A 115,343-nucleotide genomic window follows, 5' to 3' on the forward strand; every position below is an offset into this window, starting at 1 on the left:
TCTTTTCTATCGCCTTGGGTGCTTCCTTTGGGCATGCCTTTATAGGCTTCTGTTTTCCAATCGTGGTGCTGGTCAACAAGCTTTTTTCGGGTGTGGCTTACTTTGTATTCGCTATTCTCATTGAGTTCGTGGGCGTAATAATCAACATCGGCTAAGACTTCTTTTTCTACTAAGCTATCCATCGAGGCATTGGCTTTGATAAAAGCACTGTCTACCGCTTGGCGTTTACCACGAACCATTCCTTTTTCTACACAAAGCGAAAGCACTTTCTTGAAGAGTTCCATAAAGACTTCTTCTCCATACAATTGACGTGTTCGACTTATGGTGCTGTGCCAAGGCAACGCCTCATCAATATCATACCGAATAAACAACCGAACGTCTAAACAATTAGAACAATATTCAATAAGTTTTCGATCGGAATTGATGTTGTTTAAATAGCCAACCAAACAAATTTTGAAGAATACAACTGGGTCAATGCTCTCTTGTCCTTCGTCTCCATAATAGTCTTGTGTAGCTTTGTATAAAAACCGAAAGTCAATGGCTTTATCCAATATTCGGTAATAATTATGCTCCGGAATCAAGTCCTGTAAATGAACTTGGTAGAGCATTTTTGGGGTGAGTTCTTTTTTTCCTTGCATGACTAAAATTACAAAACGTGAATCTTTTTTGCAAGATTTTTTTGGTATATTTGAGGAGTTGTGCAACAAGCACACAGGTTTCACAAAATGGCGAAATTTGTGGTAAATTCACGTTTATTTTTCGCAAGAAATTTTATCTTTAACGGAAAATAATCGGTTACGAAGTTCGCCACTTCGTGAAGCCGCGGAACGTTATAATCCAAAAGAGGGTTTGACGTTAGTAAAATACCGCTCTCCGAAGTCTCCCGACTTCGGAGTTATTAAAACCTATAAAGTAGCTGTATAAACAAGTTAAATACATTCCATAAAACAACAAAAATGGACAGATATAAAGAAACATTTGAAACCTGGAACAAAATTGCTTCATTATATCAAGACCATTTTATGAATTTGGACTTGTATAATGAAACGTATGATTTTGTTTGTAATTCAGTTACCAAGAAAAATGCGAAACTAGTAAAAATTGGTTGTGGTCCCGGAAATATAACCAAGTATCTTTTATCAAAACGACCGGACTTTGACATTTTCGGAATCGACATTGCACCAAATATGATTGAACTTGCCCAAAAGAATAATCCAACAGCAAGTTTCGCCATAATGGATAGCAGAAATCTTGACGAAATCAAAACACAATATGACGGAATAATTTGTGGATTTTGTTTGCCCTATTTGTCGCATACCGACAGTCAAAAATTTATAACAGACTGTTACAATTTGCTCAATGAAGATGGGCTTCTTTATATAAGTTTTGTAGAAGGCGACCCAAGTAAATCCGACTTTCAAATTGGAGGTAATGGGGACAGAAGCTATTTCTACTTTTACAATTTAAACGACCTCACTACACAACTACTAGAAAATAATTTTGCCGACTTTAAAATTTTTAAAGTGGAATATCAAAAAAACAAAAACGACATTGACATTCATACAATATTGATAGCGAAGAAAAAAACGACCGCTTTTTGATGAAGTCTCACGACTTTAGAGGAATTAAATTAATAAACCATAAGCACACGAAAAAACAATAAAAAAAAAGGAGCTACGTTTAAAAAGTAAACAATCATTAATATAAATCAAATGAACAAAAAAGTTTTAAACATTCTATTATTATCAATCGGAATTACAATTTTCGGTTTTTTAGCAGACAGCGACCCAAAAGAACCAAGCATAGTAATGCGATTTGTCGAATTTTTCGCTGTGACTGCCCTACTCTTTACTTTTTTTGCAATCAGCAATTACATATATAATTTTACTAAGAAAAAAGTTCTGCTTTCAAAAAGCAAATAATAAATTTAATAAAATAACTACCTCTCCGAATTCCCAACACTCTCCGAATTCTCCCGACTTTGGAGTAACTATTAAAACTCTATTTGTTTTATGCATTTTGCAAAAGTAGAAAGCCAAGGACAAAAAATGACTGGATTATTTCATGATCCAGAAGAGGGGTATGATGCTAGTAAAATCCTAAAAACTTTTTGCAAAAGTTTTGGGATTTTTTTATGTCTAAAATTTTCTCAAGCGAGCTTGGAAAAATTTTAGACATAAAAAAATCCCTTGAGCAAAGCTCAAGAGATTTTACTGTCGGGATGACTGGATTCGAACCAGCGACCCCTAGCACCCCATGCTAGTAAGCTACCAGGCTGCTCTACATCCCGAAAAATGATGGCAAAAGTAAGAGTTTGAAAATTATATCACAAAAATTATAGCCTAGAAATTTTAAATTTATACTTTTATAAAAAGTAAAATCATGAAAATCATTGTTTCCCTATTACTACTACTTGTATTTCAACAAACTATAGCCCAATCCAAAACCACCACCATCTACTTCATCCGTCATGCCGAAAAAGCAGACAGTTCACCAAATCCTGAACTTTCAGAAGATGGAATTAAAAGATCCGTTCGTTGGACAAAACTTTTCGAGAAAACACCAATTGATGTATTTTACACAACTTTAACCAAAAGAACACAAATGACTGCTAGCACGATTGCTACTTCCAAACAAAAAGATATGATTTTTTATGATCATGCTAAGTTTTCAATTCAAGAAATTATAGCTAAACATTCAGGAAAAACCATTTTGGTTGTGGGACACAGTAACACCATCCCTCAACAAATCAATGCTTTTTTAGGCAAAGAAGTTTATCCCCAAATTAATGAAAATGAATTTGGAAATCTGTATACAATTACCATAAACGGTGATAAAATTGAGCACAAACTCACTAATCATAATTAAAGACACCAATTTCTAAAGTAATTTAGCCACGAATTACACTAATTTACACAAATCAATTCATGTAAATTAGTATAATTCGTGGCTATTTTTATTTTTTATTGCACTGCAGTCAACGCATTGATAATTCCGTGACCAAATTGCGAATTTTTTGTTGGGTAAAATTGTGACGATTGTTTCATCTTTGTTAGCACTTGTGCTTTTGTCCACGTTGGATTTTTTGCCCAAACTAACGCGGCTATTCCGGCCGTTGTTGCTGTGGCTACCGAAGAACCGCCCACATAATCCGCTTGGTTGTTATAATAACTCAAAACTGGTACTTTATTTCCGGTAACGGCACGTTCCATCATGATAGTGAAATCTATTTCAGCACCACTGTGGCACACATCACATTTTTGATAAGTCGACGCTTCTTTTATTCCGGTAACAGCTACCGTTTCAGGCATCCACGCAGGGAAAATTACGCCTACAAAATTGGTAAACGAAGTGGATGTTCCGCCAGCACAAAAGATTAATTTGCCTCTGTTGTTAGCATAGCGAACACCGTCTTCTATTTTTCCAACAGAGAAAATGTGTCCCATAGACATCGAGATAATTTTTACATCCGACCGATTTCCTAAGGCTGTAAACGCATTTTTCACACCATTTTGCTCATGATAACCATTTAAAACCACATCGGAAGAAGCACGATACGAAACTAAATTAGCATTATACGCAACTCCAACAGGCAAACCTGCATTATTTCTTGGAGCGGTTGCTACGGAAGCCATACTTGTTCCATGACTACATAAATCATTTACTCCATCTGTTGAAGTTGACCACGGCCAAATAGAATCAACATAGGTTCCATATTTTTGAACAAAACGACCAGATGATTGTCCTGTGTTGAAACTTCCATTCATTAAGGATTGTTGCGGAGATAAACCGGTATCAACCACACCAATAGTTACACCACTTCCTGATGTTAAACCCCATGCAGCCGGAATATTGTGTTTATAAAAAGCCCAAGGAACTCTTGCATTTGGTGAAACGGTGGTAAAATCAGCGGTGCTAATTGTAGAAGAACTATAACCACAACCTGAGCTAGACATGGTTTGATAACCTTCTTCACTTTGAGGAGCTTCGTAGGTAAAATAGCGATAATCTGCTGGTTCAACATAGCGAACGTAGCGATTTCTGCGAAGAGCTTCTAAGGTTTCTTGCTTGGTTATTTTTACATCAATTAAATTTAAAAAAGTATCTTCATTAATAACTATATCATCTGTTTGTTCTGTTTCATACCGTTTTATCAAATTTAAAATTTCCGTTTGCATTTGAGAAGCAGAAGTAGATTGAGAACGATCAAAATCGTCTGCATTTCTTCCAAATCCAATAGTAACTAAATTGTTCCCTTTTAACACAGCACTCCACAACATGTGCGTACTTACTTCTTTCCAATAAAACTTTTTACCGTTTTGATTAAATGAGTTGATTTTGTCATTAATCTGACGGGCTGTTAACGGTTCTTGCTGATTTTCGATGGTGATTAATTCTTCTTTAAAATCTTCTTCTTTTGAACAAGAGGCAAAAACCAACAATGCCAAAACTGAAATTCTGAATAATTTTTTTGTCATAATACTATTTTTTTAGCTTGAGTATGACGAATATAACAATAAAATTATTCAAAAATTAAAAAGTTAATAAATAGTTAATAAAAAAGGTTGATGCTTTCACACCAACCTAATTCACTTTTAAAACTAGTAATAAACCAATTATCTTTGTTAGAACTTCATACCGAATCCTAAACCAACAATCCAAGGATTAATTTCTACTTCTGCAGGAATAACAAGTCCCGCTGCTAAATTTGTAGCATCCACGGTTACATCTGTTTTTAGAAATAATCTTTTCACGTCAAAGTTTACAAAAAATGTATCGTCAAACATGACGTCAAAACCAATTTGAGCCGCAAAACCAATTGCATTATCATATTCAATATCTTTGACAACATCACCCTCTTTTACATTATAAAACAAAGTATAATTTATACCAGCTCCCACATACGGTTTAAATTTTTTCTCTTTTAATGGAAAAAAGTGATACTGAGCAGTTAAAGTAGGAGGCAAAAGCATTACACTACCTAAATCTACATCAAAACTTGTTGGTCCACCAATAGCTGAAATATCTGAGCCAACTGTGTGAACATCATGTTTTGTTGTTCCTAAAATTAATTCTGCTGCAAAATTTTCTGTAAAGAAATAAGTAAAATCTAATTCAGGAACAATAGCATTAGATATGGATACATCTCCACCAATAATTCCAATATTGGCACTTTCATTTGGCATAACTCCGATACCTCTTAAACGAACTTGCCATTTTTTAAAATCGCTACTTTTTTCTTCTTGAGCCTGAGTAACGTTTGTCAATAATAATGACGATGCTAATAATGCAAAAACTATTTTTTTCATTTTTTTGTTTGTTAAAATTACAATTCAAAAATAATTTTAACATAAAATTCAAATACTGATAAAAATCATTTATCATAAAATATTTCTGAAGTAATAAAATGTAAGATTTCAATAATTTTGTTCATACATTTGCATTCCTATGCAGAAAATGATTAACATACTAAATAAAAGAGCCAAATTTGACTATGAAATTTTGGAACGATATGATGCCGGAATTGTTTTAACCGGTACTGAAATCAAATCGATTCGATTGGGAAAAGCTTCGATAACTGAAAGTTTTTGTGAATTTCATAATGGTGAACTATTTGTAATCAACTCACAAGTGGAAGAATATTTGTATGGCACACACTACAACCACAAAGCCAAAAGCGAACGCAAACTTTTGTTGAACAAAAAAGAGTTGAAAAGCTTAGAAAAAAGTATGCAAAACAAAGGTTTAACCATTGTTCCATTGCGACTTTACATCAACGAAAAAGGATATGCCAAGATGGAAATTGCACTTTGTCGCGGAAAGAAAAACTACGACAAACGCGAAACCATTAAAGACCGCGACACTAAACGCGATATTGATCGGGTGAAGAAAAGCTTTTAATTTCTTAGCAACTTTAGTAATTTCTAGTTTATATGATTTCTCTTTTTTTAGAAACAAAATTTAAAAAACTGCTACTTCTACTGATTTCGATAGCAAGAGTGAGCGACTAAAAACTAAAATGATGAGATCTTTCCTGCGTCAGGATGACATGATTGTGGAAGTTGAGACTGAAAACTGCGACTGAAAACTGAAAACTACTCCTCACCCGCGTTAGGGATTGCAGCGAAAAGCCCGACCGGAGCTTGCGGAGAGAACGCCAATAAGTTTTGAAAAAAATTGTGATTCGATAAAAATGACTAAATTTGTCATGACATTATTTGCAGTGTGAAAGATTTACTCAGAACAGCCCGAGAAAAAAAGAACCTCAAAACCCGTGAAGTAGCACAACTTTTAGGGATAGATCAGGCATTGGTGAGTAAGTTTGAAAGTGGAAACCGAAAACCCACCCGAGAGCAAGTGGCTAAATTGGCTTCGCTTTTGGAGATTGATTATGAAACATTGATGGTGGCTTGGTTGAAAGAAAAAATTCTCTACGAAATTGGCGATGACACTAATTTTGGCATCAAAGCGATGAAGGTAGCGGAAAGTGAAATGAAGTATGAAATAACTCCAAAGAGGCGAGAATTATCAAATTCTTTGATGGAAATTTTGAATGAAATTGATTCGCTTAAGAAAATTTTAGATCAAAAAAGAGCTTTTGATAGTTTTAAAATTGGTCAAGCCCTAGAATTGGAATATACGTTTGAAAGCAATCGTATAGAAGGAAACACACTCACCTTGCAAGAAACCGATTTGGTTATCAATGAAGGTTTAACCGTTTCCGGAAAAAGTATGCGAGAGCATTTGGAGGCCATTAACCATCAAGAAGCAATTGGCTATATCAAGCAATTGATAGAAAGAGGTTTTGGTTTTAATGAGCGAGAATTGTTGTCGATACATAATCTGATTCTTCGAGGGATAATTCCCGAAGATGCCGGAAAATATCGCAGAGTTCAAGTCATGATTAAAGGAAGTGCTCACATGCCGCCTCAACCCTATTTGGTTGCCAAAGAAATGGAAGACTATTTTTTGTGGTATGAAAATGAGAAAAAGAAATTGCATCCGGTGGTTTTGGCTGCAGAAATGCACGAAAGAATGGTCACTATTCATCCATTTATTGATGGAAACGGCAGAACTTCGCGTTTGGTTATGAATCTAATTTTATTGCAGCACGGTTATGTAATTGCCAATATTAAAGGTGATTATGACAATCGGATGAAGTACTACAATGCATTAGAAACTGCTCAAACCAAAAGCAATAAAGAAGAATTTTTGCTCTTTATTGCTCAAAATGAAAAGGAATGTTTAGAGCGATATTTAAGTATTATTGGTCAATAAAAAACCCGCTATGGCGGGTTTAAAGTTTCTAATTTTTTATTAATTTTTTAGTTTTTACTTGATTTTCTTCTTCAATTTGAATAACATAAACACCTGGTTTAATTTGAGTTGTATCAACCTTTTCTCCAGAAAAAATTTGTTTCTGAATTACTAATCTGCCTTGTACATCAAAAAGAGAAATTTTAGCAGAAGAAATTCCTTTTACAGAAAAATTTGTTGAAAACGGATTGGGAAAAACTTGAAAAACAGTTTCAGAAAAATCATTTAATGTTAAAGAACAATCAATTGGAGTTCCGGCAACTGAAGCGAAAACGCCGTTGTTTACAGACCAATGTTCCCAAGTTCCACCGGAAATGGTACCAGCTTCCCAATCGCTTAAATCAAAAAAGTGATCTCCGGTCATTGTTCCGGGAACTTTATAGACCTGTAAGGCTTGTCCGTTATAATTCCAAGTTAAAGGAACGCCAGACTGAATGGTTTCGATATCATTTGGGTTACTACAATTGGCTTGCACAAAATAAGCATATTCCTCATAATCGGGATATTCTCCAAAAACTCTTGCTTTTCCGCTTTCATCAATGCAAATGGCAACATATTCGTTGGCGGCTACTCCTTTTACTTCAAAATTAAAATCATTTTTAAATCGGGCAATAAAGGTGCTTTGTCTTCCTCTTCTGTCGGGATTGTCGTAATGTGTATCGGTAATCACATCATCTAAAAACGGAACGGAAAGAAAATCATCATAACCCAACGTCACATTGGGATGATACGGATTATTCATCGCTTGCGAAGAAGTAACTGAACCATTCTGAGCATTGAAATATTTTCCGCTCAAAATTGCCATTCCGGCACTTGTTCCGCCAATTGGTGCGTTTTTTACATTGATATGTTGATTGAGTAAATCTTCCAATGCATTGTCTTTGAAGAACGAAACATAATTCCATTGGTCGCCACCGGCAAACCAGATCATTTCGGCATTGGCAACCTTATCTAAAACGTATGGATTTGTAGCTCCGACAACTGACGTAATAACAAGTGTTTCTACAGAATTAACAGTAACTCCTAATCCTGAATACAAATAATTATTGTAACCGTTACTACCAGAGCTTCTTAAAACCACAACATCTCCCCCATTTGCTTTTTGCAACAGCCATTTCATCGCGTTATCATGCTCGGTTGCACCACCCATTAAACATACGCCAAATTCCGGTGTTGTGGTTATATTGGTTGTGTTTCCGGTAAAATAACTTGTATATCCTTGAGCATTTAGAAAAAATGGAACAAGTAAAAAGAGTAATTTTCTTATCATTGGATTGATTTTTCCATAAAAATAGGAAAAAATATCTAATTCTTATCCTCCAACAAAGGAACAAATCGAAACTCGCCAAATTCATGTTTTTCAAATTGAGTTTCGTTTTTACGAATCAATAACGTCATAATTTGCTCTTTTTCGCCAAGTGGAATCACTAACCTTCCTCCTATTTTTAATTGAGCCATTAATGGTTTTGGAATGATTGGTGCTCCGGCCGTCACAATTATACTGTCAAACGGAGCATAATTGGGCAGCCCTTTGTAACCATCGCCAAAGGTTAAAAGTTTTGGCCTGATATTTAATTTTGGTAATAATAATGAAGTGGTTTTAAACAATTCGTTTTGGCGTTCTACGGAATAAACTTTGGCTCCCATGGTGCACAAAACGGCAGTTTGGTAACCGGAACCTGTTCCGATTTCAAGGACTTTATCCTCTTTTTTTACTTCCAATAATTGCGATTGAAAAGCAACAGTATAAGGTTGCGAAATCGTTTGTCCGGCTCCAATGGGGAACGCCTTATCTTGATAAGCATATTGCTCAAAACCGGAATCTAAAAACAAATGTCTTGGAATTTTTTTGATGGCTTCCAACACATTTTTGTCTGTAATTCCTTTTTCGCTTAAAAGTTTAACTAATTGATTTCTAAGTCCTTGATGTTTTTCGGTATCTCTCACTTGGGGTTCGGGTTAGTTTGGTAAAAATAAACTTTAAATAATGAACTTGCAAATGTTGGAAGATGGAAGTTGGGAGTTGGGAGTTGGGAGTTGGGAGTTGGGAGTTGGGAGTTGGGAGTTGGGAGTTGGGAGTTGAGAGTTGGGAGTTGGGAGTTGGGAATATGGATTGAATACTGAGACTGAAAACTGAATACTGAATACTGAATACTAAATACTGAGACTGAAAACTGAATACTGAATACTGAATACTAAATACTGAGACTGAATACTGAATACTGAATACTGAATACTGAGACTGAATACTGAATACTCCCCTGCCCCCGATTGCAACGGAAAGCATTTTTTGTCAGCTTGGACATTTTCTTGATAAAAAATAGCGACCTTGGGAGCTCATTTTTGGTCTTAGAAAATGCCAAGCTGACAAAAAATCTTGAAGTGGAAAGCGGGATAAGGCACAAAATAAAACTTTCATCTTCCATCTTCTATCTTCCTGTCAATATTTTAAACCATTCTTCCTTGTCAATTCTTCCATAATTACTATTTTTGATGAAATTTACTTTTATGCTTAAAGTTGGCGTTTTGGGTGCCGGTCACCTTGGAAAAATACACTTGCGATTACTCAATCAATCCTCAAAATACGAATTAGTTGGCTTTTATGATGAAAATCAAGAAAACGGAGCAAAAATTGCGGCCGAATTTGGCTATAAACAGTTTGATACGATTGCGAAATTAATTCACGCTGTTGATGTAATTGACATTGTAACTCCTACTCTTTCGCACTATAAATGTGCTAAAGTTTCGATTAAATCGGGCAAACACGTTTTTATTGAAAAACCAATTTCTACGACTGTGGCAGAAGCGGAGGAAATTATAGCTTTAGCAAAAGAATATAATGTTAAAGGTCAAGTGGGTCACGTAGAACGATTTAATCCGGCTTTTATTGCGGTGAAAAATCAAATTGACAACCCAATGTTTATTGAAACACATCGATTGGCTGAATTTAATCCGAGAGGAACAGATGTTCCTGTGGTTTTGGATTTAATGATTCATGATATTGATGCAATTTTGAGTGTTGTAAAATCGAAAGTAAAAGCCGTTTATGCCAGTGGAGTTTCGGTTTTGAGTCAATCTCCGGACATTGCGAATGCGAGAATTGAGTTTGAAAATGGTTGTGTTGCCAATATCACTTCGAGTAGAATTTCGATGAAAAATATGCGAAAATCTCGCTTTTTTCAAAAAGATGCTTACATCTCTGTTGATTATTTAGACAAAGTGTGTGAAGTGGTAAAAATGAAAGACGCACCTGAAGTTCCCGGTGATTTTGATATGATTTTACAGAATGCGGAAGGAGTTAAAAAACAAATTTATTTTGATAATCCTGAAGTTTCGTTAAACAATGCCATTTTGGATGAATTGGAAACTTTTGCGGACGCTATCAACAATAACACAACTCCAGTGGTGACGTTGGAAGATGGAACAGAGGCGTTAAGAGTGGCATATATGATTATCGATTCGATGCAGAAAAAATAATTTGTTTAAGGTTTCAGGTTTGACGTTATTGCTAAACCTGAAACTTGAAACTTGAAACAAAAACAAACTAAAAATACATAATGAAAACAATCGCAGTAATCGGAGCAGGAACAATGGGTAACGGAATTGCCCACACGTTTGCTCAAAGCGGATTTACCGTAAAATTAATTGATGTTTCCGAAAAATCGTTGGAAAAAGGAATGGCAACTATTGCTTCCAACTTAGATAGAATGGTGACAAAAGGAACTATTTCGGAAGATGATAAACACAAAACAATTTCAAATATTATCACGTACACCGACATCAAAGACGGTGTGGTTGGAACAGATTTAGTGGTGGAAGCCGCTACTGAAAATGTAGGTTTAAAAATGAATATCTTTAAGCAATTAAGCGATATTTGTGATCATAATGTGATTTTGGCAACGAATACTTCCTCGATTTCCATCACACAAATTGCCGCTCAAGTAGTTCATCCGGAACGAGTAATTGGTATGCATTTTATGAATCCGGTGCCGATAATGAAATTGGTTGAAATCATTCGGGGTTACAACACTTCGGATGAAGTGACCAAAATCATCATGGATTTATCGGTAAAATTAGGCAAAACACCAACGGAAGTGAACGACTATCCAGGTTTTGTGGCAAACCGAATTTTAATGCCTATGATTAATGAATCCATCGAGACATTATATAACGGTGTTGCCGGAGTTCAAGAAATTGATACGGTAATGAAACTCGGAATGGCTCATCCGATGGGACCGTTACAACTAGCTGATTTTATTGGTTTAGATGTTTGTCTTTCCATCTTGAATGTGATGTATGACGGTTTCAAAAATCCAAAATATGCTCCTTGTCCGCTTTTAGTGAATATGGTGATGGCCGGAAAATTAGGGGTAAAATCAGGAGAAGGATTTTATGATTATTCGGAGAGTAAGAAGGCGGAGAAAGTTTCGAAGCAATTTATTTAAATGTTATCGGTTGTCGGTTGTCAGTTAACCGAAAACCGAAAACTGATAACTGACAACAGAAATGAGCAAAATAATCCCTTTCAAAGCCGTTCGTCCCACTGCAGATAAAGTCGCCTTGGTTACATGTAGAAATTATGACGATTACAGTTCGGCTGAGCTAGCGGCTTGGTTGAGTTTTAATCCATATTCGTTTTTGCATGTGATTCACCCCGCCTATGTGCATTCGCAGAAAATTACGTTAGATAAGCGTTTTAAAGGTGTTGCTCACAAATACCAAGATTTTAAAGACGATAAAATTTTTGTGGAGGAAGATAAACCGGTTTTCTTTGTTTATGAAATTCAAACCAAAACCAATTCGTTTACCGGAATTGTTGGCGGAACTTCGATTGAAGATTATAAAAATAATATCATCAAAAAACACGAAGATACGCTGCAGTATCGAGTAGAATTGTTTAAAGATTATTTGCATCAAACGGGTTTTAATACAGAACCGGTTTTAATTACTTATTCGGATAATGTCACTATAAATAATTGGATATCAGACAAGAAAAAAGAACAACCACATTATCGTTTTTCAACTACTAATAAAGAAAAACATACGTTGTGGAAAATTGACTCAAACGAAGAAATTTCATGGGTGCAACAACAATTTGAACAAATTCCTGAATTATATATTGCAGATGGTCATCACCGTTCAGCATCAGCAGAATTGTTGCATGATGAATTTGAAGCCGCAGGAAATGAAAACTTGAACTATTTCATGAGTTTTCTCATTGCTGAAAGCGAAGTAAAAATTTATGAATTCAATCGAATTATTCGCGATTTGAATGGTTTTGAAGTAGCTGATTTTTTGGCTAAATTAGAAGATCATTTTATCATCAAAAACAAAGAACAAGAGTTGTGGAAACCACAAAGTAAGTTTGAATTTGGCATGTATTTGGATGGAAAGTTTTATGCTTTATTTTACAAAATCAATAACAAAAATAAAAATTCAATTTTATCAAATTTAGATGCTCAAATTTTGTATGATAAAGTATTACAGCCATTACTCGGAATTGATGATTTACGAAATGACGAAAGAATTGAATACATTCCCGGAAAGCAATCTATTTTAACCATTAAGGAATTAATTGACGAAGGTGAATTTGAAGTTGGTTTTATGCTTTATCCTTCTGATATTTCTGAAATTAAAGCCTTGGCTGACAACGATTTAATAATGCCACCAAAAAGCACGTATATTGAACCTAAATTTAGAAGTGGGTTGATTGTATATGAATTATAATTTAAATAAACATTTAAGAACACAGATTTAAGAAATTTTGAAAATTTTGAAAATTTCTTAAATCTGTGTTCTGATAAAAATTAAAAAATGTCAATAAAAAACAATTTACAAAACATAAAATCCTCCCTTCCACCTCACGTAACCTTAGTTGCCGTTTCCAAAACGAAACCGGTTGCTGATTTGATGGAAGCTTACAACGCCGGGCAACGCATTTTTGGCGAAAACAAAATTCAGGAAATGACTGAAAAGTGGGAACAAATGCCCAAAGACATTCAGTGGCACATGATTGGTCACGTTCAGTCGAATAAGGTGAAATATATGATTCCGTATGTAAGTTTAATTCATGGTGTGGATAGTTTGAAATTATTAAAAGAAATTAATCGTTTGGCTGTAAAATGGCGAAAAAAAGTGGATTGTTTATTGCAAATTCACATTGCAAAAGAAGATACAAAATTTGGTTTAGATGAAAAAGAATTATCTGAGTTACTGACTTCGGAAGAATTTAAAACCTTTGAAAATATTTGCATTGTTGGTTTGATGGGAATGGCTACTTTTACCGAAAATCAAGAGCAAATTAAACGTGAATTTTTACATTTGAAAAGCATTTTTGATCAGCACAAACCACTGACAACTGACAACTGCCAACTGACCACTTTATCCATGGGAATGAGCGGCGATTATCAACTCGCTATCGAATGCGGAAGTAACATGGTTCGAATTGGAAGTAGTATCTTTGGCGTTCGCTAATGTGCCAATTTAAAAATGTACCAATTCCATAAAACAGATAACCGATAACCGACAACTGATTTGTACGCAATCCTAGACATAGAAACCACCGGAGGTCAATTTAACGAAGAAGGAATCACCGAAATCGCCATCTATAAATTTGATGGTCACGAGGTTGTGGATCAATTCATTAGTTTAGTAAATCCGGAAATTCCGATTCAGCCATTTGTGGTAAAATTAACCGGTATTAATAATGCCATGCTTCGTTCGGCTCCCAAGTTTTATGAAGTAGCCAAACGCATTATTGAAATAACCGAAGGTTGCATTGTGGTGGCTCATAATGCTTCGTTTGATTATAGAATTTTACAAACCGAATTCAGACGATTAGGTTTTAAATTTCAAAAACAAACGCTTTGTACCGTTGAATTATCCAAAAAATTATTACCCGGACATCCATCGTATAGTTTAGGAAAATTGGTTCGAGCACTCGGAATTCCAATGGCCGACAGACATCGGGCAAGTGGAGATGCAATGGCAACTGTAAAATTATTCAAAATGCTGTTAGCTCAAGATGTTGAAAAAGAAATCTTGAAAAGTTTGGTAAAAACGGAAATTAAATCCGGGATGTCTCCAAAATTATTAGATATAGTTGAAAGTCTTCCTTCCAAAACGGGAATCTATTACATCCATAACGAAAAAGGCGATTTGATTTATATTGGAAAAAGTAAAAACATAAAAAAACGTGTAAACCAGCACTTTACGGGAACAAGCAGCAAATGTAAAAAAATTCAATTTGAAGTTTATACGGTTACTTATGAAGAAACAGGTAGTGATTTAATTGCACTTTTAAAAGAAAGCGAAGAAATCAAAATAAATAAACCAATTTACAATAGAGCACAAAGAAAAACCATTTTTCAATGGGCTTTGTATTCAAGTAAAGATGAAAATGGCTATTTGAGACTTTCGCTTCAAAAAACCGATTTACGTAAAAAAGAAATAACCTCCTTTGCATCCATTCAAGAAGGAAAAACGGCCTTGTTTAAAATTACTGAAAAATACAACTTGTGTCAAAAAATTAATGGCTTATATGAAACCAAAAATGCTTGTTTTCAATATAAAATAAAAGAATGTGACGGAGCTTGCATTGGAGAAATTTCACCGGAAGAATACAATTCCAGAGTCGAAGAATTTATTGAAGCCAGCCAATTTGACAATGAAAATATGGTCGTTATCGATCGAGGCAGAAGCTTGGAAGAACGTTCAGCAATTTTAATTGAAAACGGAATTTATAAAGGCTATTGTTTTTATGATTTAAATTATCAAATTACAAATATTGAAGTACTTCGAAACATCATTATACCAATGCAAAACAATCGAGATACTAAAAACATTATTCAAGGTTACTTGAGAAATCACAAAGTGATGAAGATTGTTACGTTTTAATTTCTTTATCTTTGAATAATATGTTGTCGTTATGAGAGAAACTAAATCACAATATGAAATTTTCAGACAGAAAACCCATATCATCATTTATGGTACAAACACAGTAGCTGGTAGACTTTTTGACCTTATTCTTTTAGGTTTAATTCTGCTCAGTGTTGTGCTTGTTATGTTAGAAACCGTTGAGGGTTTTGACATCAAATACCACAATCAATTAGTTTTATTAGAATGGATTATCACCGTTTTTTTCAGTATCGAATACATTCTTCGGATAATTTGTATTGATAAACCCAGACGTTATATTCTGAGTTTTTACGGAATCATAGATTTGATTGCTATTCTTCCGATGTATTTGTCTTACTTCTTTGCTAGTTCTCATTTATTTGTCATTATCAGAGCATTACGATTACTTCGCTTATTCAAAATTTTAAATCACCCTCATTTTTCCGGACAGTCGCAACAATTACGAAAATCACTGATAGCCAGCAGAGGAAAAATTGTTGCTTTTATGTATTTTATTTTGATTAGCTGTATTCTGATTGGTTCTTTAATGTATGTGGTGGAAGGAAAGGACTCCGGTTTTACTAGTATTCCAATTAGTATTTATTGGTGTATTGTAACCTTAACCACGGTTGGTTTTGGTGATATTACACCTGTTACTCCGTTAGGTCAATTTATTGCATCACTAGTAATGATAATGGGTTACGGAATAATTGCAGTTCCAACCGGAATTGTAACTGCTGAAATTGCAAAATCAGAATACAAACGCGGTTTGGAAGCAAAACGTCATCATTGTATGAGTTGTGGAAAAGATGATCATCCGGAAAATTCAAAATTTTGCTACAACTGCGGAAATGAATTAGACGAACATTCGTAAATAATTGACCTTGACAAATTCAAATTTTCTTATAACGATTATTGGTCCAACCGCTATTGGCAAAACCGCTTTAAGTATTGCTTTAGCTCAACATTTTGGTTGCGAAATTATTTCGTGTGATAGTCGTCAGTTTTATAAAGAAATGAAAATTGGTACCGCTGTTCCAACAGATGATGAATTGAAAGCATCTCCACATCATTTTATTCAAAATAAATCGATTTTTGAAAATTATTCGGTTGGCGATTTTGAACGAGATGCCATTTTAAAATTAGATGAATTGTTTCAAAAAAATAACATTCAAATTATGGTTGGTGGATCAGGTTTGTATGTAGATGCGATTTTGAAAGGTTTTGATGATTTTCCGGATATTGATTCAACAATCAGAGAACAGATTAAAACAGAATTTGATTTAAACGGATTGGATTATTTACAGAAAAAATTGAAAGAATTAGATCCAATTTATTTTGAAAAAATAAGCATCGAAAACCCGCAAACATTACAAAATCCGCAACGAATGATGCGTTTTGTGGAAGTTTGTTTAGGAAGCGGTAAACCCTATTCTTCATTTTTGAATCAGAAAAAAAACAAACGAAATTTTGTTCCGATTATAATTGGTTTGGAAGCCGATAGAGAAATTATGTATAATCGAATTAATCAAAGAGTTGATTTAATGATTGACGATGGTTTGTTGGATGAAGCCAAAAATTTATTTCCAAATAAACAGTTGAATGCATTGCAAACTGTTGGCTACCGTGAACTATTTGATTATTTTGATGGGAAAACAACTTTGGAATTCGCAATTGAAGAAATCAAAAAAAACACGCGACGTTTTGCCAAACGACAATTAACATGGTTTAAACGAACTGAAAATGTAATGTGGTTTGATTTTGAAACAGATTTAGATGAAATTATTTCAAAAATTAATCAGAAAATAAAGCAACCAAATTAAAATAAAGTCATCTTGATAAAAATATTTTGTATGAAAAAATTGCTGTTTTTATTTATTATTTTCACCTTCAATAGTTGCGAAATTTATTACGATGGCGAAACAAGATTGATTATTGATACTGTTGTTAAAGACATTGATGACGGAACTCCATTAAAAAATATTCCATTTAAAGTAATTGTAACAAATGGTTATGATACCGAAACAATTTCTACAGGTTTTAGTGATAATGAAGGAAAAATTTTAGCTGCTTTTCCCGCACCAAAATCGGATTCAGATTTAATTAGTTTGGAGATTTATCCTAAAGAAATATATGAAAAACTAGAGTTTGTTAGAATTTTAAAATCTGATTTTACTAATTATAAACTATCCCCTATTTCAAATGGATTGACAAAAAAAGATAGAATCACAAATTTAAATTTAGAAATTATTCAAACTTCTTCACAAATTGCTTTAAGCGATTTAGCCATTAATGCTATTCGCCCTGAACTTGTGATAGATTATAATCCCGAATATGAGGATGATCCTTTAAATTGGTACTTCTATCCTATCTCAATTTTAAAAAATCAAACTTTTAATCTCACATACAAATTAACTGATTTTAGTGTAAATCCGGCTTCAGTTGAATATTTTTCAATTCCGATAAGTGTTGAAAATGAAAGTATAAACTATCAATTAATTTATTAAAGATGAGACCTACAAAATTCTTTAAAGCAAGCATTTTTATACTCTTTTTCATTTCATTTTCAATTGAGGCTCAAGATCGTTTAAAAATAAAACCAGTTGGGAGAATTTATGTTCTCAAACCCTTTCATCAAGGTGATAATGCTTTTTCAGATGCTTACTCTTCAAGTGTTGGTTTTGGCGGACATTTATTCTTGCCAAAATATAAAAATTTTAGATTAGGATTTGGTGGAGATTATATTCCCTATGAAGTGGAAAAAGAAAATCTAATTGGAACAATAAGCACTAACACTTACTATTCGGCTTATGGATTACTTAGTTATGATGTAAATGTGACCGAAAAATTCAACTTTAGTCCCGTAATTGGGTTAGGTTCTTCAACATTACGAATGAGAACAAGAGACCGCAGGATAGATTCGCAAAACGGAACAGAATTTAGAATCGGTTTGTATTCTGATTATACATTTTCTCCTCATTTTGGAGGTTTTGTTGGGTTGTATTATATTTCGAATCGTTTTAAAATTAATACACATCCCGATTTTGAAGATTATTTTGGTAAATCAAATTCTATTCAAGTATCTTTAGGTTTAAAATTTTTCTAAAATCATTTTCATGCCAATTTCACCCAATTTTACCTCAGAATTTTCTAAAAAATGGGAAATTAATTTCGTTCAATGCTATCCAAATGGTCAGTTGAAACACACGGAATTGTGCAATCTTTTGCAGTTAACCGCTGGTTTTCATGCCGAGTTAGGCGGCTTGAGTTTTAGTGATATGCAGGAATTTCATCAAGCGTGGGTTTTGAGTCGGATGCGAGTGGAAGTGACCGATTTACCAAAATGGAGAGACATTGTCACCGTGAAAACGTGGATTGTTGAAATGCATGATTCTCGTTCGGTGAGAGCGTTGGAATTGTATGTTGGTGATAAAAAAATAGTTGGTGCTCTCACTTTTTGGGTCGTGTTGAATACCGAATTAAGAAAACCACAAGCGTTAGCTTTACCTTTTGAACATTTTACATTTTTTCCGGAAAAATTACCAACTGCTCAAACTTTTGATAAAATTAATTTGAATGTTGACTATCAATTTTTGAAAAGTAAATCGATTTTACTTTCTGATTTGGATATTGTGAATCACGCCAATAATGTAAAATATTTAGAATGGTGTTTGGATTGTATAAATCCGAAAGTGATTTTAAAGAATAAGATTCAGGCGTTTGATATGAATTTTTTGCGGGAATTACATTTATACGATGAAGTTGAAATTGTGGCTTCTAAAGAAGAAAATCCGGAATTGGTGAGTGTTACCAAAAATGGAAAAACCAGTTTTGCTTTGAAATTGGAATATAGCACATAGCCCTACCCCAGATTGCAACGGAAAGCATTTTGGGCAAAAAAATCTAGAATTCTTAAAGCAAAAAAGCGACCAGAGGAAGCTCTTTTTGGTTTGTAGAATTCTTTTTTTTTGCCCAAAATCTTGTAGTGGAAAGCTGGATTGGGTTCAAAAAAAAAGCTCCCAAAATTGAGAGCTTTTACTTTATTGAGTAACCTTATTTTTGATTACTAAACGGAAACCTTCGCCATGAATGTTGAGGATTTCTACGTCTTCGTCCGGTTTAAGATATTTTCTTAATTTGGCGATATACACGTCCATACTTCTGGAAGTGAAATAGTTATCGTCTCTCCAAATTTTGGTTAACGCCAATTCACGTGGCATTAAGTCGTTTTCATGAAGGGCTAACATTTTTAGCAATTCATTTTCTTTTGGAGATAATTTAATTGGCTCATCATTAGAAAATGTTAGAAAACGTAATTTAGAATTCAAATGGAATTTTCCGATTTGGAATTCAAATTTTAAGTTATCTGTTTTACTTTCAGACTGTTTGCGTTGCATGATGGCTTTTATTTTCATCAATAAAACTTCTGAATCAAAAGGTTTATTAAGGTAATCATCGGCACCAACTTTGTAGCCTTTTAAAACATCTTCTTTCATTGACTTTGCTGTCAAGAAGATTAAAGGCACATCTTTGTTTTTTTCACGGATTTCTTTGGCTAGGGTGTAGCCATCTTTGTAAGGCATCATGACATCCAAAATACACAAATCATACGTGTCTTTTTTGAATTTCTCGAATCCTTCCATTCCGTTTTTGGCTAAAACGACTTCAAAATCGTTTAGCATCAGGTAATCTTTTAGTATGGCTCCAAAATTTGGATCATCTTCTACTAAAAGAATCTTTTTGTTTTCTGCTTCCATAGGTTAATTTATATTTAGTGGTATTTAATTTATTAGTGGCAATTTAATGCTGAATGTGCTTCCTTTTCCTTTTTCGCTTTCAACGGAAATTTGTCCGTTATGTTCTTCTACTATTCTTTTTACGTAGGCAAGGCCTAATCCGTGTCCTTTCACGTTGTGAATATCTCCGGTGTGCTCGCGATAGAATTTTTCAAAAATTCTTTTTTGAGCAACTTTACTCATTCCGGCTCCGTGATCTTTGATTTTTATGATTAGAAAATCTTTTATATTTTCTGTATAAATGTCAATGATTGGTTTTTCCGGCGAATATTTTACTGCATTGTCTAACATGTTAACAAATACATTCGTAAAATGTACATCGTTTAACAATACTGTTGTTCTGCTGGCTTGAAAATGTTTATTTATTGTTCCTTCTCTATCTTCAACAATCAAACTAACATGGTCAATTGCATCGTTAATTATATCATTTACATCGAGTGGCTCTTTATTAATTTCAAGTTCTCGTTTTTCGAGTTTTGAAATCCGTAATACATTTTCAACTTGAGCATGCATTCGTTTATTTTCGTCCCGTATCATTTGAAGATAGCGATGTACTTTTTCTTTATCTTCTATTACTTTAGGGTTTTTTATTGCGTCTAAAGCCAAATTAATAGTGGCAATTGGTGTTTTGAATTCATGCGTCATATTGTTGATGAAATCTGTTTTTATTTCAGAAATCTGACGTTGCTTGAATAATTGATTTAACGCATTGGAATATGCGATAATTATGATTAATGTGAAAACCAATGAAAGCATTGCAATACCTATTAAATCAGAAAAAATGAATTTCTTTTTTTCTGGAAAACTTACTAATAATTGATATTTACTCATTCCTTCATTATCTGTAAAAATAGGAATGCTATAGGTATCGTTTTTATTAAATTTGAAATTATCTGATCTAACTTTTGTGGCTAAACCATTACTATATATTCCAAATTCAAAAGAAGTATTTACACCATATTCTTTAAGTTCACGTTGCAAGAGTTCTTGTAATTTTTCTTTTGAAATTCTTCTTTGAATAGGATATGTTAAGGCAATATCATTGAATGATAAATCATATAACAACTTATCTAAGATTTCCAAATTACCGGATTTTTCCATCTTGTAATCCGGAGTTGTTGAATTTTGTAAGTTTGATTTATCAATTCCGTTGTGATAAATTTCAGTTTTTCGTTTTGATGAAAAACTTTTTATTTTCAGACTGTCTCTTTTTTTATCAAAGAACGAGGGTGAAATAGTAAAATCTTGCGAATTAATACTATTTGAATAAATTATGGTTTCGTTTGTTTGCGAGTTTCGTTCATAATAACCAAACTCTAAAAAATCTGTATCAACAACTTTATCGGAACCTGTACTATCTTTAAATTGATTTATTTTATCAACAAAAGCCAGTATTTCCTGTTTTTTTAAATTATCAGAAACATTTCCCAGAACTTGTTTTACATGAAATTTAAATTGTTCTTGGTTATTTTCTAATGAAGAATTGAACCAATATACTTGTACAAAAATTATACCAATGAGCGATAAACTCATTAAAACTACAAGCACCCTAAACAAAACCTTATTCATCTCTACAAAATTAAGATTTTAACATTTGTATTGTTAATAGATTAACCAAACATTAACATCATGTGTCTTTTTTAAATTTTATTTAATACTTTAAGAATATCTTGAACTTGTGCTTTAGTTTTCTCTAAATCAACGTTTTCAATGACAAAATCGCTCAACAAAATCTTCTTTTCATCACTCCATTGATTGTTAATTCGTTGTAAAACACTCTCTTTGTCTGAATTATCTCTCAAAACAACTCTTTCCAGTCTTAACAATTGTGGAGCGACCACTGTTATTACTTTATCACATTGTTTATGACCTCCTGTTTCAAACAAAATAGCAGCTTCTTTAATTACGAATGAACTTGTAGTGTGGTTTTTTAACCAATCTTTAAAATGCTTTTGAACAGCCGGATGAACTATTTTATTGAGTTGTTCTAACTTTTCAGGATTTTGAAAAACAATATTTGCCAATTTAGCACGATCTATTTTTGAATCAACTATAACAGATTTTCCAAAAGCTTCTTGAACTTGCTTAATAATTTCGTTAGATTCCATTATTTTTTTAGCTTCATCATCGGCAATGTAAATGGGAATTCCTTGGTCTCTAAACATTTTAGCTACGGTTGTTTTTCCGCTGCCAATGCCGCCAGTTAAACCTATAATTTTAGTCATTTGCAAGAGATTTAAAAAACAATTCCGGAAATTCTAATTTTGGATTTTTGTTTAACAACTGTATTAATACAAATGATTTTAAAAACCCTAAGCCATATCCATAAAACTGAATAAAAGCCGCTACTAATGATAAAGACCCAATTTTAACACTTTTGTTACAGTAGGATGCTGTAAAAAACAAAAGAAGATAATAAAATGCATACATTATCAATGGAAAGAAAAACCCTAAAAACAAGGCAGCCGTAAAGGCCAAAAACAAACCAATCATGAATAAAGTTGGAAAGAAAAAAGTTGGTTTACTGTATTCAGGATACCAACTATTTAGAATTGGTCTGGCTTTTCCAAATTTTGAAACTTGATTATAAAATTTTTTCCAATCGATTCTTCTTTTATGATATACATAAGCGGAAGATATTAATCTGGTTTCAAAATTCATTTTCCATAATCGGATGGATAAATCAGGATCTTCACCGGGATGAATATTTCCAAATCCGTTAGAAGCTTCAAAGGCTCTTTTAGAAATTCCCATGTTGAAACTTCTGGGTTGAAACTTGTCAATTTTTTCTGATCCACCTCGAATTCCGCCAGTTGTTAAAAAAGAGGTCATAGTAAAGTTGATTGCTTTTTGAACATCTGAAAATGAATCCAAAGCTTTATCAGGACCACCAAAACAATCGATGAAATTATTTTTTAAAGCCAAATCTACTTCTGAAAGATAATTTTTAGGAATAATACAATCGGAATCAAAGATGATAAAATAGTTTCCTTTTGCCCTACTCATTCCAAAATTTCTGGAATCTCCGGGACCTGAGTTTGGTTTAAAGAAATAACTTATATTTAATTTATCTGAATATTTTTCAATTACATTTTTGCAATCAATTATAGAACCATCTTCTATTATTACAATTTCGAATGGAGGATTATAATCCTGAACAACAAGACTTTCTAAAAGTTCGTCAATTTCATCAGGACGATTATATACGGGTATGATTATTGAAAAGTACATTTCTAAATTTTAACAAATATACGGCTTTAAAAAAACAAAAGCCATGCGAAGTGCATGGCTTTTGAAAATTCTGCAAATCTAATTTATTGCTTCACAATTTTGATTGTTTTTTCAAGATTATCTTCGGTTGTTACTTTAATTAAGTAAGTTCCAGCAGATAATGTAGACAAATCAACTTCGCTTTGATTAGCATTAATATTTTTAGTAATCATTTCTTGCCCTAAAAGGTTAATTACAGATATACTAGAAATACTAGAAATATAAGACAAGTTTAAAACATCTTTTACTGGGTTTGGATAAAAAGCAAAACTTGCATCATCAAAACTTGGAGCACTTAACGATTCATCATAAGCTGAAACTTCAAATGTTCCTTGTGAACCATTGTAACCCCAAACTCGAACAAGGATAGTTTCGCCCGGAGTAAGATCTGATAAAGTAAGTCTTGAATTAAGTACGCCTATTTGCACATCATCATTACAACTAATTAACGTTAAATCATTACAAGCTCCTGAAAAAGCTTCCATTGCTGTATCTGTTAGACCATCATTTAATTGCGTTTCTACAATAACTGAGCCTGTATCTGGCACAACAACAGAAAACCACACGTCTTTTCCTGTGGTTGCAAAATTAAGTGCTCCACAATCCGGAACTGGATTTGAGGAATTATTTGTGGCTGCAGCAGTTGTAGAAGCAACAACATTATCTTCAAAAACGGAACCTACTTCTAATGAGGTAGCATCTACACATTCGTTATTACTTGGTGGGTTAGGAAGTGTTGTAAAGGATAAAGTTACCCATTCACTTTCACATTCTGATCTAATATGAAAGTAGTAAGTAGTTTCTCCATCTAACGAATCGGCCTCATAAGTTGTTTCAGAAATTAAAGTTCCTTCTGTTGGAGTGGTAGCAGAATTGTTTAAAACATATTCGTAATTATCCGAAACGCCGTTCCATGTTAAAACTGCACTATTAGAAGTTACATTATTAGCTGCCACACTTGTTGGAGCAGGACAAGCAGGAGCTACTTCAATAGAAATATCATCTAGTGAAATATACCAAGGTGAAAAATTCATTTTTCCATAAATTCCAACGTAATACACACCATCTGTTTCAGGAGTAAAAAAACCTATAAACTGTTGATAATCTCCATTTATTAAACCTGTTTCAGAAACAATAGGCGTTACCATTGCAGCTGCATTATCATAAATTCCATAACTTACTTTAACAGAAGCATTTGCTGGAGTTGCACCATCTTGTCTTGCAAAAAACTCTAATTGATAGGCAGTTCCGCCCACTAATTGCAATGGAATAAATAACCAATCTTCGTTTCCATAACGCAAATTACTGTTCCAATTTCCTGTTCGTGGAGTTCTGTTATAATCTACTGCAGTGTTATTGGCTACCCAATTGCTATCATCCCCGGCAATAGATTCTTGAGAAAAACAACCAGATAGAGTAGTTGCGTTGGAATAACCCGTTTCAAAACCTTCAAAATAAGGAACTGAAAACGGAACACATGCAGAAAAGAACGTAACTGGACCTACCCAAGTACTAAAAACATCATCACCACAATTTGTTCTAACATAAAGTTCATATGCAGTTGATGGTAATATTTGATTATAAGTTGTAGATAAACCTTCTACAGAAATTCCTGAACCAGTTGGCTCACCTGTTCCGGCTTCTTGAACAACAAATTCAAAATCTGTTAACGTTTCAGAAGGATCTGCCCACTGAATTTGAACTGATTCTGTTGTAATATTTGAAACTGATAAATTTGTTGGATTTAAGCAAGCAGGAGCAATTCCTTCTAGTTTTAAAGTTGGGATAAATGCCTGTAGAGTTCCTTCAACTGGTGCAGCAGGATCCGGATTTATAGAGTCACTTCTATAAAATATACTTCTGTTTCCTGAAACACTTGAGTTATAAAAATCATCATCTGAAACATTATATCCATCCCTGTTTTCATCAACAGCGATAACTAAATTATCTGTTCCGTTGTATGGAAATGGTGTATCAAAAGTTAACGTAACCCATCCTGGTCCAGATACTACAATTCCTCCGGCGTAAACCTGAGTTAATCCGGCTAGAGTTACCCAATCTGTTGTTGATGTAAAAACGGTTTTAGATGTGTGTCCAAGATAAATTTTGATATCTTGATTGTTTGATAAATCAGAAATTCCGCTGTAATACCACTGAAGAGCTGTGATATTTCCGTTTGCATTGATTTCTGATGCTAAATAAATACTTTGCGAGTACGAATACCCGAAATAAGGATCAAATGGAGTTCCTTGCGTCTCGTTGGTTCCTACACCGATTGAAATCTGAGCATTAATGCAAAAGGATAGCAATAATGTCAATAATAATGTAATTTTTTTCATTCTTTGTTACTATTTTTTAATAATAACAAACTTAATTAGAAAAAAACAGAAGCACTCACAATAAATCGATTTTAAGAATATTAACACAAAAATGTTATGAATACGAATAAAAAAAAGACTATTATTCAATTGAATAATAGTCTTTTTAGAAAATTAATAGTTTTGTTAATTTTTCACAATCTTGATTGTTTTTTCAAGATTATCTTCTGTTTTAACCTTAACTAAATAGGTTCCAGCAGATAACGTTGATAAATCAAGTTGACTTTCGTTTGCGTTAATCGATTTGAAGATTAATTGTTGCCCTAACAAATTAACAATACTTACAGTAGAAATTGACGATTCATTAGAAATAGTCAATATATCTTTTACTGGGTTTGGATAAAATTTAAAATTGTTATTGTCAAATGTTGCAGTACTCAAAGATTCACCACAAATAATTGTACGAATACGATCAACTTCTTCTAATTCACAATTATCATTTAAGTGAATATAAAATCTTACAGTACCCGTTACATCCGAAGTCCAAATTAAAGGCGTAGTTCCGTAAGCAATTGGTGTAGTTCCATCTTCTGATCCAATAGTAATAAAATCTGTAGCAATAGAACTATTGAATGAATATGTTTGACCTGCTTCAACTAAAATATTTGAATATTCACCTGCATAAGCATTGTTAACAACTATGTTTTCTGTAGTTCCATCACAAGTTTCTGGACCATAAGATGCATCTGGGAACAAAGTACCATTTAAACAATATCCTGGAGCCTCAACTGTTGTGAAGGACCAAATGGCACAACCCATAGCTTCTCCTCCTGAATTCATAGGTACAATCATCCAATAAAAAGTTGTATCATATCCTGATAAATCTATATCCACGGTTGTATCTGTAAAAACACCAACTGAAGTAGTAACTGTATCCGGAGTTAAGCCATAAAACATTTCATGTGAAGTTGCTGCTCCTCCTGTTGAAGCTGGTTCCCATGAAAAAGGAACTGTTCCAACCGGTACATCTACAGCACCATCTGCTGGGAAAATAACTGTTGCACAATCAGGTGCAATACTTAAAGTTGTAAATACGAAAGGTCCAGACCACAAACTAAATCCATCTCCCTCACAATTAGCTCTTACATAAAATTCATACGCTGTATCCGGCATTAAACTATCTAATTCTAAAGGACTTACTGCATCTGGATTAGATGGTTCACCTGTTGGAGCACCGCCACCAGCTTCGGTAACGTGAACATCCCAAGATGTTTCAGCACAACCGGTAGTCCAAACTAAAATAGCTGATGATGAAGTTAGACTAGTTACAGCTAAATTACTTGGCTGTGGACAAGCTACAGCTGATGTTACAGTAACATCATAATCTTCAGTTTCTCCATAACCATATAATGTACAAGGATCTATAGTGTTTCCTGCTGAAGCAAAAACATCTCTTACTCTCATTCTATGAGTTCCAAGTGGAGGATTACATGCAAGTGTAATAGTAAAAGTAGCAGTTCCTTCGCCAGCAATAGCTGCTGTAGTAAAACCAACTCTTTCAGAAGCTTCAAATGCACCATTATCATTATAATCTATCCAAACAGCAATATTTTGGTTTCCAAATGTACCTACTGTTACTTCAACATCATAAGAATTTCCAGCCTGTAATTCTGCTGTATAATTAGGTTGACCTGTGTAGTATGTATAAGAAGCTCCTCCTGGGGTAGAACCAGAATTATTTGACAATGAAGTTCCTTGAATAACAATATTAGAAATCAAGTCGCCATCTGCTGTACCATTTGTATAAGCAGGAGTACAATAACAATCTACGCCAGGATTAATACCTACCATAACAGGAGTACTTGTTCCGCTCAAAGTTGAAGGTCCACAAGTAACAACACACTGGTAGTAAGATGCTGCATTTTGAGTTGCAGTATATGTTGCATTAGTTGCTCCATCAATATCTGAATAATCAACTCCGTTGGTTGATACTTGCCATTGGAAAGTAATTCCTGCGGCAGCAACGTTGTTTTCTAAACTTAAATTGAATGGAATACTACCACAAACAGATGTTACTGATGAAACAGTATCGCCGGGTGCAGGAGTACCTGTACAATCAGAAGATGCAGTTACTACTAACGAATAATCTTCAACTTGTCCATAAGCTGTACCAAGACAAGGGTTAGTATAATCTACTTCTGCAAAAATCTTTTTCACTCTCATTCTTGTTGTTCCTGCAATAGCTGTGGCAGGAATTGAAAGTGATTGAGTAGCTTGTACAGCATCTAAACCAGTTGAAGTAAAGATTGTTTGTACTATTTGGTAAGACTCATCTGGATCGGCAAAATCACCATCTTGATTCCAATCTACAAAAACCATAAATCGATTAGTGTAAGGTCCTGCAGTATTTCCTTTTAAAGTTACAGTATAAGAATTACCCGCTGTTACAGCTCCTAAAACCGACGTAAAATCTTCATGAGCAGTTGCTCCGGCAACCACATTACTTGAAGCATTATTAATACCCGCAAAATTAACTAAAGTGATTGGCTCAACAGCAGTTGTAAAAGCAATTGGCCCGCAATAGGGAGCCGGAAATTGTGCAAAGGCAAAAGTTCCCATCATTAAAAATAATAATGTAATTTTTTTCATATTTTGTTTGATTTAATATTAGGACTATAAAATTATAAAAAAAACACCTATAAAAAAATTATAAGTGTTGTTTAATAAGTTAAAATGTAAAAAATTACTATTCTTTTGTGAAATATTCCATTACATCCTGACTAACGCCCATATTTGAGAAGCCTCCATCATTGTATAAATTTTGTAAAGTAACTCGTTTTGTTAAATCTGAAAACATAGCTACAGTATAGTTTGCACAATCTAATGCAGTTGCATTGCCTAGCGGAGACATTTTGTCGGCATATGTTATAAATCCATCAAAACCTTTAACTCCCTGACCAGCTGTGGTTGGCGTTGGCGATTGTGAAATGGTATTTACACGCACTTTTTTATCTTTACCAAAGAAATAACCAAAACTTCTGGCGATTGATTCTAGATAGGCTTTGTTGTCTGCCATATCGTTATAATCAGGAAATACACGTTGAGCTGCCATATAAGTTAAAGCTACTACACTTCCCCACTCATTCATAGCATCTTTTTGATATAAAACCTGCATTACTTTATGAAAAGAAACAGCCGAAACATCCCAGCCTTTGTGAGTGAAATCGTAATTTTGATTTGTATAATGGTTTCCTTTTCTTACATTAACAGACATTCCAATTGAATGAAGAACAAAATCTAATTTTCCACCAAGAATTTCTGTTGCTTTAGTTACTAAATTCTCTAAATCTTCTAAAGAAGTTGCATCAGCCGGAATAATTTGCGAACCGGTTTTTTCTGCCAGTTGATTGATTGTTCCCATTCTCATTGCAATTGGAGCGTTTGTTAGTACAAAAGTTCCGCCTTCTTCGTGAACTCGTTCTGCTGTTTTCCAAGCAATAGAATTTTCGTCTAAAGCTCCAAAAATTATTCCTCTTTTTCCTTTTAATAAATTATACATAGTGGTCTTCTTTTAGTTTGTATTGATGTTTCAAATATAATTAAAATTTTAGTTCAATAATGCTTTTGCATGATTTAAAGCTGAATCTGATACAGTTGAGCCGGATAGCATTTGTGCTATTTCCACTACCCTATCTTCTCTGCTTAATAATTTTATTTCGGAACTGGTTTGTGCTCCTGTATCAGTTTTATAAACTTTATAATGCGATTTTCCTTTGGCTGCAATTTGTGGTAAATGAGTTATCGCGAAAATTTGCATTTTTAAACTCATTCCTTTCATAATATCGCCCATTTTATTAGCTATTTCTCCTGAAACACCCGTATCAATTTCATCAAAAATAAGCGTTGGTAAACTGGAATAATTCGCCAAAATAGCTTTAACAGCCAACATAATTCGAGACATTTCTCCTCCAGAAGCCACTTTTTTCAGTAAACCAAAATCGGAACCTTTGTTGGTAGAAATTAGAAACTGAATAGTATCTTTTCCATTAGAATAAAATGATTCTGAAAGATTAACTTCAATTTTAAATCGGACATTTGGCATTCCGAGCTGATTCAAAATATCAATCAACATTTCGCTTAATTTTGGAATACTTTCTTCTCTATTGGTATGAATTTTTAAGGCAAAATTATTCAATTCTGCTTCATTTTTTTCAAGTTGCAATTGAATTTCATTAATTTCATTTTCTAACGAAGTTACAGAAATTACTTTGCCTTCTAATTCATTTTGAATTTGCAATAATTCCGTAATTGAATTAACTTGATGTTTTTTCTGTAAATTATAAATCGTTTGCAGTTTTTGATTGACTAAAATTAATTGTTCCGGATCATTAACGACGGATTCTGACAATACATTCAATTCGTTTACAACATCTTTTAATTCGATTGAAAGGCTTTCCACACGTTCAAAAAGTTGAGCATAATCAGTAGAAAAGGAACTTATTCTTTGAATGGTACTTTTAAATTCTTTCAAATTAACCAACAATCCAAACTGTTCACCGTCTGCCAATGCTAAACTTTTCTCAAGTTGTTCTTTGATTAATTCAACATTACTTAATTTTTCAAGTTGCAATTCTAGTTCTTCTTGTTCATCTTCAACCAATTTAGCTTCAGCCAATTCATTATATAGAAAAGAATTATAGTCTTGTTCTTTCAAAGCATTGGCATAAAGCTGCTTTTTTTCGTCTAATTGAACTTTTAGTTTTTTGTGAATTTTTAAAATTTTAGAATAATCGTCAAGAAGTGATTGATTGAAAGAAATAGCATCAATAATTTGAAACTGATACAACTCTTCTGTTAATTCTCTTGTTTGATGTTGCGAATGAATATCTAACAAAAATTCGCCTAATTCTACTAACTCATTCAAGTTAACCGGACTATCATTGATAAAAGCTCTTGATTTTCCGGATGGTAAAATTTCTCTACGAATAATGGTTTGGTCTTCGTAATCCAAATCATTTGCTTCAAAAAAATCTTTTAAATTATAATTTGAAATAGAAAAATGTCCTTCAATTACACATTTTTCTTCTTTGTTCTTTAGCGAAGATAAATCTGCTCTTTTTCCTAAAACTAAGCCTAATGCTCCTAAGAGTATTGATTTACCAGCTCCAGTTTCACCGGTTATAATAGAAAAACCATCTGAAAAATCAATAGATAATTTTTCGATTAAGGCGTAATTCTTTATAGATAATGAAGTTAGCATTTGCCGTTTATAAACTAAAATACAATGGCAATGTACTTAATTTATTGCAACTTTTTGAAAGGAATTTTAAGATTATATCGACAAAGTTATTAAAACTTCATCTTAGACCAATTTGACGCATTCAAGGGTGAAACGCGGTTCAAATTATCAACTAAATCTGTAATTTGAATTGATGGTCCGCCTGAAAAGACAGATAAAATTTCATCTGATTTTGTATCAAAAAATACTCGCGTTAGATATGAATTAGGTCGAACAGAATGAATTTTTGATAATGTTAAGATAGCATTTTTTACGCCTTCTTTTCCTGTTGGTAAATCATCAGCCATTAAATCTAAGCCTTGCGAGTGATATTCATAAAAACCTAATCGAATTGGGTCGAAAGTACTGGACAACATATCGTTTACTAAGAAAAATCTGTTTTGTAAACCATCTGACTGCGACCACCCTTTTCCGCCGGACTGTGAAACGCTTACAATGTTTTGAGCAATTTCTAAATATTCATTTCCGCCTTGAGGTTCAAAAGAATCGGCATCCATTGCCAAAATCATGTAGGCATAAAAGGACACTACGGAAACTAAATTGGAATCAAAACTATTTGGATTGAAAAATAAATTTTCAAATTCTATGTATCTAAAAGTAAAGTCTTTATCGTTTACATTTAGTATTGGAGTACTATACATTGAGTTAAAAACTGGTCTTGAAGCTTGAACTTGAATGGTAGCTGTAAAAACATTATTATCAAATTCTGAGACATTAATAAACATAGAACAATCGATTCGTTCATTGCTTTTAAATTCACGAGTGCTCCATTTGTTTTTATTTACGAACTCGTTTAATGACGTTTCAAGTGTTTTAAAGATTTGTTGATTGGTAGATGTAATTCGTTCAGAATTAACTTTTACACTGCAATTTAATTCTTGTGCTTGCGTGAAACTCAACGCAAATAGAAAAACAAAAACGACTAATTTATGCATAATTTTGTTGTATTATTTTATTCAAAATATCTTTTGCAACTTCTTCTTTTGATTTGAGTGGCATGGGTTCAATTTGAAATGATTTGTCAATAAATGTTACCTTATTCGTTTCCTTTCCAAAACCGGCTCCTTTATCATTCAACGAATTTAAAACTATCAAATCTAAGTTTTTTTTCTGAATTTTCAATTTAGCATGTTCAATTTCATTTTCTGTTTCTAAAGCAAAACCAACTAAAAACTGGTGTTTCTTTATTGCTCCCAACGATGCTAAAATATCTTTTGTTTTTTCCAATTCGATTGAAAAATTGTTTTCAGATTTTTTAATTTTCTGATTAGCAACTACTTTTGGTTTATAATCTGCTACTGCGGCGGCGGCTATCGCTATATCAACAGAATCAAAATACAAATGACATTGCTCATACATTTCTTCTGCAGATTGCACTCTAATTACATTAATTACAGAATTAGTTACATTCAAATGCGTTGGCCCCGAGATTAAAATAACCTCTGCACCAAGTTGAACAGCTTGATTTGCGATATCAAAACCCATTTTCCCGGAAGAATGATTTCCTATAAAACGCACAGGATCTATTGCTTCGTATGTGGGACCGGCAGTAATTAATATTTTTTTTCCTTTTAGGGGTAATTTTTGTAAAATATCATTTTCTAAAAAGGAGATAATATTCTCAGGTTCAGCCATTCTGCCTTCGCCTGAAAGTCCGCTGGCTAATTCTCCTGATTCGGCGGGAATCATGATATTTCCAAACAATTGAAGTTTATGAAAATTATCAATTGAAGTAGGATGTTTATACATATCTAAATCCATAGCCGGAGCAAAATAGACAGGACATTTTGCAGATAAATACGTTGCCATGAGCAAGTTATCGCAATTGCCATTCGCCATTTTAGCTAGTGTATTTGCGGTTGCGGGAGCAATAATCATCAAATCTGCCCAAAGACCTAATTCAACATGATTATTCCACAACGCATTTTCATCTTCTTCGTTATAAAACTCGGAAAAAACGGGATTTTTAGAAAGCGTAGATAATGTTAAAGGTGTAACAAAATCTTTAGAAGCAGGTGTCATGACAACTTGCACTTGAGCACCTGCTTTTATAAAAAGTCTAACCAATGAAGCAGTTTTATAGGCAGCAATTCCACCGGTAACGCCCAGTAGTATTTTTTTCCCTTTTAAAACTGACATGTGGTTCTTATTTTGTAGTATCTCTGTGGTAAATTTTTCCTTCTAACCACTCTTGTACTGCTAAAGCATGTGGTTTAGGTAATTTCTCGTAGAATTTTGAAACTTCAATTTGTTCTTTGTTTTCAAAAATCTCTTCTAAACTATCGTTATAAGTAGCAAACTCTTCCAATTTTTCAATTAATTCTTTTTTAATTTCAGAATTAATTTGATTTGCTCTTTTAGCGATGATAGTTATCGCTTCGTACACGTTACCAGTGGTTTGCTCAATAGCTCTCTTATCATAAGTAATCGTGTTAACAGGAGCATTCGTCTTTTTTAAATCCATGACTATATTTATTTTGAATATTGTTGTAAAAGTTTATTAACGTCTTCTTTAATATTATCTGCTTTTTCTTTGTATTTGGACTCAGGAAACTGCTTCAAAAATTTATCATAATTATCTAATGTTTCTTCTAATCGCATTTTTACTTTAGAATCCACACTATTAATGGCATATTTATAGCTTGCTTCAATTTTATAATAAAAAGCATCTTCTCTGTATGGAGTTCCAGGATAATCAGCAATAAAATTATCTAAAGCAACGATTGGAGCTCTAAAATCTCGTATTGCTTCTGCGATTGTGTGATATTGTTTTGCTATTTCAAATGCTTTGAACTCTAATTTTTCACGCAAATCTTTCACGATTTTGTTTGCTTCCGGAAGATATTGTGAATCAGGGTATGCATCAATAAATCCTTGCATTTTTTCAATTGATTTGTCTGTGTCAATTTGATCTAAAGAATATCTAGGAGATAATTTAGAATAACATAATGCCCCTAAAAAAGCAGCTTCTTCCACTTTTTCACTTTTAGGATAACCCGAGGCAAAACTTTCAAATTGATAACCGGCTGTATAAAACTGTTCTGTTTTGTATAAACTTTGTGCATACATATAAAACATTTTTTCTGCCTGAGGTTTTCCTCTATAGGAAGGAGCAATTTGTTCGAACAAACGAATGGCTTTTTGATATTTTCCGGCATTATATTTTTCTTCAGCTGCAGCATATTTAACTCCAATATCTTCACTTTTCAATGCTTTTTGATATGGACTGCATGAACTTATTAGTATAGCAACAAGAAAAACAAAATATAATTTATTCATTAGGCGAATTTTATATGCAAATTTTCGAGAAATTTTATCACGAAAACCGGACTGCAAATTTAGTTAATAATTGCAGACTACAAAACATTTTTTTTATAGTCTTAAAACTGTGTAAAAAAACAAAAAGATGCGTTATAAATCGCATCTTTTATATTTAGATTAACATAGTTATTATTTTGCCGGAGCCATTGGGCTGACAAAGTTTTTCATTTCATTATCAAAAAGATACAATCCACCTTTGTCATCGCCAATTAAATTGATTTTATCTAAGATATAACGAGCTGTTGCTTCTTCTTCAATTTGCTCTGCCACATACCATTGCAAGAAATTGTGTGTTGCAAAATCTCTTTCGTCAAGCGTTATTCCAACCAAATTATTTATACTTTCTGAAACTTTAATTTCATGCTCTAACAATTGTTTAAAAAGAGCTTTGTAATGCGATAAATCTAAATTTGGCTCTAGGGTTGCTCCTACTTTGGCTTCTCCACCACGTTGGTTTACATATTTTATTAATTTTAGCATGTGCATTCTTTCTTCATCGGATTGATTGTACATAAAGGTAGAAATACCTTCAAAACCTTGCACTTCTGCCCATGATGCCATGGCTAAATATACTTGAGAAGAATCACCTTCCATTTTAATCTGACTATTTAATGCTGCTAATACATTTGCTGATAACATAATTTTCTAATTTTTTGTAATTTATTAATCAACCGCTAATTTACAATTTTTTTGACAGTTTGACGAATTCTGTTTGCTAAGTCTTCGTTAACATTAACCAAAGGAAGTCTTAACGTGTTTTCACACAATCCTAAAACATGAAAAATTTCTTTAATTCCGGCAGGGTTTCCTTGTTCAAAAATCATATCAATTGCATCGGCTACTTGATAATGAATTTGATAGGCTTCATCCACTTTTTTATCTAATCCCAAACGAACCATTGATGAAAATTGTTTTGGAAAACCTTCGCCAATTACAGAAATAACTCCTGCTCCTCCGGCTAAAACCATTGGTAAGGTAACCATATCATCTCCCGAAATTACTAAAAAGCCGTCTGGTTTGTGTTGAATTAATTTCATAGCCTGCACAATGTCACCGGCTGCTTCTTTAATTGCTACAATGTTTTTGAATTCATTAGCTAATCGTAAAACAGTTGTAGGTAGCATATTACTGGCTGTTCTGCCTGGAACATTATATAAAATTATCGGAATTGGTGAAGCCTCAGCAATAGCTTTAAAATGTTGGTAAATACCTTCTTGAGTAGGTTTGTTATAATAGGGTGAAACGGAAAGAACGGCTGTAAAATCTGATAAATCTCTGGTTTTTAGTTCTTCCACAACTTGCTGCGTGTTGTTTCCTCCAACACCTAAAACAAGTGGTAATTTTTTATTATTTGCTTTAATAACTGTGCTTATTACCAATTCTTTTTCTTCTGATGTTAATGTAGCGGTTTCTGCAGTTGTTCCCAAAACCACTAAATAATCAATTCCGTTATCAATTTGATAATGAACAATTTTGGTTAAAGCTTCTGTATCAACAGATAAATCTTTTCTGAACGGAGTGATTAGGGCAACTCCTGTTCCAATAAGTGATTGCATAATTATAGTTTGTTAAGTATTCTTAGGTATTTGAATAATTCATCTACAAAAACAGTGTAATTTTCAACCTCTGTATCAATCATAAAATGATTAAGACGTTTATCAGAAGAAGCAAATCCTACTTTAAAATCTGCCAATGATTTATGTGTTACAATTTGCAAAGCAGTTTTCTTTTGATCGTAATAACTTATTAATAAATCAAATTGCTTCGATTTGAATTCTTTGGCTTCTTTGTTCTCAATGGTTCCTAACCAAGTTACATCTTTTTTGCTGTAATGCGGATAACTTATATTTTCTTTCTTTTTATATTTTGTTTTATAAGCCAAAACTGAAATGTTTTCAGGTTTGATTCCATTCAATATTAAAAGCTGAATTAAAGCCTCTTTTTTATCAAAAACTGTTTCATCAACCAAAACACCAACGGTCTGAATTGGCTTGTTTGAAACAGGAGAATTTACATTAAGTGAACTTTTTTTTAATACTCTTTTAGCAGAAAAAGTTCTAAAATATTTTAAAAACATTGTAGCTTTGCTTGGATTACAAAATTATAGAAATAAAGTCGTTTTTTGATGCTAAAACTAAAAAACTATACCGTTACAAGTAAACATTTTGTGTTATTTATAACATTTTCGTTGTTTTTTTTCGGATGTAAATCCAATTATGAAATTGTAAAAATTGAAGGAAAACAAATTGGTGTATCAGACACAACTTCTAAAAACGTTGAAATTGAAAACTTTATCAAACCATATCGCGATCACATCAATAAAGACTTAGACAGTGTGTTGGCTTTTTGCCCGGAAACGTTGGATAAAAGCAAGGGAGAATGGCAAACCAATATTGGTAATTTTATGGCTGATGTTTGTTTGAGCGAAAGCAATAAAATTTTCAATAAAAGATATGGAAAAACAGTTAATATTTGTTTGTTGAATCATGGCGGAATTCGCTCCATCATCCCGAAAGGGAATGTAACAACTCGCACAGCTTTTGAAGTGATGCCATTTGAAAATAATATGGTTGTTGCTGCATTAAAAGGAAGTCAAATTATTGAAATGGTTGAGTATTTGATTGCCGAAAAAAAACCACATCCGTTAAGCGGAATACAAATTACGTTAGATAAAAATAAAACTTTTAGATCGGTTTCCGTAAATGGAAAAGAATTGGAATTGGATAAGATTTATTACGTAGCTACATCCGACTATTTGGTAAATGGTGGTGATAACATGAATTTCTTTTTAAAACACACCCAGCTTTTTGATTTAGATTATAAGATAAGAAATATTTTAATTGATTATTTTAAAGCAGTTGATGTTATAGAAGCTTCAGCAATACCAAGAATTATTGTTGACCAAAACTAATCCTATGAAAAGAAGAGATTTTATAAAAAATACGGTTGCCGGCACAACATTAGTTGGTTTGGGAGGTTTACCACTAACAGGTTACAGTCAACCCAAGACAAAACAATTAACTATTTTGCACACAAACGATGTGCACAGTCATATTGATCCATTTCCGGCAGATCACCCCAAAAACCCGAATATGGGCGGAGTTGTAAAAAGAGCCGTTCTTATTGAAAAAATTAAACAAGAAAATCCGAATGTTTTGTTGTTGGATGCCGGCGATAGTTTTCAAGGCACACCATATTATAATTATTATGGCGGCGAATTGGAATTCAAATTAATGTCGAAAATGGGTTACGAAGCCACAACAATTGGCAACCATGAATTTGACAATGGAATTGAAGGTTTGGCTGCTCATATGCCACATGCAAAGTTTGATATTTTATCAGCCAACTATGATTTTAAAAACACGGAGATGCATCCTTTTGTAAAACCATACAAAGTCTTTCACAAAAACGGAATCAAAGTAGGTGTTTTTGGATTAGGAGTTGAATTGGCCGGTTTGGTTGATAAAAAAATGTATAAAGAAACTGTTTATAACAATCCGGTAGAAATTTCTACTGATATTGTAAAAAAATTAAAGCATGATGAAAAATGCGACCTAATTATTTGTCTCTCACATTTAGGTTATGCCTACAAAAATGATCCTGAGAAAATTAGTGATACAAAATTAGCTACTTTAACACGCGACATCGATTTGATTATAGGAGGTCATACACATACTTTTTTAGACAAGCCAACGATTCTGAAAAATCTTGACAACAAAGATGTTTTGGTAAATCAGGTAGGATGTTATGGTATTAATTTAGGTCGAATAGATTTTTATTTTGAAACCGATTCTTCGGTAATTTCGCAAGGTAAATCGATTATTGTTTGATGCTCAGAAAGCAATAAATACCGCATAAAAAGATAATGTCCTCCAAAAAAGCAAATGGTTCTGATTGGTTTAAAAACTTGAACCGATAAGTAATACCGTTCAATCATAAAAACAAAAATCAACAAAGTAAATAACAGAGTGCTTATAAGTAGCCAAATGTTTTTCATATTATCTTCTTCTAAAACAAAATTTGAAACAGCCAAACCTCCTAAAAATGATATAATAAAAGCATTTAGAATGGAAGGTACATAATTTATTCCTAATGAAGAATAGGTTAGAAATATCAGGTAAAATAAAATTGATAAAAACGGTAAGAAACCTAAAGCAACAGGTATAAAATTAACTTTTTTTGTGTTTTTAATTACAATTCTGGTGGTTAATATCTCAAAAATCAAAAAGAAAAGTGTTGCTGATAAAATACCGGCATTTGATTTCATGAATAAAAATAAAATAGATAGCAACGAAAATAAAAGTGAAGATAAATAGAGTTTGTTTTTTTTGAAAGAACTAAAATAATATATTAAGAAGATAAGCAAAACCCCAGTAATTCTGGCAGGAAGAATGATGCTTTCATTATCAAAATAAACCCCAAAAGCCAAAACACTTACAACTAAAAAAAATAAGCCTGTTAAGGGTAAAATTAATATGTTATCTGTTTTCAAAAAAAATTACTTTATTGTTTATTTATTTATTTGTTTTTCAGCCATTAAAATATAAAGATAAAAAAAATAATGAGCCGACATCAAAACTAAAACACGAATTGGTTGAAAAATAGGAATGAATATGTAATACTTCTGAATTATAAACAAAAAAACAATAATTGTGTACAAAAAAGTACTGATTAACAACCAAGTATGTTTAAAACCTTCTTCCATTAAGTAATTTGATAAAGACAAACCACCTAGAATTGAAATTAAGATTACGTTTATAACCGCTGCAAAAAAACTTTGCCCAAGTGAATTTTGTGTAAGTACAATAAAATAAAGCAATGGAAAAAGAAAAAATACACTTCCGATTCCTACTGTAAAAAAGGAGAGTTTTGCAGATGCTTTGATTACCAAAATAATTGTAATAATTCTATAAACTAAAAAAGCAATTAAGCCATAATTTAATAAATCTGCCTCAGTAGAAATAAATAAAATATTAGAAATAGACGCACATAAAAGAGCAACTAAATATGATTTGTTTCTTTTTTTAGAAGTAGTAACATAAAGCACCATCAAAACAGGTATACTAATTGATTTCAAAACATACTCAATTGTTTTAAATTCAAAAAACGCAACAATTATCAATAGAAAAACTATCAATATAAAAACAGAAGATCCTATTTTAAAATACCTGTTAAGTAGATATTCCTTCATGAATTTTTTATTAAAGTGCAAAGAAACTAATTAGAATTTGATTTTTCTATTATCAAAATAAACTTATAAAAGGCGTAATAAGCAAATGCATTCAAACTCATGGCAATAGGTCTAAAAATTTGTAACTGTATATAAAATTTTTCAATAAATATGATAAAATGCAAGGTTACAAAAGACAAAACACAAATCAATAACCATGAACTTCTAGTACTATCATTCATGACATAATGAGACAAAGCTATGCCTCCTAATAGAGAAATTAAACTATTATGAACAATCATTATATAGTATACTTCTTTTGAAAGTAAATCAGTATCAAAAAAAATGTAGAAAAAAATAATTAAAAAAGGAACCGATCCAAGCACAACCGGAATAAAATCCTTTGTTCTCATTACTTTAAGAATATAGAAGATATTAATTAACCGATGAAACCCAAAAACAATCAAACCTATAAAAATTAATTTAAGATCGTTGGGAATAAAAAGTACATTGGTAATTAAAGACGTAATTATAGTAAGAAAAAATAGTATATCTCTTTTAGGAGAACTATACCAATACAAAACCATCAAAACTACAGATATCAATGGTTTGAAGATATATATCAGTGGCAAGAGTCTAAAATATTCTGCAATTACTTCGATTAAAGCAACAATAAGCAAAACACCTGTTAAAACCTTTACTTTATTCATGCAGATAATTAATTATCAAATTCCGAATAAAGTTAATGAAATTTTAACTAATTACGAATATTTTAAAATTTATTAAGCAAAAAAGCCAAAGTTTTTATTAAACTTTGGCTTTTTTGTTTTTTTTATTTTATATTAACCAATTCTGTTGTAAAAATCAAGGTGGCTTTAGCAGGAATCACTGGAGGTCTTCCCTCTTCTCCATAGGCTAACCAATACGGTATGATTAATTTAGCTTTTGCTCCTACATTTAAAAGAGCAATACCTTCTTCCCAACCAGGAATAACCATTCGGTTACCCAGTTTGAAGTCGATGGGTTGGCTTCGATCATAAGAGCTGTCAAATTTCTTTCCATCAGATAGTTCACCAATGTAATGCACAGAAACATTATTTCCGGCAGTAGCTTTTGGCCCAGTTCCTTCGCTCTCCATAACATATGCTAATCCGGAAGGAAGAATCGTTGCTTTTGGGAAAGTCTTTTTTACATACTCATTAAATTTTACTTTTTCCAATTTCAAATCTTCTTCTCTTTTCTTTTTCAATGCTTCTTCAGCAGCTAGTCTGCCTGCAAAAACTTTTGGAGCATCAAATTTCTTGGCTGCATCACCTACTCTAATAATGGTTACTTTATCCATCACATCATTTTGAGCAATGGCATTCACCACGTCTTGACCTTCAACCACACTACCAAAAACTGTGTGTTTTCCATCTAAATGCGGTGTTGGAAGGTGCGTGATAAAAAATTGAGAGCCGTTTGTTCCTTTTCCGGCGTTTGCCATCGAGAGAATTCCTGGTCTGTCGTGTTTTAAATCTGTAATTTCATCAGCAAATTTATAACCAGGTCCACTTGTTCCTGTTCCGGTTGGGTCACCACCTTGAATCATAAAATTAGCAATAACACGGTGAAACTTTAAGCCATCAAAATAAGGTTTCCCTTTAAGATTTTCGGTTACTTCAGTATTTTTTCCTTCTGCTAGTGATACAAAATTTGCAACTGTTATTGGCGTTTTTTCAAATTCTAATTTAAGAAGTATTTTACCTTTTAAGGTTTGAATTTCAGCATAAAGTCCATTTTCCTTTTGAGCAAATGTGCTCAAGGAAAAGGTTAGTAATAAAATTGAAACTAATTTTTTCATAACTTATAATTATTGATTTGGTAAATTTTCTAAAAGTTGTAATTCAAAAATTAAATTGGTGTTTGGAGGAATAACTCCGCCTGCACCTGCTTCTCCATAACCTAAATGAGAAGGAATAAATAAGAAAGCTTTGTCGCCAAAATTCATTTTTTCTAAACCTTCTAAAAACCCTGGTATTAAACCTGTTTTATTACCATATTGAAAAGGAAAAGGAACATAAGCTTTAGCATCTGCCTTTTGTTGATTGAATTTTCCAAACGCTTTTGAAACATCTTCGTGGCTGGAATCAAATAATTCTCCACTCTCAAAATAACCTGAATAATGAACATAAACCGTTGATCCTGCAGCAGGTTTTTTTCCAGTACCTTTTTCGTAAATAGAATACTGCAATCCATTTGATGTTTTTTGAGCTACTTTTTTCTGTTCTTCAAAAAAGAGCAATTTAGCATCAATTACATCTTTAAATTGAGCTAAAAACTCTGCTTTTTGAGCCGCTGCTTTTTCTTCTGCTACTTTTCTGTTTTCAGCTTCTACTTTTAATCTGTCATTGAAAACTTTTACAGCATCAAATTTTTTGGCTGCTTCACCGTTTCGTACAATTTTGATTGATTCAATTACATCTGAAGCCACAATTGCATTTACAACTTCTTGACCTTCTTTCACTTTTCCAAAAACAGTATGTCTGCCATCTAAAAATTTGGTTTCCACATGTGTGATAAAAAATTGTGACCCGTTTGTTCCAGGACCGGCATTTGCCATCGATAAAATTCCGGGACCATCATGTGATAATTCAGTAATTTCATCCATAAAATTATAACCAGGTCCACCACTACCATTTCCGGCAGGATCGCCACCTTGAATCATAAAATTTGCTTCCACTCTGTGAAACGTTAAACCATCATAAAATGGTTTTCCTTTTTTAGCTTTATCAGTTACATGCTCGTTAGTTCCTTCTGCAAGCGACACAAAATTGGCTACCGTTATTGGTGTTTTTTCGTATTCTAGTTGTGTTACAATTTCACCTTTTGGGGTTTTAATAACTGCAAAAATTCCATCACCCAAATGATCATAATCATTTCCACAGGATACTAAAAGTAATGAAGTGGTTATACTTAAAAACAGAAATCTTAATTTTTTCATTTTCTTATTTTACTTGTTTATTGATTGTTTAAATTATTTTCTTTTTTACTCTTTTTTAAATCACTTTCTTTTGCAAAATCGTTTAAAGTTACGGTACACATTATTGGAACATTTGGCCCAATTCTGTTTTTATCACCCAAATAACCATAAGCAATGTGCGATGGAAACAAAAACGTTACTTTTTCATTTTTACGCATTAATTTGATACCGTCTCTCAATCCAATCATAATCTCTTCTTTATCAACTAAATAATCTTGTGGACGAAGTTCAAGAGCGGTATAAATTACATTTCCTTTCAAATCATTAATATCATACTCAAAAAAAGCAACATCTCCCCTTTTTGGCCTGAGTGTATCGATCTCATTTTTAATTTCATACGTGTACCAATATCCCTTTTTAGAGGCTATATATTTTTTGCTTGGATTACTTTTTATAATGGAATCTATCAATTTTTCTTCACTGGCTATTAGCTTTTTATTGCGAACAACCGATTCCTTCATAAAACTCCCTGAAGACTGTTGAATTGGCTTTCTTGCTTTATGTTCTTGACATCCGATAGCGAATAACATGCCAAAAAAAAGTAATATGTTAAAAATTTTTAATTTCATTAGAATTTTAAATTGGGATGGTTTTTTACAACATTTTCAAATTTTTTGATTGTTTCCGACATTGATAACATCGATTTTCCTCCGGCAGCATTGTTGTGTCCACCACCGTTAAAATGCTCTCTTGACAATTGATTCACATCAAAATCGCCTAACGAACGCAATGATATTTTGATGATTCCTTCCTCTTTATTTTCAATAAAAATGGCTGTAAAGATAACATCTTTGATAGATAATCCGTAATTCACAATTCCTTCCGTATCCCCTTTTTTATAATGAAAACGGTCTAATTCTTCTTGCGTTAATGTAATGTAGGATGTTTTATGTTCTTTAATAATTTGCATGTTTTGAAGAGCTTTTCCTAATAGCTGTAAACTCTCATACGAAGTATTACTAAAAAGCAGATTGTGAATTTCTGTATTTTCTATTCCCAAATCAATCAAATTAGCAACAATTCTATGAGTTTTTCCAGTGGTTTTAGGAAATTTAAACGAACCGGAATCTGTGACAATACCAGTGTAAATACAGGTAGCAATTGTTTTATCAATTAAATTAACATCACTTACAGCTTCAATAAAATCATAAATCATTTCGCAAGTTGAACCATAGTTTGTGTCGGAAAATGTAACTTTGGCATACGAATCAGGTGCTTGATGATGATCAATCATTATAAAAGGAGCTTGAAGAGTTTTTAAAACATTCTCCATTTCTCCCGTTCGATGCAAGGCATTAAAATCTAATGTAAAAATTAATTCGGCTTGTTCAAGACTATTCTTTGTTGTGTTTCTATCTCTTTCATAAATCAAAACATCTGCAGAACCAGGTAACCAAGCTAGAAAATCCGGAAATTCATTTGGCGAAATAACAATTGGTTGATGATTCAATTTTTTTAAGAAATGATATAAAGCCAACGTAGAACCCATGGCATCTCCATCTGGATTTCGATGCGGAATAATAGCAATTTTTTTAGATCCGAGAAGCAGTTTTTTGGCTTCGATAATTTGATTTTCTTCCATAGGATGCGAAGTTACTTTTTTTCTGTTAATAACGAAAAAATAGCAGAAAATTATAAGTTTTCAAATGTAGATTTTTTGAATTTTTTATAAAGATTTCCTTTTACACCTCCAACAATCTGGGTTGCATAAATCCCGGTCATCCCAGAAAATAAATACGCGACAAAACAGGCGATTCCGATGAACAGTCCTCCTTCTACTCCAAATAATTCCATTCCCATCACTGAACAAGCAATCGGCGTATGAGTTGCTCCGGAAAAAACGGCTACAAACCCCATTCCTGCCAAAAGTGCTGTTGGTAACGGTACATAAAGTGAAAGAAAACTTCCTAACGTTGCTCCAATAAAAAACAGAGGAGTAACTTCTCCACCTTTAAAACCGCAACCTAATGTGAATCCGGTGAATAAAATTTTCAATAGAAAAACATACATTAATTGCTCTGTTTCAAACGAATTTACAATGGTAGGAATTCCTAATCCGATGAATTTGGTAGTTCCTATAAAAAAAACGGCAACTGCAATAATAATCCCACCCACAAAAGGACGAAGTGGCGGAAAAGTTATATATTTTGAAAATATTTTCCCCCACCAAAGTGTTGTTCTTGAAAATAACATAGCGGCAAATCCGAAAGGAATTCCAACCAAAAAGGCCCAAAATACTGCTTCTAATGTTATGCTTGGAACAAATGGAATACTGTAATGTGTGTGATGAATGGGTAAGAATTCAACAGTGAAATATGCAATATAAGCTACCAAAAAAGACGGAAAAATACTTTTGTAATTAATTTTGCTAAAATAAAGAACTTCAATGGCAAAAATTGCTCCGGCTAATGGTGTTCCGAAAACGGAAGCAAAACCGGCACTTATTCCGCAGATTAAAATGATTTTTCTGTCTTCAGAATCTAAAGTAAACCACTTAGTGAATTGATCAGAAATACTGGCACTCATTTGAATAGCTGTACCTTCACGTCCGGCAGAGCCACCAAAAAGATGTGTGATTAAAGTTCCTAAAAGCACCATTGGAGCCATTCGAAAAGGTATTATTTTTTGTGGTTTAGAATATTCTTCTAAAATTAAATTGTTACCTTTAACAACATCCTTACCATAAAAATAATAACCATAACCAATTATTAGTCCGCCAAAAGGCAAAAACCAAATAATTTCTTTATTTATTTCTCTGAAATTGGTTACAAATTCTAAACTAAATAAAAATAATGCAGAAGCCATTCCCGAGAGGATTCCAACAATCAAGGCTAAAGTTGTCCACTTAAATGTGTATTTTATTATTGAGTTTAAACGCATTTATTCTTTTATGCTTCAAAAATAATGATTAAAAAATAATTTGTGTTGATAAAGTAAATGATTAAAAAACTTAAATCACATTGAAAATTAAATAATATTGTTATTTTTATCCATTATTTAACCAGACTTATCCAAATACCACAAAATGCCCCTACTAATTAAATTATGGTTCTTACCATTTTTAAATTATACAACTTTACAAACCGATTTAGCAACAATAAGTTTTGCTTTTAAAGTTCCTTATTTTCAAAATCTTACCACACCTTCTTTAAGCAGAGATTGGCTTTTTGTCATTGTTTTTGTACTTTTTTTACTAACCATTTCCTTTTTGGTTTTTAAAAGAAATGCAGCTTATAACAAAACATTTGTTAAAGATTTTTCAGAAACAGAATTTTCTAAAATAGAATATCAAAAATATTTTTTATCTCTTTCAATCATAATTCCTTTTATCGAAATTGTGCTTTTTGTATTTGAATTGAGAAATAAACCTATGGTAATATCAAATTTAGTTTTTGGTGCTGTTTTCATGGGAATTTATTTTTTAAGTAAAAAAAGTAGTTTTTTGTTCAATTTATTACCCCAACTTTTTATTTTATTTTATCTAATTTACTTATCAATTGTATTAAATAATCTAGTTTACTACGATCCGATGGAATTAATAACATTTTCAGCCTTATTAATTTTAATCTTTTTTTCATACAACGTTTTTAAAAAAATTAAACACTATTGGATTTTTGTTAGTTCATTATTTGTCATTTTTCTAACCTTATTAATTACAGGTAAATTAGTGTTTGAAATTGGTGTAATTTGCATAATCAGTTTCTTGTTAATTGTAATTTTAAACTATGTTAGGCATAATTCAATCCTTAATACCAGAGACAAATTTTTGTTTGCCAATGAAATTGTAAACAAAGGAAATTCGCTTGTTATTGCCACAAAAAAGAATGGTGAATTAACATATTGTAGTGAAAACATCACAGAAATTTTAGGTTATGATGTTGATGAAGTTTTAGGAATGGGTTTCTGGAAATTAACGGAAGACCCTGAATTTGTTGGCGAAGAATATCACGAAGATTATCAACTCGATCGCGTTTACAAAAGAAAACTCAAATGCAAAGACGGCCAATACAAATTTATTCAATGGGTTGATAAAGAATTTGGTGAAGATTTATTTGTTGGAATTGGAATTGATGTAACAGAGCAAATTAACATCGAAAATAGATATAAAAATCTTGTAGAAACAGCTACAGATCTAATTTTTGAAACAGACTATGACGGAAAATTTACTTTTATCAATTCATTTTCCTGTGAATTATTAGAATATGATTTAAACGAATTGATGGAACTATATTTTGGCCAATTAATTCGAGAAGATTATCGTGAGCAACTCGTTTTGTATTATACAGAAGAACTAAAACAAACCGGAATTTCAAGACTTTTAGAATTTCCAATTTTGAAAAAAAGTGGTGAGGAAGTCTGGATTTCTCAAAAAGTAACTGTCAAAAGAAATGACGTAGGTGAAATCATAGGTTATTCGGGAATTGCAAGAGATATCACTTTAATAAGGAATTTAGAAATTGAAAGAAACCAGCGTCAAGACAAAATTAAAAAATACAATAATGCATTAACAAAGTTATCTACTACAAGTTTTGCAAATTTTGAAAGCATTACACCTATTTTAAAAGTAATTTTTGAAAATGTTTCTAAAGCTTCCGGAATTCAACGAATTAGTTTTTGGAATTATTTCTCAGAAAGAATTGAATGTCTAAATTTATTCGAACTCAAAGATCTTAAACATTCCAATCATTTAATTATTAAGAAGAAAGATTTTCCGATTTATTTTGAATCTATTGAAAAAGAGCAAATGATAATTGCTTCTGATGTAAAACGTCAAAAGGAAACTTCTGAGTTTATAGATAATTATTTTAAAGACAATAATGTAAAATCATTATTAGATTATCCGGTTTTTATTGATGGAAAATTATACGGTATCATTTGTTTTGAAGCCATTGATAATTTAAGATACTGGGACAATGAAGACATTAATTTTACCAGATCTGTCTCAGAAATTATTTCACTGGCAATTGAAACACTAAAAAGAAGATCTATTGAAGATAATCTTAAATATAAAAGTGATATTTTAACAGCTATTACCAAAATTTCTGAAAAAATTCTTTCAAACAAAGATATTCATGTCATTTTCAATGACATCCTAAAAACACTTGGTAAGGCAACTAAAGCAGACAGAGTTTATTTTTTTGAAGCGAACGAAGAAAAGAGGTTAATCTCTCAAAAGTATGAATGGGTAAACGAAAATATAGAGCCTCAAATTGACAATCCTGATTTGCAGAACGTTCCCTACGAAGTATTTCTGGACATTGTTATTCCTTTAAAATCAAATAAAATTTATAATAAATTAGTCAAAAACATTTTCGAAAGTGATCATAAAGAACTTTTAAAATCGCAAAACATTCTATCAGTTTTGATTTTTCCAATAATTGTTAAAAATAAATTAGTGGGTGCGTTAGGTTTTGATGATTGCAAAACGGAAAGAATTTGGACAGAAGATGAAACAAACATCCTTCAAACATTGGTAAATAATATTTCTTCCTCTTTAGAAAGAAATGTCAATGAAAACATCATTAACGATAGCGAAGAACGTTTCAGACTTTTAGCTGATAATATTCCCGGAACAATCTATCTTTCAAAATACGATTCTAAATTCACAAAAATTTACCTGAACAACGAAATTGAAAAATTAACAGGATATCCAAAAGAAGATTTTTTATCTAACAAAGTTTATTATTCAGACATTCTTCATCCGGAAGACGCTCAAAGAGTAATCAATGATCAAAAATATGCCTTAGAAAACGGACAAAAAATTCATTTTATCTACAGAATTATTCATAAAAATGGCAACATAGTTTGGGTAGAAGAATTTGGCGATGTAATCATTAAAGACAATCAAATTGAATTTATTGAAGGTATTTTTATCGATATAACCGAAAGAAAATTGCAAGAAGCCGCCATTAAAGAAAAAGAAATGGCTGTTGCAGCTAACAAAGCTAAGTCGGAATTTTTGGCCAATATGAGTCATGAAATTAGAACTCCACTCAACGGAATTATTGGTTTTACCGATTTGTTGATGAATTCTAATTTAGAAAAAGCTCAATTAAAATATATGAAAACCGTTAATCAATCGGCAAAATCATTGATGGGCGTAATTAATGATATTTTAGATTTTTCTAAAATTGAATCCGGTAATTTAGAATTAACTATCGAAGAAACTAAAATAGCAGACATTGCTTCAGAAGTAATTGATACTATAAAATTTGATGCAATTCAGAAAAAATTAGACATCGATTTACATATTAACAACGACGTTCCAGTCACTGTTTGGATAGATCCAATCAGACTAAAACAAATCTTAATCAACTTGTTGGGCAATGCTGTTAAATTTACTTCCAAAGGAAAAGTAAAATTAAAAATTACTGTAGTTGATAAAATAGATACACATCAAACACGAATTCGATTTTCTGTAATTGATACAGGAATTGGAATTAGACGCGAAAATCAATCCAAAATTTTTGAAGCTTTTTCGCAAGAAGACAGTTCTACAACCAGACAATACGGCGGAACCGGTTTAGGTCTAAGTATCTCTAACAAATTGTTAGGATTAATGAACAGCAAATTAGAATTAGAAAGTATTCCTGAAAAAGGCAGTACATTCTATTTTGATATCGATTTGCAAACTTCCAGTAAAGAATCTATCGAATTTCCAAAAAACATTGTTGTGGATGGAGAATTTGTCTATGAAAATCAAATTGAAGCAACTGTTTTAATTGTGGAAGACAACAACATTAATTCATTATTAGCCAAAACATTACTAAAAAAGATTCTTCCAAACGCAAAGATAATTACTGTTTCAAATGGATTGGAAGCACTAGAACAAGTTCAGGAAACTTCAATTGATATAATTTTTATGGATATTCAAATGCCAGTCATGAATGGTTATGAAGCAACTGCAGAAATTAGAAAATTAGAAAGTGGTAAAATACTTCCAATCATAGCACTTACAGCCGGAACAGTAATTGGTGAAAAAGAAAAATGTCTAGAAATAGGAATGAATGATTACATCTCCAAACCAATCATAAAAGGAAGTTTAGAAGAAATTGTTTCAAAGTGGTTAAAAAAGTAAAATATTTTTATACTTTTATAATACTATAAACCAATAAATAATTTTTTTATATGAAATGGGAAGGCAGAAGACAAAGCAAAAATGTTGAAGACCGAAGAGGAATGGGAACCACCGGAAAAGTAGTTGCTGGTGGTGGATTAATCGGTATCGTTTTACTACTCATCAATCTTTTTGGAGGCGAAGGTGCCCAAAATATTGCTCCAATATTAGAACAATTACAACAGCAACAATCAACAGAAGCTCCTGCACAACCACTGAGTGCAGAGGATGAAAAAATGGGACAATTTGCATCCACCGTTTTGGCAGATACCGAAGATGTTTGGCATCGAATTTTTAAAGAAAACGGAATGACTTACAAAGAAGCCGGAATGGTATTATTTCGTGGTTCTGTGCAATCGGCTTGTGGTGGAGCAACCTCTGCTTCAGGGCCATTTTATTGTCCGGGAGATCATAAAATTTATATGGATTTAGATTTTTTTGATGAACTTCAAACACGATTTGGAGCAAAAGGTGGCGATTATGCTATTGCCTATGTAATTGCTCATGAAGTGGGTCATCACGTGCAAACTTTATTAGGTACTTCAGGAAAAGTTAGGCAATTACAACAAAACATGAGTAAAACTGAAGCCAATAAATTATCGGTTTCGTTAGAATTACAAGCCGATTTTTATGCAGGACTGTGGACACATTACAACAGTAAATATTTAGAAGAAGGTGATATCGAAGAAGCATTGAGTGCCGCTCAAGCAGTTGGAGATGATGCCATTCAAAAGAAAATGCAAGGTCATGTTGTACCTGATTCATTTACGCACGGAACTTCTGAGCAAAGAGCAAAATGGTTTGGAAAAGGATTTAAAACCGGCGACATCAAACAAGGTGACACGTTTGCAGAATTGAATTAAATTCAGTAATTGAATAAAAAATCTTCTTTTTTAAAAATATAAGTTCCCTTTTTTAAAACATTCATAATTCGCTTTAAAAAAGGGAATTTTTATGAAATGTTCAATTCATTTTGAACACCACTTTTATAAATTTGCTGTTCATAAATCTTCTTAAAATGAACGTTGGCATCGATAGTATTTCCTTTGATATTCCTAAAATACACTTACCTATTTCAACCCTTGCAAACAAGAGAAATATTGAATCGGAAAAACTCATAAAAGGGTTAGGTTTACACAAAATGAGTTTTCCCGATAAGCATCAGGATGTAGTTACTTTTGCTGCCAATGCGGGTTTAAAACTGATTCAACAGGAAAATACCAATCCATCTGAAATTGCCCGAATCTATGTTGGTTCAGAAAGTGGTGTGGATAGTTCAAAACCGATCGCTTCTTATGTTTTATCTTTATTGGAAAGTAAATTAGGCGAAGGTTCTTTTCGAAATTGTGATGTGGTCGATTTAACTTTCGCTTGTATTGGCGGTGTAGATGCATTGCAAAATTGTCTTGATTATATTCGACTAAATCCGACCAAAAAAGCGATTGTCATTGCTTCCGATAATGCGAAATATGATTTAGAATCAAGCGGAGAATATACGCAAGGTGCCGGTGCTATTGCTATTTTGATTACTTCAAATCCAAGAATTCTAACTTTTTCCGATGAAGTTGGCGTTTCCACAGAAGGTGTTTTTGACTTTTTTAAACCCAGAAGAACTTTTTCTAAATCAGACATAACAAATTCATCGGAAAATCCGGAATGGTTTGGTGTTTTAGAAAATGAAATTTCCATCTACAAAGAACAACCGGTTTTTGACGGACACTATTCTAATCAATGTTACATCAATCGAATTACGGAAGCCTACACTCATTTTAAAAAAGAAAGTCAGCAATCCGGAAAAGTCTACGAAAATTGGTCTTCCATTTTGATGCATCTACCCTACTGTTTTCAAGGAAGACGAACTTTTATTGAAATTTTCGCCAATGAAAATCCGGAATTACTTACTAATCAAATCGGCGAAACAGAAAAAGACAAACTAAAAGCATTGACCAAAAGTCCGGAATATTTGGAACTCATCAACCAAAAGATTTACCCTTCAGAAATTGCTTCCGGACAAGTTGGCAATATTTACACCGGTTCTATTTTTCTTGGTTTACTTTCCAACTTATGCTATCACGCTAAGCAAAATACAGCTTTAGAAAATAAAAAAGTTGGTTTTATTGCGTATGGAAGCGGTTCCAAATCAAAAGTTTTTGAAGCTACTGTTTGCGAAAACTGGAAATCAGTCATTTCTAAAATTCATCTCTTTGAAACCCTAGAAAATAATCATCCTATTGATTTTGAAACATACGAAAAACTGCATAAAAAAGAATTACATTATTCAGTTGTAGAACCAAAAAATGAATTTGTTTTAGCTTCAATTGAAAAAGAAAATCAGGTTTTGGTTGGAGCGAGGTATTATGAGTTTGTGGTATAAATCATCCTCGTGCAACAGCACTAAATTACATCCGACTTCAGTCGGATGAAGAAAAAACAACCCACTCTTTTCGACAGCACTAACTTTATTCCGACTTCAGTCGGATGATGCCGTAAATCCATTTTCAAAAACCCCTCTAATCTTATCATATTCCTCACCAAATGTTTTTTTAGAATGATGACTTTCTTGATTTTTGATATAATTTCTAACTCGCTTCAAAATAGATTCAGAAACTGATAATGCAAAAAATTCACTTTGCCATTCAAATCTTTTCCCTCTCAAATTCGGAAATAAATCAGGGTTTTGGTTAATCCAATACGAAGATTCACCTTTAATTAATTGCATAACCTTCTCAACACTTTGATTAATTCCCAATGAAATCAAACAATGACAATGATCTTCATAACCATTCACAAAATCAAAATGAATTCCTTTTTGTTTTGCATTTTCTTTGATATGATTCCAAACCAACTGTCTTGATTCAATTGTGTTTAGAAATGGATATCTGTTTTTTGTGCACCAGACAAAATGGATGTATATTTTTAGATAAGGCATATAATTATGATTTTGGATTTTTTATTCCTCCGACTGAAGTCGGAGGCAAGTTAGTGTTGAAGCACAGGGAATATTGATTGTGCTATTGACATTGTTTTTTGCTATTGATTTTTGCTATTGATTTTTGATATTGATTTTTGATATTGATATTGATCACCCCAACCAACCCTCTCGATCTAAACTTCGATATTGAATCGCCTCAGCAATATGATTCGGTTTGATGTTTTCTGCAGCTTCCAAATCAGCAATGGTTCGTGCCACTTTCAATATTCGGTCATACGCTCGTGCGGATAAATTCAAACGTTCCATCGCCGTTTTGAGTAAACTCAGCGAAGCGTCATCCAACACACAATATTCACGAATGTGTTTGCTTCCCATTTGAGCATTGTAATGGAGATTTTCAAAATTTTCAAATCGATTAGACTGAATTTCTCTGGCAGAAGTCACTCGTTTTCTAATTTCAACACTACTTTCTGCTTTTCTGGTTTCGGTTAATTTTTCAAACGGAACGGGATTTACTTCAATATGTATATCAATTCTATCCAAAAGCGGACCTGAAATTTTACTCAAATATCGTTGCATTTCTGCCGGAGAAGAACTTACCGGAGCATTCGGATCATTAAAATAACCACCCGGACTTGGGTTCATACTCGCAACCAACATAAACGACGAAGGATAAGTAATTGTAAACTTTGCCCTTGAAATGGTTACTTCTCTATCTTCCAACGGTTGACGCATCACCTCCAAAACTTCACGTTTAAACTCGGGCAATTCATCCAAAAATAAAACACCATTGTGAGCTAATGAAATTTCGCCCGGCTGTGGATAACTTCCACCACCAACCAAAGAAACCGAAGAAGCCGTATGATGTGGACTTCTGAACGGTCGCTGACTCATCAAACCTGCATCTTTAATTTTTCCGGCAACCGAATGAATTTTAGTAGTTTCTAACGCTTCTTTCATTGTCATTGGTGGCAAGATGCTAGGCATTCGTTTGGCTAGCATCGTTTTTCCTGAACCCGGCGGACCAATTAGAATGATGTTATGACCTCCGGCGGCGGCAATTTCCATACAACGTTTAATTCCTTCCTGACCTTTTACATCCGAAAAATCAAATTCAGGAAATTCTAATGTGCGAGAAAATTCGGTTTGAGTATCAATTACAGTGGGTTGCAAATCACCTCTTCCTTCAAAAAAATCGATGACTTGAAGTACGTTTTCAACACCATACACATCCAAACCCTCTACAATAGCAGCTTCTTTTACATTTTGAATGGGAAGAATAAATCCTTTAAAACCTTCTTCTTTCGCTTTAATGGCAATCGATAGAGCTCCTTTTATGGGTTGCAAACCTCCATCTAATGAAAGTTCGCCCATAATGACATACTGACTTAATTCTTCAGCCTTAATTTGACCTGTAGCAACCAGAATTCCAACAGCCAGTGTTAAATCATAGGCGGAACCTTCTTTTCGCAAATCGGCCGGAGCCATATTGATGGTTATTTTTTTAACAGGCAAAGAATACCCGTTATTTTTTAGAGCGGCAGCAATGCGGTAACTGCTCTCTTTTATGGCATTATCGGGCAATCCGACCAAGTGGTAGCCCACTCCTTTATCAATATTTACTTCTACTGTAATTGTGGTGGCTTCTACACCGAAAACGGCACTTCCGAATACTTTAACTAACATGGCATATAAATTTATGTATGACAAATATCACAAATTGATTATTATTAAGAAAGAATTTAGATGATTTTTTTTTTAAATTGTATCCCATCACTAAATCTGCAAAACAATCGCTTGTATTACTTAATAAAAAACAAAAAATCATTTACTATGTTAAAAAAAACGTCCATAGATTAATTTTAAAACCATACCTTGTATTTTTACGTAAATCATAGCTCCAATATGACCTTAATACACAAATTATGAATGAACTAATTTCGCAAACAGACGAAAGTCTGCGAGTAGCTGCTTTGAAAAGCTATTCCGTTTTAGATACCCAACCCGAGAAAGATTTTGATGATATTGCCGAATTGGCTTCACAAATATGTCAGGTGCCAATTTCTGCAATAACATTAATGGACAAAGACAGACAATGGTTTAAGTCTAAAATAGGTTTTGATACAATCGAAGTTCCGCGAGAAGATGCTTTTTGCACCTACATGATGAACAATGATTTGAAATCTATCGAAGTTCAAAACATGAATGAAAATATTGTTTTCACCAATAATCCATATGTTGTTGGAGATCCAAAAATTTCATTTTATGCAGGTGTTTTATTAATTGATCCGGACGGACATACATTAGGAAGTTTATGTGTATATGATCTTGAACCAAAAAAATTAAATGATTTTCAGTTAAATGCGTTAGAAAAATTAGCTAATCAAGTTATTCAATTATTAGAATTACGCAAAAAAAATACTCAGTTAGAAGAAAATAATGCTAGTTTATTATCAAAATATAATGAATTAGAACAATTTGCGAGAGTTGTTTCACATGATATAAAATCGCCTCTTAACAATATTATTTCGCTAACTAATTTATTTCAAGACGAATACGGAAATGTAATTGATGAAGCCGGAAACGAATATTTGGAATACATTTCAAAATCATCATTAGAATTGAAAAATTTTGTGGATGCTATTTTAATTTATTACAAAAGTGATACAATCAACACAGCTGAAAAAGAAGCTATCGATTGGAATTCCTTATTTAATAAAATAATTTCGATGCTTGATTCTAAAAATGAATATGAAATTACTTTGCCTTCGTATTATTCAATTGAATTCTATTCGAATAAAATGGCGATGGAACAAATTATTTCAAATTTAATCAGCAACAGTATTAAATATAATGATAAAGAAAAGGTCAAAATTGAAATTGAGTTAACCGAATTAAAATCTGAAATTTTACTTTCAATAAAAGATAATGGTATCGGAATCGCTGAATCTGATTTTGAAAAAGTCTTTTCATTCTTCACAACCTTAGGAAAAAAAGACCGATTTGATAATATTGGAACCGGAATTGGATTATCAACCGTTCAGAAAATGATTCACAAATTAGATGGTCGAATTGAATTAGAATCAGAAATTGGAAAAGGTTCAACCTTTAAATTATATTTCAAAAAATAAGTTAGTGAGTTAGTTAAAGTTAGTTTCAAAAGCCTTCTGCCATCTTTCGCAAAAGGCTTTTATTTTTTATTTCGTACCTTTGCAACCATCAAATTGATTTGTTTGGATTAACGTATTGCTATTTTCATTCATTCTACTAATCCAAATTTTTGATTTCCAACGAAGGAAATCTTCTTAAAATCAAGCAACAGTTTTATCTGTTCATCTGCCTTGGGAAAATCCCAATTACGGCATAAATAATCAAATTTAAAAAAAATATAAAAGCAATTTGTCTTTGAATTTTTAATAGAAATGAATTATGGAATTTAAACTCATTACCGCTCAAACAGGAAATCATCCAACTTATTCTCCAAAAGTTATTGCTGAATTTTTATTCACTCATCTGGAACAATATGGCGATAAAACGGAAGATATTTTGAAATGCATCGACTATGTGATGAATCCATCCAAAGGCGGCACCATCGTTATTGGTTTAGACGAAAATAAAATTGTTGGTGTCGTTATTTTGAACAACACCGGTATGAAAGATTATATTCCGGAAAATATTTTAGTTTACATCGCTGTTGATAATTCGCAACGCGGAAAAGGTTACGGAAAAAAATTAATGCAAAAAGCAATTGATTCCACCACAGGTTCCATTGCACTGCACGTTGAACCCGATAATCCGGCTTTTCATTTGTATAAAAAGTTGGGTTTTACCAACAAATATTTAGAAATGAGGTTAACCAAATAATCGTTATGGAAAATTTAAACCAACGACTGGAATCGCTTATTCGTTTTCGAAAAGAACTACATAAAAATCCTGAATTGTCAGGAAAAGAGATAGAAACTGCAAAAAGAATTGTTTCATTTTTAGAACAATATCCACCAGATGAAATGCAAACCAATGTGGGCGGAACAGGAATTATTGCTGTTTACAAAGGTGCTGAAGAAGGAAAATCAATTTTATTTCGATGTGAATTGGATGCGTTACCTATTAAAGAAACAAATTCATTTGAACATAAATCTGTAAAAAATACTATTTCGCACAAATGCGGACACGATGGTCATATGGCTATTTTGTGCGGATTGGCGAGCGAATTACATCATCAACGACCGGAAAAAGGAAACGTAATTTTATTGTTTCAACCTGCCGAAGAAAATGGTTCCGGTGCAGAAAAAGTAGCCAATGATGATAATTTTAAAAAGTACAAACCCGATTATGTTTTTGCTTTGCACAACTTACCCGGTTTTACAAAAAATCAAATTGTTGTGAAAGACGGTACTTTCTCGTGTGCTGTGAAAAGTATGATTATTCGATTAAAAGGCAAAATTGCTCATGCTGCCAAACCTGAAAATGGCATTAATCCGGCGTTGGCAATTGCATCGATTATTGAAAAATTTGATAAAAAAAATCAAATGGATAAATCGAAACCTAACTTTTCAATCCTTACTCCTATTTACATTTCGTTAGGTGAAAAAGCGTATGGAGTTTCGGCTGGGAAAGGCGAAGTTCATTTTACCATTCGTTGTCAAACAAATAGAGAAATGGAAAAACTTTCAAAAGAATTGGAAAACTTGACCAAAGAAATTGCAAAAAATCATCAATTAGAATATAAAATTAAATGGACGGAATCTTTTCAAGCCAATGAAAATAATGCTGATGCAAACAATTTCATCAAAAATGCTACAAAAATTTTAGGATTAAATGTACTTGAAAAAGATACTCCTTTTAGTTGGGGCGAAGATTTTGGATTGTTCACACAACTTTATAATGGAGCGATGTTTGGACTTGGAGCTGGAAAAGATTCTCCGGCTTTGCATCATTCGGATTATGATTTTCCGGATGAAATTATCTCAACCGGCGTAAAATTATTTCATCAAATCAGTAAAGAAATCAATAATGCACACTAATTCGGTTATAGAACTTAATTCTGATTCATATCAAAATAACTTAGTTTTTCTAAAGAAAATGTATGGCAAAAACGTCATTCTTTCTTCTGTTGTAAAAGGAAATGCGTATGGTCACGGCATTGAAGAATTTGTCACAATGGCTCGCAAATGTGGTGTTTCACATTTTTCTGTTTTTGATGTTGCCGAAGCTCAACTTGTTAAAAAACAACTTCCTAAAAAAGTCACCATCTTGATTATGGGATTTATTTCGGATGAACTGATGGAATGGGTTATTCAAAATGAAATTGAATTTTTTGTATTTGATAAAAAAAGATTAGACTCAGCCATTAAAATCAGTAAAAAATTAAACAAAAAAGCCATCGTTCACATTGAAGTTGAAACCGGAATGAATCGAACCGGTTTTGTTCAAAATGAATTAAACAGCTTAATTTCTTTACTAAAAAAAGAAGAAAATCATATCGTATTTAAAGGATTATGCACACATTTTGCAGGAGCAGAAAGTATGTCAAATTACTTTAGAGTGAAACAACAAATTGAGCGATTTGAAAAAATATATGCTTTTTTCTGTGTGAAAAATTTAATCCCAAAAATAAAACATTCTGCTTGTTCAGCTGCTTCAATTATGTTTCCGGAAACCAGAATGGATATGGTTCGCATCGGAATTATGCAATATGGATTATGGCCAAGTCCTGAAGTTTTTGCCAGTTATATTTCCTCCAAAAAGAAGAAAATTGATCCTTTAAAACGAGTAATCTCGTGGAAAAGTCAAGTGATGAGTATAAAAAAAATTGATGCTTGCGAATTCATTGGCTACGGCACAAGTTTTATGGCGAAAGAAAAAATGAAAATTGCCACCATTCCAATTGGTTATGCTCACGGTTACAGTCGTTCACTGAGCAACAAAGGTCGAGTTATCATCAATCAGCATCGATGTATTGTGGTTGGAACGGTCAATATGAATATGATGCTCGTGGATGTATCAGATATTCCTTCCATCCAAATTGGCGATGAAGTAATTCTCATCGGAAGCCAAGAAAAAATTGATGTTTCGGTTGCTTCGTTTAGTGAAAACAGTAATCAATTGAATTATGAATTACTGACGAGAATTTCAAAATCAATTCCCAGAAAAATTTTAATATAATGGCATTTATCAAATTATATCGATCAAAACTTCAAGAAAATTATAGTTTTCTGGACGATTTATTTAAATCCAGAAATATAGAATGGGGTGTTGTTTCCAAATTATTGTGTGGAAATGTAATCTATTTGAAAGAGTTAATTGCTCTTGGTGCAACTGAAATTCACGATTCTAGAATCAGTAATTTAAAAAAAGTTAAAAAACTAAATCCATCAATTCAAACCGTTTACATCAAACCGCCGGCAAAGTTAAGTATCAAACGAATTGTTGAATTTGCCGATGTGAGTTTTAACACCGAAATTTTCACCATCAAACTACTTTCAGAAGAAGCAATTAGACAAAATAAAATCCATAAAATCATTATTATGATTGAAATGGGCGATTTACGTGAAGGTGTGATGGGAGAAGAATTAATCCAATTTTATGGCGAAGTTTTGCAAATGCCAAACATCGAAGTTCGCGGAATTGGAACTAACTTAAATTGTTTGAGTGGTGTGATGCCAACGCAAGACAAATTGATTCAGCTGAGTTTATACAAACAATTGATTGAAGCCAAATTCAACGTTTCTATTCCTTGGGTTTCGGGCGGAACTTCGGTGGCAGTTCCTTTGATTTTAAAGAATGCAAGACCGATGGCGGTGAATCATTTTAGAATTGGTGAAGCTCTATTTTTTGGGAAAGATTTATTTACGGGAGATACCATTGAAAATATGCATAACGATGTATTTAAATTGTATGCCGAAATCATTGAAATCACTCAAAAACCGAATGTTCCTGATGGTGAATTAGGCGAAAATGTAGCTGGAAATTCATTTTCAATTGCAAACATTGACGATTTAGGCGGAACATCACTTCGAGCCATATTAGACATTGGTTTATTAGATATGCAACCTCAATATTTGGAGACTGAAGATGAAAATATCACTATCGTGGATGCAAGTTCGGATATGCTGGTCGTTGATATTTCAAATTCTGAAAATCACTATTCTGTTGGCGATTTAATCTCTTTTAAAGTGAGATACATGGGAGCTTTACAACTTTTGAATTCTGATTATATTGAAAAAATAGTTGATTAAAAAAAGGAGCTTTTTAGGCTCCTTCTTATTATTTTACAAACTTGTCAATTCCGTTTCGCAACCATTTTTCATATAAATCGATGTCAGGATCATAACTCGCCGGTTCATCTGAAATTGTGTTTCCATCTGTATCCAAAATCAAATAATATGGTTGAGCATTGGCTTTGTATTTGGTAATTTGAAAATCACTCCATTTATTACCAATTGTTTTGATTTTTTTACCTGTTTCTTTAGAAACATATTTTTCGTTTTCGGCTAATTCTTTTTTGTCATCAACATATAAAGAAATTAAAACCACTTCATTTTTCAAGATTGAAAGAATCTTTGTATCAGACCAAACATAATCTTCCATCTTACGGCAATTGACACAAGCGTATCCTGTAAAGTCAAGTAAAATGGGTTTGTTAACTTCTTTTGCATAAGCCAAACCATATTTATAATCGTGAAAAGCCATAATTCCGTGCGGTCCGGAATGTGCTCCTTTTGGCAAAGCTCCTAATTCTGATGAAATTCCAATGCCACCAAATCCATTTGGACTCTCACTGTAATGTAAAGGTGGCGGAAAACCGGAAATTATCTTTAACGGAGCACCCCAAAGTCCTTGAATCATATAAATTGTAAAACTCAACACAAACAATCCCATAAATAATCTTCCTACGGAAATATGTGTGAGTGGGCTATCGTGCGGTAACGTCAATTTACCAAATAAATACAATGCCCAAGCTCCAAATACGGCAATCCAAATCGCTAAAAAGGTTTCTCTTTCAAACCAATGTAATTGTAAAACCAAATCGGCATTTGATAAAAATTTAAACGCAAAAGCTAATTCTAAAAAACCAAGTGACACTTTTACGGTATTTAACCATCCACCTGATTTTGGTAAGGAATTCATCCAACCCGGAAATAATGCGAACAACATAAATGGTAAAGCAATGGCTGATGAAAAGCCTAACATCCCCACAATTGGAGCAATTCCGCCTTTGGAAGCGGCTTCCACAATCAGCGTTCCAACAATTGGTCCGGTACAAGAAAATGATACGATTGCTAACGCTAATGCCATAAAAAAGATACCAATGATTCCTCCTCTATCCGCTTGACGATCTACTTTATTGGCCCAAGAATTTGGTAAAACGATTTCAAAAGCTCCTAAAAATGACGCAGCAAAAAAGACTAATAATCCGAAGAAAATGACGTTAAATGCTACGCTAGTTGATAACTCATTTAATGAATCAGCTCCAAAAATTGCTGTGATAGCGGAACCTAACGTTACATAAATTACAATAATTGAAAGTCCGTAGAATATGGCATTCTTAATTCCTTTCGACCTGTCTTTACTTTGTTTTGTAAAAAAACTCACTGTCATTGGAATCATAGGAAAAACACAAGGAGTTAACAAGGCCGCAAAACCAGAGAAAAAAGCGATAATGAATATGGTCCAAAGACCTTTTTGCTCTTCTTTTTTTGTTTCCTTATCAATTTCTGTCTTTAATTCTTTTGAGGCTAATTTTTCTTTTGCATCATCATTTGTTGCAGAAAGTGTATCAACAGGTTCAATAGCAACTGCAGCTCCTTCTTTCAAAGGTAATTTAAATTCAAAATTCTTAAACTGCTGAATACATTGTTCCAAACAAGCTTGGTATTCTACCTCAACTTTTATTGATTTTAAAGCAGGATTTGTCACTTTTACCAATTGCTGAAACTGAGCAGAATTTTCAAACATATATTCATCTACTTCAAAAACATCGCTGTAAACTTTTTTATATTTACTTTCTGTTGTTTTTCCGATAAGTTGATAATTATTTTTTACATCTTCATAAATGAAAACCGAAGGTAATGAACCACCATCCGGCGTAAATTGTGAAAAAATGTGCCAATCTTTCTCTATTGTTGCATCAAATTTTAATAGAAATTCCGTCTCCGATTTTTGTTCGATGGACGTTTTCCATTTTACCGGATCTAAAATTTGTGCTTGCGTAATGGTGATTACAAAAAAGGAGAGTAGCGTAAAAAATAAATTCTTCATTATACTAATTGAATTTTTATGATAGTTTGTGTGTTTTCGGTTACTTTAAATCGGTCGTCCATTCGCTTTCCAACAAGCCAAACAACTTGATTTTCAGAGCATAAAAGCCAAGCATTTTTTTTATCGATGATGGAAAATTTTTCGTCTTTAAAAAATTTACTCAACTTCTTTTTTCCATTCATTCCAAAAGGGTAAAAATAATCACCTTCTTGCCATTTTCGAAGTTTTAAAGGAAACTTTAACGCATCTGCATCAACAAAGATAGTTTTTGAATCGGATATAGTTATGTCACTTACATTACAAAACCGCAATTTTAAGGGAAAATTAAGTTCAGACTGATTTTCATTAATCAAATATTCATCAAAAATTTTATCAGATTTTGGTTCAATAATCAGTGTTTCTCTATCTTTCACTAATCTGAAATGCTCCGAAAAAATTTGTTTTCCCGATTGAGATTCCACTAAATCATAAATGTCTGGCCAAGCTGAAAATCCGAAAGGCATCAACCACTGATACAAATACGCTTGATAATTAGGAAGTTGCAACAATTCATTTAAATTAATTATCTTCTGATTATCAAGATCTTGCACTACTTTTCGATACACAATTCGCGAAGCATCATCCACCATCGATTGAGCTTGATTGAGGTTTTGAATGGTATTTTCAAATGAATCTAAAAAACTCGGATTCAATTCTTTTAAAATCGGAACAACGTGATGACGGATTTTATTCCGAATATATTTATCAGAAGCATTACTGGAATCTTCTCTCCATTTCAACTGATTTTCGTTTGCAAAAGTTTCAATTTCTGCTCTGGAAAAAAACAATAAAGGACGAATTATTTTATCATTTTGGGATGGAATTCCGCCTAATCCATCCAAACCGGTTCCACGAGAAAAATTGATTAGAAACGTTTCCAATTGATCGTCTAAATGATGAGCGATGGCAACAAAATCGAAATTTTCAGTGACTAATAATTCATAAAACCATTCGTATCGCAACTTTCTAGCTGCGACTTGAATCGATAATTTTTCATCATAGGCAAATTGCTTTGTATCAAATTTTTGAAAAAATCCTTGAATGGAATTTTCTTGGCAAAAGGATTTCACAAAATCTTCATCTTCATCACTTTCGTCACTGCGAAGTTGAAAATTGCAGTGAGCAACAGCAAATTCTATTTTCGTTTTTGAAATTAAATGTAACAAAACCATACTATCCAAACCGCCACTGACCGCGATTAGAATTTTCGCCTTTTGAAGAAAAGGAAAATTAATGTCGATATTTTTTTGGAATTTGGATAACATTTTTCAAAAGTACTTATTTCATTTGATTCCACGAAAGTACGTTAACATTTGTTCGTTTTTGATTATCATCTCCGGCATAAACCAAACTTTTTGACTTAATTTCATCTTTGGCTAAGTTCTCAAAATATGTAATTTCCTTAAATAAATCGGTTGTAACTGTTTTGGTTGATTTAATTTCGATCACATTCAACAAATCATCATCTTGACGAATCAAATCTACTTCGTGACCATTGGAATCTCTCCAAAACCACAATTCTTCCATTTTATTTTGATGAAAATTTTGCTTAACATATTCGCCAACAATCATATTTTCAAATAAATTTCCTTTGTATGAATTAAATTTTATTTGATCGGTATCTTTTATTTTCAACAAATGACAGAGTAAACCAGTATCATAAAAATATATCTTCGGACTTTTGATGACGCGTTTATCAAAATTTTTATGGTAGGGTTGCAACAAAAAAATGATGTAACTACTTTCTAATAATGAAATCCAAGCTTTTGCTGTGGGTTGCGTAATTCCACATTCGGTTGCCAATGAGTTTAAGTTCAATAACTGTCCGGCACGAGAAGCACACAAACTCAAAAAAACACGAAAAGTTCGCATATCACGAATGTTTACTAACTCAGTAATATCTCGTTCTACATAGGTTTGAATATAATTTGAATAAAACACTTGCGACGGAATTGAACGGTCATAAATTGCAGGATAAAATCCTTTTAACATCGCTTTGGTGTAATCATCTTCCATTAAATTCGCTGAATGGAGTTCGCCAAAATCAAAAGGTAACAACTTAAAAAGAGCAACTCGACCGGCTAAACTTTGTGTGATATTCTTCATCAAATGAAAATTTTGCGAACCCGACAAAATGAATTGTCCCATAATTTTTTTCTCGTCAACAATCGTTTGTAAATAAGAAAACAATTGTGGCACTCGTTGTACCTCATCAAAAATGCAAAATTGACTATACTTTTCAAAAAAACCATTTGGATCATTTTCAGCAAAAGCTCTTAAATCCGGATTTTCTAAGCTTAAATAGGTATAATCGTGAAAAAGTTCTTTTAATAAAGTTGTTTTTCCAGATTGTCTAGGCCCGGTTAAAGCTAGAATTGGATATTTCGTTTTATATATTTTTAGTTGTTCAATTATTTTTCTATTTACAGGCATAAAACTCTAATTATAAAACAAATATATAAATTTATTTTGAAGATACAAATACTTTATTTTGAAATTACATAAAATTTATTTTGAAATTACATAGATTTTATTTTGAAAATACATAAAATTTAATTTGAAATCGCATAACTAATTCAGCACCTCAAACATTGCCTTTGCTTTCAACAAACATTCTTCATATTCGCGTTCCGGAGTTGCTTCGGAAGTAATGGCACTTCCCACGGAAAAAGACAAATATTGATTTTTTGAATTGTATAAAATACTTCGAATTACAACATTAAAATCAAAATCTCCTTCAGGAGAAAAATAGCCGATTGCTCCGCTGTATAAACCACGTTTTGTTTCTTCCAACTCTTCGATGATTTTCATTGCCGAAATTTTAGGAGCACCGGTCATACTTCCCATTGGGAAAGTAGTTTTGATAATTTCAATCGGAGAAGTCGTATTTTCTACTTGAGAAATAACTGTAGAAATTAGTTGGTGGACTTGTTTAAACGTATAAATTTGGCATAATTCCTCTACTTCTACCGAACCTTTTGTGGCAGTTTTGGATAAATCATTTCGAACCAAATCGACAATCATAATGTTTTCGGCACGTTCCTTAGGATTTACGGCTAATTCGGCTTTGGATTGTTCGTCTAATTCAATATCAAAAACACGACGGGCTGTTCCTTTAATGGGTTGTGAAATAATTTTAGTTCCTTCCTTTTTTAGATATCTTTCAGGCGAAGCAGAAAGTAAAAACTGATGATTATTCTTGAAATAAACGGCAAAAGGTGGTTGTGAAATGGCGTTGAGCTTTTGATAAATTTCAATCGGATTAATTGTTGTGTCTTTGGCAAAAAATTCCATACAAAAATTGGCTTCATAAATGTCGCCGTGATGAATTTTTTCAAGCATTTTAGAAACTTTTTGAAGATAGGCTTCTTTTGAAATGCGTTGCTGGATTTTAATCTCTGGCAAAGTCGCAAAGTCGCAAATTGAATTCGTAGTAATAATTGCGGAAAAATCGTCATCCATTTCATCATCACATAAATTCAAATACTGTATTTCAACTTGATTATCTTTCAAAAAAAACAACTTTTTAGGTTGAAAGAAAAACAAATCCGGAAATTCTAAACCGTCAAAGTTCTTAGATTTTAAAGCTTCTGTATCATTTTTTAAATCATACGACAAATAGCCGAACAACCAATCTTTGGTATGAGTTTGGTATTGATGTAAGTCTTCAAACGCGTTGAAATAATCGGTTTTGATGGAAGTAAAAGCATCCACGGCCAAAACCGCATCATGATTAGAATAGTTTTGATGATAATTATTGGTATCCAAAAAAACAACTTCTCTGAACTGATTACCCCAAATCAACAATTTTTGTTTGAAGATTTCAGGATTTTCAACAGAAAAGACTTTTGATGTTCTTAGCATTTTTGAATGAAAATTATTTTAATGCTATTTCAAATTGATGAAGTTTCTCTAAAATTTCATTTTTAATTTCATCGTTGGTGATTTTCGTTTCTTCAATAGAAAAATTTTCTTTGAATGATGGAAGAGAATACGTATCAACTATTTCTGCACCAAAACGTGGAAGCATATTTTTAGTTACTTCCAATGAACCTACTCCGCCGCGAGCACCGTTTGAAGTGCTTAATAAAAATATTTTCTTTCCTTCTAAAAATTTTCTATCTAAACGCGACAACCAATCGATCACATTTTTAAAAAAAGCTGATGGATTTCCGTTGTGTTCATTCACTGAAATTAACAAACCTTCAGAAGCTTGAATATGTTTATAAATTTGATTAATTGACGATGGAAAACCATTGTCTCGTTGTTCGTCTTCACTATAAACGATTAAATCCATGTCGGATAATTTAAACAATTCAAACGAAGTTTCTCTTAATTGCGTAGTTAAATAAGTTACTAATTGATGATTTATTGAAGTGGAAGAATTGCTTCCTGCAAAGGCTAAAATGGTTGACATAAAATTAGTTTTTGTAAAGGTATGAAAGAAATAAATTCCATTCAAATTAAAGTTTCTATAATAATTTTGAGTAAAAAAATAAAAAAAACCGAGCTATTACTAACTCGGTTTCTATATAAATTTGAATGTGAATTACTTCACTTCTTCAAAATCAACATCTTGTGTTTGATCTCCACTTGCATCGGCTTGCGGCTGAGCTTGTTGAGCACCTTGATTGTCTTGTGATTTATACATTTCTTCTGAAGCATTTTTCCACGCTTCATTGATTTTGTCTAATGCAGGTTGAATTGTTGCGATGTCTTTTGTTTCATACGCAGCTTTCAACTCGCTTAACGCAGCTTCAATTGGTTGCTTGTTCGCATCTGACAATTTATCGCCGTATTCTTTTAATTGACTTTCAGTTTGGAAAATCATTCCGTCTGCTTCGTTCAATTTATCCACTCTTTCTTTTGCGATTTTATCAGCTTCTGCATTGATTTCTGCTTCTTTTTTCATTCTTTCGATTTCTTCCGGCGTTAATCCTGAAGAAGCTTCGATACGAATATCGTGCGATTTTCCGGTTCCTTTATCTGTTGCAGAAACTTTGATGATACCATTCGCATCAATGTCAAACGTTACTTCAATTTGTGGAACACCTCTTGGAGCCGGCGGAATTCCGTCTAAATGGAAACGACCAATTGTTTTGTTGTCATTTGCCATTGGTCTTTCTCCTTGCAACACGTGAATTTCAACCGATGGTTGGTTATCCGCAGCTGTAGAGAAAACTTGTGATTTTTTGGTTGGAATGGTTGTGTTCGACTCAATTAATTTTGTCATTACACTTCCCATTGTTTCAATTCCTAATGATAAAGGCGTAACGTCTAATAACAATACATCTTTTACATCACCACTTAAAACACCACCTTGAATAGCAGCACCAATTGCCACAACCTCATCAGGATTTACACCTTTTGATGGTTTTTTACCAAAATATTTTTCAACTTGTTCTTGGATGATTGGAATTCTTGTTGAACCTCCAACTAAGATTACTTCGTCGATATCTGAAGTTGATAAACCAGCATCTTTTAATGCTTTTACAACCGGTTCCATTGAACGTTTTACTAAACTTTCTGCCAATTGCTCAAATTTAGCTCTCGTTAATGATTTTACCAAGTGTTTTGGTCCACTAGCTGTAGCCGTAACATAAGGCAAGTTGATTTCTGTTTGTGTAGAAGATGATAATTCGATCTTCGCTTTTTCAGCAGCTTCTTTCAAACGTTGCAAAGCCATTGGATCTTTACGTAAATCGATACCTTCTTCGCTGTTGAATTCATTTGCCAACCAATCGATGATTACTTGGTCAAAATCGTCTCCACCTAAATGAGTATCTCCGTTAGTTGATAATACTTCAAAAACACCATCACCTAATTCAAGTACAGAAATATCAAATGTACCTCCACCTAAATCGTAAACGGCAATTTTTTGATCTTTTCCGGCTTTATCCAAACCATACGCTAATGCAGCAGCAGTTGGTTCGTTGATGATTCTCATTACTTTTAAACCGGCAATTTCACCCGCTTCTTTCGTTGCTTGACGTTGAGCATCGTTAAAATAAGCTGGAACAGTGATAACCGCTTCGGTTACTGTTTGACCTAAATAATCCTCAGCCGTTTTTTTCATTTTTTGAAGTGTCATTGCTGACAATTCTTGTGGTGTGTACAAACGACCATCAATATCTACACGTGGCGTATCGTTGTCACCTTTTACCACTTTATACGCTACATTTCCAGCCTCTTTTGCACTTTCAGTATATTTATTACCCATAAAACGTTTGATAGACGCAATGGTTTTGGTTGGATTAGTTACTGCTTGTCTCTTGGCAGGGTCACCTACTTTGATTTCACCACCGTCAACAAATGCAATAACAGATGGCGTAGTTCTTTTACCTTCAGCATTTGCAATTACTACCGGTTCTCCACCTTCCATTACGGATACACAAGAGTTGGTAGTTCCTAAATCGATTCCAATTATTTTACTCATAATTTTTTAATTTGTATGTCTTGTTTTTAAATTCGTTTTTCAAAACTTGATTTGCAAATGACAAGGATTATGCCAAGCCCGAAAACTCAAAAAAAATGTCATATTTTGACTGACGTATCAGAAAAAATATGACATTATGACATTATTGTAGCGTTTTACTCCACCAAAAACAACGCATTACTAAACAACAAATTTCCATTTTCCCAAAATCCTCTAAAAAGCGGATTATCAATCATATAAATTACTTTTCCGTTTCCGTGATAATCAACAGCAAACGAAACGGTTTCTTGTAGTGTCTTCTTTAATTTGTTTCCAATGAATCCAAAACTTTGGTAATTTTTAGGAATATAAATTACATTCTGAGCCCCTTTTAAAAGTTTATAATTAGATTGTGTTGTTTTTAAACTAAAATATTTCTCACCTAATCCGAATGTTAAAGGATGCGAACTGTCAATATTATTTTCAATAATTGCTCCAGGAATATAACCGGAAATCGAACGTCTTTCATTATTTTCATAATCCAAAAAACGATCGGCAAGCTCTGCTTCTTCCTGCATTTTTTTGGCTTCATTCTTTTCTTCGTCGGTAGCAAATTTCGTTAAATGATACCCTTCTCTGTCTTCAAATTGCGTAACCGCTTCGCCAATTGCAATTACTTTTCCGCCATTGGAAACAAAACTATCTATCTCTTTTTTTTGATTATCGGAAAGTCCATACCAGCCTTCTGCCAAAATTAATGTATTGTAATCTGTCCATTTAATTCGATTAAAATGCTGCACTTCCACGATACTCATTGGATATTCAATCACTTGATCCATAAAAAACCAAACTTGTCCGAAGTCGATATTGCTCACTCCGCTTCCTCCTAAAACCAATACTTTTGGTGTTTTTAACAACGGATAATTCTCTCCACCTAAATCTCCTCCTTGTTTGGAAAAACCACTTTCAAGAGCAACATAATCATATTTTTCTTGTATTAAACCCTCTATTGTCTCTTCAAAATTCTGAACTTTAGAATTGTCTCCTTTAGTTACAATCAAACCTCCTCTTTCTACTTTTAAGTCTCCAAAATAAACTTCTTTTCTCGCCGAACGAACTTTGATATTTCCTTGATGCAATAAACTCAACACACGAGCTGAACTTCTGTTATTCCAAGGAATATAATACGCATAAGCATTTGCAACTTTCGCTGGTGGACTGACATCTAACCTTGTTTTTGTTTTAACAGGTAAATTTCCTTTCACGCCAAAACTTTCCACGCCATACGCCAATGGCAACGACCAAGCTGTAATGTCATACGACAAACTATCGGTTAATTTATGATGTGGTTCAAATAAAACTTGCGTTAAAACCGCTCTTGGTTGATCTACTTTGATGATTAAATCATTCGGTTCAATAGTAAATGATTTCTCTTTGTTGGATTGATAATGATAACCTGAAAGCTTCTTCGTTTCATCGGCAAACGCAGTTTCAATTCGGTTTCGATTCAGTAAAACTGAAAGTTCTAAATTTTTTGGACTATTTTTTACGATGTACGTTTGGTATTTTCCTTTTGGTTTGGTTCGATTATCTTTAAAATAAGCTCTAAATTCTTTCGTCAAAACATCTTTTTGAACATTCGAAAGTTCAACCACAGTTAGAATTGCTTTGGTATGATGATTTATTCTGTCTTGCAAAGTAAGAACATCTCCATTTTTTAATAAAACAGCTCTTCCTGCACCAATTCCGCCCTGTTCGTAAGTCATTCCAACCGCTCCATTATAGCAAGGATAGGTATCGCCATAACTCGGATAAAACAAATCAAATCGTTCACCGGAATAATACATCCAACCTTCTTTATCAAATTTTTTAGAAGTAATCTCCCCTATTTTTTTGTGAAAATCCCGTTGAAATGGAGCAATTTGTTCGTGATACGGTTCTGCAGCAGGTGGGAAAAAGTATGGTTCATTATAACCCATTTCGTGCACATCGGCGTGAACCATCGGCATCCATTGATGATACAAATCCATTCGCAATTGCGTTTCCAATTGTGTTTGCCAAGCCCAATCGCGGTTTAAATCATACACATAATGATTTTGTCTTCCGCCCGGCCAAGGTTCCATATGCTCTCGGTCTGAAACTCCGGGATGTGTTTTCTTGCCGGAAACGTCACGAAGCCAATTGGCATAACGCGAAAAACCATCCGGGTTTAAACAAGGGTCTAAAATAACAATAATGTCTTCTAACCACTTTTTTGTTTCTTTATTATTTGGGTTTACTAATTCATAAGCCACTGATAATGCACTTTCTATCGCTCCAATTTCATTTCCGTGCACATTAAAACTCAACCAAACAATGGTTTTTGATTTTGAATTATTTTTGGTTGGAAAAAGTCCGATTTCATGCAAATGATTTTTTCGGATTTCTTCTAAGTTTTTTAAATTTTCAGGTGTTGAAATATAATAGGCATTCAAATTTCTTTCCTGCGTTGTTTCACCATATTTCTGATGCTGAATCCAATCTGAATTTTTAACTAATTGATCAAAATAAGCTTCCACTTGATGATAATAGGTCACTTGCTTTCCATAATTCGGTAAAAATTCTGAAGGTGATTTGGGTTGCGAAAATCCAATTAAACAGACAAAAAATAGAAGTAGGTTGAAACATCGATTCATTTTAAAAAAAATTAGAAGTCAAATATAGTTTATTTTTTGAACGGTTGAACTGAAAACTTAATTCACAAACTAATAAATAAAAGTTAATTATTCAATTCTATTTTTAAGAAAGTCGTTTGAATAAGCAATAAACAAAACACTATATTTGCCTTCACTAAATCGTTTGCGTTATGGAAGAATGTATTTCTGTTTTTGATATGCTTAAAATTGGTGTTGGACCATCGAGTTCGCACACGCTCGGACCGTGGAGAGCTGCCGAACGTTTTTTAGCCGAATGCAGAGAAGAAAACCTTCTGAATCAATCCATTAGAGTCAAAGTTGATTTATATGGTTCTCTTTCCTTAACGGGAAAAGGCCACGCCACCGACTTAGCAGTCATTTTAGGATTAAGCGGTCAAGATCCGGAAACCATTCCGATTGCTGACATTGATGGGATTGTTCAATCGGTAAAAACTTCTAAAAAAATTAATTTAGGAAATGAAATTCTTCTGGATTTTGACTTTGAAAGTGATATTATTTTCAATCGAAATTTTCTTCCTTTTCATGCCAATGGGTTAACTTTTACTTTATTTACTAATGATAAAGAATTTAGTGAAACCTATTATTCAATTGGTGGCGGATTTGTGGTGAAAGAAGAACGAACAAATGCGAAGAAGAAATTAGAAATAAAATGTGCCTTCCCCTATCCTATTCAAAAAGCAGATGAATTATTAGACTATTGCAAAAAAGAAAATAAATCGATTTCTGAAATTGTCTATGAAAATGAAAAATCGATGCGTTCCGAAGAAGAAATTAACCTCGAGTTAATGCGAATTTGGCATACGATGTTAGAATGCATTTACATAGGTTGTCACTCCGAAGGAATTTTGCCCGGAGGATTAAATGTTCGCCGAAGAGCGTTTGATATGCACGAAGGTTTGAAAGGAACAATCCCGTATTCAAATCCACAGGAATGGCTGGAAACCATCAGAAAAACTGAAGTTAAGTTTCGTCAAATTCTAAAATGGGTAAGCTGTTTTGCCTTGGCGGTGAATGAAGTAAATGCCGCTTTAGGTCGTGTTGTAACCGCACCAACCAATGGAAGTGCCGGTGTAATTCCAGCCGTTTTAATGTATTATTTAGTGATTGAAAATCATCAAGCCGGAGAAAAAGAAATCAAACAATTTTTATTGGTTGCCGGAGAAATTGGCAGTATTTTCAAAAAAGGAGCTACAATTTCTGCTGCAATGGGCGGATGTCAAGCGGAAATTGGCGTTTCAAGTGCGATGGCAGCAGCAGCATTATGTGAATTGATGGGTGGAACGCCTGCTCAAGTGACAATGGCTGCCGAAATTGCAATGGAACATCATTTAGGAATGACTTGCGATCCGATTGGCGGATTGGTTCAAATTCCGTGTATCGAACGCAATACGATGGGTGCGATAAAAGCGATTAATGCAGCTGAATTAGCTCTGGAAACCGATGCAAACAACGCGAAAGTTCCGTTAGATAAAGTAATCAATACGATGTGGGAAACCGCCAAAGATATGAACTCCAAATACAAAGAAACCAGTGAAGGTGGATTGGCGGTTGGGGTTAATTTGGCCGATTGTTAGTTAACTTATTTCCATACTTCTTTTCTATTTTCCTCTAAATGATTAAAATTGACAAAATAATATTTAAGGGTAGAATCATTGTTTTTTATGGTTCAATATTATTTTTCATTTTTGGATTCATTTTACTTTACAAAATGGAAATTAACGTAATAATATCAATTTCAGTCTCTGCTATTTCAGCATTTTTTTATTATCTATTATCTTCTTCTTATTGGTTTATATCAAATATTCAAAAAGCAAACAACGGACATGAATTAATAGAACAAGCACTATTTTATGGAATAATAACCCTAAACAAAAAGGATGAAGAACCAAATCTACTTTTCATAACAAATGAATATAGAATTAAATGGGATGATGTAAAACTATTATTAAAAAATCAAAATAAGAGTTATTATTTAGATTTACCAATTAATCAAAAAATCACTATATCTGCAAGTTTAAAAAACTTCAACCTATTATCCTTAATTTTTTTATTAGTTTCTTCGGTTGAGATTATTTATGGAATATATGAAAATAATATTTTATGGATTTTTTTTGGTTTAATAATCATGGGATTCGGTATATTCTTTTCCAATCTAAAAAAAGATAAAAATATTAAAATAGTATTGGACGAAGACGGAATCAAAATTGATGATTCTCCAAAGATGTTTTGGAATAAAATTAAAAACGAAAAGATTAAATTCTTGTCAAATGGAGAGTTTCTTTACTTTGATTATGAAAATCGCACTATTTATATAAAACTTCAGATTTATGAAGAAAGACCTTTTGAAATATTTAATCAATTTAGATATTTCAAATACAGAAGTGAATCAATTAAAACTCAAAACTCATACTTGTCGTAATAAAGAAATTATCTTCTACCAGTTGATTATCTTTGATAAAAACAGCTTCTTGCGACTTTAACCAACGAGCTTCCATTCGAATTTTTACATATTTAGTTGGTAAAAAATCTACATTGAGCGAATTTCCAAATGTTTTGAAACCTAAATCATTTACATTAATTATCACATTATTTTCATCTTGATAATATTCTGTTCGAAAAGCAGTTTGCCATTTAGAATTGAAAGAAAACTGAGCGATAAAAACCGGACTGAACCAATTTTCATAAGTATCGCCTACAGTTGATTTCTGCATTCCAACATCAAAACCGGCAATGGTTCGCCAACTTTCATTCCATTGATAATCAAAATATAAATTACTGAAATAACGTGTTCTTAGACCAAATTCAGTTGGTTCGTCTCCTATAAAAGTGCTCCAATTTAATGTTGCATTTTCGGTTGGTTTAAATGTAATTTGCGAACCAAATGCCGGAAGAGCTGATTTGTCAGGTTTGGAAATTCGTTGCCAACCATTGGTTAAAAGTGTGGCAAAAGTCCATTTATCATTTGGTTGAAATTGGTATTTTATACCTGTCATAAAATAAGGTGAATTTTCAGCTAACATCGATCGAGTCAATGTCAAATTGGAAGATGAAGAAGCCGTTTCAAAACCGATATAACTTGGCATAATTCCCATTTCGATGGCGTGTTTTCTTTTATCATCTAAATAAACTCCAACAATGGCTTCGCTGATCAATTTTATATCTTCGGCAGCATAATTATCTTCAACGTATGTGCCGGCGTGAAGAGCGAAAGAAGCATAGACATTTTCATAACTTGCTCTCACTCGCAATAAAGCATTATTGATATTAAATTCGTTATGTCGATTGTAATTGTATAGAAAAGGAATCTTCTTGTTTTCTGATGGTTGATTAAAATCATACGCATAATAACTTTCTATAAATCCTGAAAAATCAATTTTCAACGAGTCGATTGTTTGTGCTTTTCCTGACAAGGAAAAAATCAATAGTAACGATAAACTAAACTGCCAAATCTTCTTCATTTTTATGTGCTTTTTGTTGTTTTTTTGCTAAAAGTGCTAATCCAAATGTGAGAACGCCAAGTCGTCCAATAAATATAATGCCTACAATTACAATTTTTCCAAAATCGGATAAATTTCCGGTAATTCCCATACTCAAACCAACTGTTCCCATCGCCGATAATGTTTCAAATAGTATTTTCTCAAAGGTAAAGTTTTCTGAAAAAGTGAGTAAAAATGTACTCAGAAATAAAATGCTTGTATAAAAAATAAACGTTGAAATGGCAATATCCAACCTGTCTTTTGGAATAATACGATGCATAAATGTCACTTTAGAATTATTCTGTAATTTGCTTTTTATGAGGGAAATCAAAGCCGTTAAGGTCGTTATTTTCATACCTCCTGCAGTACTTGAAGGTGAAGCTCCCACATACATTAAAAAGAAAGTGACTAAAAGAATCGGCAATGATAAATTTCCAACCACCACCGTATTAAAACCAACTGTTGTAATGGATGTCATCGCTTGAAAAAATGCCAATTGAAGTCGTTCACCAAAACTAAAATTCTTTAAAAGAGGTTCATAAATGAAAATAATGGCTGTGGCGATAAAAAGTAAAGTGAAAAATCCTCCGGAAATCATTTTTGAAGTAAACGAAATTGTCTTTGTTCTTTTTCTGAAATAATTCCAAATATCGGTAACCACAATGAATCCCAATGCTCCCGAAATGGATAAAATTATGATTATCCAATTGATAAAATCGTGGGTTGCAAAACTTTCGAAACTATTGTTATACAAACCAAAACCGGCTGTACAAAAAGCGGAAACACTATGAAAAATACTGCTCCAAATGGCAAATCCGGTTTCTACATTTTCCATCTTAAAAGCGATAAAAAATAGTATTGCTCCAATGGTTTCCATCACTAAAGTGAAAACAATGACTGATTTTAAAAAATCTTGAATTTTGAATTCTCTTGGCATTATGAATTCGGTTTTCATTAATTTTTCGTGCCAATGCGTTAAGCTTTTTGTTGTAGATAATAGAAAATAGGTAGTCAATGTCATATAACCTATCCCTCCTATTTGAATTAAAATTAAGATGATTAATTGTCCAAAAAGCGTGTAATTGTCAAATGTACTCACCGTCACCAAACCCGTAGTTGAAAGTGCGGAAGTTGACGTAAATAAAGTGTCGAGAAATCCCGTTGAAATTTTTTGTGAAAACGGAAGAGAAAGTAAAATCCAACCTAACACCATATAGGTAAAAAATCCAAAAAATAAACTTTGTTGCGGATTTAACTTCAGATGAAATTTTAAATATTCTCTTCGAATCGATTGTATGATATTTTTAGGCATTTTTAGTAATTTTTAAATTATTCTTTACATTTAAATTGATAATAGTTTTTGATGAAGTGTGCCGCATAAACTAATCCGAATTTTTCTGCGATTAAAACCATATCATCCAATTGATTTTCAAGTAAATCGAATCGTTGCGGACATTGATTTATCTTTATAAATTCCCTTAACCAATAGTCTGCATTTTGTTGGTTGTGATGCGTTTTAAAGTTCCATTTTTTTGAAAAGGAATCCTCTTCGCTTGGCACTTTGTGAGTGTTGCTATCTGAATTTTCCATGATTTTTTTTACTTTAAAATGAACCGATAACCGATGCCGCTTTCGGTTACAATTAACTCAGGATGATTGGGATCTTCCTCAATTTTTTTTCTAATTTGGGCAACAAAAACTCGCAAATACTGGGTTTGTCCGCTGTAACTGTTTCCCCAAATTTCTTTTAAAAGATAGTGATGCGTGAGCACTTTACCTTCATTTTTGGCTAAGATGGCTAAAAGGTTAAATTCGGTTTGGGTTAGTTTTATTTCTTCACCATTTTTTTTCACAACTCTAGAAACCAAGTCGATGGAAAAATGATTGTTTTCGATAATTGATTGATTAAATTCTTCTGTTTTATTCCGCAAATGCGAACGAACTCTGGCCAAAAGTTCTTGTGTTCTAAAAGGTTTAATCAAATAATCATTGGCTCCATTATCTAATGCTTTTACAATTTCATTTTCATCACTTTTTACAGATAAAATCATAATTGGATGTGAAAACCATTCTCTCAGTTGTTTCAAAACCAATTGTCCGTTAATATCCGGCAAACCTAAATCCAGCATAATCAAATCGGGATTTTTTGAGGCTACTAAACGAACGCCATCCAAACCGTTTTCGGCAAGAATTACTTCATACTCTTCGGAAACTAAAGTAATCTCCAGCAACTTTCTGATTTGGATTTCATCATCAATGACTAAAATTTTAAACTTGCTCATTTTCAATATCATTTAGATAAGACACTTCTGTTCGAATTTGTATGGTAAATTTTGCACCTTTTTCAGGACGGTTTTCAAGAGCAATAATTCCGTTTTGTGCTTCAACAAATCCTTTTACTATAGACAAACCTAATCCGGAACCCCCTGGTTTACTGTTTTTTAATCGATAAAATTTATCAAATACAAAGTCAATTTCATCCTCCGGAAATCCTCTTCCTTCATCAATTAATACAAAAATTAAAATCGATTCTTTTTCTAAAATTTCAATTTTGATGGTTGAATTCTCAGGAGTATAACTCACTGCGTTATATAATAAATTAAATAAAACTTGCTCAGTTAATCCAAAATCCAATTTAAACAGCGGTAAATTTTCCGAAAAAGCAACGTCAATATTATGAAGTGTTCCCTTTTGCTTGACTTGTTTTACAACTTCATAAACCAATTCTGTTACATCAACCCAATCATAATTTGCTTTAATAACGCCGGATTCTAATCGGGACATATTTAACAAATTTTCAACCTGATTGTTCAATCGTAAAGAAGCAATCTGGATTTCATTAACCAATCTTTCTTTTTGCTCATCAGTCAATTTAATGTCTTGATTTTGAAGTGTATCGGTTGTTCCAATTATAGCTGAAATAGGCGTTCGCAATTCATGTGACAAACTATCCAAAAGTGTATTGTATAATTTGACAGATTTTAATTTCGCCTCTTTTTCGTTTGCAATTTGCTGAAATTGTTTGATTTTAAAGGTCAAAACTGCATTGATCATCGCCACAATAAAATACATTGAAAATAAAAGTAAATCTTCCGTATTATTAATCCGAAAAGTAAAATAAGGCTCAATAAAAAAATAATTCCAGATCAATGCACTCAAAACGGCTGCGATTAAAGTTGGAATAATATCTAAAATCATAGCTAACAAAGAAACCCAAACTAAAAGTATAAATGCAACAACTTTATATCCGATAATATCTTTAAAAAAGAAACAGACAAGAGCAACGAAAATAATTGAAAGTATACTTAAAGCATACTGTTTCAAACGTGGAATATGGAGTAAAAGCGTAGTCAATTTTTCTATTTATTTCTCGTAGCAAAGATACGATAGGGTTTATAAATAGAATATAAATTATTGAAGGAGAAGTATAAAGATTTTATAAAGATTAATGCAAATTCAGTTTAAAATAAGCTGCACAAGTTCCAAACCCGATAATAAAAGTGATAATTGAGATTGCAATCATTTTTAAACCTAACTTTCGTTTTGATTCAAAAAACAATAATATAAAACCAATCACAAAACTGATTAAACTCAGTATTACTACTATCATTCCAAAACCAACAAAAAATTCATCCATACTTTTATATTCTAGTTATAAATCATAGCGAAACATGAGCCAAATCCAATAATAAGACCAATAATTCCATAAAATATCAATTTTAATCCACTCTCTTTTTTATCATCCGTTGCAATATATTGAATGAATCCTATAAGAATCAAAAAGGCAGAGATCACTATTAATAAGGATAGAATTGGAAATATCATTTTTATGTTAATTGTTTTCTAATTTCATCAATCTTATTATCTCTGTAAAAAATATTCATTGTTTCAAACGGAATCATCTTCATTTTATCACTCACAATATGTACGCATGATTTTTTGACAGCTCGAACATCAAAATCATACGGATCCATAAAATTCATTATCAGTACTCGGAATAAGTTACTATAACTTAAATTATCCGATTGAACTCTTGGCAAACAACACATTAATTCGCCAAACGTTTCTTCGGCACAATCTACTGAAATTCCCGTGCTGAAAAGATTCAACATGTGGGATTTTAATTTTTCATCGTGTTCAAAAACAATCGTGTTCTTTGAATTATTCAGCAAGTCTTCAGGATTAATTAAATGAGTCATCGGAAAAACTTCTCCATCTACTTTTAGAGCATAAGCCATACAAAGAGCATCCGGATTACAAGGAACAGGAATTAAATCTTGTGGAGTAAAAAGCGGATATTGCTCATAAATTTTTCTTCTCACTTCAGTTAGCGTTATTCTTCCTTCCCCATCGTTATAATTTTGATTTCTTCCCGCTACTTGCGTGGGTTGAAAAGTAACTCCTCGAACACATTTTTGTTGTAACGCATAGTCTAAAATTTGACCAATCTCATCATCATTTACCCCTTTTTGCAGGGTGATAACCAACGTTGTTGATACATTATATTTGTTTAAATATTCTATTGCTTTTTTACGGGTTTCGGTTAAATCTTCGCCTCGTAATTTTTCTAAAACTTCCGGTTTAAAACTGTCAAACTGAAGGTAAAGCTCAAAATCCGGCATGTATTCGGCTAACTTCTGTACAAATTTTTCATCTTTAGCAATTCGAATTCCATTGGTATTGACCATCAAATGTTTGATTGGTTTTGTTTTAGCAATATCTAAAATTTTAAAAAAATCAGGATGCACAGTAGGTTCTCCTCCTGAAATTTGAACTACATCGGGTTCACCTTCGTTAGCAACGATTACATCAAACATTTTTTCAATTTCTTCTAAGGTACGATGACGACCGAAATTTGGTCCTGAACTGGCATAACATGTCGGACAAGTTAAGTTGCATCGATCCGTCACTTCAACAATAGATAAACACGAATGTTGCTCATGATCGGTGCATAAGCCACAATCGTATGGACAACCATAATGCACTTTTGTGTTGAATTTCAAAGGCATTTCGGATTGTTTATTGTAATTTCGAATTTGCTTGTAATACTCCACATCATCCGCAATCATTACTTTTGAATCGCCATGTGTTCGACAATGCTTTAGCATAAAAACCTGATTATCTTGAAATACAATTTTAGCATCAATCGTATGCAAACATTCCGGACACAAACTTTTGGTGTAATCGTAATAAATGTAATCTCTGGTTTTCATGTTTTAAATTTCTTGGCAATTCGAATTAAAAAAGGAACATAATACACAAATATAAATAAAGCTGACCAATGAATACTACTCAAACCCGAAAACAATGGTTCAAACGGTTTCAAAAACTCAATGCCAAAACGATACAAAAAATAGAGCACCATAAAAAGTTTAAATCGGTCTCCGTTAAGTAAATCAACTTTTTTTATTTTCCAAAAAAGGAATAAAAGAAATAACATAAATAACATTTCATACAAGGCAGTAGGATGTCTTTTTAGTCCGTCTCCCAAATCCATTCCCATAAAAAAAGTGGTTTCAATACCATGCGTTGGTTCTGAAATTCCGGCAAAAAAACAACCAATTCTTCCAATAAAAACAGCAACGACAATCGGAATAACATACAAATCGCCTGACGATGATTTTTCGCCGATTATTTTTTTGATAAGTTCAACGCCAAATAATCCTCCAAAAAAACCACCAGCTACGGTTTTATTTTGGTAAAAAGTGAGCCATGTCATTTCATAAAGTTGCGAAGGAGTTTCCAAAGCGGCTAAAATTCTTGAACCCAATAAAGCTCCAATCATGGCTCCTACTAAAATCCAAAGGCGATTGAGATTTGAAATTGGATCAACTGTTCGTTTTTTTAAATAATAATATAATCGAACCCCCACAAAAAAAGCTAATACTTCAAAAAAGTAATGAACAGGTTCAACGGATTCAAATCCAAAAGTCACCGGAAATTTCATTGTTATTTCCGCCTCGTATCCAAAATATAAACCACTTTCCAACCGTCATTTTCTTTATATAATTGAAAAGAATTCACTCCGGAATGGCTCAGTTTATCATTCACATAAAATTCGTACGGTGTCCAAACGTGAGCCATTGAACCATCAATTTGAACTTTGAAGCTTAGAATTTTCTCTTCAAATTTCATAGATAACGGAATTGTAGCAATGGATTTATAAAAATCCGATGCTTTTTGAATTGAAAATTTAGGTCCTTTTTCCGATTCGGAAATAGAATGTAAGACTAAATTTTGGGAACAAACCTTTTTTAAAGCTATGGAATCTCTTTGGTGAAAAGCGTTAAAAAATTTTCCGATTGCCATTTGAATTTCGCTTTCTTGAGCAAAAGAAAATTGAAAAAATAGTACTAAAATGAGAAGTAAAACTTTTTTCATAAATCAACATTTTAATGAGTTAGTAAGTTTAAAATCAAATAGGTTACTATTCCTGCAGCATAACCGGCAATAGCTAAAGGTGCGATTTTTTTTAGATACCACATAAATGTCATTTTTTCCTTTTCCATCACAGCAATTCCTGCAGCAGAACCAATTATCAACATACTTCCACCTGTACCGGCACAAAGAGCAATAAATTCCCACAATGGATTATCCATCGGATAATCTGTGAGTGAAAACATTCCTTGTGTAGCAGCCACTAAACTTCCATTATCAACAATAGACGATAAAACGCCTATGGCAATAACCATAACGTTATTATTAGGTAAACTTTCCTGTAAAAAAACGGATAACTGACTCAAAATTTGAACTTCTTGCAAAACATAAACTAACAATAAAATCCCCATGAAATAAAGTATGGAGCTCACATCTACTTTTGACAACGCATATGCAACCGAATATTTTTCTTTTACCTCCTGTGGCTTGTTGCGATGATAGACTATTGAAACTAATGAAACAAAAGCTAAAGCAATTAAAACCCCAATAAACGGTGGCAATCCTGTAATTGATTTGATTACCGGAACCATTACCAAACCAAAAACGCCGGCTAAAAACACACTTAAACTACCTCGGATTTTTTCTTCTTTAATCACTTCAGCCATAGAGAGTTGAACCCGAAGCATTGTAAAACCTTTCATTCTGTAACTAGCAATTATTAAAGGAATCAAAATGCACATTAAAGATGGAAGAAAAAGTACTTTTACAATTCCAAAAGCACTAACTTGCCCACCTATCCAAAGTAAAGTTGTAGTAATATCTCCAATTGGACTAAAAGCTCCACCAGCATTGGCAGCAATGACTACAATTCCGGCTAAAATCATTCTCGTTTCACTTTTGGGCATGAGTTTTCGCAATAGCGTAATCATGATAATTGCAGTAGCTAAATTGTCTAATAAAGCTGACATAAAAAATGTAATTCCACCCACAATCCACAATAATTTCAGTACAGATTTAGTTCGAATACGGTTTGTAATAACCGAAAAACCTTTGTGAATATCAATTAATTCAACAATTGTCATTGCACCGAGCAAAAAAATCAACAAGCCTGAAATTTCACCAAAATGTTGAATTAGTTTCTCTGAGACTTCATGTTTATTCCCACTGTAAAGCAAAGCATAAACAATCCAACACAAAGAGCCTGTTAAAATGGATGTTATGGTTTTGTTTATTCGAATTGGCGATTCAAAAACAATGGATAAATAGCCTAAAATTGCAATAGCTAGAAGGATTGAAGTCATTTTTATATGATTATAAAATCTCATGCTAAAGTAATAAGTTTTTAAATCACCTATCATCTTTATCCAAAATATTTTAAGTCACAAACAAACATTCCTTACATTTGTATTTCGTTCCAATAAATTTATAAAAATGTCTACAGCAAAAAAAGATTACAAACGCATCACGACCAAATCACTTTTTGATATGAAAGCCAATGGCGAAAAAATATCTATGCTTACGGCTTATGATTTTACGATGGCAAAAATTGTTGATGCTTCTGGTGTTGATGTTATTTTGGTTGGTGATTCTGCCAGTAATGTAATGGCTGGTCACGAGACAACTTTACCTATCACATTAGATCAAATGATTTATCACGCCAGCAGTGTTGTACGTGCATGTGAAAGAGCTTTGGTTGTGGTTGATTTACCCTTTGGAACCTACCAATCTGATCCAAAAGAGGCGTTGCGTTCTGCCATTCGAATTATGAAAGAAAGTGGCGGACATGCTGTTAAATTAGAAGGCGGAAGCGAAATTAAAGAATCTATCAAAAAAATATTGAATGCCGGAATTCCGGTAATGGGACATTTGGGTTTAACGCCTCAATCCATTTATAAATTTGGTACATACACCGTTCGAGCTAAAGAAGAAGCCGAAGCCGAAAAATTGGTAGAAGATGCCAAATTGTTAGAACGAATTGGTTGTTTTGCATTAGTTTTAGAAAAAATTCCTGCCACATTAGCTAAAAAAGTTGCCGAAAGCATCTCGATTCCGGTGATTGGAATTGGTGCCGGAAATGGTGTTGATGGTCAAGTATTGGTTTTACATGATATGATTGGAATGACGCACGAATTTAGTCCGCGATTCCTTAGAAGATACATGAATTTATATGAAGATATGACCAAAGCAATTGGACAATATGTATCAGATGTAAAGGCTATAGATTTTCCTAATGCGAATGAGCAGTATTAATGTAACAATACTTCGGTGTGTCAATGAGTCAATTTGAAGATGAAAATAGTTACTACAAAAGATAATTTACAAATTCTTCATGAAGATAATCATCTGATTGTGGTGAATAAACGTGTGGGTGATATTGCTCAAGGTGATAATTCCGGTGATAAACCCCTACCCGATATCGTCAAAGAATATCTAAAACAAAAATACAACAAACCCGGCGAAGTTTTTCTAGGCGTTGTCCATCGGCTTGACCGACCTACAACAGGAATTGTTGTTTTTGCCAAAACCAGCAAAGCATTAACTCGAATGAATGATTTATTCAGTTCGCGGGAAACTCAAAAAACGTATTGGGCTGTGGTGAAAAACAAACCGCCAAAAGAAGAAGATACGTTGGTTCATTTTATTAAAAGAAATCAGCAAAATAATACTTCCAAAGCACATACAAAAGAAGTTCCCGATAGCAAAAAAGCGAGTTTACATTACAAAATCATAACAGAATTAGACAATTATTTTGCATTAGAAATCGAATTGCACACCGGAAGACATCATCAAATTCGGGCTCAACTACAAGCTATTGGATGTTCTATCAAAGGCGATTTAAAATATGGTTTTGATCGCAGTAATCCGGATGGTGGCATTCATCTTCATGCCCGAAAATTATCGTTTATTCATCCTGTTTCAAAAGAACAAATTAGTATTATTGCTCCTGTTCCTCAAGATGTCATTTGGAAATCAATTGAAACTAAACAATAATTTTTTTGTTTAAAGTAGGGGAATTCCTTTTTCAGTTGTTTCTGTACTGAGTAAAAATACCTATTTATGGGTAGTTACTATTCAATAAAGAATTACCATCTTTGAAATCAACTAAATATAATCAAAATGAAAAAATTAATTGTTCCCGTTTTTATGCTTTTCAGTATTTGCTTATTTGCCCAAGAACATTTTTCCGGAATAGGAACTTCCAAGCGAATTGGTATTCTTAATGCAAATTTTAATCCTGCTGAATTAGCTAATCTTAGCTCAAAAATGGAAGTAAATCTTTTTGCCACAAGCATAAATATTTCCAACAACAAAATCGGCGTTAGCGATATTACCGGTGATGATGAATTTGAAGATCTAATTTTTCAAGGAGATGAACCTGTTAATTTGCGGTTTGATGTTGAAGTTGCCGGTCCGGGATTCGCTTTTAAACATAAAAATTGGGGTTTCGCCATCACATCAAAAGTGTACGGAAAATTAAATTTAGTAGATATTGATGCAAATATTGGTGATGCAATTGCCAACAACGGATTGAACTCTTTGCTAGATTTCACTACGTTGAACGGAAATTACAATCAACGTTTAGTAGGAACAACGTATGGCGAGATTGGATTTTCTACCGCAAGAAGTTTATGGGAGACAGAAAAATACAAATTAAATGGTGGTGCCACTTTTAAATTATTATTTCCTGCTTCGTATGCCAATTTTGGTGCCGATCAATTTGAAGGAACTATCAATAATGTTGGCGGAAATTCATTTTTAACCAATGCCAATGCGTCAATCAACGTGGCTTATTCAGGAAGTTTAGGAAGTAGTTTTTCTGATTTTGATAGTTATTCTGATTCTGTTTTTGGAAGTTTAAATGGATTTGCTGTTGATTTTGGTGGAACGTTTACTATTAAAGATGATAAAGACGGTTATAAATTCAATTCAGGAATTTCAATCCGAAATATTGGTGGAATGACTTTTAAAGATGAAAATAATTCCTCAACAAACTATAATTTGGTTATTGAAGGAAACGAAAGTTTAGATTTATCACAATTTGAAGATGTGAACAGTTTGCAAGAAGTGGAACAAATTTTAGTTGATAGCGGATTCTTAACTTCAACTTCTTCCTCAAAAGATTTTAAAGTCAAATTGCCAAGTGTTTTGAATGCTTACGCCGATTTACAAGTGATTCCAACCTTATATGTTTCGGTATTTTTACAACAAAAATTAACGGACGATGCGAAAAATGACCAAATTACAGCACAAAATGTAGTAACGTTGACACCTCGATTTTCATTGAAAAATTTCGAAGTGTTTGCACCATTATCGCAAACAGAAATCGCAGGTTTTAATGCCGGAATTGGTTTTAGATTATATGGATTCTTCATAGGGTCGGGTTCTGCTTTTACCGCTTTGATTAACGATAGCAAACAAGCCGATTTTTATTTCGGATATCGATTTGGATTAGGGAAAAGTTAATTTTTCTCATTATATTTGAATTCATTCCCAAACCAATTTGAAATGAGTTCGATTTCAACTGTTGCTAAACGAAAAAGTTTGCTCAAAAAACTACTGATTTCCATCAAAAAACATGAATCAGAAGTAATTGAAGCGTTGTATAAAGATTTTAAAAAACCAGCATTTGAAGCGGTTATAACCGAAACTAGCTACGTTATTTCCGATTTAAATAATACGATATCCAACATAAATCGATGGTCAAAACCAAAACGCGTTTGGCCGTCGATTATTAATTTTCCTTCGTCAGACTTTATTTATTCTGAACCATATGGTCGGGTTTTGATTATTTCTCCGTGGAATTATCCTTTTCAATTGGCCATGTGTCCGCTTATTGCTGCCATTGCAGCGGGAAATACCGTTGTTTTAAAACCTTCTGAGCTAACATTTCATACTTCGCAAATCATTACTAAAATTGTGGAAGAAGTGTTTGATGTAAAAGAAGCAGTAGTTGTGCATGGCGGAGCAGAATTCACCCAATCATTACTAGAAAAACGTTGGGATTTTATATTTTTTACCGGAAGTGTTTCTGTGGGAAAAATTGTAGCTCAAGCCGCCGCCAAGCATTTAACTCCGGTGACATTAGAATTAGGCGGAAAAAATCCGTGTATCATTGATGAAGGTGCCGATTTGGAAATTGCCGCAAAACGAATTGTCTGGGGCAAATTCATCAACGCCGGACAAACATGCATTGCCCCTGATTATATTTTGGTTCAGGCAAAAGAAAAATACAATTTTGTTGAATTACTCAAACAAGAAATTACGAAAGCATACGGTGAAAATCCGGAAGAATCATCAGATTTTGCACGTATCATCAACACCAAAAACTGGCAACGATTACAGGCAATGATTGAACCTAAAAAAGTTATTGTTGGCGGAATTTCAAATGAAGAAAGTAGATACATTAGTCCTACCCTACTTGATGAACCCGATTTGAATAGTGAGGTAATGAAAGATGAAATCTTTGGCCCTATTTTACCCATCATTTCCTATCATGATGAAAAAGATTTAGAGCGAATCATTATGAAATATGAAAAACCTTTGTCATTGTATGTTTTCACTGAGAATAAAGATTTTGCCGAAAAAATAATTACAAAGTATTCCTTTGGTGGCGGGTGCGTGAACGATATTATTATTCATTTTTCCAATAAACGATTACCTTTTGGAGGTGTTGGACATAGCGGAATAGGTGCTTATCATGGAAAATTTGGTTTCGATTCTTTTTCACATAAAAAATCAATTGTAAAAAAACCAAACTGGGGCGATAATCCAGTTCGCTACGCACCCTACAAAAACAAATTGAAATACATTAAAAAATTACTATCTTGGCTTTAAACTAACTATTTATGGAAAACAACTACACAAAAAAAATAAACCAAGCTGTTGAAAAAGGCTACCATCTTGATTTTGGTACTGTTATCGAAAAATCATTTGAGAATTATAAAAAAATTGCTTTGATAGGTGGATTAACATTTATAATAATTGCAATTGCTGCATTTGCTTTATTCTTTTCCATTTTTGCTATAGCTTTTGGCATTGGAGATATAACAGAAAAATTGACCAGCTTTAATCCGATGGATTATTCTGTGGTTGAAATTTTTATTTACTTTTTACTGATGGTTCTATTTGCAGGTTTAACTGCTCCTATCGGTGCAGGTTTTTTAAAGATGGCTCATCTAGCAGAAATTGACAAACCTTTTTCTGTTGGAACTGCTTTTGATTACTATAAGACTAAACATTTTAAAGAATTATTTATTTCTGCTTCATTGCTGGGAATAATCAATTTTGCAGTTGTTACAGGATTTGAAATTCTGGAACTTGCAATCATTGGAAATATAATTTCGTATATCATTGCATTTTTCACACTGCTCACGGTTCCGTTGATTATTTTTGCCAATCAAAAGGCCTTAGATGCAATTAGTAGCAGCATAAAATTAGTAATAAAGCAACCAATCATCTTATTAGGATTAGCAATTGTCAGCATATTTTTTTTGCTACTAGGTTTTATCGCATTTTGCATTGGTATCTTTTTTACAATTCCTTTTTGGTCATCTTTCAATTATACCGCATACAATTCAATAATACCAATTGAAAATACCAGTGAAATAGAAGATATTGGAAAAATAGAAGAATAAAATTTTTCAAATAAAACATAAAAAAAAACTCCAAATTACGTTGGAGTTTTTATTTTTTTTACAAATCCTATTAATTAATTTACAATAACTTTTTTGGTAACTGATTGATTATCTGAAGTTATCTTTAAGAAATAAAATCCAGAGGATAAATTTTCTATCGTATAAGTATTATTTTGATGTGCTGGTTTTTGAATTTGTTGCATTAACTGACCATTTATTGAAATCAATTGAATTTCATCAACAATTACATCGGATTCAATATGAATTCGGTTAATGTTTGACGGATTCGGATATACAGAAACTGTAGCCAAAACATCGGGATTTGTTACAGATAATACTTGACCCCAAACCATTTGAACATACTCAGGATGATCGATATACGGATTTCTATTACCTTGATAAATATAGGCTTTGTCATTTCTATTAATTTCAAAATCACTCACAGGATCAAGAATATGCCAAGCGTATAAAGTATCTAAAAATGGTAATTTAAATACTTGATTTTCTGTTCCATTAAACATTGGAAAAGAATAGCCATCTACTTGATTTTCGTACCGAGTTGCAAAATAGAAAAGAATTCTGGCAATATCTCCTTTAAATTCATCAATTGGTTCAAAGGCTTTACCTGAATAGCCGGTTACCGAAATATCACCAACTTTTGAACCATTTGTAGAGGTCCACGTTGGATTTGAAACGTTTGCAAAAGGAAAATTACTTCTTCTATTGTTCACGTAACCGTCTGTTGGAGTTAATTGATGAATATCACCAACCATTGGCATTTGAGAATTGTAAGTACTTTGAGGAACCATGTGCTCACCATTATAACAGTCTGATTCTCCTTGATAGTTTCCACATTTATCATCTGCATAATAGCTATAATTATATGCATCTGTTGCAGTTGGTTTTTCTGAATACATATCTAAAATTGATCCATCATTTTCATAATAATTATCAACATCAGTAGCTTTAAAACCTTTTATATCGGTAAAAAGATTGTTGTATGATTTTCCAACATGACCATTAGTTATGATGGTTTTTAATTTGGTTTTTAAAGCATATCCGGTAAAACCAATAGCACTATTATAATATCCAGTTGGGATTGATTCTGTTGCATTTTGAGAAAAAAGTAGTGATGAAAATAAATACACTACAACTAAAATATTTTTCATTATTTTAAAAGTAAAAATTTAATAAATGGGTTTAATTAACGATAACTTTTTTAGTAACCAATTGATTATCTGAAACAATTCTAAGAAAATAAAATCCAGACGGCAAATTCTCTATAGTATAAGTACTGTTATGCTTTACCGGTTTTTGAATAGATTGAACTAGTTGTCCGTTCATGTTTATTAAATGAATTTCTTCAACTTCCAATTCAGAATCGATATTTATTTTTCTATCATTTGTTGGGTTTGGATAAATACTAAACTCATAAGCAGTTACAGTTTGCGTTGATAAAGTTCCCCACGTATCTTCAGCTGCAACTCCACCCCAAATTTTAGTTGCCAAATAAGGATTATCTATAAAAGGATTTCTATTTCCTTGACCATATTGATTATTTGAATTTGACAAATAGGTATTACGAGTAATTTCATATTGCGAAACAGGATCTTCTGCATTCCAGTTTAAAAACAAATCAATCATAGCATCTGGTGTATTGGCTGAACTTCCAACACCAATATTTGTTGGTAAACATTGCGTGCCATATCGAACATACATATACATGATAATTCGGGCAACATCACCTTTCCATTCATCTCCCGGATACCAATTTGAACCCACAGTACCGGAGTTTCCGGAACCTGCAGCAAATTTTTTATTGCCTCGTGATCCATTTCTCTGCACATCTGAAGCTCGCAACATGTGAGCATCTGCACCAGGACCAGATTGTCCTAAATCTGGCGTTCCAACAGATTGTGCATAAACATGCTCACGGTTCCATTGTCCGTTACTTCCTCCGTTATCATTTCTATCTCTGCTTCGGTCATTTGTAACATCACCATCTGAACCATTTTCCCAACCATAAATTAGCAATACATTATTGGAATTTTCAGGATCACGATCAACAATTTTTAAAGCGTTCCAAATTCCAGGTGTGTAAGACAATTCGTTTACATGAGTATTAGTAATCAATTGAGTTAGCTGTGCTTTTAGAGCGGTTCCATTTAAATCAAAGTTGATGCTATTGTAATAAGCTTGCTGCGAAAAAGCAATAGAAACAACAAATAATAATAAAAAAGAGTAGATTTTTTTCATAATAATTATAATTTTCGTTCTAATAAGGCCATATAAAACCCATCAAAACCAGATTCTGAGGCTAGAATTTTTTTATCTTGTACAAAGGTAAAGTTTTTTCCGTTTTCTGTTGTTAAAAAATGTTTTACTTGTTCTTGATTTTCAGAAGGTAAGATGGAACAAGTAGCATAAACTAACTTTCCTCCTGGTTTTACAATTCTGGAATAATTTTCTAAAACTTCGGCTTGTACTTTGCGGATATTGTCAATAAATTCGGGTTGTAATTTCCATTTGCTATCCGGATTTCTTTTTAAAACACCTAAACCACTGCAAGGAGCATCAATTAAAACGCGATCTGCTTTGTCGTATAATTTTTTGATGACTTTCGTAGAATCAATAATGCGATATTCGATATTGAAAGCACCATTTCGTTTGGCACGAAGTTTCAATTGCTTTAATTTACTTTCATATAAATCCATTGCAATCAACAAACCTTTGTTTTCCATTAAGGAAGCCATGTGCAATGTTTTTCCACCCGCACCTGCACACGTATCAACCACTTTCATTCCGGGCTTTACATCTAAAAACGCGGCAACTAACTGTGAATTGGCATCTTGCACTTCAAAAAAACCATCTTTAAATGCATCGGTTAAAAAAACATTTGCTCTTTCTTTTAAAACCAAAGCATCCGGTTGATTATCTAAATATTCCGTTTCGATGTTTAAATCCATCAAAATGGCACGCAATTTTTGTTTGGTGGTTTTTAATGTATTTACCCTCAAAATGACCTGAGCTTGTTGGTTTTGAGCTGCAATTTCTTTAGACCAAAGTTCTTCGCCTAATTCTTTTACACCCAATTCATCCATCCAATCGGGAATAGATTCACGGTATTTTCTGATTTTGGATAATTCGTCAAAACGACCTTTGATTTTGCGTTGTGGTGTTCCTTCCAATTGTCTCCAATCCGGAATTGTATAACCACGAAGAACTGCCCACGCAGCAAACATTCGCCATAAATCATCACGATCGTATGGTTCTTTTACTTCGGCAATTTCGGCGTATAAACGCTTCCATCTCACAATTTCGTAGATGGTTTCTGCAACAAACTTTCTGTCGGAACTTCCCCAACGTTTGTCCTTTTTTAAAGCTCTTGCCACCACTTTGTCGGCATATTCGCCTTCGTTAAAAATGGCATTCAACGAATCGATGGTGGTATAAACTAAATTTCTATGTAATCTCATTTCAATAAAATAGCCTGCAAAGGTAGTATTAATTATCAGTTACTTGGAAAATTATCGTTAAAAAATTCAAAACCCAACAGAAAAAAAATCCGTCGGGTTTTGAGAAAAACAAGCGTACTTATGGTTAGAGTTATGCTAACACATTTTCTAAAGTAGGACCGGCATAAACTAGTTTTTTACCTTCCTCTGTGTTAGTATATTGTTCAAAGTTCTTAATGTATCGAGCCGCTAAATCTTTGGCTTTCGCTTCCCATTCTTCTTCAGATTTGTAAGTATTTCTAGGGTCTAAAATACCTTTGTCAACATTCGGCAATTCAACCGGAACAGTTAAATTTAAGAACGGAATGTGTTTGGTTTCCATTTGATCAATTTCTCCACTAATGATTGCATCAATAATAGCACGGGTATTTTTCAAAGAAATTCGTTTTCCGGTTCCGTTCCAACCAGTGTTAACCAAGTAGGCTTTTGCTCCGTGTTCTTTCATTTTTCCAATTAATGTTTTAGAATACATGGTTGGATGTAAGGTTAAAAACGCTTCACCAAATGCAGGAGAAAATGAGGGTTGTGGTTCTGTAATTCCTCTTTCTGTTCCGGCTAATTTTGATGTGTAACCGCACAAGAAGTGGTATTGAGCTTGGTTGTCGTCTAAGATAGAAACCGGAGGCAACACCCCAAATGCATCGGCAGACAAGTAAATAATTTTCTTAGCATGACCGGCTTTGGAAGGAAGAACGATTTTGTTGATATGATAAATTGGATAAGAAACTCTAGAATTTTCGGTAATGGAATGATCGTAATAATCTACTTCGCCGTATTCATTCACCACCACATTTTCTAACAATGCATCTCGTTTGATTGCTCTCCAAATATCTGGTTCGTTATCTTCGCTCAAATCGATTACTTTGGCATAACATCCTCCTTCATAGTTAAATACACCATTATTATCCCAACCGTGTTCATCATCACCAATTAAATAACGTTTCGGATCGGCAGACAAAGTGGTTTTTCCTGTTCCTGATAAACCAAAGAAAACTGCAACATCACCATCTTCACCCACATTGGCAGAACAATGCATAGATGCCATTCCTTTTAATGGAAGATAATAGTTCATCATGGCAAACATTCCTTTTTTCATTTCGCCACCGTACCAAGTTCCGCCAATAATTTGAATTTTTTCTGTTAAGTTGAACACCACAAAGTTTTCTGAGTTTAATCCTTGCTCTTTCCAGTTTGGATTTGTCGTTTTTGAACCATTCATTACAATAAAATCCGGTTCGCCAAAATTTTCTAATTCATAAATGGATGGTCTAATAAACATGTTGGTTACAAAATGAGCTTGCCACGCTACTTCCATTACAAAACGAACTTTTAATCTAGTGTCGGGATTTGTTCCGCAAAAAGCATCCACAACATATAATTTTTTGGAAGTAGAAAGTTGTTTTAAAACTTGTAATTTCAAATCTTTCCAAATTTCTTTTGTGGTAGGAAAGTTTACTTTATCATCCCAATAAATAGTATCTTTAGTAATATCATCTTTTACGATATATCTGTCTTTTGGAGAACGTCCGGTAAAAACACCGGTTTTCACAGCAACTGCTCCCGTATCTGTTAAAGCACCTTTTTCATATCCTTTTCGCATGTGAGAAGTTTCGGCTTGAAACAATTCTTCATAAGATGGATTATAAACCACTTCATGATAACCCGTGATGCCTAAATCGTGTAGTTCCTGAATGACTTTAATGTTTTTCATAATTATTGAAATTTAAGATTGTATTTTTCTTTATTCTATGTATCAAATTTCCGATTTATCACAGTAAATAAACCTGATAAATATCACGTTTTCAATAAATCTACGAAAACGTTTTCTTTGTTAATTATTGATTTTCAAAGCATTGACAAGTTGTTGATACATGTATAATAAATTAGCTAAAGTTTAATAAGTTAATGCATTAAAGTCCTCTAAAACTTTCGTAATTTTGCAATCGTTTAACTGATTTTCAACTACTAAATAAAAATATATGAGTCAATTTGATGTGGCCATTATCGGTTCAGGACCAGGCGGATATGTTGCAGCCATCCGTTGTGCACAATTAGGATTTAAAACTGCAATTATCGAAAAATACTCGGTTTTAGGCGGAACTTGTCTAAATGTCGGCTGTATTCCTTCTAAAGCTTTGCTTTCTTCTTCTCATCATTACCACGATGCAGTAGCTCATTTTGAAGAGCACGGTATCGAGGTTGGAAAAGTGAAACTAAATCTTGAAAAAATGATTGGTCGAAAACAAGCTGTGGTTGATCAAACTACTGGTGGAATCAAGTTTTTGATGGATAAAAATAAAATCACGGTTTTTGAAGGAATTGGTTCATTTGAAGATGCGACACACGTGAAAGTGACCAAAAATGACGGTTCTACTGAAACTATTGAAGCAAAATATTCAATTATTGCAACGGGTTCTAAACCATCAAATTTGCCATTTATAACGTTAGATAAAGAACGTGTAATCACTTCTACAGAAGCTTTGAAATTAAAAGAAGTTCCTAAACATTTAGTCATTATTGGTGGTGGTGTAATTGGAATTGAATTAGGTCAAGTGTACCTTCGTTTAGGAGCACAAGTTTCTGTGGTGGAATTTATGGATAGAATTATTCCCGGAATGGATGCTTCGTTATCGAAAGAATTGACCAAAGTTTTGAAAAAACAAGGAATGAAATTCTATACTTCACACAAAGTTAAATCGGTAAACAAAAAAGGGAAAACCGTTACTGTTGAAGCGGAAACACCAAAAGGAGAAATTTTATCTTTAGAAGGTGATTATTGCTTAGTTTCTGTGGGAAGAAGACCTTATACCGATGGTTTGAATGCCGACAAAGCAGGTGTAAAAGTTACTGATAGAGGTCAGATTGAAGTAAACGATCATTTACAAACATCAACCTCAAATATTTATGCTATTGGCGATGTAGTTCGTGGAGCAATGTTAGCTCATAAAGCCGAAGAAGAAGGTGTGATGGTTGCCGAAATTTTAGCCGGACAAAAACCGCACATCGATTATAATTTGATTCCGGGTGTAGTTTATACTTGGCCGGAAGTTGCCGCTGTTGGAAAAACAGAAGAGCAATTAAAAGAAGAAGGTGTTGCTTTCAAATCAGGAAGTTTCCCATTTAAAGCATTAGGAAGAGCAAGAGCGGGTGGCGACACAGACGGATTTGTAAAAATCTTAGCCGACGCCAAAACGGATGAAGTTTTAGGTGTTCACATGATTGGTCCACGTTGTGCTGATTTAATTGCTGAAGCCGTTACCGCTATGGAATTTAGAGCCAGTGCCGAAGATATTTCTAGAATGAGTCATGCACATCCAACTTTTGCAGAGGCGGTTAAAGAAGCGGCTTTGGTGGCTACGGATAATAGAGCTTTGCATGTGTAAATCAAAATACAAAATACAAAAAAACCAACTTTCTCAAGTTGGTTTTTTTATGCTTAAAACTTCCAATCAAATTCATCCTGATTTTTAATAATCGCTCCAATTTCAACTTTGATCACTTCATCAAATTCAGTTTGTAGAATCGTCCAATAATCTTCGTTGAATAAATTTGAGAAAGAATCAAATGATTCCACTTCAAATGATTTTAATCCTTTTTTGGATAAAAATTCTTTAGACTCATTTGCATTTTTACCGATGATTTTTTCATCAAATAAAACCGCATTTGTATTTGAAATGATAATGTAACCTAACTTAAAATCTTCTTCTGCATAAAAAGTTAAACGAGCTTTCAAAGCATTATACATCAAAACCATATTATTTTCTTCATCAATAAAAGAATGATTTGCTTTGCCGTAAATGGCTTCTACATCTTTTTGTTTCATTCCAAAAAGAAGTTTATCATATCCGAATTTTGGTTTAATTTCCATTATAAATTTTGTTGATTAATTAATTTTTTTGTCAGTAAGTTAAATCGATAAAACAAGAAAAGTGCAGCTACGGTCAATCCGGCCAGCAAACCAATCCAGATACCAATTGCTTTAAGTTCGGTGTACAATCCTAAATAAATTGAAATCGGAAAACCAATAATCCAATAAGCCACAAAAGTAATATACATTGGGATTTTTACATCTTGCAATCCACGTAAAGCTCCTAAAACTACCACTTGCAATCCATCTGAAATTTGAAATAAAGCCGCCACCAACAATAAATTGGATGCGATAGCAACGACTTCTAAATTATCTTTCAAATAAACAGCTTGTTCCAAATCAAGAAATGGCAATGGTAAAACTTTATGAAAAACAACAAAAATTAATGCAAATAATATCTCCAAAATAGTCGCCAATAAAAAGATAGAAATCGCAACTATTCTCAACTTCGTATAATCTTGCAATCCTTTTTGATTTCCCACTCGAATCATCGCCGTCACACTCAATCCCATTGCAAACATAAAGGTTAACGAGGCCAAACTCAACGCAATTTGATTAGCAGCCTGACTCGTTGTGCCGATCATTCCACTAAGCCAAATTGCTCCGGTGAACAACGCCACTTCAAAAAACATCTGCATCGCTGAAGGAGTTCCTAAATTGACAATTTTTTTAATCATCGATTTCGAAATTTCATCCCAACTGAATTTTTCAAAATAGGGATGAAATTTTGGTTTTTTCACCATCATATAATGCATAAAAGCCAGCATTACAATTCGCGAGGTTATCGTTCCGATGGCTGCTCCTACTATTCCCATTTCTGGGAAAATCCATATACCAAAAATCAGAAAATAATTGATGATTACGTTCACAATATTACCAATAATGGTTGCCCACATCGAATATTTTGTTTCACTTTTTCCATCAGCAAACTGCTTGTAAGCCTGAAACATAATTAACGGAATGAGCGAAAACGCCACAATATCTAAATACGGTTTTGCTAAATTCACCACCTCTTCCGGCTGTCCCATAAAACTAATTACCGGTTTGGCAAAAAAGATGAGAAGAAACAAAATCACACCCAATAAGGTGCACAAAAACAAACCGTTGTGAAAAGCACTTCTCCCCTTTTCAATCGAATTTTCTCCATCTGCTTCGGCTACAATGGGCGTAATGGCGGTAGAAAAACCAATTCCCAACGACATCGCAATAAAAATAAAACTATTTCCCAACGAAACAGCTGCCAATTCTTTTGGTCCAAGTTGACCAACCATCGCATTATCCACAATACCAACGACCGTGTGACCCAACATTCCAATGATGATGGGATAAGCCAATCGCATATTGTAGTTGAATTCTTTGGTATATGTTTGAAGATTCATAATTCTTAATTTCGACGGCAAAAGTACATCATTTAGACAGATAAAATGAAAAGAAAAAGTTAAGGACAGCAACATCTTTGGCTTAGTGGAAAGAAAACCCTAATTTTAACCATAAAACTTAATCATTGCGAAAATCAACAACTTCATTATTACTTTTCGGATTTCTTTTTCTGCTGATTTTAGAGGGGAAAGCACAAACGATTAAAGACACGACTGCTCTTTCTGAAGTGATTTTGATTGGTTCGCCGATAAAAAATACGATGCAAAAAGTGGCTTCGTCGGTTGCTCTAATTTCTGCCAAGGAAATCAATCAAACGGATGGTGTGATTTTGACTCCTCTTCTCAACAAAACGGCCGGCGTTTATATGCAACAAGGAACGTTAAATACTAACCGAATTACGATTCGTGGTATTGGAGCTCGTTCGCAATTTAGCACCAACCGAGTGAAAGCTTATTTTGAAGAAATTCCGTTATCCACGGGAGAAGGTGAAACCACTTTGGAAGATATTGATTTGAGTGTTTTGAATAAAATTGAAATCATCAAAGGACCTAATTCCAGCAGTTTTGGTGCGGGTTTGGGCGTTGTAATTAGCTTATTTGGGAATCAATTTTCAAAAGAAAATTCATTTGTTAAATCGGCAACAACAGTTGGTAGTTTTGGTTTGATAAAAAACTCATTTTCAGGACAAATGTCGAATTCCAAAACAAATTTATATGCCAATTACAGCAATTTGCAAAGCGAAGGTTTTAGAGCAAACAGCAGTTATGACCGACAATCGATTAATTTATTTGGAAAACATCAACTTTCGGAAAAAGGAAAACTCAATTTTATTGGAATTGCCACTCGATTGAAAGCATTTATTCCGAGTTCGATTAACCAAACGGATTTTGATAATTCTCCTGAAATTGCGGCTGCCAATTGGGCTGCAGCTCGAGGTTTTGAATCCTATGATAAATTACTTTTAGGAATTGGTTATGACTATACATTTTCAGAAAAATGGAATTGGAATTCAACTGTATTTTCTAATTTTAAAGTAGCTTATGAACCGAGACCTTTTGATATTTTAGAAGATAACATCGTGAATTTTGGTGTTCGAAGTAAATTAAATTATTCAGATAAAATATTATCCTTACCCACAAAAATAAGTGTTGGAACAGAGTTATTGCGAGAAAAATATACTTTTTCATTGTATGAAAATTCATACCAAACTCAACCTAATCAAGGAAGCATTCAAGGAGATAAATTTAGTGATGCAAGTCAGAACAGAAATTATTTTAATCTTTTTTGGCAGATGGAAATGCAATTGTCAAGAAAGTTAAATTTAGAATCCGGACTTGCTTTTAATCAGACGAATTATACTCAAAAAGACGAATTTGATACAGGTTCAACTACGAAAGAAAAGTATTCTTTTGATGCCATTTTATCGCCAAGAATTGGATTATCCTATCAATTTTCGAAAGGAAAAAATCTCTATTTTTCGGTTAGTAAAGGATTTTCCCACCCAACTGTTGCTGAAACATTAACTCCTGAAGGTGAATTGAATCCGGACATTTTACCGGAAATCGGTATCAATTATGAAATTGGATTTAAAGGTAACTTTTTGAGTAATAAAATTTATACTGAAGTGAATGTTTATGCAACAACCATCAAAAATCTATTAGTTGCCAGACGTGTTGCCGAAGATCAATATGTTGGAATTAATGCCGGAGAAAGTCTTCATCAAGGAATTGAATTTTTAATCAATGGCAAATTAATTTCAACCGAAAAAATTCAATTGAACTCTTATATTTCAGGAAGTTTAAATCATTTTGAATTTGTAGATTTTATTGATAATGACAACGACTTCTCTGGAAATCAATTGCCAAGTGTGCCGGAATTTCAATGGAATTTTGGTTTGAATTTTACGGCAAAATCATTAACATTTTCAACATCGTATCTAACGGTAGGAAAAATGTTTTTAAATGATGCTAATTCGCTTTCTTCGGAAACTTATCAATTGTTAGACATCAATACAAATTATACTTTTTCGATTTGGAAGGATTTAAAAGCTAACCTTCAATTTGGTATTCAAAATAGTTTAGACGAAAAGTATGCAGCGAGTATTTTGCCCAATGCTGTTGGTTTTGGTAATGTTGCTCCAAGGTATTTTTATCCTGGAAATCCTCGAAATTATTATGGCGGGATGAGTTTGAATTATCAATTTAACTAACTTACTTTTTCACAGCTTTTACTTCTGAAACCGTCACCATTTTTGATTGCTTATTTCCCCAAGAATTCATAATATAATTCATCACATCGGCTACTTCATCATCGGTTAAACCTAAAGGAGCCATCATCGAATTATAGTTTTTTCCATTCACTTTTATCGGACCGGATTGACCATATTTAACGGCATGAATACTTTCTTTTCGTTTATTAACCAACCAATCTGAAGAGGCTAACGGAGGAACGGTTTCGCTTCCTTTTCCGTTTCCTAAATGGCATTGCATACAAAAATCAACGTACACTTCTTTTCCTCTACTAATACTTTTTACCAACTCATCGTTTGATGGATTGATAGAATGATAAGTTGAATTTTCGTCGCCAAAAATCAAACTTCCCAATGAGAAAAAAAGCATCAAATAAATTCCTTTCATTATCCTTTTGGTACAATTTTGATAATTCCTTTTCCTTCCACAGCCATGTAAATATATCCGTCAGGACCTTGTTTTACATCTCGTAAACGACCAATATCAGTAGCTACTTTTTGACGACCAACTACTTTTTCTCCGTCTAATTTTACAAGTTCTAAATATTGAAAACTTAGTGAACCTACCAATAAATGACCTTTCCAAGTTGGATAACGGTCTCCGGCCACAAACACCATTCCGCTTGGAGCAATGGATGGTAGCCAATAATAAATGGGTTGCTCCATTCCTTCTTTTTCGGTTAATTTGGATATCGTTGATCCATCATAATCGATTCCGTAAGTAATCACCGGCCAACCATAATTAGCCGCTTTTTTGACAATATTAATTTCATCACCGCCTTTTGGACCGTGTTCGTGAGTCCATATTTTTCCGGAAACAGGGTGCTTTGTCATTCCTTGCGGATTGCGGTGACCGAATGAATAAACTGCTTCTTTTGCTCCTTGTTGACCCACAAATGGATTATCAGTTGGGATTTTTCCATCGTCGTGCAAACGATATACTTTTCCGCCATCTCTTTTTATATCTTGTGGATTTTCAGGATGATTTCCTCTGTCGCCAACAGTAAAATAGACAAAACCATCGTTATCAAATGCAATTCGGGAACCAAAATGATGCCCTTTGTTTGTGTTTGGTGTTGCTTTATAAAGTGTTTGAATTTGCGTAAGACTTTGGCCTTCTAATTTGGCACGAATAAGCTGAGTATGAGCTCCTTTTTCTTCGCCTTCGTCTGAAGAATAAGTAATGTAAATCCATCCGTTTTTATCATAATTTGGATGAACTGCGATGTCCAACAATCCGCCTTGACCTCTGGCAACCACTTTTGGAACATTAGAAATTTCGCTTTTTTTCTTATCCTTCACATGATAAATTATACCTGATTTTTCGGTCACCAACATTGAACCATCCGGAAGCCATGTCATTCCCCACGGAATATCAATGTCGGAAGCAACTGTTTCAAATGTGTATTTAATTTCTTCCGGTTGAAGAACAATATCATTTGCTTTTTCTTGGGCTTTACAACTCGAAAATGTAAAAAGCATAAGTAAAATAAGTGATCGTATCATAATTTATTTTTTTTAAAAATACATAAATATGTTCAGAACAAGTCCTAAAATTAACCCAAAATTTAATTAAAACGGATAACCAATGGCTAAATTGAATACTAAATTTTCTTTTCGCCACGTTCCGCTTCCGAAATTTATATCATCCAAAACCCAACGCTGACCGTCCGGCAGATAAGGTTTTCTAATTGGAAATGCAAAATCGGTTCGCAATACTAAAAATGAAAAATCAAAACGAAGTCCGACACCGGTTCCAACAGCAAGTTCATTTAAAAAATCCTTTGAAAACTTAGAACCTGGTTTGTCTGCATTGTCATTCATCAACCAAATATTTCCGGCATCGATAAAGACAGCTCCTTTTATAAAATTATAAATTTGAGCACGGTATTCGGTGTTGAATTCCAGTTTTACATCACCAGATTCATCCGGTAAAAAAACGCCGGCATTCACAGAGTTATCATATGTTCCGGGGCCGATAGAACGAGCTCTAAATGCACGAATACTATTGGTTCCACCGATAAAAAATTGTTTGATGAATGGCATTTCTTCGGAATTTCCGTAGGCAAATCCGGCTCCTACAATCAATCGACTGGCTATTTGAGATTCTTTTCCTAACCTAAAATAATGACGGAATTCATTTTCAATTTTTACAAACTGACTGAATGGAACATTAAAAATTTCAACTTGCTTATCGTTTTTTACGTTTGCTCCGGTTATTAATCCTGTAATATTTCCTGAAAAATCAATAGCTCCTCTGTAATAAAAAGTGTTCTTTTTTCTACGTTGCATTGTGTTGGTATACGTGTAGGAATACGTTGGTCCAAAAATCAATTGTCTGTCAATAATTCGTTCTAATGTCGGATTAATATCAATCTGATCTTGATACAATTGCGTTACATTTTGCGGACTTGTATACGTGATTTCGGTTACATTAAAATGATGTTCTTTTCGCTCATTTTCTTTCCATAAATAACCAAACGATCCTTTGAAGGTTTGAAGAGAATATAATTTACTTCGTTTTTGAAATTCATAACCAATAGTTGCTTTTGTTTTCGGAACGAATCCACTAGCCGATTCAAATTTAAACGGAGCAATAATTCTTGGCCAAATTAAATTTGCTTCGGTTCCAACTCTATAAACATTAAAACCATTGTTTTGACCTGAAACTTGCACTTCCATTCCGCCAAAAGCCGAGATTGTTAATAATTCTGCACCTTTAAATGTATTGCGATTACTCCAATTAACATTTAATTCTGTTCCGGTATAATTAGCTGAATTGGTTTTTGCCAACAATTCCGTTCGAATTGATTTCTTTGGCATTGGTGTTAAATAATAAAATGTATTCAAGTAATTTCCGGTGGTATCGGCTACTTTAAATTCGTTTTTCACAAACTTAAAAGTTCCCATATTTACCAAACGATTTAGTGACAAATTGTGATTAGTTCTGTTGTATAAATCATTCTTTTTGAAATATAACGTTCGATCGAAAATACGCGGTTCAAATAAATTTTCAGGATCAATAATCGTAAAATCATTATGTCGAACAACGGAATCGGAAGCGATTCGGATACTATCATTTTGAATCGTATAATTCGGATAAACGACAATATCTTTTATGCGAAATTGTTTCTTAGCCAAAACCGGAATATCATCTTTAATTTTCACAACTAAATCTACTTGATGTGGAGCGACTGTTGTGTCGGCTTGAATCAATAAATAATCAGCATTGAAATAATAATATCCTTTTTCTTTCAAACGGGAATCAATGCGAATTCGTTCTTCTTTAATTGTTTCTAAACTGTAGCCTTGTTTTGGACGTAAGCGACTTCGTCTAGTTGATTCACGAATATCTTTTGCCAGCTGAGTAGAATCTTCCGGAAAAGTTACATTCCGAATGATGTATTGTTTTTTGGGTGTAACAGTATAAACAACACTTGCTTTTTTATTTCTTCGAGTAGAATCGGATTTTGTTTCAGCATTAAAATAACCGCTGTTTTCTACATAATTCTGTAAAACGTCTTGATTGTATTGGCGATCGACTTTACTGAATAAAACCGGTGCTTCTCCAACCGTATTTCTCAACCAATGACGAAATCCTTTTTCTTTTTTGGGTTCGCCAGCAAGGTTATAAAAATATAATTTCGGTTTTAATCCTAAAATAGATGAATTCGGTTTTGGACGTGGTAATTCATTCAACTGAGTTTTTAACTCCTTTTTTTCGCTTTTGGAGAGACTGTCTCCTTCCACTTTTACTTTTGCTCCGGTGTATAACAATTCACCTTCGGGCAAAAAACGCGTGTTGCTGCAAGAAGCAAAAAATGCAATGATGGAAAAAATATATAGTTTATTCAAGTTCTTCATGGATTCTTTTTTGAATTCTCTTCTTTTTTCTTGCTGAAAATTTCTCTGAATTTATTGTAATCAATCGTGATAATAAATGCCACTCCGGTTTCTACAACTTCACCTAAAAGGGCAACTTGATAAAGGTTTTTACGATACGCTTTTACGCGATAACGACCGTCTTTAGACAATTGATATTCTGCAGAAATGTCTCCTGCAATGTTGGTGGCATCTTGGTTTTCTTGTTGCGGACCTTCTAATCCAAAACTGCTTCCAACGGTAATTTTCAAACGATCGTCTAACAACTTTTTAGAGAGAGCTACATTCAAATCTGTTCGGGTTTCTCTTTGTCCTGTCGTAAAATCATCGGAAGAATCTAAATCGAATTCCATTTCGACACCTTTAATCAAATCGCCTGCCAAATTGTTTAACTGTTGCGACAAAATTTTACTGGCACTATCTCTCGCCAATGATTCAGCCGATGGACCGCCTGATGATGCAAAAGTGGTTTCACTCACAAATCGATTCAATAATAACAAAGCAAAAACTTGTTTGTTTAACTCATCCGGTTGTTGACGTAATTGGGACAGTTTTGCCTGAGTCATATTGATAATATCCGCAGAAACACTATTATTTCCATCTGGCAAAACTATATCAAATGAAATGTTTGGCTTCATTAATTCACCTGTCATAATCAATTCTGTTTCAAACGGAATACGTTGCAAATAGCGAGTTCTAACATCGGCTGAAACTGCTCCTAATTGATCACTGACTAAATCTAACGGAGAAGTTTCTGTTTTATAAACTGCTGTGATATTGATGTTTGCCGAAGTTGGTTCGCCTGTCCAAAGAATGTAACTGCCGGATTTAATGTCGAATTTTCGTTTGATTAAATTGAAATTCATTTCATAACTACCTTCGGTAAATTCGTATCTTCCTGTCAAAGTTGTTTTACCGGAAGGATCAATTCCGCCACTCAATTGAGCTTCACCTTTTAATTTTAAGAAATCTCCGTTGGCTTTATCAATGATGATGGAAAACTCGGCTTCTTTATCAATTTCGATGTTGACGGCGGCTAAAATTCCACGAATATCGGATGTGTTTAATGAATCTTTCATCGTCAACGCATCATCAAACAATTTTACTGTATTAGGGTCGATGAATTCAACAATTCCCTCGCGATCAGCAATAGAAGGATCGGATTGAGGCAAAACAACTGTGAATTTTGTATCTTCATTTACCTTCAAACTTCCGTTAACAACCGGACTCGCTAAATCGCCTTTGATATCTAATTTTGTATCAATATATAATTCACCATAAAATAAATCACTGTCTTTGGCTGTTGAATTAATCGCTTTAAAATTATCAGCAACAACGTTTAAATCGAATTGAAAATCTTGAAAAGTGGAAGTCAAAATTCTTCCGTTTATATTCAAATCATTGTCTTTTTCATCTTTAATTCCAAAATTGTCAAAAACGATGGATTCTCCTGTAAATTTGATTTGATCATTAATGGATTTAAAATTGGAATTGAGAGAAGTAACTTTAAATCCGATTTCATTAAAATCTAACGTTCCAACTACATTTGGTTTGTCAACTGTTCCTGAAATATCGAAATTTCCGGTGAAAAAACCGGTGCTGTTGGTCAAATTCCCCATTGTGAAACCTTGAATACTTTTTAAATTCAATCGGTCAATGTCTAATTTCATTTCAAAACTGCTGTCGCTTGTGCGATAAAAACCATTCAAATCTACTTTGTTTTCTTGGCTTGTAATCGAAACTTCTGCGTTGAGAGTAGAAGCGGTTTCATTGTTCACTTTCAGTTTAACATCGCCAACGGTATCTTTTTTGAATGTGAAATTTTCAATTGTTAAATCGGAAGTAAAAATTGGTGTTGAATTGATATCTCTAACATTGGCATTACCGTTGATTTTTCCGGTCATTTCTAACTGACTTTGTTGAGCGAAACTAGTCAACGTTTCAATCTCAAAATTCTCAAAATCGATTGAAATTGGAGAACTCATATCGCTGGTTTCCGATTGAATAGTTAACTTATTTTCGCCTTTGGACAAATCAAAATTGGTTGCATTAACTCCTTGTTGCCCAAAACGAATGAGATTATCGGCCGCCAATTGCCACTCGTTGTAATTTAGAATTAGTTTTTCTGAATCTAAACTCACTTCATTTATTCCGTTTTTGGCTTCTAATCTTCCGGCTAAATAATAACGTTCTTCATCTTTCGCATCGAGCAATTGTAATGCATAATTCACCACATTATTTTCAACTTTTCCGCTTACAATCGTATGCGGAATTTGAAATTGTTCGCTTTGAATATCATCAACTTCTAAATTATAAACCAACGCATTTTCTTCGGTTTTCAAATCGATTACCGCATTGGAAACTGTAATTTTTCCATATTTTACCAATGGAATTCTGCCTTTAATAATGATAGAATCGTTCACCGTATTGTATCTTCCATCGATCGAAATCGGTTCTAAACCGGTTAAATCAGGAACAATTTTTTGCAACATTGGCGTATTTTTTACCTCGACATTGAATGCAAAATGTTGTTCTTCTGAATTTTTTACAGATGGATTTCCTGATGAATTATAATATTTTTGAATGGAATTTGAAAGTGATTCGCCAATTTTTGATAATTTGTATTTTCCTAAAATCGCCGCATCTACAAATTGAGATTCTAGTTTTATACTATTATTTTCAACGGTTGATTCTGCTGAAATTTTAACTGAATCTAATACAAATTGCTCTTTTTCGTTGGCTAAAATAAATTCGTGTAACACCACATCGCCATTTAAAAAATCAATGTCGGTGGAAGTCATATCGGCTTCAACAATTCCTTTGAATCGGAAAGGTTTTTCCATAAAATTGAGTTTTTCCAAATCAACCATTTCTAAATTTAACTTCAGTTTTCCGGTTGGATATTCGGTTTTGAAACTTCCTGAAGCAATTCCGTCAAACGTGATATTTGGATCTTGACTTGCGGTTGTGATTTCAAAATCGCCATTTTGGATTGCTCCTTTTAATGAAACATTTTGGTAAGTGTATGAATTGTAAGTCGCTTTAATCACCTCTAAATAAGCATCGGCGGAAGCTGTTTTAGGCTCTAAACCAACACCTTTTACATCTGCTTTTAAAGTTAATTTTCCGATGGAATCGTTTTTAATTAATTTTCCTAAATCAAATTCCGTCAAGTCAATTTGAGCATCATACTGTTCATTTCCTTTTTTGGATTGATCAAAAAGAGCAACCACTTTTGCATCTCCGAAACTGCTTTTTAAATTCAAATTGGTGGCAAAATCATTGATTAATCCTTTGAAATTTCCATTGAGTTTAAATGTGGTTGGAAGTTGAATATTCGATGGAATTGTATTTAGTGGAACAAATGTCAACACATCTTTGGACGTAGATTGAAATTGATCAATCGCTAGATCAAAATATGTTTTTTCGATATCCGGTAGACCAACAATTCTACCCGAAAGTGATGCATTGGTTTGACCAATTCCGCTGATTTCAAAAAATAGAATTTCTAGGTTATCTAATTTTCCTGAAAGTTCTGTATTTAAAAGCAAAATGGCGTTTGGATGACTTTTAAACGGATTATCCTTAGCCAATTGCGGAGCAAAAAGCAACAAATCCTGAAAGGCTATTTTGGTTTGTAAAAGTCGAGCATCAAGGGTAATAGTAGATGGATCTTCGCTAATAGATTCAAGCGAAGGAAAACCAATCACTAACTTATTTTTAATTTCGGTTTGTGGTGTTTTTATAGCTAATTTTTCAAGTGAAATTCCGGTTGGAGTCATCTTGAAAACGGTTGAAAACGATTGAATTTCTAAACCACTTTTGTCATTCACTTGAAACGAATGAATGTTGGCCGCCATATTTTCGGTGGTGTAGCTTAGTTTTGAAGCATCAAGATTTAGGTTTTGAAGATGAAGATGTTTATAATCAATTCCTTTAGCAATTGGGGCTGATTTTTCATCATCAAATTGAAAGTCTAATTTTTCAACTAAAATTTTGTCGAGTTTAACTTTCCAATTGTTGGATGCTGTTTCCGTTGATGGTTCTTTGGTTACTTGTTCTTCTATTTTTCCGAGAACTAAGTTGGCTTTGGTTTGTTTCAAATCCAATGAAGCGATGTCGATGAATTGTTTTTTTAGATCGATTTCATTAAAACTAACCACTAATTTTTGAAACGCTAATCCGGTTTTTAGTTGATTAGATTCACTTTCAAAACGAATGTCGATTTTTCCTAAATCGACTTCGCCTATTTTCAATTTTAGGTTGGGTTCGTTTTTGGCATCTTCTGCTACTTCTTCTGTGTTTTGAAGCACTTGTGCGATACCTTGTTTAAGTTGAAGTTTTAAGCCATCAATTTCGATTTTTGGTACTTCGAAATCTAAATTTTCTAAATCAAAAGTTTTAATTCGCGTGTTGAAATGACCTAAATTTAGTTTAAAATCATTTTGCGTTAACGCATCGTCAAACGTAAAACGAATGTTGTTTAAATTGATTTTGTCTAACGAAATTTCGGTTGGTTCAGATTCCGGTTTTGGTTCTTCGGAAGAAAAGGCTTTGATGATGTAATCGAAGTTGAATTCGCCTTCACTATTTCGGTTGATGTTGGCTACGACACCGGTTAGTTCAACATTTTCGATATCAACTTTGCTGCTGATGAGTTTGAATAAGCTGATGTTGACCAATACTTTTTCGCCATACAAAAGTGTATCCTTTTGCTGATCTTGGAAATAAATTCCTTCTACGATGACGTTTTTGGGTAAACCGATTTCGATTCGGTCAATGGAAACTTTGGTTTTAATTTTGTCTTCGATGTAGCTAACAGCTTTGTCTTTTACAAAATTCTGAACGGCAGGAACTTGCAATAAAATTACTAAAAGGAGAAATGTTAGCACGATGGAACCAATTATCCAAAGTAAAATTCGTACTACCTTTTTTAAGTTCTTTTTCAACGTGTCCTTTTGGGTTTAAAATTAGCTTATTTTGTTGAGTTTTCAAGTGTTAAAAAATGAAAATCCTTACAAAGGTAATTTTCTACTAATGAAAGTGATTATATTTTAACGTTGATTTGTTACAGAATTACCATATTTTGTAATGAAATGGTTTGACGGCACTGTTTCCGCCAGGGATAGCAGCGGAAATCCCGGAGAGCCAAAACACTAAAAAACTTGCCGCAAAAAAGCGACCGGCGGAAGCTCTTTTTACGGCTTAGTTTTTTGTGTTTTGGCTTGAGGAATTGCAGCGGATAGCCCGTAGTGCGGCCAAATGCTATTCTTCGGATTTTAGCAAATCGTGATACATTTTGATATTGTCTTTTACTTTGTCTTCTAGTTCCGGTTCTTTGATTTCGGTGTATTTTTGAAGCTCTTCGAGAATGGTTTTGGCCACAATATAGCGAGAGGTTTCTTTGTTGTCTGCCGGCACGATATACCACGGTGCATGCGGTTTTGAGGTGCGATTGATGGCATCTTCGTAACAATTTTGATAGTCGTTCCACAACGCACGTTCTTTTAGATCGCCGGGCGAAAATTTCCAATTGTGTTTCTCAGTTTCGAGTCGGCGAAGAAGTCGTTGACGTTGCTCTTCCTTACTGAGATGAAGGTAGAATTTGAGGATGATTACGCCGTTTGAAGCGATGTGTTTTTCGAATGCATTGATGCTTTCAAAACGGTTTTCCCAGAATTCGGGTGTGATATCTTCGACGGTTTCTATGCCGGGAATGTTTTCGTTGAGAATGTATTCGGGGTGAACGCGAGTTACTAGTACATTTTCATAATGCGTTCGGTTAAAGACGGCGAATTTTCCTTTTTCGGGAAGTGCAATGTAATGCCGCCACAAATAATCGTGTTCCAATTCGGTGGAATTGGGTGTTTTAAAACTGTGAACTACCACGCCACGAGCGTTAAATTCTTTGAAAACTTCGCGAATGAGGCTGTCTTTTCCGGCAGTGTCCATTCCTTGCAAGCAAATGAGTACTCCGTAACGGTTGTGAGCATACATCGTGTCTTGCAATTTGCTCAACTTTTCACGGGTTTTTTGAAGTATTTTTTCCTTCTTTTTTTCGGAAGTTTCTATGTCTAAAAAAGTGGGGGTATTGGATAAACTAATTTCGGAATCGACTCTAAAATGTTCCGGTTTTATATTTTTCATTTGATGTGGATTAGATTGATTAATTTTACACCAAAGTACAAAAAAGTATGGACAAATTTAAATTAGAGTTATTTTTTCAGATTTTGGGAATTGGAGCGACTTCGGGTTTGGTGTTTGAAAATGATTCGCTCTTCTTGATTTCTGATTCGAGTTCGTTTTTGTATGAATATAATTTTAAGAAAGAGAAATTAGACAAGATTGAATTGTTTGAAAATAGTCAAGAATCTATTGCGAAAAAAGATAAACCTGATTTTGAATCGATTTTGAAAACCGGAGATTCGATTTTGGTTTTGGGCTCGGGTTCGACTGAAAAAAGAATGATTTTGGCAGAATATAATCTGAAAACTAAAAAATATTCTTTCGATGATTTACGTGATTTGTTTTCAAAAATATCAGAATCATCAGGAGTTGACAAAGAAAATTTGAATATTGAGGGTGTTGTGAAATATGAAAATAAATGGTTTTTATTTCAGAGAGGAAATGGCTCGGCAAGTCAGAATGGTATTTTTGTTTTAAGTGAATCGATTGAAAATCCTAGTAAAATTGATTTTGTTACAATCACTTTACCAAAAGAAAAAAATGTCAATGTAACTTTTACAGATGCCGTTTTAGTGGAAAATCAAATTTATTTTTTGGCATCTGCCGAAGATTCAAATTCTACTTATGAAGATGGTGTTGTTTTAGGAAGTTGGATTGGAGCAATAAATCCTTCTACTTTTAAAATAGATTTTACTGAGAAAATTACTGATAAACATAAATTTGAGGGAATAACGGTTTATAAAAATTCTAAATCCGAAATCACTTTCTTACTTTGCGAAGACAATGATTCGGAGATTTTGAAATCGGACATTTATAAATTATCCATAAAAAAAACCACTCGATAACGAATGGTTCTTCTTAGGTTAAGGCAAATTCGGGGCAAAATTACCTTTTCATAAAAATGTTGGTGTAGTATTTTTTTCCTGTGGTTGGATTTGTTTTAACTGATATTCCGAAATGTGTAAAATCTCCTTCAATGTTATCTTTGTGGCCGTCGCTCATTAACCAAGCGTTTAAAACACCTTCGTTTGATTGATAATTATAAGCTACATTTTCACTTACTTGAACAGCTCCCAAAACTTGTTTAATGTTAGTTGCTCTTTGGTCAAAATATTGGTGACCAACTACATCATTTTCAATCATATAGTCATTATGTTCAGACGATTTGTAAGAAATGTGATTGATTTGTTCTAATGGATTTAACCCAACACTTACTCTGTGGTTATTGATTTTGTTCATTAAATCCAACTCAGTTTCGTTATAAGAAAAATTCTCAACGACTGGCGTTACAGTATCTTCTGATGAATCAGAAGAACAAGAAATCAAAGTGAACACAATTGCGAATGGCAACAATGCTCTAAACATTTTTGCTTTCATAGTAGTAGGTTAAGTTTTAAAAGTAGATGTGGGGCAAATACCTTTTTATTATCTAAATATTTTTTAGCGTTTGATAGATGTGGGGCAAATATCTTGGTGCTTTATAATTTGAGAACGTATATCTTGTTAGACAGTTCAATATTACTACTATATTCGTTAAAGTGCCAAATAAAATCGATGAAATGCACTTTTTTTATTTTTATCTAGATTTTTTCTTACATATTAAGGTGCTAATCTTTCAATTTTCCAAGAATAATCATTTTGAAGTTGATATCGAATTCGGTCATGAAGACGATTTGGTCTTCCTTGCCAAAATTCTACTTCTTGCGGACGAACTAAAAATCCGCCCCAAAAAGATGGACGAGGAATTTCTTTTCCTTCAAATTCAGATTCTAAAGCTTTGAGTCTCTCTTCTAAAACAGTTCTAGACTCAATTACCCTACTTTGGTTAGAAACAATTGCTCCTAATTTACTTCCATCCGGACGAGAGTCAAAATAATTATCCGAAAGTTGGGCAGACGTTTTCTCTGCAATACCTTTAATAATAACTTGTCTTTCCATTGAATGCCAAAAAAAGGAAAGACAAACATTAGGATTTGCTTCGATGGCTTTTCCTTTTTCGGATTCATAATTTGTATAAAAAATAAATCCTTCTTCGTTGAATTTTTTAAGTAAAACTACACGAGACTTTGGAAAACCGTCATTCCCGATAGTAGAAACCGTCATGGCATTCACTTCTTCAATATTGCCTTGTTCTTCGGTTTCATAAAACCAACGGTGAAATAAATTGATTGGATCTTCCGGAATGTTGGTTTCCAAAAGTTCGCTTTTTTCGTATGATTTTCGGTAATTGCTGAGATCTTCCATTTTATGTTGTTACTTAGGTATTGAGTGGCTAAGGTACAAATAAATGGGTTTTCAAATACAGTTTGCAGTTGCAGATTTCAGATGTAAGTGTTCAGTTTGTTAACAGTTAGAAGCGAATGGCTTGGGCTTTTCCAGCCATCCATTTTCCCGCTTTCCGCTCTATCTTTTGTTTCGCAAGCTACACAAAAGGATGCCGCTTCAATCGGGGCTAGAAAGGAAACAAATCGCCTACTTGGAAACAAAAACCGGAAAGAAAAAATATTTCTCACAGAAACCACAGAATTCACAGAATAACCCGAAACTTGCAACTTTTAACTCGCAACTTTCAACTCGCAACCTTTCTAAAACTCAAACTCCTTCCCATCTTCCGCCAAAAGCACATTAGGGAAAATAGTTTCTGCTTCAGTTCTAAACAATTCAATCGATTCGTAGCGAGTGGAATAATGTCCAAGTACAAGATTTTTTACATTTGCTTTTAAAGCGATTGTAGCAGCTTGCTTGGCTGTAGTATGCATTGTTTTTTCTGCCAAATGCGATTCTTTTTCTAAAAAAGTAGATTCGTGATACAAAACATCAACATTTTCAAATATCGGAATTAAATCTTCATCATAAACCGTATCCGAACAAAAAGCATAACTTTTTTCGTGGTCAGGATCAAATGTGATTTCGTGATTGGGAATAATTGTTCCGTTATCTAAAGTGATATCGCCGCCGTATTTTATTTTTTGGTAATAAACGACATCAATTCCAAGATTTTGAATTTTATCGATGTTCAATTTTCGTTCTTTATTTTTTTCTTGGAATAGAAATCCGTTGGTGTAAATTCGGTGTTTAAGCGGAATGGTTTTGACAATCACTTTTTCATCTTCAAAAAGCACTTCACTTTCTTTTGATTCTAATTCATGGAAATAAAGGTTGTAACCTGTAAATGAATTTCCGGCACGCAATTGCAATAAAATTAACTCTTTAATTCCTTTTGGTCCATACACATGTAAATCACTTTCACGATTAAGCAGCATAAACGTAGAAATCAATCCCACCAAACCAAAAAAATGATCACCGTGTAAATGCGAAATAAAAATATGATTGATTTTTGAGAATTTAATTTTATTCTTCCGCAATTGCACTTGTGTTCCTTCACCACAATCAATCAAAAACATACGGTTTTTAATTTCTAAAACCTGTGAAGTCGGATTGGTGATTGTGCGTGGTGTGGCGGCGTAACAGCCGAGGATGGTTAGTTTCATAAAGGAAGTTGTCGGTTGTTTGTTGTCGGTTAAAAACCCAAATCCCTTTCAATTTCTTCCATTTCGATGATGTCGTGAGCTTCTAAAAGTGTTGGTACAACTGTTAATTTGGTTGGAACATCATTAAAATCGATATCTTGAACCACGATGACAAAAGATTTTTTCCCTTTTTTATGTGTTTTGGATAAATCACTGAACAATTTTATCTGTTTCAGTTTTACTTCTTTATCCATCGACATATCCAAAATTAAATTCTGATTTTTAAAGCTATTGTGTTGCGTAGTTACTTTTTCAAGAAAAGCTACACAATCGCCTTGGGTATTTTTTAAAATAGTAGTATGTCCTTTTTGATCGACTTTCATATATTGGAGTTGCTGAGATTCTGAGTTGATGAGAAACTGAGTTTTCAATATCTCAACTACTAAAATACAAAAAATTATTTAATCTTAGAAGCCAAAAGATAAATAACCGCCATTCTAATCGCTACGCCGTTTTCAACTTGTTCTAAAATAACGGATTGTTTGGAGTCGGCTACATCACTTGTGATTTCCACTCCTCGATTAATCGGACCCGGATGCATGATGACAATTTCTTTATTTAAAGAGTCTAAAAGTGCTTTATCCACACCATATTGCTGAGCATATTCTCTTGTTGAAGGAAAATAATTCACATCCATTCGTTCATTTTGAACACGAAGCATATTAGCAACATCACACCATTCTAATGCTTTTCTCAAATTAGGTTCAACCGTAACTCCTAAACTTTCAATGTGTTTTGGAATTAATGTTTTAGGTCCGCACACTTTTACTTCTGCTCCTTGCATTTTAAGGGCAAAAATATTGGAAAGTGCCACTCTGGAATGAAGAATATCTCCAACAATTACCACCTTCTTACCTCCTACTTCACCCAATCGTTCACGTATTGAATAACTGTCTAATAACGCTTGTGTAGGATGTTCATGAGCTCCGTCACCGGCATTGATAATACTTGCTTTTACATTTTTTGATAGAAAATAAGCTGCACCGGGATTAGCGTGACGCATCACAACCATATCGACTTTCATTGCCAAAATATTGTTGACTGTATCAATTAATGTTTCTCCTTTTTTTACGGATGATTGAGCCGCAGAAAAACTAATTACATCAGCAGAAAGTCGTTTTTGAGCGAGTTCGAAAGATAATTTTGTCCGTGTGCTATTTTCGAAAAAGATGTTAGCAATTGTAATATCCCGCAAAGACGGAACTTTTTTAATCGGACGGTTAATCACTTCTTTAAAATGATCGGCTGTTTCAAAAATAAGTTGAATATCTTCCGGTTGAAGGTATTTAATGCCTAATAAATGGTTGACAGTTAGTTCAGACATTTTCAGGTGTTTGTGTGTTAGTAGTTATTAAATATACAGTATCTTCGCCTTCATTTTCAGTCCAGCAAACTTTCACTTTTTCATTATTAATGGCGTCCACTTGTCTTCCACGATAATCGGGTTGAATGGGTAAATGACGGCTAAATCTTCTATCAATGAGTACCAAAAGCTCAATTTCACTTGGTCTTCCGAAGGATTGAATGGCAGTCAAAGCCGATCGAATACTTCTTCCTGTGTATAAAACATCATCAATAAATATGACTTTTTTATCTTCGACAATAAAATCAATTTCGGTTTTATTGGCTTCCAATGGTTTTTCGCCACGACGGAAATCATCTCTAAAAAAAGTGATGTCTAACAAGCCGAATTTTATATTTTTAACTTGGTATTCTTCTTGTAAAAGTTGAACGACTCTTTTGGCTAAGAAAGATCCGCGAGGCTGTAATCCGATAATGATTGTATCTGAGAAATCAAGGTGTTTTTCAATCAGCTGACAGGCCAAACGATGGAGAATGATATTGACTTCTTTGGAAGTGAGCAATACTTTTTGACTCATGGTTGTGTTGTTTGGTGTGTAAAGATATAATTTTTTACGATTTATTTTAAAAAAAATCCCGAAACAAAGTCTCAGGATTCTATTTATAACTAGCTATACATTTTCTTTCTCAATTCTTTGATTTTATCATCTTCTAAATATTCATCAAATGTCATGTAGCGATCTATCACACCATTTGGTGTAATTTCAACTACACGATTAGCAACAGTTTGAGCAAATTCATGATCATGTGTTGTAAACAAAACTGAACCTTTGAAGTTTTTTAACGAGTTGTTAAACGCTTGAATCGATTCCAAATCCAAGTGATTGGTTGGTTCATCTAGCATTAAAACATTGGCACGAAGCATCATCATTCGAGAAATCATGCAACGCACTTTTTCTCCACCGGATAAAACTCGTCCGGTTTTAAGAGCTTCTTCACCTGAAAAAATCATTTTACCTAAAAATCCGCGAACATAAACTTCGTCACGTTCTTCTTCTGTTTTTGCCCATTGGCGTAACCAATCGACTAACGTATAATCATTTTCAAAAAAGGCATGATTGTCTGCCGGCAAATAAGATTGTGTAGTTGTTATTCCCCAATCAAATGTTCCTGCATCTGCTTTTAAATTTCCGTTTAAAATTTCATAAAATGCAGATGTAGCACGTGAATCCTTTGAAAAAACTACCACTTTATCACCTTTTGCCATATTTAAATCGACATTTTTGAAAAGTGTTTCACCCTCTACCGATGCACTTAACCCAACTACATTCAAAATTTGATCACCGGCTTCACGCTCTTGGTCAAAAATAATGGCAGGATATCTTCTGCTGGATGGTTTTATTTCGTCTAGATTCAATTTCTCAATCATTTTCTTACGTGAAGTAGCTTGTTTAGATTTGGCTACGTTGGCACTAAAACGACGTATAAATTCTTCTAATTCAGCTTTTTTCTCTTCCGCCTTTTTGTTTTGTTGAGCACGTTGTTTGGCTGCTAATTGGCTACTTTCGTACCAAAATGTATAATTTCCGGAATAATGCGTAATTTTTCCAAAATCGATATCCGAAACATGCGTACAAACCGCATCCAAAAAGTGACGGTCATGCGATACTACTAAAACGGTGTTTTCATAATTGGCTAAGAAATTTTCTAACCAACCAATGGTTTCAAAATCCAAATCGTTGGTAGGCTCATCCATAATCAATACATCCGGATTACCGAAAAGAGCTTGTGCCAAAAGGACGCGTACTTTCAGTTTCCCTTCTAATTCGCCCATCAAATTATAATGATAATCGGCAGAAATCCCTAAGTTAGACAACATAGAAGCCGCATCAGAATCGGCATTCCATCCATTCATTTCTTCAAATTGCACTTGTAACTCACCTATTCTGTCTGCATTGGCATCATTGTAATCGGCATACAATGCATCCATCTCAGTTTTAACGGCATATAAAATTTTATTTCCCATCAAAACCGTTTCCAAAACAGTATGTTCATCAAACATATTGTGATTTTG

General features: G+C 33.3%; 100 protein-coding genes and 1 tRNA gene (1 of these 101 running past the window's edge). 35 read left to right on the plus strand and 66 right to left on the minus strand.

Going from position 1 to position 115,343, the window contains the following annotated elements; translation table 11 throughout:
• On the minus strand, positions 1–638 hold a 638-nt coding region (locus AC23MC_RS02205), incomplete at its 3' end, for a transposase (protein WP_487566799.1).
• A gap of 318 nt (positions 639–956) precedes the next feature.
• Here AC23MC_RS02205 and AC23MC_RS02210 point away from each other — a divergent pair.
• Both AC23MC_RS02210 and AC23MC_RS02215 read left to right on the plus strand, forming a co-directional pair.
• Complete coding sequence (locus AC23MC_RS02210) at positions 957–1,601, plus strand: class I SAM-dependent methyltransferase (protein ID WP_487566800.1); 645 nt, start codon at positions 957–959, stop codon at positions 1,599–1,601.
• Between the two features lie 411 nt (positions 1,602–2,012).
• Complete coding sequence (locus AC23MC_RS02215) at positions 2,013–2,174, plus strand: hypothetical protein (RefSeq protein WP_487566801.1); 162 nt, start codon at positions 2,013–2,015, stop codon at positions 2,172–2,174.
• A gap of 42 nt (positions 2,175–2,216) precedes the next feature.
• Here the strand turns inward: AC23MC_RS02215 and AC23MC_RS02220 are convergent.
• Positions 2,217–2,290: transfer RNA gene (locus AC23MC_RS02220), tRNA-Pro, on the minus strand.
• Positions 2,291–2,382: 92 nt separating this feature from the next.
• Between AC23MC_RS02220 and AC23MC_RS02225 the strand changes: the two genes are divergently transcribed.
• Positions 2,383–2,868 (plus strand): phosphoglycerate mutase family protein, encoded by a 486-nt coding sequence (locus AC23MC_RS02225; RefSeq protein ID WP_487566802.1) that lies wholly within the window; start codon positions 2,383–2,385, stop codon positions 2,866–2,868.
• A gap of 95 nt (positions 2,869–2,963) precedes the next feature.
• Here the strand turns inward: AC23MC_RS02225 and AC23MC_RS02230 are convergent, their stop codons facing one another.
• Together AC23MC_RS02230 and AC23MC_RS02235 are read right to left on the minus strand one after the other, a co-directional pair.
• The gene (locus tag AC23MC_RS02230; protein ID WP_487566803.1) at positions 2,964–4,478 is read right to left on the minus strand and encodes a S8 family peptidase; all 1,515 of its coding nucleotides are present in this window, start codon (positions 4,476–4,478) and stop codon (positions 2,964–2,966) included.
• Between the two features lie 147 nt (positions 4,479–4,625).
• Positions 4,626–5,309: an OmpW/AlkL family protein gene (locus AC23MC_RS02235; protein WP_487566804.1), complete on the minus strand. Its 684-nt coding sequence runs from the start codon at positions 5,307–5,309 to the stop codon at positions 4,626–4,628.
• Positions 5,310–5,448: 139 nt separating this feature from the next.
• On the opposite strand from AC23MC_RS02235, the gene smpB reads away from it, so the two are divergent.
• Positions 5,449–5,901, plus strand: a complete 453-nt coding sequence (gene smpB, locus AC23MC_RS02240; protein WP_248434409.1) for an SsrA-binding protein SmpB — start codon at positions 5,449–5,451, stop codon at positions 5,899–5,901.
• 324 nt (positions 5,902–6,225) lie between these two features.
• A complete protein-coding gene (locus tag AC23MC_RS02245) occupies positions 6,226–7,278 on the plus strand; it encodes a Fic family protein (protein ID WP_487566805.1) in 1,053 nt (350 codons plus the stop codon).
• Positions 7,279–7,306: 28 nt separating this feature from the next.
• On the opposite strand, the gene AC23MC_RS02250 is transcribed toward AC23MC_RS02245, so the two are convergent.
• Both AC23MC_RS02250 and AC23MC_RS02255 read right to left on the minus strand, forming a co-directional pair.
• Complete coding sequence (locus tag AC23MC_RS02250) at positions 7,307–8,587, minus strand: T9SS type A sorting domain-containing protein (RefSeq protein WP_487566806.1); 1,281 nt, start codon at positions 8,585–8,587, stop codon at positions 7,307–7,309.
• A 35-nt stretch (positions 8,588–8,622) separates the two neighbouring features.
• Complete coding sequence (locus AC23MC_RS02255; RefSeq protein WP_487566807.1) at positions 8,623–9,264, minus strand: protein-L-isoaspartate(D-aspartate) O-methyltransferase; 642 nt, start codon at positions 9,262–9,264, stop codon at positions 8,623–8,625.
• A gap of 561 nt (positions 9,265–9,825) precedes the next feature.
• Here AC23MC_RS02255 and AC23MC_RS02260 point away from each other — a divergent pair.
• From AC23MC_RS02260 to AC23MC_RS02305, 10 genes are all read left to right on the plus strand, one after another.
• Entirely contained in the window at positions 9,826–10,794 is a 969-nt protein-coding gene (locus AC23MC_RS02260; RefSeq protein WP_487566985.1) for a Gfo/Idh/MocA family protein, read from the plus strand.
• An 80-nt stretch (positions 10,795–10,874) separates the two neighbouring features.
• The gene (locus tag AC23MC_RS02265; RefSeq protein ID WP_487566808.1) at positions 10,875–11,762 is read left to right on the plus strand and encodes a 3-hydroxyacyl-CoA dehydrogenase family protein; all 888 of its coding nucleotides are present in this window, start codon (positions 10,875–10,877) and stop codon (positions 11,760–11,762) included.
• Positions 11,763–11,823: 61 nt separating this feature from the next.
• Entirely contained in the window at positions 11,824–13,044 is a 1,221-nt protein-coding gene (locus AC23MC_RS02270; protein WP_487566809.1) for a DUF1015 domain-containing protein, read from the plus strand.
• 87 nt (positions 13,045–13,131) lie between these two features.
• Complete coding sequence (locus AC23MC_RS02275; protein WP_487566810.1) at positions 13,132–13,791, plus strand: YggS family pyridoxal phosphate-dependent enzyme; 660 nt, start codon at positions 13,132–13,134, stop codon at positions 13,789–13,791.
• A 60-nt stretch (positions 13,792–13,851) separates the two neighbouring features.
• Positions 13,852–15,213, plus strand: coding sequence for an exonuclease domain-containing protein (locus tag AC23MC_RS02280; RefSeq protein ID WP_487566811.1), 1,362 nt, complete (start codon positions 13,852–13,854; stop codon positions 15,211–15,213).
• Positions 15,214–15,244: 31 nt separating this feature from the next.
• Positions 15,245–16,087 carry an ion transporter gene (locus tag AC23MC_RS02285; RefSeq protein WP_487566812.1) on the plus strand — a complete coding sequence of 281 codons (843 nt, stop codon included), beginning with the start codon at positions 15,245–15,247 and terminating at the stop codon, positions 16,085–16,087.
• A gap of 4 nt (positions 16,088–16,091) precedes the next feature.
• Complete coding sequence (gene miaA, locus AC23MC_RS02290) at positions 16,092–17,036, plus strand: tRNA (adenosine(37)-N6)-dimethylallyltransferase MiaA (RefSeq protein ID WP_487566813.1); 945 nt, start codon at positions 16,092–16,094, stop codon at positions 17,034–17,036.
• A 30-nt stretch (positions 17,037–17,066) separates the two neighbouring features.
• Complete coding sequence (locus AC23MC_RS02295; protein WP_487566814.1) at positions 17,067–17,720, plus strand: hypothetical protein; 654 nt, start codon at positions 17,067–17,069, stop codon at positions 17,718–17,720.
• A 2-nt stretch (positions 17,721–17,722) separates the two neighbouring features.
• Complete coding sequence (locus AC23MC_RS02300; protein WP_487566815.1) at positions 17,723–18,319, plus strand: hypothetical protein; 597 nt, start codon at positions 17,723–17,725, stop codon at positions 18,317–18,319.
• A gap of 10 nt (positions 18,320–18,329) precedes the next feature.
• Positions 18,330–19,073 (plus strand): acyl-[acyl-carrier-protein] thioesterase, encoded by a 744-nt coding sequence (locus AC23MC_RS02305; RefSeq protein ID WP_487566816.1) that lies wholly within the window; start codon positions 18,330–18,332, stop codon positions 19,071–19,073.
• A 180-nt stretch (positions 19,074–19,253) separates the two neighbouring features.
• Here AC23MC_RS02305 and AC23MC_RS02310 read toward each other — a convergent pair whose 3' ends face one another.
• The 15 genes from AC23MC_RS02310 to AC23MC_RS02380 all read right to left on the minus strand — a co-directional run bounded on the left by AC23MC_RS02310 (position 19,254) and on the right by AC23MC_RS02380 (position 36,294).
• Positions 19,254–19,970 carry a response regulator transcription factor gene (locus AC23MC_RS02310; RefSeq protein ID WP_487566817.1) on the minus strand — a complete coding sequence of 239 codons (717 nt, stop codon included), beginning with the start codon at positions 19,968–19,970 and terminating at the stop codon, positions 19,254–19,256.
• A gap of 24 nt (positions 19,971–19,994) precedes the next feature.
• The gene (locus AC23MC_RS02315) at positions 19,995–21,578 is read right to left on the minus strand and encodes a sensor histidine kinase (protein WP_487566818.1); all 1,584 of its coding nucleotides are present in this window, start codon (positions 21,576–21,578) and stop codon (positions 19,995–19,997) included.
• Between the two features lie 71 nt (positions 21,579–21,649).
• Entirely contained in the window at positions 21,650–22,234 is a 585-nt protein-coding gene (gene coaE, locus AC23MC_RS02320) for a dephospho-CoA kinase (RefSeq protein ID WP_487566819.1), read from the minus strand.
• Entirely contained in the window at positions 22,227–23,240 is a 1,014-nt protein-coding gene (locus tag AC23MC_RS02325) for a glycosyltransferase family 2 protein (RefSeq protein WP_487566820.1), read from the minus strand. Before AC23MC_RS02325 ends, coaE begins: the two co-directional genes overlap by 8 nt.
• 83 nt (positions 23,241–23,323) lie before the next feature.
• The gene (locus AC23MC_RS02330; protein ID WP_487566821.1) at positions 23,324–25,618 is read right to left on the minus strand and encodes a T9SS type A sorting domain-containing protein; all 2,295 of its coding nucleotides are present in this window, start codon (positions 25,616–25,618) and stop codon (positions 23,324–23,326) included.
• 165 nt (positions 25,619–25,783) lie between these two features.
• Positions 25,784–28,246: a GEVED domain-containing protein gene (locus AC23MC_RS02335; protein WP_487566822.1), complete on the minus strand. Its 2,463-nt coding sequence runs from the start codon at positions 28,244–28,246 to the stop codon at positions 25,784–25,786.
• Positions 28,247–28,343: 97 nt separating this feature from the next.
• Entirely contained in the window at positions 28,344–29,156 is an 813-nt protein-coding gene (locus AC23MC_RS02340; RefSeq protein ID WP_487566823.1) for an enoyl-ACP reductase FabI, read from the minus strand.
• Positions 29,157–29,204: 48 nt separating this feature from the next.
• Positions 29,205–30,857, minus strand: coding sequence for a DNA repair protein RecN (gene recN, locus AC23MC_RS02345; RefSeq protein ID WP_487566824.1), 1,653 nt, complete (start codon positions 30,855–30,857; stop codon positions 29,205–29,207).
• An 89-nt stretch (positions 30,858–30,946) separates the two neighbouring features.
• Complete coding sequence (porD, locus tag AC23MC_RS02350; protein WP_487566825.1) at positions 30,947–31,831, minus strand: type IX secretion system protein PorD; 885 nt, start codon at positions 31,829–31,831, stop codon at positions 30,947–30,949.
• Positions 31,824–33,035, minus strand: a complete 1,212-nt coding sequence (gene coaBC, locus AC23MC_RS02355; RefSeq protein WP_487566826.1) for a bifunctional phosphopantothenoylcysteine decarboxylase/phosphopantothenate--cysteine ligase CoaBC — start codon at positions 33,033–33,035, stop codon at positions 31,824–31,826. Before coaBC ends, porD begins: the two co-directional genes overlap by 8 nt.
• 7 nt (positions 33,036–33,042) lie before the next feature.
• On the minus strand, positions 33,043–33,360 hold the full coding sequence (locus AC23MC_RS02360) for a DNA-directed RNA polymerase subunit omega (RefSeq protein ID WP_112085507.1): 318 nt from the start codon (positions 33,358–33,360) through the stop codon (positions 33,043–33,045).
• A gap of 8 nt (positions 33,361–33,368) precedes the next feature.
• Positions 33,369–34,175 carry an outer membrane protein assembly factor BamD gene (locus tag AC23MC_RS02365; protein ID WP_487566827.1) on the minus strand — a complete coding sequence of 269 codons (807 nt, stop codon included), beginning with the start codon at positions 34,173–34,175 and terminating at the stop codon, positions 33,369–33,371.
• A 171-nt stretch (positions 34,176–34,346) separates the two neighbouring features.
• Positions 34,347–34,856 (minus strand): ferritin, encoded by a 510-nt coding sequence (locus tag AC23MC_RS02370; RefSeq protein WP_487566828.1) that lies wholly within the window; start codon positions 34,854–34,856, stop codon positions 34,347–34,349.
• Positions 34,857–34,891: 35 nt separating this feature from the next.
• Positions 34,892–35,773 carry a 4-hydroxy-tetrahydrodipicolinate synthase gene (dapA, locus tag AC23MC_RS02375; protein ID WP_487566829.1) on the minus strand — a complete coding sequence of 294 codons (882 nt, stop codon included), beginning with the start codon at positions 35,771–35,773 and terminating at the stop codon, positions 34,892–34,894.
• Positions 35,774–35,775: 2 nt separating this feature from the next.
• Positions 35,776–36,294: a DUF6913 domain-containing protein gene (locus AC23MC_RS02380; RefSeq protein WP_487566830.1), complete on the minus strand. Its 519-nt coding sequence runs from the start codon at positions 36,292–36,294 to the stop codon at positions 35,776–35,778.
• 48 nt (positions 36,295–36,342) lie between these two features.
• Between AC23MC_RS02380 and AC23MC_RS02385 the strand changes: the two genes are divergently transcribed.
• The gene (locus tag AC23MC_RS02385; protein WP_487566831.1) at positions 36,343–37,128 is read left to right on the plus strand and encodes a 5'-nucleotidase C-terminal domain-containing protein; all 786 of its coding nucleotides are present in this window, start codon (positions 36,343–36,345) and stop codon (positions 37,126–37,128) included.
• 4 nt (positions 37,129–37,132) lie between these two features.
• Positions 37,133–38,047: a bifunctional metallophosphatase/5'-nucleotidase gene (locus AC23MC_RS02390; protein WP_487566832.1), complete on the plus strand. Its 915-nt coding sequence runs from the start codon at positions 37,133–37,135 to the stop codon at positions 38,045–38,047.
• Here AC23MC_RS02390 and AC23MC_RS02395 read toward each other — a convergent pair.
• The 8 genes from AC23MC_RS02395 to AC23MC_RS02430 form a co-directional block, all read right to left on the minus strand.
• Positions 37,993–38,709: a hypothetical protein gene (locus AC23MC_RS02395; RefSeq protein WP_487566833.1), complete on the minus strand. Its 717-nt coding sequence runs from the start codon at positions 38,707–38,709 to the stop codon at positions 37,993–37,995. The genes AC23MC_RS02390 and AC23MC_RS02395 overlap by 55 nt on opposite strands.
• Before the next feature lie 18 nt (positions 38,710–38,727).
• Positions 38,728–39,294 (minus strand): hypothetical protein, encoded by a 567-nt coding sequence (locus AC23MC_RS02400; protein WP_487566834.1) that lies wholly within the window; start codon positions 39,292–39,294, stop codon positions 38,728–38,730.
• A 140-nt stretch (positions 39,295–39,434) separates the two neighbouring features.
• Entirely contained in the window at positions 39,435–40,097 is a 663-nt protein-coding gene (locus AC23MC_RS02405; protein ID WP_487566835.1) for a lysoplasmalogenase family protein, read from the minus strand.
• A 122-nt stretch (positions 40,098–40,219) separates the two neighbouring features.
• A complete protein-coding gene (locus tag AC23MC_RS02410; protein ID WP_487566836.1) occupies positions 40,220–41,230 on the minus strand; it encodes a peptidylprolyl isomerase in 1,011 nt (336 codons plus the stop codon).
• 9 nt (positions 41,231–41,239) lie between these two features.
• Positions 41,240–42,370 (minus strand): peptidylprolyl isomerase, encoded by a 1,131-nt coding sequence (locus AC23MC_RS02415; protein ID WP_487566837.1) that lies wholly within the window; start codon positions 42,368–42,370, stop codon positions 41,240–41,242.
• Between the two features lie 17 nt (positions 42,371–42,387).
• Positions 42,388–42,978: a gliding motility-associated peptidyl-prolyl isomerase GldI gene (gldI, locus tag AC23MC_RS02420; RefSeq protein ID WP_487566838.1), complete on the minus strand. Its 591-nt coding sequence runs from the start codon at positions 42,976–42,978 to the stop codon at positions 42,388–42,390.
• Positions 42,978–43,991: a DHH family phosphoesterase gene (locus tag AC23MC_RS02425; protein WP_487566839.1), complete on the minus strand. Its 1,014-nt coding sequence runs from the start codon at positions 43,989–43,991 to the stop codon at positions 42,978–42,980. The genes gldI and AC23MC_RS02425 overlap by 1 nt, the downstream gene beginning before the upstream one ends.
• Positions 43,992–44,041: 50 nt before the next feature.
• Positions 44,042–45,289, minus strand: coding sequence for a voltage-gated chloride channel family protein (locus AC23MC_RS02430; RefSeq protein WP_487566840.1), 1,248 nt, complete (start codon positions 45,287–45,289; stop codon positions 44,042–44,044).
• Positions 45,290–45,434: 145 nt separating this feature from the next.
• Here AC23MC_RS02430 and AC23MC_RS02435 point away from each other — a divergent pair, with 145 nt between their 5' ends.
• From AC23MC_RS02435 to AC23MC_RS02445, 3 genes are all read left to right on the plus strand, one after another.
• Complete coding sequence (locus AC23MC_RS02435; protein ID WP_487566841.1) at positions 45,435–49,487, plus strand: PAS domain S-box protein; 4,053 nt, start codon at positions 45,435–45,437, stop codon at positions 49,485–49,487.
• A gap of 50 nt (positions 49,488–49,537) precedes the next feature.
• Entirely contained in the window at positions 49,538–50,389 is an 852-nt protein-coding gene (gene ypfJ, locus AC23MC_RS02440; protein ID WP_487566842.1) for a KPN_02809 family neutral zinc metallopeptidase, read from the plus strand.
• Between the two features lie 155 nt (positions 50,390–50,544).
• Positions 50,545–51,900: a hydroxymethylglutaryl-CoA synthase family protein gene (locus AC23MC_RS02445; protein ID WP_487566843.1), complete on the plus strand. Its 1,356-nt coding sequence runs from the start codon at positions 50,545–50,547 to the stop codon at positions 51,898–51,900.
• A gap of 96 nt (positions 51,901–51,996) precedes the next feature.
• Here the strand turns inward: AC23MC_RS02445 and tnpA are convergent, their stop codons facing one another.
• Both tnpA and AC23MC_RS02455 read right to left on the minus strand, forming a co-directional pair.
• Positions 51,997–52,455, minus strand: a complete 459-nt coding sequence (gene tnpA / locus AC23MC_RS02450) for an IS200/IS605 family transposase (RefSeq protein ID WP_487566844.1) — start codon at positions 52,453–52,455, stop codon at positions 51,997–51,999.
• Between the two features lie 153 nt (positions 52,456–52,608).
• Positions 52,609–54,144 carry a YifB family Mg chelatase-like AAA ATPase gene (locus AC23MC_RS02455; RefSeq protein WP_487566845.1) on the minus strand — a complete coding sequence of 512 codons (1,536 nt, stop codon included), beginning with the start codon at positions 54,142–54,144 and terminating at the stop codon, positions 52,609–52,611.
• Between the two features lie 239 nt (positions 54,145–54,383).
• Here AC23MC_RS02455 and AC23MC_RS02460 point away from each other — a divergent pair, with 239 nt between their 5' ends.
• The 5 genes from AC23MC_RS02460 to AC23MC_RS02480 all read left to right on the plus strand — a co-directional run bounded on the left by AC23MC_RS02460 (position 54,384) and on the right by AC23MC_RS02480 (position 59,696).
• Positions 54,384–55,589 (plus strand): GAF domain-containing sensor histidine kinase, encoded by a 1,206-nt coding sequence (locus AC23MC_RS02460; RefSeq protein WP_487566846.1) that lies wholly within the window; start codon positions 54,384–54,386, stop codon positions 55,587–55,589.
• 298 nt (positions 55,590–55,887) lie between these two features.
• Positions 55,888–56,322 carry a GNAT family N-acetyltransferase gene (locus AC23MC_RS02465; protein WP_487566847.1) on the plus strand — a complete coding sequence of 145 codons (435 nt, stop codon included), beginning with the start codon at positions 55,888–55,890 and terminating at the stop codon, positions 56,320–56,322.
• Positions 56,323–56,327: 5 nt separating this feature from the next.
• On the plus strand, positions 56,328–57,482 hold the full coding sequence (locus AC23MC_RS02470; RefSeq protein ID WP_487566848.1) for an amidohydrolase: 1,155 nt from the start codon (positions 56,328–56,330) through the stop codon (positions 57,480–57,482).
• Positions 57,472–58,623, plus strand: coding sequence for an alanine racemase (alr, locus tag AC23MC_RS02475; protein ID WP_487566849.1), 1,152 nt, complete (start codon positions 57,472–57,474; stop codon positions 58,621–58,623). The genes AC23MC_RS02470 and alr overlap by 11 nt, the downstream gene beginning before the upstream one ends.
• On the plus strand, positions 58,623–59,696 hold the full coding sequence (locus tag AC23MC_RS02480; RefSeq protein ID WP_487566850.1) for an alanine/ornithine racemase family PLP-dependent enzyme: 1,074 nt from the start codon (positions 58,623–58,625) through the stop codon (positions 59,694–59,696). The genes alr and AC23MC_RS02480 overlap by 1 nt, the downstream gene beginning before the upstream one ends.
• A gap of 28 nt (positions 59,697–59,724) precedes the next feature.
• On the opposite strand, the gene AC23MC_RS02485 is transcribed toward AC23MC_RS02480, so the two are convergent.
• From AC23MC_RS02485 to AC23MC_RS02515, 7 genes are all read right to left on the minus strand, one after another.
• Entirely contained in the window at positions 59,725–61,719 is a 1,995-nt protein-coding gene (locus AC23MC_RS02485; protein ID WP_487566851.1) for a protein-disulfide reductase DsbD family protein, read from the minus strand.
• Entirely contained in the window at positions 61,719–63,023 is a 1,305-nt protein-coding gene (gene tilS, locus AC23MC_RS02490) for a tRNA lysidine(34) synthetase TilS (RefSeq protein ID WP_487566852.1), read from the minus strand. The genes AC23MC_RS02485 and tilS overlap by 1 nt, the downstream gene beginning before the upstream one ends.
• A gap of 13 nt (positions 63,024–63,036) precedes the next feature.
• On the minus strand, positions 63,037–64,191 hold the full coding sequence (locus tag AC23MC_RS02495) for an ATP-binding protein (protein WP_487566853.1): 1,155 nt from the start codon (positions 64,189–64,191) through the stop codon (positions 63,037–63,039).
• A 138-nt stretch (positions 64,192–64,329) separates the two neighbouring features.
• Positions 64,330–65,622: an anthranilate synthase component I family protein gene (locus tag AC23MC_RS02500; RefSeq protein ID WP_487566854.1), complete on the minus strand. Its 1,293-nt coding sequence runs from the start codon at positions 65,620–65,622 to the stop codon at positions 64,330–64,332.
• 13 nt (positions 65,623–65,635) lie between these two features.
• On the minus strand, positions 65,636–66,175 hold the full coding sequence (locus tag AC23MC_RS02505) for an NADPH-dependent FMN reductase (protein ID WP_487566855.1): 540 nt from the start codon (positions 66,173–66,175) through the stop codon (positions 65,636–65,638).
• Positions 66,176–66,307: 132 nt separating this feature from the next.
• Entirely contained in the window at positions 66,308–68,194 is a 1,887-nt protein-coding gene (gene dnaK, locus AC23MC_RS02510) for a molecular chaperone DnaK (RefSeq protein ID WP_487566856.1), read from the minus strand.
• A gap of 155 nt (positions 68,195–68,349) precedes the next feature.
• Positions 68,350–70,848, minus strand: coding sequence for a M14 family zinc carboxypeptidase (locus AC23MC_RS02515; RefSeq protein WP_487566857.1), 2,499 nt, complete (start codon positions 70,846–70,848; stop codon positions 68,350–68,352).
• 170 nt (positions 70,849–71,018) lie between these two features.
• Between AC23MC_RS02515 and AC23MC_RS02520 the strand changes: the two genes are divergently transcribed.
• Together AC23MC_RS02520 and AC23MC_RS02525 are read left to right on the plus strand one after the other, a co-directional pair.
• Positions 71,019–72,443, plus strand: a complete 1,425-nt coding sequence (locus tag AC23MC_RS02520) for an L-serine ammonia-lyase (protein ID WP_487566858.1) — start codon at positions 71,019–71,021, stop codon at positions 72,441–72,443.
• Positions 72,444–72,577: 134 nt separating this feature from the next.
• Positions 72,578–73,288 carry a hypothetical protein gene (locus tag AC23MC_RS02525; RefSeq protein WP_487566859.1) on the plus strand — a complete coding sequence of 237 codons (711 nt, stop codon included), beginning with the start codon at positions 72,578–72,580 and terminating at the stop codon, positions 73,286–73,288.
• Here the strand turns inward: AC23MC_RS02525 and AC23MC_RS02530 are convergent.
• The 10 genes from AC23MC_RS02530 to nhaD all read right to left on the minus strand — a co-directional run bounded on the left by AC23MC_RS02530 (position 73,260) and on the right by nhaD (position 82,024).
• Positions 73,260–74,327 (minus strand): porin, encoded by a 1,068-nt coding sequence (locus tag AC23MC_RS02530; RefSeq protein ID WP_487566860.1) that lies wholly within the window; start codon positions 74,325–74,327, stop codon positions 73,260–73,262. The two genes, AC23MC_RS02525 and AC23MC_RS02530, sit on opposite strands and share 29 nt — an antisense overlap.
• Positions 74,305–75,657: a TrkH family potassium uptake protein gene (locus AC23MC_RS02535; RefSeq protein WP_487566861.1), complete on the minus strand. Its 1,353-nt coding sequence runs from the start codon at positions 75,655–75,657 to the stop codon at positions 74,305–74,307. Before AC23MC_RS02535 ends, AC23MC_RS02530 begins: the two co-directional genes overlap by 23 nt.
• Positions 75,658–75,674: 17 nt before the next feature.
• Entirely contained in the window at positions 75,675–75,935 is a 261-nt protein-coding gene (locus AC23MC_RS02540) for a hypothetical protein (RefSeq protein ID WP_487566862.1), read from the minus strand.
• Positions 75,936–75,943: 8 nt separating this feature from the next.
• A complete protein-coding gene (locus AC23MC_RS02545) occupies positions 75,944–76,627 on the minus strand; it encodes a response regulator transcription factor (protein ID WP_487566863.1) in 684 nt (227 codons plus the stop codon).
• The gene (locus AC23MC_RS02550; protein WP_487566864.1) at positions 76,614–77,699 is read right to left on the minus strand and encodes a sensor histidine kinase; all 1,086 of its coding nucleotides are present in this window, start codon (positions 77,697–77,699) and stop codon (positions 76,614–76,616) included. The genes AC23MC_RS02545 and AC23MC_RS02550 overlap by 14 nt, the downstream gene beginning before the upstream one ends.
• A 91-nt stretch (positions 77,700–77,790) precedes the next feature.
• On the minus strand, positions 77,791–77,982 hold the full coding sequence (locus AC23MC_RS02555) for a hypothetical protein (protein ID WP_487570623.1): 192 nt from the start codon (positions 77,980–77,982) through the stop codon (positions 77,791–77,793).
• A 190-nt stretch (positions 77,983–78,172) separates the two neighbouring features.
• Positions 78,173–79,558, minus strand: a complete 1,386-nt coding sequence (locus AC23MC_RS02560; RefSeq protein WP_487566865.1) for a radical SAM protein — start codon at positions 79,556–79,558, stop codon at positions 78,173–78,175.
• A complete protein-coding gene (locus AC23MC_RS02565) occupies positions 79,555–80,292 on the minus strand; it encodes a prolipoprotein diacylglyceryl transferase (RefSeq protein WP_487566866.1) in 738 nt (245 codons plus the stop codon). The genes AC23MC_RS02560 and AC23MC_RS02565 overlap by 4 nt, the downstream gene beginning before the upstream one ends.
• Positions 80,293–80,294: 2 nt before the next feature.
• Positions 80,295–80,726: a nuclear transport factor 2 family protein gene (locus AC23MC_RS02570; RefSeq protein ID WP_487566867.1), complete on the minus strand. Its 432-nt coding sequence runs from the start codon at positions 80,724–80,726 to the stop codon at positions 80,295–80,297.
• Between the two features lie 11 nt (positions 80,727–80,737).
• The gene (gene nhaD, locus AC23MC_RS02575) at positions 80,738–82,024 is read right to left on the minus strand and encodes a sodium:proton antiporter NhaD (RefSeq protein WP_487566868.1); all 1,287 of its coding nucleotides are present in this window, start codon (positions 82,022–82,024) and stop codon (positions 80,738–80,740) included.
• 130 nt (positions 82,025–82,154) lie between these two features.
• Here nhaD and panB point away from each other — a divergent pair, with 130 nt between their 5' ends.
• The 5 genes from panB to AC23MC_RS02600 all read left to right on the plus strand — a co-directional run bounded on the left by panB (position 82,155) and on the right by AC23MC_RS02600 (position 87,358).
• Complete coding sequence (gene panB, locus AC23MC_RS02580) at positions 82,155–82,973, plus strand: 3-methyl-2-oxobutanoate hydroxymethyltransferase (protein WP_487566869.1); 819 nt, start codon at positions 82,155–82,157, stop codon at positions 82,971–82,973.
• A gap of 39 nt (positions 82,974–83,012) precedes the next feature.
• Positions 83,013–83,714 (plus strand): RluA family pseudouridine synthase, encoded by a 702-nt coding sequence (locus AC23MC_RS02585; protein ID WP_487566870.1) that lies wholly within the window; start codon positions 83,013–83,015, stop codon positions 83,712–83,714.
• A 126-nt stretch (positions 83,715–83,840) separates the two neighbouring features.
• Positions 83,841–85,187: a hypothetical protein gene (locus AC23MC_RS02590; RefSeq protein ID WP_487566871.1), complete on the plus strand. Its 1,347-nt coding sequence runs from the start codon at positions 83,841–83,843 to the stop codon at positions 85,185–85,187.
• 42 nt (positions 85,188–85,229) lie between these two features.
• Positions 85,230–86,558, plus strand: a complete 1,329-nt coding sequence (locus tag AC23MC_RS02595) for an aldehyde dehydrogenase (protein ID WP_487566872.1) — start codon at positions 85,230–85,232, stop codon at positions 86,556–86,558.
• An 11-nt stretch (positions 86,559–86,569) separates the two neighbouring features.
• Positions 86,570–87,358: a hypothetical protein gene (locus AC23MC_RS02600; protein WP_487566873.1), complete on the plus strand. Its 789-nt coding sequence runs from the start codon at positions 86,570–86,572 to the stop codon at positions 87,356–87,358.
• Positions 87,359–87,432: 74 nt separating this feature from the next.
• Here AC23MC_RS02600 and AC23MC_RS02605 read toward each other — a convergent pair whose 3' ends face one another.
• From AC23MC_RS02605 to pckA, 4 genes are all read right to left on the minus strand, one after another.
• Positions 87,433–88,527 (minus strand): endonuclease, encoded by a 1,095-nt coding sequence (locus AC23MC_RS02605; RefSeq protein ID WP_487566874.1) that lies wholly within the window; start codon positions 88,525–88,527, stop codon positions 87,433–87,435.
• Between the two features lie 31 nt (positions 88,528–88,558).
• The gene (locus AC23MC_RS02610; RefSeq protein WP_487566875.1) at positions 88,559–89,614 is read right to left on the minus strand and encodes an endonuclease; all 1,056 of its coding nucleotides are present in this window, start codon (positions 89,612–89,614) and stop codon (positions 88,559–88,561) included.
• 5 nt (positions 89,615–89,619) lie between these two features.
• Complete coding sequence (locus tag AC23MC_RS02615; protein ID WP_487566876.1) at positions 89,620–90,834, minus strand: RsmB/NOP family class I SAM-dependent RNA methyltransferase; 1,215 nt, start codon at positions 90,832–90,834, stop codon at positions 89,620–89,622.
• A gap of 130 nt (positions 90,835–90,964) precedes the next feature.
• Positions 90,965–92,584: a phosphoenolpyruvate carboxykinase (ATP) gene (pckA, locus tag AC23MC_RS02620; protein WP_487566877.1), complete on the minus strand. Its 1,620-nt coding sequence runs from the start codon at positions 92,582–92,584 to the stop codon at positions 90,965–90,967.
• A gap of 268 nt (positions 92,585–92,852) precedes the next feature.
• Here pckA and lpdA point away from each other — a divergent pair, with 268 nt between their 5' ends.
• Positions 92,853–94,256 carry a dihydrolipoyl dehydrogenase gene (gene lpdA / locus AC23MC_RS02625; RefSeq protein WP_487566878.1) on the plus strand — a complete coding sequence of 468 codons (1,404 nt, stop codon included), beginning with the start codon at positions 92,853–92,855 and terminating at the stop codon, positions 94,254–94,256.
• A gap of 53 nt (positions 94,257–94,309) precedes the next feature.
• Here the strand turns inward: lpdA and AC23MC_RS02630 are convergent, their stop codons facing one another.
• Together AC23MC_RS02630 and AC23MC_RS02635 are read right to left on the minus strand one after the other, a co-directional pair.
• Positions 94,310–94,741, minus strand: coding sequence for a hypothetical protein (locus AC23MC_RS02630; protein ID WP_487566879.1), 432 nt, complete (start codon positions 94,739–94,741; stop codon positions 94,310–94,312).
• Positions 94,741–96,120, minus strand: coding sequence for an MATE family efflux transporter (locus AC23MC_RS02635; RefSeq protein WP_487566880.1), 1,380 nt, complete (start codon positions 96,118–96,120; stop codon positions 94,741–94,743). Before AC23MC_RS02635 ends, AC23MC_RS02630 begins: the two co-directional genes overlap by 1 nt.
• Before the next feature lie 125 nt (positions 96,121–96,245).
• Here AC23MC_RS02635 and AC23MC_RS02640 point away from each other — a divergent pair, with 125 nt between their 5' ends.
• Positions 96,246–98,330 carry a TonB-dependent receptor gene (locus tag AC23MC_RS02640; RefSeq protein ID WP_487566881.1) on the plus strand — a complete coding sequence of 695 codons (2,085 nt, stop codon included), beginning with the start codon at positions 96,246–96,248 and terminating at the stop codon, positions 98,328–98,330.
• Between the two features lies 1 nt (position 98,331).
• Here AC23MC_RS02640 and AC23MC_RS02645 read toward each other — a convergent pair whose 3' ends face one another.
• From AC23MC_RS02645 to AC23MC_RS02665, 5 genes are all read right to left on the minus strand, one after another.
• A complete protein-coding gene (locus tag AC23MC_RS02645) occupies positions 98,332–98,757 on the minus strand; it encodes a c-type cytochrome (protein WP_487566882.1) in 426 nt (141 codons plus the stop codon).
• Entirely contained in the window at positions 98,757–99,875 is a 1,119-nt protein-coding gene (locus tag AC23MC_RS02650) for a PQQ-dependent sugar dehydrogenase (RefSeq protein WP_487566883.1), read from the minus strand. Before AC23MC_RS02650 ends, AC23MC_RS02645 begins: the two co-directional genes overlap by 1 nt.
• A 66-nt stretch (positions 99,876–99,941) precedes the next feature.
• Positions 99,942–102,233, minus strand: a complete 2,292-nt coding sequence (gene tamL / locus AC23MC_RS02655; RefSeq protein ID WP_487566884.1) for a translocation and assembly module lipoprotein TamL — start codon at positions 102,231–102,233, stop codon at positions 99,942–99,944.
• Positions 102,230–107,200 carry a translocation/assembly module TamB domain-containing protein gene (locus AC23MC_RS02660; RefSeq protein ID WP_487566885.1) on the minus strand — a complete coding sequence of 1,657 codons (4,971 nt, stop codon included), beginning with the start codon at positions 107,198–107,200 and terminating at the stop codon, positions 102,230–102,232. Before AC23MC_RS02660 ends, tamL begins: the two co-directional genes overlap by 4 nt.
• Positions 107,201–107,516: 316 nt before the next feature.
• The gene (locus AC23MC_RS02665; RefSeq protein WP_487566886.1) at positions 107,517–108,398 is read right to left on the minus strand and encodes a PPK2 family polyphosphate kinase; all 882 of its coding nucleotides are present in this window, start codon (positions 108,396–108,398) and stop codon (positions 107,517–107,519) included.
• A 47-nt stretch (positions 108,399–108,445) separates the two neighbouring features.
• Between AC23MC_RS02665 and AC23MC_RS02670 the strand changes: the two genes are divergently transcribed.
• Positions 108,446–109,282, plus strand: coding sequence for a DUF6929 family protein (locus AC23MC_RS02670; protein ID WP_487566887.1), 837 nt, complete (start codon positions 108,446–108,448; stop codon positions 109,280–109,282).
• A 40-nt stretch (positions 109,283–109,322) separates the two neighbouring features.
• On the opposite strand, the gene AC23MC_RS02675 is transcribed toward AC23MC_RS02670, so the two are convergent.
• From AC23MC_RS02675 to AC23MC_RS02705, 7 genes are all read right to left on the minus strand, one after another.
• Positions 109,323–109,814, minus strand: coding sequence for a CAP domain-containing protein (locus AC23MC_RS02675; RefSeq protein ID WP_487566888.1), 492 nt, complete (start codon positions 109,812–109,814; stop codon positions 109,323–109,325).
• 222 nt (positions 109,815–110,036) lie between these two features.
• Positions 110,037–110,681 carry a pyridoxamine 5'-phosphate oxidase gene (pdxH, locus tag AC23MC_RS02680; protein ID WP_487566889.1) on the minus strand — a complete coding sequence of 215 codons (645 nt, stop codon included), beginning with the start codon at positions 110,679–110,681 and terminating at the stop codon, positions 110,037–110,039.
• Positions 110,682–111,022: 341 nt separating this feature from the next.
• Positions 111,023–111,928 carry a ribonuclease Z gene (locus AC23MC_RS02685; RefSeq protein WP_487566890.1) on the minus strand — a complete coding sequence of 302 codons (906 nt, stop codon included), beginning with the start codon at positions 111,926–111,928 and terminating at the stop codon, positions 111,023–111,025.
• Between the two features lie 29 nt (positions 111,929–111,957).
• The gene (locus AC23MC_RS02690) at positions 111,958–112,290 is read right to left on the minus strand and encodes a ribonuclease Z (protein WP_487566891.1); all 333 of its coding nucleotides are present in this window, start codon (positions 112,288–112,290) and stop codon (positions 111,958–111,960) included.
• A gap of 74 nt (positions 112,291–112,364) precedes the next feature.
• Entirely contained in the window at positions 112,365–113,291 is a 927-nt protein-coding gene (locus tag AC23MC_RS02695) for an aspartate carbamoyltransferase catalytic subunit (protein WP_487566892.1), read from the minus strand.
• Positions 113,284–113,847 (minus strand): bifunctional pyr operon transcriptional regulator/uracil phosphoribosyltransferase PyrR, encoded by a 564-nt coding sequence (pyrR, locus tag AC23MC_RS02700; RefSeq protein ID WP_487566893.1) that lies wholly within the window; start codon positions 113,845–113,847, stop codon positions 113,284–113,286. Before pyrR ends, AC23MC_RS02695 begins: the two co-directional genes overlap by 8 nt.
• Before the next feature lie 89 nt (positions 113,848–113,936).
• On the minus strand, positions 113,937–115,343 hold the 3' portion of the coding sequence (locus tag AC23MC_RS02705; protein ID WP_487566894.1) for an ABC-F family ATP-binding cassette domain-containing protein. Its footprint extends 210 nt past the window's final position; the window shows 1,407 of its 1,617 coding nt (coding positions 211–1,617); its start codon lies off the right edge, out of view; the stop codon is at positions 113,937–113,939.

This window comes from Flavobacterium sp. T50_26 (assembly GCF_057652995.1).

Excerpts from the sequence above, each read along its gene's own strand:
- AC23MC_RS02515 (WP_487566857.1), bottom strand. The coding sequence starts at position 70,848 with ATGAATCGATGTTTCAACCTACTTCTATTTTTTGTCTGTTTAATTGGA.
- AC23MC_RS02690 (WP_487566891.1), bottom strand. The coding sequence starts at position 112,290 with ATGAAAGTCGATCAAAAAGGACATACTACTATTTTAAAAAATACCCAA.
- AC23MC_RS02600 (WP_487566873.1), top strand. The coding sequence starts at position 86,570 with ATGGAAAACAACTACACAAAAAAAATAAACCAAGCTGTTGAAAAAGGC.
- AC23MC_RS02325 (WP_487566820.1), bottom strand. The coding sequence starts at position 23,240 with ATGTACTTTTCAATAATCATACCCGTATATAATCGTCCTGATGAAATT.
- AC23MC_RS02230 (WP_487566803.1), bottom strand. The coding sequence starts at position 4,478 with ATGACAAAAAAATTATTCAGAATTTCAGTTTTGGCATTGTTGGTTTTT.
- AC23MC_RS02340 (WP_487566823.1), bottom strand. The coding sequence starts at position 29,156 with ATGTATAATTTATTAAAAGGAAAAAGAGGAATAATTTTTGGAGCTTTA.
- AC23MC_RS02390 (WP_487566832.1), top strand. The coding sequence starts at position 37,133 with ATGAAAAGAAGAGATTTTATAAAAAATACGGTTGCCGGCACAACATTA.
- AC23MC_RS02455 (WP_487566845.1), bottom strand. The coding sequence starts at position 54,144 with ATGTTAGTTAAAGTATTCGGAAGTGCCGTTTTCGGTGTAGAAGCCACC.
- AC23MC_RS02505 (WP_487566855.1), bottom strand. The coding sequence starts at position 66,175 with ATGTCAACCATTTTAGCCTTTGCAGGAAGCAATTCTTCCACTTCAATA.
- tilS (WP_487566852.1), bottom strand. The coding sequence starts at position 63,023 with ATGTTATCCAAATTCCAAAAAAATATCGACATTAATTTTCCTTTTCTT.
- AC23MC_RS02590 (WP_487566871.1), top strand. The coding sequence starts at position 83,841 with ATGAAAAAATTAATTGTTCCCGTTTTTATGCTTTTCAGTATTTGCTTA.
- AC23MC_RS02675 (WP_487566888.1), bottom strand. The coding sequence starts at position 109,814 with ATGAAAGCAAAAATGTTTAGAGCATTGTTGCCATTCGCAATTGTGTTC.
- AC23MC_RS02665 (WP_487566886.1), bottom strand. The coding sequence starts at position 108,398 with ATGAAAAATATAAAACCGGAACATTTTAGAGTCGATTCCGAAATTAGT.
- AC23MC_RS02565 (WP_487566866.1), bottom strand. The coding sequence starts at position 80,292 with ATGAAATTTCCGGTGACTTTTGGATTTGAATCCGTTGAACCTGTTCAT.
- AC23MC_RS02495 (WP_487566853.1), bottom strand. The coding sequence starts at position 64,191 with ATGCCTGTAAATAGAAAAATAATTGAACAACTAAAAATATATAAAACG.
- AC23MC_RS02525 (WP_487566859.1), top strand. The coding sequence starts at position 72,578 with ATGGAAATTAACGTAATAATATCAATTTCAGTCTCTGCTATTTCAGCA.
- AC23MC_RS02305 (WP_487566816.1), top strand. The coding sequence starts at position 18,330 with ATGCCAATTTCACCCAATTTTACCTCAGAATTTTCTAAAAAATGGGAA.
- AC23MC_RS02260 (WP_487566985.1), top strand. The coding sequence starts at position 9,826 with ATGCTTAAAGTTGGCGTTTTGGGTGCCGGTCACCTTGGAAAAATACAC.
- recN (WP_487566824.1), bottom strand. The coding sequence starts at position 30,857 with ATGCTAACTTCATTATCTATAAAGAATTACGCCTTAATCGAAAAATTA.
- AC23MC_RS02425 (WP_487566839.1), bottom strand. The coding sequence starts at position 43,991 with ATGGAAGAAAATCAAATTATCGAAGCCAAAAAACTGCTTCTCGGATCT.
- gldI (WP_487566838.1), bottom strand. The coding sequence starts at position 42,978 with ATGAAATTAAAAATTTTTAACATATTACTTTTTTTTGGCATGTTATTC.
- AC23MC_RS02225 (WP_487566802.1), top strand. The coding sequence starts at position 2,383 with ATGAAAATCATTGTTTCCCTATTACTACTACTTGTATTTCAACAAACT.
- AC23MC_RS02630 (WP_487566879.1), bottom strand. The coding sequence starts at position 94,741 with ATGGAAATTAAACCAAAATTCGGATATGATAAACTTCTTTTTGGAATG.
- AC23MC_RS02275 (WP_487566810.1), top strand. The coding sequence starts at position 13,132 with ATGTCAATAAAAAACAATTTACAAAACATAAAATCCTCCCTTCCACCT.
- AC23MC_RS02430 (WP_487566840.1), bottom strand. The coding sequence starts at position 45,289 with ATGCGTTTAAACTCAATAATAAAATACACATTTAAGTGGACAACTTTA.
- AC23MC_RS02615 (WP_487566876.1), bottom strand. The coding sequence starts at position 90,834 with ATGAGATTACATAGAAATTTAGTTTATACCACCATCGATTCGTTGAAT.
- AC23MC_RS02520 (WP_487566858.1), top strand. The coding sequence starts at position 71,019 with ATGGAAGAATGTATTTCTGTTTTTGATATGCTTAAAATTGGTGTTGGA.
- AC23MC_RS02480 (WP_487566850.1), top strand. The coding sequence starts at position 58,623 with ATGGCATTTATCAAATTATATCGATCAAAACTTCAAGAAAATTATAGT.
- AC23MC_RS02360 (WP_112085507.1), bottom strand. The coding sequence starts at position 33,360 with ATGGATTTAAAAAAGACGAATGCTCCTGTTAACACGATTACTTATGAT.
- coaE (WP_487566819.1), bottom strand. The coding sequence starts at position 22,234 with ATGACTAAAATTATAGGTTTAACTGGCGGCATTGGCAGCGGAAAAACA.
- AC23MC_RS02335 (WP_487566822.1), bottom strand. The coding sequence starts at position 28,246 with ATGAAAAAAATTACATTATTATTTTTAATGATGGGAACTTTTGCCTTT.
- AC23MC_RS02210 (WP_487566800.1), top strand. The coding sequence starts at position 957 with ATGGACAGATATAAAGAAACATTTGAAACCTGGAACAAAATTGCTTCA.
- ypfJ (WP_487566842.1), top strand. The coding sequence starts at position 49,538 with ATGAAATGGGAAGGCAGAAGACAAAGCAAAAATGTTGAAGACCGAAGA.
- AC23MC_RS02695 (WP_487566892.1), bottom strand. The coding sequence starts at position 113,291 with ATGTCTGAACTAACTGTCAACCATTTATTAGGCATTAAATACCTTCAA.
- pdxH (WP_487566889.1), bottom strand. The coding sequence starts at position 110,681 with ATGGAAGATCTCAGCAATTACCGAAAATCATACGAAAAAAGCGAACTT.
- AC23MC_RS02585 (WP_487566870.1), top strand. The coding sequence starts at position 83,013 with ATGAAAATAGTTACTACAAAAGATAATTTACAAATTCTTCATGAAGAT.
- tnpA (WP_487566844.1), bottom strand. The coding sequence starts at position 52,455 with ATGCCTTATCTAAAAATATACATCCATTTTGTCTGGTGCACAAAAAAC.
- AC23MC_RS02310 (WP_487566817.1), bottom strand. The coding sequence starts at position 19,970 with ATGGAAGCAGAAAACAAAAAGATTCTTTTAGTAGAAGATGATCCAAAT.
- AC23MC_RS02540 (WP_487566862.1), bottom strand. The coding sequence starts at position 75,935 with ATGGAAAATTCAGATAGCAACACTCACAAAGTGCCAAGCGAAGAGGAT.
- AC23MC_RS02405 (WP_487566835.1), bottom strand. The coding sequence starts at position 40,097 with ATGAATAAAGTAAAGGTTTTAACAGGTGTTTTGCTTATTGTTGCTTTA.
- pyrR (WP_487566893.1), bottom strand. The coding sequence starts at position 113,847 with ATGAGTCAAAAAGTATTGCTCACTTCCAAAGAAGTCAATATCATTCTC.
- AC23MC_RS02465 (WP_487566847.1), top strand. The coding sequence starts at position 55,888 with ATGGAATTTAAACTCATTACCGCTCAAACAGGAAATCATCCAACTTAT.
- AC23MC_RS02635 (WP_487566880.1), bottom strand. The coding sequence starts at position 96,120 with ATGAATCTTCAAACATATACCAAAGAATTCAACTACAATATGCGATTG.
- AC23MC_RS02285 (WP_487566812.1), top strand. The coding sequence starts at position 15,245 with ATGAGAGAAACTAAATCACAATATGAAATTTTCAGACAGAAAACCCAT.
- AC23MC_RS02555 (WP_487570623.1), bottom strand. The coding sequence starts at position 77,982 with ATGGATGAATTTTTTGTTGGTTTTGGAATGATAGTAGTAATACTGAGT.
- alr (WP_487566849.1), top strand. The coding sequence starts at position 57,472 with ATGCACACTAATTCGGTTATAGAACTTAATTCTGATTCATATCAAAAT.
- tamL (WP_487566884.1), bottom strand. The coding sequence starts at position 102,233 with ATGAAGAACTTGAATAAACTATATATTTTTTCCATCATTGCATTTTTT.
- lpdA (WP_487566878.1), top strand. The coding sequence starts at position 92,853 with ATGAGTCAATTTGATGTGGCCATTATCGGTTCAGGACCAGGCGGATAT.
- AC23MC_RS02535 (WP_487566861.1), bottom strand. The coding sequence starts at position 75,657 with ATGCCTAAAAATATCATACAATCGATTCGAAGAGAATATTTAAAATTT.
- AC23MC_RS02545 (WP_487566863.1), bottom strand. The coding sequence starts at position 76,627 with ATGAGCAAGTTTAAAATTTTAGTCATTGATGATGAAATCCAAATCAGA.
- AC23MC_RS02235 (WP_487566804.1), bottom strand. The coding sequence starts at position 5,309 with ATGAAAAAAATAGTTTTTGCATTATTAGCATCGTCATTATTATTGACA.
- AC23MC_RS02470 (WP_487566848.1), top strand. The coding sequence starts at position 56,328 with ATGGAAAATTTAAACCAACGACTGGAATCGCTTATTCGTTTTCGAAAA.
- AC23MC_RS02385 (WP_487566831.1), top strand. The coding sequence starts at position 36,343 with ATGCTAAAACTAAAAAACTATACCGTTACAAGTAAACATTTTGTGTTA.
- AC23MC_RS02295 (WP_487566814.1), top strand. The coding sequence starts at position 17,067 with ATGAAAAAATTGCTGTTTTTATTTATTATTTTCACCTTCAATAGTTGC.
- AC23MC_RS02670 (WP_487566887.1), top strand. The coding sequence starts at position 108,446 with ATGGACAAATTTAAATTAGAGTTATTTTTTCAGATTTTGGGAATTGGA.
- AC23MC_RS02330 (WP_487566821.1), bottom strand. The coding sequence starts at position 25,618 with ATGAAAAAAATTACATTATTATTGACATTATTGCTATCCTTTTGCATT.
- AC23MC_RS02460 (WP_487566846.1), top strand. The coding sequence starts at position 54,384 with ATGAATGAACTAATTTCGCAAACAGACGAAAGTCTGCGAGTAGCTGCT.
- AC23MC_RS02315 (WP_487566818.1), bottom strand. The coding sequence starts at position 21,578 with ATGAATAAGGTTTTGTTTAGGGTGCTTGTAGTTTTAATGAGTTTATCG.
- panB (WP_487566869.1), top strand. The coding sequence starts at position 82,155 with ATGTCTACAGCAAAAAAAGATTACAAACGCATCACGACCAAATCACTT.
- AC23MC_RS02270 (WP_487566809.1), top strand. The coding sequence starts at position 11,824 with ATGAGCAAAATAATCCCTTTCAAAGCCGTTCGTCCCACTGCAGATAAA.
- dnaK (WP_487566856.1), bottom strand. The coding sequence starts at position 68,194 with ATGAGTAAAATAATTGGAATCGATTTAGGAACTACCAACTCTTGTGTA.
- AC23MC_RS02435 (WP_487566841.1), top strand. The coding sequence starts at position 45,435 with ATGCCCCTACTAATTAAATTATGGTTCTTACCATTTTTAAATTATACA.
- AC23MC_RS02380 (WP_487566830.1), bottom strand. The coding sequence starts at position 36,294 with ATGTTTTTAAAATATTTTAGAACTTTTTCTGCTAAAAGAGTATTAAAA.
- AC23MC_RS02215 (WP_487566801.1), top strand. The coding sequence starts at position 2,013 with ATGCATTTTGCAAAAGTAGAAAGCCAAGGACAAAAAATGACTGGATTA.
- AC23MC_RS02500 (WP_487566854.1), bottom strand. The coding sequence starts at position 65,622 with ATGCTAAGAACATCAAAAGTCTTTTCTGTTGAAAATCCTGAAATCTTC.
- porD (WP_487566825.1), bottom strand. The coding sequence starts at position 31,831 with ATGCATAAATTAGTCGTTTTTGTTTTTCTATTTGCGTTGAGTTTCACG.
- AC23MC_RS02650 (WP_487566883.1), bottom strand. The coding sequence starts at position 99,875 with ATGATACGATCACTTATTTTACTTATGCTTTTTACATTTTCGAGTTGT.
- AC23MC_RS02595 (WP_487566872.1), top strand. The coding sequence starts at position 85,230 with ATGAGTTCGATTTCAACTGTTGCTAAACGAAAAAGTTTGCTCAAAAAA.
- nhaD (WP_487566868.1), bottom strand. The coding sequence starts at position 82,024 with ATGACTTCAATCCTTCTAGCTATTGCAATTTTAGGCTATTTATCCATT.
- AC23MC_RS02645 (WP_487566882.1), bottom strand. The coding sequence starts at position 98,757 with ATGAAAGGAATTTATTTGATGCTTTTTTTCTCATTGGGAAGTTTGATT.
- AC23MC_RS02410 (WP_487566836.1), bottom strand. The coding sequence starts at position 41,230 with ATGAAAAAATTAGTTTCAATTTTATTACTAACCTTTTCCTTGAGCACA.
- AC23MC_RS02530 (WP_487566860.1), bottom strand. The coding sequence starts at position 74,327 with ATGAAGAAGATTTGGCAGTTTAGTTTATCGTTACTATTGATTTTTTCC.
- AC23MC_RS02445 (WP_487566843.1), top strand. The coding sequence starts at position 50,545 with ATGAACGTTGGCATCGATAGTATTTCCTTTGATATTCCTAAAATACAC.
- smpB (WP_248434409.1), top strand. The coding sequence starts at position 5,449 with ATGCAGAAAATGATTAACATACTAAATAAAAGAGCCAAATTTGACTAT.
- AC23MC_RS02610 (WP_487566875.1), bottom strand. The coding sequence starts at position 89,614 with ATGAAAAAAATCTACTCTTTTTTATTATTATTTGTTGTTTCTATTGCT.
- AC23MC_RS02365 (WP_487566827.1), bottom strand. The coding sequence starts at position 34,175 with ATGAATAAATTATATTTTGTTTTTCTTGTTGCTATACTAATAAGTTCA.
- AC23MC_RS02265 (WP_487566808.1), top strand. The coding sequence starts at position 10,875 with ATGAAAACAATCGCAGTAATCGGAGCAGGAACAATGGGTAACGGAATT.
- coaBC (WP_487566826.1), bottom strand. The coding sequence starts at position 33,035 with ATGTCAGTTTTAAAAGGGAAAAAAATACTACTGGGCGTTACCGGTGGA.
- AC23MC_RS02485 (WP_487566851.1), bottom strand. The coding sequence starts at position 61,719 with ATGAAGAATTTATTTTTTACGCTACTCTCCTTTTTTGTAATCACCATT.
- pckA (WP_487566877.1), bottom strand. The coding sequence starts at position 92,584 with ATGAAAAACATTAAAGTCATTCAGGAACTACACGATTTAGGCATCACG.
- dapA (WP_487566829.1), bottom strand. The coding sequence starts at position 35,773 with ATGCAATCACTTATTGGAACAGGAGTTGCCCTAATCACTCCGTTCAGA.
- AC23MC_RS02605 (WP_487566874.1), bottom strand. The coding sequence starts at position 88,527 with ATGAAAAATATTTTAGTTGTAGTGTATTTATTTTCATCACTACTTTTT.
- AC23MC_RS02685 (WP_487566890.1), bottom strand. The coding sequence starts at position 111,928 with ATGAAACTAACCATCCTCGGCTGTTACGCCGCCACACCACGCACAATC.
- AC23MC_RS02250 (WP_487566806.1), bottom strand. The coding sequence starts at position 8,587 with ATGATAAGAAAATTACTCTTTTTACTTGTTCCATTTTTTCTAAATGCT.
- AC23MC_RS02570 (WP_487566867.1), bottom strand. The coding sequence starts at position 80,726 with ATGAAAAAAGTTTTACTTCTCATTTTAGTACTATTTTTTCAATTTTCT.
- AC23MC_RS02300 (WP_487566815.1), top strand. The coding sequence starts at position 17,723 with ATGAGACCTACAAAATTCTTTAAAGCAAGCATTTTTATACTCTTTTTC.
- AC23MC_RS02415 (WP_487566837.1), bottom strand. The coding sequence starts at position 42,370 with ATGAAAAAATTAAGATTTCTGTTTTTAAGTATAACCACTTCATTACTT.
- AC23MC_RS02370 (WP_487566828.1), bottom strand. The coding sequence starts at position 34,856 with ATGTTATCAGCAAATGTATTAGCAGCATTAAATAGTCAGATTAAAATG.
- AC23MC_RS02560 (WP_487566865.1), bottom strand. The coding sequence starts at position 79,558 with ATGAAAACCAGAGATTACATTTATTACGATTACACCAAAAGTTTGTGT.